Source organism: Nostoc sp. 'Peltigera membranacea cyanobiont' 232, assembly GCF_002245985.1.
Lineage (GTDB): Bacteria > Cyanobacteriota > Cyanobacteriia > Cyanobacteriales > Nostocaceae > Nostoc.
In genome coordinates this window covers 1-115,343 of record NZ_NOLK01000006.1, presented here as the reverse complement: position 1 = coordinate 115,343, position 115,343 = coordinate 1, and the positions used below count along the sequence as shown (strand labels likewise).

101 protein-coding genes, 1 tRNA gene and 5 pseudogenes are annotated in these 115,343 nt (G+C 41.8%); 70 read left to right on the top strand and 37 right to left on the bottom strand.

What is annotated here, in order from left to right; translation table 11 throughout:
• Positions 1-685: 685 nt before the first annotated feature.
• Positions 686-1,258 carry a signal peptidase I gene (lepB, locus tag CDG79_RS03770; RefSeq protein ID WP_094340858.1) on the top strand — a complete coding sequence of 191 codons (573 nt, stop codon included), beginning with the start codon at positions 686-688 and terminating at the stop codon, positions 1,256-1,258.
• Between the two features lie 94 nt (positions 1,259-1,352).
• Here lepB and CDG79_RS03765 read toward each other — a convergent pair whose 3' ends face one another.
• Both CDG79_RS03765 and CDG79_RS03760 read right to left on the bottom strand, forming a co-directional pair.
• Positions 1,353-1,886, bottom strand: coding sequence for a ComEA family DNA-binding protein (locus CDG79_RS03765; RefSeq protein WP_094340855.1), 534 nt, complete (start codon positions 1,884-1,886; stop codon positions 1,353-1,355).
• A 141-nt stretch (positions 1,887-2,027) separates the two neighbouring features.
• Positions 2,028-2,402 (bottom strand): NINE protein, encoded by a 375-nt coding sequence (locus CDG79_RS03760; RefSeq protein WP_094340852.1) that lies wholly within the window; start codon positions 2,400-2,402, stop codon positions 2,028-2,030.
• 189 nt (positions 2,403-2,591) lie between these two features.
• On the opposite strand from CDG79_RS03760, the gene CDG79_RS03755 reads away from it, so the two are divergent.
• Both CDG79_RS03755 and CDG79_RS03750 read left to right on the top strand, forming a co-directional pair.
• Positions 2,592-3,494 (top strand): J domain-containing protein, encoded by a 903-nt coding sequence (locus CDG79_RS03755; RefSeq protein WP_094340849.1) that lies wholly within the window; start codon positions 2,592-2,594, stop codon positions 3,492-3,494.
• A 126-nt stretch (positions 3,495-3,620) separates the two neighbouring features.
• Positions 3,621-3,944 (top strand): DUF1825 family protein, encoded by a 324-nt coding sequence (locus CDG79_RS03750; RefSeq protein ID WP_094340846.1) that lies wholly within the window; start codon positions 3,621-3,623, stop codon positions 3,942-3,944.
• A gap of 84 nt (positions 3,945-4,028) precedes the next feature.
• Here CDG79_RS03750 and CDG79_RS03745 read toward each other — a convergent pair whose 3' ends face one another.
• Complete coding sequence (locus CDG79_RS03745) at positions 4,029-5,954, bottom strand: transglycosylase domain-containing protein (protein ID WP_094340843.1); 1,926 nt, start codon at positions 5,952-5,954, stop codon at positions 4,029-4,031.
• Between the two features lie 173 nt (positions 5,955-6,127).
• On the opposite strand from CDG79_RS03745, the gene tyrS reads away from it, so the two are divergent.
• The 3 genes from tyrS to CDG79_RS03730 are packed head-to-tail and all read left to right on the top strand — an operon-like array spanning position 6,128 to position 8,790.
• Complete coding sequence (tyrS, locus tag CDG79_RS03740; protein ID WP_189524871.1) at positions 6,128-7,318, top strand: tyrosine--tRNA ligase; 1,191 nt, start codon at positions 6,128-6,130, stop codon at positions 7,316-7,318.
• A gap of 21 nt (positions 7,319-7,339) precedes the next feature.
• Entirely contained in the window at positions 7,340-8,071 is a 732-nt protein-coding gene (gene pyrF, locus CDG79_RS03735; RefSeq protein ID WP_094340840.1) for an orotidine-5'-phosphate decarboxylase, read from the top strand.
• On the top strand, positions 8,068-8,790 hold the full coding sequence (locus tag CDG79_RS03730) for a hypothetical protein (RefSeq protein WP_223278001.1): 723 nt from the start codon (positions 8,068-8,070) through the stop codon (positions 8,788-8,790). The genes pyrF and CDG79_RS03730 overlap by 4 nt, the downstream gene beginning before the upstream one ends.
• Positions 8,791-8,878: 88 nt before the next feature.
• Here the strand turns inward: CDG79_RS03730 and CDG79_RS03725 are convergent, their stop codons facing one another.
• Positions 8,879-11,149: a transglycosylase domain-containing protein gene (locus tag CDG79_RS03725; RefSeq protein WP_094340837.1), complete on the bottom strand. Its 2,271-nt coding sequence runs from the start codon at positions 11,147-11,149 to the stop codon at positions 8,879-8,881.
• Between the two features lie 429 nt (positions 11,150-11,578).
• Here CDG79_RS03725 and CDG79_RS03720 point away from each other — a divergent pair, with 429 nt between their 5' ends.
• Complete coding sequence (locus tag CDG79_RS03720; protein ID WP_189524867.1) at positions 11,579-12,136, top strand: hypothetical protein; 558 nt, start codon at positions 11,579-11,581, stop codon at positions 12,134-12,136.
• A 263-nt stretch (positions 12,137-12,399) separates the two neighbouring features.
• On the opposite strand, the gene lspA is transcribed toward CDG79_RS03720, so the two are convergent.
• Positions 12,400-12,876: a signal peptidase II gene (gene lspA, locus CDG79_RS03715; RefSeq protein WP_094331532.1), complete on the bottom strand. Its 477-nt coding sequence runs from the start codon at positions 12,874-12,876 to the stop codon at positions 12,400-12,402.
• A gap of 102 nt (positions 12,877-12,978) precedes the next feature.
• A complete protein-coding gene (locus CDG79_RS03710) occupies positions 12,979-13,566 on the bottom strand; it encodes a biotin transporter BioY (RefSeq protein ID WP_094331530.1) in 588 nt (195 codons plus the stop codon).
• A gap of 761 nt (positions 13,567-14,327) precedes the next feature.
• Here CDG79_RS03710 and pstS point away from each other — a divergent pair.
• From pstS to pstB, 4 genes are all read left to right on the top strand, one after another.
• A complete protein-coding gene (gene pstS, locus CDG79_RS03705) occupies positions 14,328-15,512 on the top strand; it encodes a phosphate ABC transporter substrate-binding protein PstS (protein WP_094340831.1) in 1,185 nt (394 codons plus the stop codon).
• 130 nt (positions 15,513-15,642) lie between these two features.
• On the top strand, positions 15,643-16,593 hold the full coding sequence (gene pstC / locus CDG79_RS03700) for a phosphate ABC transporter permease subunit PstC (protein ID WP_094340828.1): 951 nt from the start codon (positions 15,643-15,645) through the stop codon (positions 16,591-16,593).
• A 20-nt stretch (positions 16,594-16,613) separates the two neighbouring features.
• Complete coding sequence (gene pstA, locus CDG79_RS03695) at positions 16,614-17,495, top strand: phosphate ABC transporter permease PstA (RefSeq protein ID WP_094340825.1); 882 nt, start codon at positions 16,614-16,616, stop codon at positions 17,493-17,495.
• A 57-nt stretch (positions 17,496-17,552) separates the two neighbouring features.
• Positions 17,553-18,359 carry a phosphate ABC transporter ATP-binding protein PstB gene (pstB, locus tag CDG79_RS03690; RefSeq protein WP_094340823.1) on the top strand — a complete coding sequence of 269 codons (807 nt, stop codon included), beginning with the start codon at positions 17,553-17,555 and terminating at the stop codon, positions 18,357-18,359.
• 291 nt (positions 18,360-18,650) lie between these two features.
• Here the strand turns inward: pstB and CDG79_RS03685 are convergent.
• From CDG79_RS03685 to CDG79_RS03675, 3 genes are all read right to left on the bottom strand, one after another.
• Positions 18,651-18,721: transfer RNA gene (locus tag CDG79_RS03685), tRNA-Gly, on the bottom strand.
• Positions 18,722-18,771: 50 nt separating this feature from the next.
• A complete protein-coding gene (locus CDG79_RS03680) occupies positions 18,772-19,995 on the bottom strand; it encodes a hypothetical protein (RefSeq protein ID WP_094340820.1) in 1,224 nt (407 codons plus the stop codon).
• 91 nt (positions 19,996-20,086) lie between these two features.
• A complete protein-coding gene (locus CDG79_RS03675) occupies positions 20,087-21,325 on the bottom strand; it encodes an RNA-guided endonuclease InsQ/TnpB family protein (RefSeq protein WP_094340876.1) in 1,239 nt (412 codons plus the stop codon).
• Between the two features lie 53 nt (positions 21,326-21,378).
• On the opposite strand from CDG79_RS03675, the pseudogene tnpA reads away from it, so the two are divergent.
• Positions 21,379-21,799 (top strand): annotated as a pseudogene (gene tnpA, locus CDG79_RS03670) (IS200/IS605 family transposase).
• Between the two features lie 145 nt (positions 21,800-21,944).
• Here the strand turns inward: tnpA and CDG79_RS03665 are convergent.
• Both CDG79_RS03665 and CDG79_RS42075 read right to left on the bottom strand, forming a co-directional pair.
• Positions 21,945-25,493 (bottom strand): response regulator, encoded by a 3,549-nt coding sequence (locus tag CDG79_RS03665; protein WP_094340817.1) that lies wholly within the window; start codon positions 25,491-25,493, stop codon positions 21,945-21,947.
• A gap of 154 nt (positions 25,494-25,647) precedes the next feature.
• Positions 25,648-25,818 (bottom strand): hypothetical protein, encoded by a 171-nt coding sequence (locus CDG79_RS42075; protein ID WP_189524866.1) that lies wholly within the window; start codon positions 25,816-25,818, stop codon positions 25,648-25,650.
• Between the two features lie 695 nt (positions 25,819-26,513).
• Here CDG79_RS42075 and CDG79_RS03660 point away from each other — a divergent pair.
• Together CDG79_RS03660 and CDG79_RS03655 are read left to right on the top strand one after the other, a co-directional pair.
• Positions 26,514-27,146 (top strand): GNAT family N-acetyltransferase, encoded by a 633-nt coding sequence (locus tag CDG79_RS03660; protein WP_223278000.1) that lies wholly within the window; start codon positions 26,514-26,516, stop codon positions 27,144-27,146.
• A gap of 614 nt (positions 27,147-27,760) precedes the next feature.
• Positions 27,761-28,315 carry a hypothetical protein gene (locus tag CDG79_RS03655; protein WP_094340814.1) on the top strand — a complete coding sequence of 185 codons (555 nt, stop codon included), beginning with the start codon at positions 27,761-27,763 and terminating at the stop codon, positions 28,313-28,315.
• An 8-nt stretch (positions 28,316-28,323) separates the two neighbouring features.
• On the opposite strand, the gene CDG79_RS03650 is transcribed toward CDG79_RS03655, so the two are convergent.
• The 6 genes from CDG79_RS03650 to CDG79_RS03625 all read right to left on the bottom strand — a co-directional run bounded on the left by CDG79_RS03650 (position 28,324) and on the right by CDG79_RS03625 (position 35,215).
• Positions 28,324-29,469 (bottom strand): histidinol-phosphate transaminase, encoded by a 1,146-nt coding sequence (locus tag CDG79_RS03650; protein WP_189524869.1) that lies wholly within the window; start codon positions 29,467-29,469, stop codon positions 28,324-28,326.
• 153 nt (positions 29,470-29,622) lie between these two features.
• Complete coding sequence (locus tag CDG79_RS03645; RefSeq protein ID WP_094340809.1) at positions 29,623-30,258, bottom strand: YqiA/YcfP family alpha/beta fold hydrolase; 636 nt, start codon at positions 30,256-30,258, stop codon at positions 29,623-29,625.
• Between the two features lie 107 nt (positions 30,259-30,365).
• A complete protein-coding gene (gene gor / locus CDG79_RS03640) occupies positions 30,366-31,742 on the bottom strand; it encodes a glutathione-disulfide reductase (RefSeq protein ID WP_094340807.1) in 1,377 nt (458 codons plus the stop codon).
• Between the two features lie 175 nt (positions 31,743-31,917).
• Positions 31,918-33,081, bottom strand: coding sequence for a FecR family protein (locus CDG79_RS03635; RefSeq protein WP_094340805.1), 1,164 nt, complete (start codon positions 33,079-33,081; stop codon positions 31,918-31,920).
• A gap of 510 nt (positions 33,082-33,591) precedes the next feature.
• Complete coding sequence (gene hemJ, locus CDG79_RS03630) at positions 33,592-34,176, bottom strand: protoporphyrinogen oxidase HemJ (protein ID WP_094340802.1); 585 nt, start codon at positions 34,174-34,176, stop codon at positions 33,592-33,594.
• Between the two features lie 187 nt (positions 34,177-34,363).
• Positions 34,364-35,215: an alpha/beta fold hydrolase gene (locus CDG79_RS03625; protein WP_094340800.1), complete on the bottom strand. Its 852-nt coding sequence runs from the start codon at positions 35,213-35,215 to the stop codon at positions 34,364-34,366.
• Between the two features lie 243 nt (positions 35,216-35,458).
• Between CDG79_RS03625 and CDG79_RS03620 the strand changes: the two genes are divergently transcribed.
• Positions 35,459-36,646, top strand: coding sequence for an anion transporter (locus tag CDG79_RS03620; protein WP_094340797.1), 1,188 nt, complete (start codon positions 35,459-35,461; stop codon positions 36,644-36,646).
• Positions 36,647-37,029: 383 nt separating this feature from the next.
• Here the strand turns inward: CDG79_RS03620 and CDG79_RS44710 are convergent.
• The 3 genes and pseudogenes from CDG79_RS44710 to CDG79_RS03595 all read right to left on the bottom strand — a co-directional run bounded on the left by CDG79_RS44710 (position 37,030) and on the right by CDG79_RS03595 (position 39,669).
• Positions 37,030-37,614, bottom strand: a pseudogene (locus CDG79_RS44710) (hypothetical protein).
• A gap of 133 nt (positions 37,615-37,747) precedes the next feature.
• Positions 37,748-39,097 (bottom strand): toll/interleukin-1 receptor domain-containing protein, encoded by a 1,350-nt coding sequence (locus CDG79_RS03600; RefSeq protein ID WP_094340785.1) that lies wholly within the window; start codon positions 39,095-39,097, stop codon positions 37,748-37,750.
• 20 nt (positions 39,098-39,117) lie between these two features.
• The gene (locus tag CDG79_RS03595; RefSeq protein ID WP_094340782.1) at positions 39,118-39,669 is read right to left on the bottom strand and encodes an NUDIX hydrolase; all 552 of its coding nucleotides are present in this window, start codon (positions 39,667-39,669) and stop codon (positions 39,118-39,120) included.
• A 142-nt stretch (positions 39,670-39,811) separates the two neighbouring features.
• Between CDG79_RS03595 and CDG79_RS03590 the strand changes: the two genes are divergently transcribed.
• The 5 genes from CDG79_RS03590 (at position 39,812) to CDG79_RS03575 (ending at position 44,410) form a co-directional block, all read left to right on the top strand.
• The gene (locus tag CDG79_RS03590; protein WP_094340781.1) at positions 39,812-40,864 is read left to right on the top strand and encodes a dipeptide epimerase; all 1,053 of its coding nucleotides are present in this window, start codon (positions 39,812-39,814) and stop codon (positions 40,862-40,864) included.
• Complete coding sequence (locus tag CDG79_RS03585) at positions 40,848-41,894, top strand: DUF1611 domain-containing protein (RefSeq protein WP_094340780.1); 1,047 nt, start codon at positions 40,848-40,850, stop codon at positions 41,892-41,894. Before CDG79_RS03590 ends, CDG79_RS03585 begins: the two co-directional genes overlap by 17 nt.
• Before the next feature lie 319 nt (positions 41,895-42,213).
• Positions 42,214-42,384, top strand: coding sequence for a photosystem II assembly protein Psb34 (psb34, locus tag CDG79_RS40690; RefSeq protein WP_143855409.1), 171 nt, complete (start codon positions 42,214-42,216; stop codon positions 42,382-42,384).
• Between the two features lie 203 nt (positions 42,385-42,587).
• Entirely contained in the window at positions 42,588-43,340 is a 753-nt protein-coding gene (locus tag CDG79_RS03580; RefSeq protein WP_094340779.1) for a Uma2 family endonuclease, read from the top strand.
• Between the two features lie 287 nt (positions 43,341-43,627).
• Positions 43,628-44,410, top strand: coding sequence for a COP23 domain-containing protein (locus CDG79_RS03575; RefSeq protein ID WP_094340778.1), 783 nt, complete (start codon positions 43,628-43,630; stop codon positions 44,408-44,410).
• Positions 44,411-44,505: 95 nt separating this feature from the next.
• Here CDG79_RS03575 and CDG79_RS03570 read toward each other — a convergent pair whose 3' ends face one another.
• Positions 44,506-45,240: an SDR family oxidoreductase gene (locus CDG79_RS03570; protein WP_094340874.1), complete on the bottom strand. Its 735-nt coding sequence runs from the start codon at positions 45,238-45,240 to the stop codon at positions 44,506-44,508.
• 157 nt (positions 45,241-45,397) lie between these two features.
• Between CDG79_RS03570 and CDG79_RS03565 the strand changes: the two genes are divergently transcribed.
• Positions 45,398-46,330, top strand: coding sequence for an AraC family transcriptional regulator (locus CDG79_RS03565; RefSeq protein WP_094340777.1), 933 nt, complete (start codon positions 45,398-45,400; stop codon positions 46,328-46,330).
• 110 nt (positions 46,331-46,440) lie between these two features.
• On the top strand, positions 46,441-47,067 hold the full coding sequence (locus CDG79_RS03560) for a PadR family transcriptional regulator (RefSeq protein ID WP_094340776.1): 627 nt from the start codon (positions 46,441-46,443) through the stop codon (positions 47,065-47,067).
• Between the two features lie 45 nt (positions 47,068-47,112).
• Here CDG79_RS03560 and CDG79_RS03555 read toward each other — a convergent pair whose 3' ends face one another.
• On the bottom strand, positions 47,113-47,799 hold the full coding sequence (locus CDG79_RS03555; protein WP_094340774.1) for an HAD family hydrolase: 687 nt from the start codon (positions 47,797-47,799) through the stop codon (positions 47,113-47,115).
• Positions 47,800-47,981: 182 nt separating this feature from the next.
• Here CDG79_RS03555 and CDG79_RS03550 point away from each other — a divergent pair, with 182 nt between their 5' ends.
• The gene (locus tag CDG79_RS03550) at positions 47,982-48,758 is read left to right on the top strand and encodes a glucosamine-6-phosphate deaminase (RefSeq protein ID WP_094340771.1); all 777 of its coding nucleotides are present in this window, start codon (positions 47,982-47,984) and stop codon (positions 48,756-48,758) included.
• A 215-nt stretch (positions 48,759-48,973) separates the two neighbouring features.
• On the top strand, positions 48,974-51,019 hold the full coding sequence (locus tag CDG79_RS03545) for a potassium channel family protein (protein ID WP_094340768.1): 2,046 nt from the start codon (positions 48,974-48,976) through the stop codon (positions 51,017-51,019).
• Between the two features lie 129 nt (positions 51,020-51,148).
• Here CDG79_RS03545 and CDG79_RS03540 read toward each other — a convergent pair whose 3' ends face one another.
• On the bottom strand, positions 51,149-51,871 hold the full coding sequence (locus CDG79_RS03540) for a hypothetical protein (RefSeq protein ID WP_094340765.1): 723 nt from the start codon (positions 51,869-51,871) through the stop codon (positions 51,149-51,151).
• A 614-nt stretch (positions 51,872-52,485) separates the two neighbouring features.
• On the opposite strand from CDG79_RS03540, the gene CDG79_RS45375 reads away from it, so the two are divergent.
• The 4 genes from CDG79_RS45375 to CDG79_RS03520 all read left to right on the top strand — a co-directional run bounded on the left by CDG79_RS45375 (position 52,486) and on the right by CDG79_RS03520 (position 59,061).
• Positions 52,486-54,462, top strand: a complete 1,977-nt coding sequence (locus tag CDG79_RS45375; RefSeq protein ID WP_094340762.1) for a PAS domain S-box protein — start codon at positions 52,486-52,488, stop codon at positions 54,460-54,462.
• Positions 54,463-54,473: 11 nt separating this feature from the next.
• A complete protein-coding gene (locus tag CDG79_RS03530) occupies positions 54,474-55,991 on the top strand; it encodes a hybrid sensor histidine kinase/response regulator (protein WP_094340761.1) in 1,518 nt (505 codons plus the stop codon).
• A gap of 147 nt (positions 55,992-56,138) precedes the next feature.
• Entirely contained in the window at positions 56,139-57,302 is a 1,164-nt protein-coding gene (gene argJ / locus CDG79_RS03525) for a bifunctional glutamate N-acetyltransferase/amino-acid acetyltransferase ArgJ (RefSeq protein WP_094340758.1), read from the top strand.
• Between the two features lie 556 nt (positions 57,303-57,858).
• The gene (locus CDG79_RS03520) at positions 57,859-59,061 is read left to right on the top strand and encodes an AAA family ATPase (protein ID WP_094340756.1); all 1,203 of its coding nucleotides are present in this window, start codon (positions 57,859-57,861) and stop codon (positions 59,059-59,061) included.
• Positions 59,062-59,254: 193 nt separating this feature from the next.
• On the opposite strand, the gene CDG79_RS03515 is transcribed toward CDG79_RS03520, so the two are convergent.
• Together CDG79_RS03515 and CDG79_RS03510 are read right to left on the bottom strand one after the other, a co-directional pair.
• Positions 59,255-60,124, bottom strand: coding sequence for a response regulator transcription factor (locus CDG79_RS03515; protein WP_094340873.1), 870 nt, complete (start codon positions 60,122-60,124; stop codon positions 59,255-59,257).
• A gap of 334 nt (positions 60,125-60,458) precedes the next feature.
• The gene (locus CDG79_RS03510; protein ID WP_094340753.1) at positions 60,459-62,438 is read right to left on the bottom strand and encodes a scytonemin biosynthesis sensor histidine kinase; all 1,980 of its coding nucleotides are present in this window, start codon (positions 62,436-62,438) and stop codon (positions 60,459-60,461) included.
• Between the two features lie 1,738 nt (positions 62,439-64,176).
• Here CDG79_RS03510 and scyA point away from each other — a divergent pair.
• The 15 genes from scyA to trpD all read left to right on the top strand — a co-directional run bounded on the left by scyA (position 64,177) and on the right by trpD (position 84,676).
• Positions 64,177-66,057 carry a scytonemin biosynthesis protein ScyA gene (scyA, locus tag CDG79_RS03505; protein ID WP_094340750.1) on the top strand — a complete coding sequence of 627 codons (1,881 nt, stop codon included), beginning with the start codon at positions 64,177-64,179 and terminating at the stop codon, positions 66,055-66,057.
• Positions 66,058-66,359: 302 nt separating this feature from the next.
• A complete protein-coding gene (gene scyB, locus CDG79_RS03500; protein ID WP_094340747.1) occupies positions 66,360-67,421 on the top strand; it encodes a tryptophan dehydrogenase ScyB in 1,062 nt (353 codons plus the stop codon).
• 25 nt (positions 67,422-67,446) lie between these two features.
• Positions 67,447-68,415, top strand: a complete 969-nt coding sequence (gene scyC, locus CDG79_RS03495; RefSeq protein WP_094340745.1) for a scytonemin biosynthesis cyclase/decarboxylase ScyC — start codon at positions 67,447-67,449, stop codon at positions 68,413-68,415.
• 74 nt (positions 68,416-68,489) lie between these two features.
• Positions 68,490-69,773, top strand: coding sequence for a ScyD/ScyE family protein (locus tag CDG79_RS03490; RefSeq protein WP_094340743.1), 1,284 nt, complete (start codon positions 68,490-68,492; stop codon positions 69,771-69,773).
• A gap of 132 nt (positions 69,774-69,905) precedes the next feature.
• Positions 69,906-71,204 (top strand): ScyD/ScyE family protein, encoded by a 1,299-nt coding sequence (locus tag CDG79_RS03485; RefSeq protein WP_094340741.1) that lies wholly within the window; start codon positions 69,906-69,908, stop codon positions 71,202-71,204.
• 45 nt (positions 71,205-71,249) lie between these two features.
• Positions 71,250-72,530 carry a scytonemin biosynthesis PEP-CTERM protein ScyF gene (gene scyF, locus CDG79_RS03480; protein WP_308737888.1) on the top strand — a complete coding sequence of 427 codons (1,281 nt, stop codon included), beginning with the start codon at positions 71,250-71,252 and terminating at the stop codon, positions 72,528-72,530.
• Positions 72,531-72,694: 164 nt separating this feature from the next.
• Positions 72,695-73,984 carry a glycosyltransferase family 4 protein gene (locus CDG79_RS03475; protein ID WP_094340738.1) on the top strand — a complete coding sequence of 430 codons (1,290 nt, stop codon included), beginning with the start codon at positions 72,695-72,697 and terminating at the stop codon, positions 73,982-73,984.
• Positions 73,981-74,484 (top strand): prephenate dehydrogenase dimerization domain-containing protein, encoded by a 504-nt coding sequence (locus tag CDG79_RS03470; protein WP_223277998.1) that lies wholly within the window; start codon positions 73,981-73,983, stop codon positions 74,482-74,484. The genes CDG79_RS03475 and CDG79_RS03470 overlap by 4 nt, the downstream gene beginning before the upstream one ends.
• A gap of 145 nt (positions 74,485-74,629) precedes the next feature.
• On the top strand, positions 74,630-75,274 hold the full coding sequence (locus tag CDG79_RS03465; protein ID WP_094340732.1) for a DsbA family oxidoreductase: 645 nt from the start codon (positions 74,630-74,632) through the stop codon (positions 75,272-75,274).
• Positions 75,271-76,455: a 3-dehydroquinate synthase gene (locus tag CDG79_RS03460; RefSeq protein WP_094340729.1), complete on the top strand. Its 1,185-nt coding sequence runs from the start codon at positions 75,271-75,273 to the stop codon at positions 76,453-76,455. Before CDG79_RS03465 ends, CDG79_RS03460 begins: the two co-directional genes overlap by 4 nt.
• A gap of 971 nt (positions 76,456-77,426) precedes the next feature.
• Positions 77,427-79,643, top strand: coding sequence for an anthranilate synthase (locus CDG79_RS03455; RefSeq protein ID WP_094340726.1), 2,217 nt, complete (start codon positions 77,427-77,429; stop codon positions 79,641-79,643).
• Between the two features lie 373 nt (positions 79,644-80,016).
• Positions 80,017-80,844, top strand: a complete 828-nt coding sequence (trpC, locus tag CDG79_RS03450) for an indole-3-glycerol phosphate synthase TrpC (RefSeq protein WP_094340723.1) — start codon at positions 80,017-80,019, stop codon at positions 80,842-80,844.
• Positions 80,845-81,218: 374 nt separating this feature from the next.
• Positions 81,219-82,046, top strand: a complete 828-nt coding sequence (gene trpA / locus CDG79_RS03445; RefSeq protein WP_094340720.1) for a tryptophan synthase subunit alpha — start codon at positions 81,219-81,221, stop codon at positions 82,044-82,046.
• 152 nt (positions 82,047-82,198) lie between these two features.
• Complete coding sequence (gene trpB / locus CDG79_RS03440; RefSeq protein ID WP_094340718.1) at positions 82,199-83,428, top strand: tryptophan synthase subunit beta; 1,230 nt, start codon at positions 82,199-82,201, stop codon at positions 83,426-83,428.
• Between the two features lie 84 nt (positions 83,429-83,512).
• Positions 83,513-84,676: an anthranilate phosphoribosyltransferase gene (trpD, locus tag CDG79_RS03435; RefSeq protein ID WP_094340715.1), complete on the top strand. Its 1,164-nt coding sequence runs from the start codon at positions 83,513-83,515 to the stop codon at positions 84,674-84,676.
• Between the two features lie 181 nt (positions 84,677-84,857).
• Here the strand turns inward: trpD and CDG79_RS42070 are convergent, their stop codons facing one another.
• On the bottom strand, positions 84,858-85,016 hold the full coding sequence (locus CDG79_RS42070; protein WP_189524872.1) for a hypothetical protein: 159 nt from the start codon (positions 85,014-85,016) through the stop codon (positions 84,858-84,860).
• Between the two features lie 48 nt (positions 85,017-85,064).
• Here CDG79_RS42070 and aroF point away from each other — a divergent pair, with 48 nt between their 5' ends.
• Together aroF and CDG79_RS03425 are read left to right on the top strand one after the other, a co-directional pair.
• Positions 85,065-86,165, top strand: a complete 1,101-nt coding sequence (aroF, locus tag CDG79_RS03430; protein WP_094340713.1) for a 3-deoxy-7-phosphoheptulonate synthase — start codon at positions 85,065-85,067, stop codon at positions 86,163-86,165.
• Positions 86,166-86,423: 258 nt separating this feature from the next.
• A complete protein-coding gene (locus CDG79_RS03425; RefSeq protein WP_094340711.1) occupies positions 86,424-87,386 on the top strand; it encodes a general stress protein in 963 nt (320 codons plus the stop codon).
• Positions 87,387-87,597: 211 nt separating this feature from the next.
• On the opposite strand, the pseudogene CDG79_RS03420 reads toward CDG79_RS03425, so the two are convergent.
• Positions 87,598-87,723, bottom strand: a pseudogene (locus CDG79_RS03420) (cation transporter); the annotation flags it as partial.
• Positions 87,724-87,727: 4 nt separating this feature from the next.
• Positions 87,728-88,540 carry an SDR family NAD(P)-dependent oxidoreductase gene (locus tag CDG79_RS03415; protein WP_094340708.1) on the bottom strand — a complete coding sequence of 271 codons (813 nt, stop codon included), beginning with the start codon at positions 88,538-88,540 and terminating at the stop codon, positions 87,728-87,730.
• A gap of 205 nt (positions 88,541-88,745) precedes the next feature.
• Between CDG79_RS03415 and CDG79_RS03410 the strand changes: the two genes are divergently transcribed.
• From CDG79_RS03410 to ylqF, 3 genes are all read left to right on the top strand, one after another.
• Positions 88,746-89,738, top strand: a complete 993-nt coding sequence (locus tag CDG79_RS03410) for a threo-3-hydroxy-L-aspartate ammonia-lyase (protein WP_094340705.1) — start codon at positions 88,746-88,748, stop codon at positions 89,736-89,738.
• Between the two features lie 208 nt (positions 89,739-89,946).
• Positions 89,947-90,330: a glyoxalase gene (locus tag CDG79_RS03405; protein WP_094340703.1), complete on the top strand. Its 384-nt coding sequence runs from the start codon at positions 89,947-89,949 to the stop codon at positions 90,328-90,330.
• A gap of 31 nt (positions 90,331-90,361) precedes the next feature.
• Positions 90,362-91,243: a ribosome biogenesis GTPase YlqF gene (gene ylqF / locus CDG79_RS03400; RefSeq protein ID WP_094340701.1), complete on the top strand. Its 882-nt coding sequence runs from the start codon at positions 90,362-90,364 to the stop codon at positions 91,241-91,243.
• A 46-nt stretch (positions 91,244-91,289) separates the two neighbouring features.
• On the opposite strand, the gene CDG79_RS43365 is transcribed toward ylqF, so the two are convergent.
• The 7 genes from CDG79_RS43365 to CDG79_RS03375 form a co-directional block, all read right to left on the bottom strand.
• Entirely contained in the window at positions 91,290-91,817 is a 528-nt protein-coding gene (locus CDG79_RS43365; RefSeq protein WP_442946165.1) for a tyrosine-type recombinase/integrase, read from the bottom strand.
• 146 nt (positions 91,818-91,963) lie between these two features.
• Entirely contained in the window at positions 91,964-92,437 is a 474-nt protein-coding gene (locus CDG79_RS43360; RefSeq protein ID WP_223277997.1) for an Arm DNA-binding domain-containing protein, read from the bottom strand.
• Between the two features lie 2 nt (positions 92,438-92,439).
• Positions 92,440-92,790: a hypothetical protein gene (locus tag CDG79_RS03390; RefSeq protein ID WP_094340699.1), complete on the bottom strand. Its 351-nt coding sequence runs from the start codon at positions 92,788-92,790 to the stop codon at positions 92,440-92,442.
• A complete protein-coding gene (locus CDG79_RS03385) occupies positions 92,774-93,073 on the bottom strand; it encodes a hypothetical protein (protein ID WP_094340696.1) in 300 nt (99 codons plus the stop codon). The genes CDG79_RS03390 and CDG79_RS03385 overlap by 17 nt, the downstream gene beginning before the upstream one ends.
• Before the next feature lie 8 nt (positions 93,074-93,081).
• Positions 93,082-93,315 carry a hypothetical protein gene (locus tag CDG79_RS40680; RefSeq protein ID WP_143855407.1) on the bottom strand — a complete coding sequence of 78 codons (234 nt, stop codon included), beginning with the start codon at positions 93,313-93,315 and terminating at the stop codon, positions 93,082-93,084.
• 7 nt (positions 93,316-93,322) lie between these two features.
• A complete protein-coding gene (locus CDG79_RS43355; protein WP_094340693.1) occupies positions 93,323-93,523 on the bottom strand; it encodes a hypothetical protein in 201 nt (66 codons plus the stop codon).
• A 271-nt stretch (positions 93,524-93,794) separates the two neighbouring features.
• Positions 93,795-94,478 (bottom strand): hypothetical protein, encoded by a 684-nt coding sequence (locus tag CDG79_RS03375; RefSeq protein ID WP_143855406.1) that lies wholly within the window; start codon positions 94,476-94,478, stop codon positions 93,795-93,797.
• On the opposite strand from CDG79_RS03375, the gene CDG79_RS40675 reads away from it, so the two are divergent.
• From CDG79_RS40675 to CDG79_RS03325, 11 genes and pseudogenes are all read left to right on the top strand, one after another.
• Positions 94,470-94,697, top strand: coding sequence for a hypothetical protein (locus tag CDG79_RS40675; RefSeq protein ID WP_143855405.1), 228 nt, complete (start codon positions 94,470-94,472; stop codon positions 94,695-94,697). The genes CDG79_RS03375 and CDG79_RS40675 overlap by 9 nt on opposite strands.
• Before the next feature lie 554 nt (positions 94,698-95,251).
• Positions 95,252-97,642, top strand: a complete 2,391-nt coding sequence (locus CDG79_RS03370; protein WP_094340688.1) for a DUF3854 domain-containing protein — start codon at positions 95,252-95,254, stop codon at positions 97,640-97,642.
• Positions 97,548-98,213, top strand: coding sequence for a hypothetical protein (locus tag CDG79_RS03365; RefSeq protein ID WP_143855404.1), 666 nt, complete (start codon positions 97,548-97,550; stop codon positions 98,211-98,213). The genes CDG79_RS03370 and CDG79_RS03365 overlap by 95 nt, the downstream gene beginning before the upstream one ends.
• Before the next feature lie 441 nt (positions 98,214-98,654).
• Positions 98,655-99,401: a hypothetical protein gene (locus CDG79_RS03360; protein WP_094340684.1), complete on the top strand. Its 747-nt coding sequence runs from the start codon at positions 98,655-98,657 to the stop codon at positions 99,399-99,401.
• A 6-nt stretch (positions 99,402-99,407) separates the two neighbouring features.
• Entirely contained in the window at positions 99,408-100,223 is an 816-nt protein-coding gene (locus tag CDG79_RS03355) for a LamG domain-containing protein (RefSeq protein WP_094340681.1), read from the top strand.
• A 4-nt stretch (positions 100,224-100,227) separates the two neighbouring features.
• Positions 100,228-101,019 (top strand): hypothetical protein, encoded by a 792-nt coding sequence (locus CDG79_RS03350; RefSeq protein WP_094340678.1) that lies wholly within the window; start codon positions 100,228-100,230, stop codon positions 101,017-101,019.
• Positions 101,019-102,578, top strand: a complete 1,560-nt coding sequence (locus CDG79_RS03345; RefSeq protein ID WP_143855403.1) for a hypothetical protein — start codon at positions 101,019-101,021, stop codon at positions 102,576-102,578. The genes CDG79_RS03350 and CDG79_RS03345 overlap by 1 nt, the downstream gene beginning before the upstream one ends.
• The gene (locus CDG79_RS03340; protein WP_094340674.1) at positions 102,553-103,380 is read left to right on the top strand and encodes a hypothetical protein; all 828 of its coding nucleotides are present in this window, start codon (positions 102,553-102,555) and stop codon (positions 103,378-103,380) included. Before CDG79_RS03345 ends, CDG79_RS03340 begins: the two co-directional genes overlap by 26 nt.
• A 22-nt stretch (positions 103,381-103,402) precedes the next feature.
• Entirely contained in the window at positions 103,403-103,741 is a 339-nt protein-coding gene (locus CDG79_RS03335; RefSeq protein WP_094340867.1) for a hypothetical protein, read from the top strand.
• A 2-nt stretch (positions 103,742-103,743) separates the two neighbouring features.
• Positions 103,744-104,166, top strand: coding sequence for a hypothetical protein (locus CDG79_RS03330; protein WP_094340672.1), 423 nt, complete (start codon positions 103,744-103,746; stop codon positions 104,164-104,166).
• A gap of 282 nt (positions 104,167-104,448) precedes the next feature.
• Positions 104,449-104,547 (top strand): annotated as a pseudogene (locus CDG79_RS03325) (zinc-binding dehydrogenase); the annotation flags it as partial.
• Positions 104,548-104,692: 145 nt separating this feature from the next.
• On the opposite strand, the gene CDG79_RS03320 reads toward CDG79_RS03325, so the two are convergent.
• Positions 104,693-106,564 carry a PQQ-dependent sugar dehydrogenase gene (locus CDG79_RS03320; protein ID WP_223277996.1) on the bottom strand — a complete coding sequence of 624 codons (1,872 nt, stop codon included), beginning with the start codon at positions 106,562-106,564 and terminating at the stop codon, positions 104,693-104,695.
• 351 nt (positions 106,565-106,915) lie between these two features.
• On the opposite strand from CDG79_RS03320, the gene CDG79_RS42065 reads away from it, so the two are divergent.
• From CDG79_RS42065 to CDG79_RS44705, 5 genes and pseudogenes are all read left to right on the top strand, one after another.
• On the top strand, positions 106,916-107,155 hold the full coding sequence (locus CDG79_RS42065; RefSeq protein WP_094340669.1) for a hypothetical protein: 240 nt from the start codon (positions 106,916-106,918) through the stop codon (positions 107,153-107,155).
• Between the two features lie 202 nt (positions 107,156-107,357).
• Positions 107,358-107,687: pseudogene (locus CDG79_RS45370) on the top strand (NTPase); the annotation flags it as partial.
• Positions 107,664-108,086: an HNH endonuclease gene (locus CDG79_RS03310; protein ID WP_094340864.1), complete on the top strand. Its 423-nt coding sequence runs from the start codon at positions 107,664-107,666 to the stop codon at positions 108,084-108,086. The pseudogene CDG79_RS45370 and the gene CDG79_RS03310, both read left to right, overlap by 24 nt.
• A 237-nt stretch (positions 108,087-108,323) precedes the next feature.
• Positions 108,324-108,800, top strand: a complete 477-nt coding sequence (locus tag CDG79_RS03305; protein ID WP_094340667.1) for a hypothetical protein — start codon at positions 108,324-108,326, stop codon at positions 108,798-108,800.
• A gap of 731 nt (positions 108,801-109,531) precedes the next feature.
• A complete protein-coding gene (locus tag CDG79_RS44705; protein ID WP_262985771.1) occupies positions 109,532-109,666 on the top strand; it encodes a hypothetical protein in 135 nt (44 codons plus the stop codon).
• 21 nt (positions 109,667-109,687) lie between these two features.
• Here CDG79_RS44705 and CDG79_RS03295 read toward each other — a convergent pair whose 3' ends face one another.
• A complete protein-coding gene (locus CDG79_RS03295) occupies positions 109,688-111,034 on the bottom strand; it encodes an NAD(P)/FAD-dependent oxidoreductase (RefSeq protein WP_094340666.1) in 1,347 nt (448 codons plus the stop codon).
• A gap of 697 nt (positions 111,035-111,731) precedes the next feature.
• Here CDG79_RS03295 and cysE point away from each other — a divergent pair.
• From cysE to nifT, 6 genes are all read left to right on the top strand, one after another.
• Positions 111,732-112,487, top strand: coding sequence for a serine O-acetyltransferase (cysE, locus tag CDG79_RS03290; RefSeq protein WP_094340665.1), 756 nt, complete (start codon positions 111,732-111,734; stop codon positions 112,485-112,487).
• A gap of 68 nt (positions 112,488-112,555) precedes the next feature.
• Positions 112,556-112,822, top strand: coding sequence for an Asr1405/Asl0597 family protein (locus CDG79_RS03285; protein ID WP_094340664.1), 267 nt, complete (start codon positions 112,556-112,558; stop codon positions 112,820-112,822).
• A gap of 301 nt (positions 112,823-113,123) precedes the next feature.
• Positions 113,124-113,321 carry a DUF2949 domain-containing protein gene (locus CDG79_RS03280; protein ID WP_094340663.1) on the top strand — a complete coding sequence of 66 codons (198 nt, stop codon included), beginning with the start codon at positions 113,124-113,126 and terminating at the stop codon, positions 113,319-113,321.
• A 371-nt stretch (positions 113,322-113,692) separates the two neighbouring features.
• Positions 113,693-114,826, top strand: a complete 1,134-nt coding sequence (gene nifV, locus CDG79_RS03275) for a homocitrate synthase (protein WP_094340662.1) — start codon at positions 113,693-113,695, stop codon at positions 114,824-114,826.
• On the top strand, positions 114,813-115,100 hold the full coding sequence (locus CDG79_RS03270; RefSeq protein ID WP_094327372.1) for a nitrogen fixation protein NifZ: 288 nt from the start codon (positions 114,813-114,815) through the stop codon (positions 115,098-115,100). The genes nifV and CDG79_RS03270 overlap by 14 nt, the downstream gene beginning before the upstream one ends.
• The gene (gene nifT / locus CDG79_RS03265) at positions 115,075-115,278 is read left to right on the top strand and encodes a putative nitrogen fixation protein NifT (RefSeq protein ID WP_094327371.1); all 204 of its coding nucleotides are present in this window, start codon (positions 115,075-115,077) and stop codon (positions 115,276-115,278) included. Before CDG79_RS03270 ends, nifT begins: the two co-directional genes overlap by 26 nt.
• Positions 115,279-115,343 lie beyond the last annotated feature (65 nt).

The following is a 115,343-nucleotide window of genomic DNA, read 5'->3' as shown; positions in this document are numbered from 1 at the left end:
TTAAACTGACAGAATGTTGCCTTGTACTTTCTATGAAATAGACAGACGAAAATTGATTAAATATAGTTTCTCATTGCCAAGGGGCATTTATTCATTAATCTATACACTTTTGACTCATTCAGCAAAAATAATTTTATCGGCAGTTTAACTCTATTTTTGATGCTGATACTTAAGCCTAAATTGCTAGTAGCTTTTTTTCTTTTAATTTTCTGCTCGATCGCAAAAGAGGTTCATATATCATTCATAGTACACTTTAATATATACTGTTACCGTGTAATTACCGAAAATAATCCTATGTGTATAGGCAAGTTAAAATTTGGAGTAGTATGTCATCTATTGAATCATTAAATTCTAAAATTAAAATGTAATGTTTTTTACTACGATCGCGTATTGCAATGGCTTTCGTATTTTAAAAAACATTTACGAAGTAGTTTAATCTATGTAATATTACTTAATAGTTTTTTTAACTAAGTTTTCAGCAAGACTGCTATTTGCCTTTTTTTGCTAAAGTGAATAAGTGAGGTACAAAATATACATACAGAAAGTTTCTATCTTCTGCCGACGCTCGCAGACTCGCTCTAAACGTACTCCTGCAAAGAAGCAAGCTATGCGTAGCGTCTCTATACCTTTTGAGTCAAAATAATCAAGGTATTTGTCCCACTTCTGAAACTGGCTAAAAACTTTTATGATTCCTCACGAAAGTGATGCAAAAGAAGATACTGCGTCGTTGAAAGTATTGCGTAGTTGGCAAGAAAATCTGATTTTAATTGCGATCGCATTATTTTTAGCACTCTCGATCAGGACTTTTATCGCTGAACCCCGCTATATACCTTCTGATTCGATGTTGCCAACCTTACATACTGGCGATCGCTTGGTAGTTGAAAAAGTGTCTTACCATTTTCACCCTCCCATAACTGGAGATATTATTGTTTTTCAGCCACCCGCAGAATTACAACGTCGGGGATATCCCAAAGACCAAGCTTTTATCAAGCGGGTTATTGGTCAGCCTGGTGAGGTAATTAGTGTTGATTCTGGCAAAGTCTATCTCAACGGTCAACCATTGGCAGAAGACTACATTGCTGAACCACCAAATCAGCCATATCAACCAGTGAAAGTCCCAGAAGACGAATTTTTTGTTATGGGAGACAACCGCAATGATAGTAATGACTCTCGCTATTGGGGCTTTTTACCCAGAAAAAATGTTATCGGTCGGGCAACATTTCGTTTTTGGCCTCCCGATCGTATTGGATTTATTTAAATAGTTAGGAGTCATTCAATTTTGGATTTTAGATTTTTCCTTCAATTAAAAATCTAAAATTGGCAGAGTTAGTAGTTATTTTAAAACTTCTAACTTAAAATCTTAAATAATACATCAGTTGGGCGATCGCATCACCACTTAACTCTAGCCGTCGTTGAAAATCAGCTAGGTTACGGTAAGGCCCTACTGATTGCCGATTTTGAACTACTGCTTCTGCTAAAGACAAATCTATAAATGGAATTTGTGCTAACTTTTCCACTGTTGCTGTATTCGGATTGACTAAATGGGTCGGATTGTCTAGAGATTCGCCATCGTAGTAAATAAAATTTAGCAGAGGCTTTAATGGTTCCAGGCGCGGCGCTGGTATAGCCAAAGCCGCAGCAATATCTTCAATACAGTAAAATTTAACACCAGAATGCGAAAGTTCTACAAGCGATCGCGCTTGGTGAATTGACAATCCTGGAAGGCGTAACCAATCATCTACAGTCGCTTGATTTGCATCAATGCGAATACCTAATTTTGCCGCTATCTGAATTTCTTCCCCAGATTGGAGGCGATAGTAGGGATCGTTGAGGAGTTTGGCGCGGAGCTTTTGCAGTCTGGGGTTCAAAGGTAGCCAGTTATTCATATCGCTTACTTTAACCAATATTGAAGTCAAGCCCCCATCCCATAAGGGTTGATTGTAATGCGATTGGGGTTGAAATCCCCTTTTCGCTTACATAATTACGAATTACGAATTACGAATTACGAATTACGAATTACGAATTATTTAAGAAATCTGGTCTAGCAATTGGCGGCGCTTTTGTTCAAACTCATACTCTGAAATCAGTCCATCTTGGCGCAAAGCATCTAATTCTCGCATTGCCTCAGCCATCGCTCCTACCTGATTACTTACTTTTTGTGAGTTTCTTGTTGCTGACTTACCGAGATTAAAATTACGATCGAAAGCTTCTTCATCTTGGGCTAAATACCAAACTGCCTCAATGGCACTAGCTACCTTGGGGATAGGTGTCCAGGAAAGCAGCACATACAAAATACCCCACAACGGTTGTCCTAGATAGAATTTATGCAATCCTGAAATTGTCAGCGTGCCAGAAAAAGCTAAAACAGCAGCAACACTTCGACTTTTGCGCTTAGTCAACATATTTATAATAAATCTACCAATAACACAGTTCCTACAATCAGATAGTCAACTACCTTGTCTTGCCCTTCAGACTTTTGGATGGGAAGTTCCACGCACAATTTAGTATTTGAAGAAATTTGAGTAAGTTTCACATGACTGTGCATTGAGCTTTGATGCTAATTTTAAGTTTTTAACAGCTTTATTACTACTATGTCACAGACCTTACTACCGCCGGGATGGGTTGAAAAGCTTTGCGATCCTTACGCTGTGCTAGGAATTTCTGTGATTGCTGACGATCGCCAGATTTTCAAACGCTATCACACTTTAGCGAAACTCCTACATCCCGATCGCTATGCCAAAAACTGCAATCCAGACCAAAAATTAGCAACAGCAATATTTAGCCATTTAATCAATCCAGCTTATGAACAACTGAAACACCGACAGAAGCGCTTGATTGCGATCGCTATGCTGCGATCGGATACCAGAGTTTTGGAGCAGAAGTCTTTGTCTTCTCAAAGTGCCATCGCTCATGAAATTACGGAAATGTCTACACCTGAAGCAGAATTGTTTTACGAAGAAGCGATCGCCTGCTATGCAGAAGCTCAATACAAATCACTAGATCAGTTTTATCAGGTGACGCAACAAATTAGTATACTGAATCTAGTTTATTTACGGTTGCATAAACCACACCTTTTCCTACCACAAAAAGCTGTTCCCATCATCCCGGAAGTAGAAGTCAACCCAGTTGAACCAGTTTTGACAAACTACGCTCAACGTCACTACGAGCGAGCTATTGAATATGTCAGGCTAGCCAAATGGGCCCTAGCTGTGCAAGAACTGCGCGATGCCATCAAGTTAGAGCCAAATAACAGCGACTATTATGCCTTGTTAGGTTTGGTACATCTCCAACAGAAATTTATGGGGATGGCTAGGGTTTACATCTGTCAAGCATTAAAACTGAATCCCCAAAATTCACTAGCTTTGAAATACGCTCCCGGACTGAAGATTCAACCAGGTGAAAACACCAATCCGAAATCAATGGCTAAAGCTATGAGTATTGCTGCTTTATTAAGTCGGTTTACAAAGGGTAAAGGTTCTCAAGTCAAGTGTTGAAATTTCGGTAACAAACCGTACTAAAACCGAAGCTTCGTCACTAGATTACTCACCTAGACTAAAATAATAAATAGAAGTAAAACTATTAAGCTGCTGAGTCTGGGCGCTCAGTTTAGTATAAGCAATATGGGATTCTTCGATTCTGAGATCGTTCAGCAAGAAGCAAAACAGCTATTTGATGATTATCAAGCGCTAATCAAGCTTGGTAATAACTACGGCAAATTTGACCGCGATGGCAAAAAGCTGTTTATTGAGCAAATGGAAGCCATGATGGATCGATATCGCATCTTTATGAAGCGCTTCGAGTTATCAGAAGATTTCATGGCACAAATGACCGTAGAACAACTGAAAACGCAATTAGGTCAGTTCGGTATCACCCCGCAACAAATGTTTGACCAAATGAACCTCACTTTAGAACGGATGAAAGCCGAGCTAGAAAAACAGGCTTAGTCAATTTTAGATTTTGGATTGGCAATTAATCCAAAATCCAAATTGCGCTAGAAGCGCACCAAAGCTGCGACCCAAAATCTCAAATTATTGTGACTTGGGGCGAGAAAACTGAGAAGGTGACTTGAAGTTTTCTACTGGTGTGTTCTTAAGTGCCTTCTCCATAAAATCTTTCCAGATGGGAGCGACCATAACACCACCTGTTGCATGGTCAGCTAATTGTCTGTTGTCGTCTCTCCCTACCCAAACCGCAGTTGTTAACTGTGGCACAGTACCAACAAACCAAATATCTTTTTCTGATGATGTTGTTCCCGTCTTACCGGCGGCTGGACGACCGATCGCAGCACCTTTACCAGTACCTTCAGAAATTACCGATCGCATCACATCAAGAATTGCTGCTGATGCCCAAGGATCGAGAACTAGCTGAGGCTTGGGAGTATTATCTAGCAATACATTACCACTACTATCAGTGACACGAGCAATTACAGTTGGTGGTGACTGCCAACCATAATTAGCAAATGTGGCATAAGCACTAGCCATTTCCAGAGGTGTAACACCAATTGCACCAAGAGGCAAGGAAGTAACAGGTTCCATCGGACTCATAATACCCAAGGTACGACAAGTTTCGATCACTCGATTCATTCCCACAGCCTTACCAATCTTGATTACAGGAATGTTTCGTGACTGGGCTAAAGCTGTTCTAATTGGCATCGATCCCCTAAAACTGTTATCGTAATTTCTGGGTGAGTACCAACCGTTACCATCTCGATAGCTGACTGGAGAATCCTCTACTGTTGAGTCTGCCGTATATTTACCAGTAGCAAAAGCAGTATAATATACAAACGGTTTAAAAGAAGATCCGGGTTGGCGTTGAGCTTGAGTTGCCCGATTGAATTCACTGGTCTTAGGATCTATACCGCCTACCAATGCTTTGATAAAATGTGTGCGCGGATCAATTGACACCAGCGCCATTTGGTTTTTAGATAATCCCTGATCTAAAAGTGCTTTATGCCACTTAGTGACGGTTTCCTCTGCCATTATTTGGAACTTGGCATCAACTGTAGTTTGCACCCGCATCCCACCTTTGAGTAGTGTGTCACGCCCAAACTTTTTAGCCAATTCCTGCGCTACGGTGTTGGTTACATAGGGTAGGGCACTACCTTGAAAGGATTTGATTTTACCAAGTTTGATTTCCTGCTTGAGGGCATTGTCATACTCAGACTGGTCGATCCAGTTTAATTCCAGCATCCGCCCCAGCACTTCTTTTTGTTTCTGTTTTGCCAGCTTCATGCTCACAAAGGGGCTGAATTCTTCTGGTGCTTGGATCAAACCCGCCATCATTGCTGACTCACCCAAGGTTAAATATTCTGATGACTTATTAAAGTAACTGCGGGCTGCCGTTTGTACACCATAATTATTATGACCCCAATAAACTTGATTGAGGTACATTTCTAAAATTTGGTCTTTGGTAAGAATTTGCTCTAACCTGATTGCTAGCACTGCCTCCGCTAACTTGCGGGTAAAGGCACGTTTTTGAGATAAAAACAGGTTTTTTACCAATTGCATAGTAACAGTAGAGCCACCCTCTTTGACTCCACCTGCTACCGCATTAACTACTATAGCCCGGCCAACACCAGTAGGGTTAATACCGTGGTGATCGTAGAAGTGGTTATCTTCACTTGCTAATACAGCCCGTTTTAAATTCGGGGAAATTCTATCCAGGGGTACGACTTCCCGGTTGGCTTCCCCGTGGATACTCGTTAAAAGTTTACCCTTAACGTCATAGATGTAAGTTGTTTCTGAGGGAAAGAAGTTACGTAGCTGTCTTACATCTGGCAAGTTACGGAAACTAATGGCTAAACCAACCAGTCCTCCGGCTACAATGGAACTTGCCAACATGGTAATTGAGAGGAGAGTACCGCCAGTTACCTGACCGACTCCTTTCAAAAACTCAAAACCTGATGAAGCCCGACGTTGTGGCTGTTTATCTTCAAAAGTCCTAGAAGACGACACGGCGATTTCACTTCCTCTCTTATAAATTTAACTGTAATTGATTGGACGAAGCAAGGCGGTTAATTTTTTGCAATTATAGTAGTTTGGCAGATGAGAAAGTGGATAAATTGCAAGTGTTTATAACCAACTTAACTTCTAGCGGGCAAAACATAGCTAACAGTGGATTTTCTAGTATGACGCAAGATTTTTCTTGGCTGCGTCGTGGTGTTGTAGAAGTTTTTCCACAACCAGTTGATGTTAACAGTGAAAGTCTAGAAAAGCTTTTGCTAACTACAAACCAACCTTTGAGGATCAAACTTGGGATTGACCCTACTGGTACTGATATTCATCTCGGTCATAGCATACCAGTACGGAAACTGCGAGGGTTTCAAGATGCAGGCCATATAGCAGTTTTAATTATTGGCGATTTTACAGCACGCATTGGCGATCCGACTGGGAAATCTGAGGTGCGCCGTCAGCTTACAGAAGCAGATGTCGCCCAAAATGCCCAGACTTATCTCGATCAAGTACGTCCTATCTTGGATTTTGACACACCAGGAAGGTTAGAGGTGCGTTATAACTCCGAATGGCTCTCTAAGCTCAACTTAGAGAAAATTTTGGAGTTACTCTCGACGATGACAGTGGGGCAGATGTTGGCGAAAGAAGGATTTGCCGATCGCTATAAGAAAGAGAATCCGATTTTTATCCATGAGTTCCTATACCCGTTAATGCAAGGTTTCGATTCCGTTGCTGTTGAAGCAGATGTGGAATTAGGAGGGACAGATCAAAAATTTAACATCGCTGTAGGCAGAGATTTGCAGCGCCATTTTGGTCAAAAGCCTCAGTTTGGGATGCTGCTGCCAATTTTGATTGGTACAGATGGGGTGCAAAAAATGTCCAAGTCTTTAGGTAATTATATTGGGCTGTCGGAACATCCGGGGCAAAAATATCAAAAATTACAAGGGGTTCCAGATAATCTACTGGAGGAGTATTTTGAACTGCTGACAGATTTACCTTTGGATAATTTGCCAGAAAATCCCCGCGATCGCCAAACACTTTTAGCTTATGAAGTTGTCAAGCAGTACCACGGCGAAACCGCCGCTAAAGAAGCAAAAGAAGCAGCCCAAAGTGGTGGTAAAGAAGGTGCAGTTCCTGAATTTTCTCTAGCTAAGGTATCGCAGTTTCCCGCTAAGTTAGCTTATATTTTATGCGTTAGCGGCTTGTGTAAAAGTACTAGCGAAGGCAAGCGGAAAATTCAAGAGCGTGGTGTCTGCTTAGATGGCGATCGCATTACCGATGTTGATACTACTTTTGCTGATTCTGCCCAGTTACAAGGTAAGGTTTTACAAGTTGGGAAAAATAAGTTTGTGCGTTTAGTGCCTTAGATGGGAAGTGGGGAGTAGGGAATGGGGAATGGGGAACAGGCACAAAAACGAGTTATAGTGCCTTTGGATGTGCCAGATGAAGAAAGTGCGATCGCTCTTATAGATCAACTCCCGCAAGTCGGTTTTTGGAAAGTCGGCTTAGAGTTGTTTACCAGCACTGGCCCAAAAATTCTAGAAGTTATCAAGTCCAAGGAAAAACGCATTTTCTTAGATTTAAAGTTTCACGATATCCCGAACACAGTTGCTGGTGCTTGTCGTAGTGCGGCTCGTTACGGGGTAGATTTATTGACAATTCATTCTACATCTGGTATTGAAGCCCTGAAAGCTGCAACAGAAGCGGCACAAGAAGGGGCTGCCCAAGCGGGTGTAAAACCGCCTAAGTTAATTGCTATTACCTTGTTAACGAGCATTTCTGCTAGACAGTTGGCGTTTGATTTAAAGATTCCCCTAGAATTACCAGAATACGCCCTAGAAATGGCATTGCTGGCTCAAGAGGCGGGATTGGATGGGGCAGTTTGTTCGCCCCAAGAGGCGGCACAGTTGCGAGAAACTTGTGGAGATGACTTTTTGCTAGTTTGTCCGGGAGTTAGACCAATTTGGGCTGATATTGGCGATCAAAAGCGATCGCTCACCCCAGCCCAAGCAATTATTGCCGGTGCAGATTATCTAGTAATTGGCCGTCCCATAACTACTGCTACTGAGCCGGAGTTAGCTTGGAGGAGGATTTCTGAGGAGTTAACCACAGTGGCATGAAGCTAAGAGTCAATGAGAAACTGGGGGATAGGGTGCAGGGTGTAGGGCAGAAAAATCTTGCCTCTTCATTCAGGAAGAAAAATTATAGTTGGCTTTTAGCTTGTGGCTTTTGGGTTTTCGGAGCAAATATCTTTGCTTATCCAGCGTTATCGACAAACCCCACCCCTAACCCCTCGGCAATAGCAGAAAGGGAAAATGTCAACGACGGGGCGAAGTCTTGGTGTTCTGAGCAAAATTTAGAAACATTAACTATACAGCTACTCGCAGATTTACCTAGTTATACCAATCGCGCTACTCAACGCGCCCGTCGCCTTAGCAGAAGCAGCGATATTTACAGTTATGTGCTAGTGGCAGGAAAACCTGAGTTTGCTCCTCTGCCCCTTAATCTTGAAGAATATGGTGCAGATGCATCTAAAAACTCTGCATCAGGAATTGAGCAAGTTTTCTTTACTACTTTGGGACGGCAGTACATAGGAAGGAAAGCGTTAGAATTGCAGGAATTCCACTGGCTGTTGTTGACTAAAACTACAACTGGTTGGCGTTTAGTGATGATGTTTTCTCAAACTAGCTCCAATTCAGCACAGCAGCCATTATCGCCGCCACGGGATAGTAGTAACGGCACTGTTGCCCAAGGGGTTAAAACTTGGTTACGCGATTGTCAAGCTGGAAGTGTCCGACAGATGCGTGCTGTGAGCGAAAGTCCACGCTTAGTGGACTGAATTAGACCTGTCCGAAATATTAACTTGGTGTCAAAAGAATGGTAGAACGGAATTTTGACCGTCTACCAAACCAATTCCCAATCCCCATTTACCGCGTAACTCGCCGCATATAATTTCCCCATAACTGAGCAGCTTGAGCGCTGCTACCAGACGTGGGGGAATTATTGTCGTTTCCCAACCAAACACCAGTTACCAGCCGCCGACTAGGAATAAAACCGATGAACCATAAGTCAACGTTTTTATCAGTCGTGCCTGTTTTTCCAGCTTCCCCCAGTCCCAGAGCCGCACTACGACCAGTACCTCTTGTGATGACACCATGCATCAAACTAGTCATCTCGTCGGCTACACCATTCGTCAGTACTCGTTTGTTGGCATCTGGATCTTGATCGAAGGAGTAGATTACACGGCAGGTTTTGATATCATTGCGATCGCGGCAATCACCACTGTCTAAAATTCGGTTAATCGCATGGGGAGGATTCCACACTCCCCGATTGCTAATAGCGCCAAAAGCACCAGTCATTTCCAAAACATTGACCACACTTTGACCCAGTACTAAGCCAGGAACCGGATCTAGGTTTGACTTTATTCCCAAATTCTGCGCCATTGCCACCACTTTATTCAGCCCGATTTCTCTGGCAACTCGTAGGGCGATGGGATTTTCTGAAAGAGCAAGCCCGGTAGCAATATCTAAACTAGTGTCAGCACCAGCACGACAGGGTTTATAAGTAAAGCCTTGCCAAGTTAAAGGGGCGCAAGAATAACTTTTTGATTCGGAAATTCCCTGTTGAATAGCAGCAGTGTAAGTAAAGATTTTGAAGGTGGAACCTGGTTGTCTTTTGGCTTGAACGGCACGATTGAACTGACTTTTTTTGTAATCAGTTCCGCCTACCATTGCCAAGATGCTGCCTGTGCTGGAGTCAAGAGTTACCAAAGCCCCTTGAGAAAAATTAAAACTTCCACCAGCGTTGTTGACTGAATTCCGTAACGCTGATTCTGCTTGGCTCTGTACAGATGGATCGAGCTGGGTTTCAATGATATAATTCCCTTCGTTTGCCGCTCCTTGTCCTAAGATTGATTCCAGTTCAGAAAACACATAACTGTAAAAATAAGGAGCGATCGTCTTAGATTGCTGTTCACAAACTTTAGGACTAACTTGGACGGTAGAGCGTCTAGCTCGATTCGCATCTTCAGGTTTGATTTTGCCCATTTCCAGCAACCGCTTAATTACGCGATTCCGGTATTCAGCTGCTTCTAGCTTATTTGGCCCATCCCCGCAAAAATCAAATGCGTTGGGAGCAGGTAAAATTCCTACCAACGTTGCTGCTTCTGCCAAAGTTAATTCTTTAGCTGGCTTCTCAAAGTAATACCGGGCTGCATCCTCAAAGCCAGAGGTATCTCCCCCTAAAAAAACCCGATTTAAGTACATCAGCAAAATTTCATCTTTGCTGTAAAAGGTTTCTAGCTTGAGGGCGACAACTGCCTCTCGCAATTTGCGTCCAAGGGTATCCTGTCTACCTACATACTCTCGGAACAGACTGCGGGCAACTTGCTGCGTAACAGTGCTGGCTCCTTGTTGCACATCTCCGCTACGGCTATTGATCAATACGGCTCGTAAAATCCCCAGAGGGTCAACCCCAAAGTGCCAGTAATAACGAGTATCTTCTGAAGCCACCACCGCAGCAGGCAAATAAGGGCCAAATTCCTCTAAACGCTTCATATCTACATGAGAGGTTGTTCGAGGCTCTCTGAGCGGGGTGGCTCCATCACGAGCGTAAACAACTACTGGGGCGCGTGTAGCTGTTGGTAGGGGTCTAACTGAAAATTTCAGCCATTCTACGCCAATCACTAAAGCTAACAGGGCGCTGACACCGCCGACACCATAAGCTGTAACACTTGCAGCTTTGACATACCAGGCTGGTGGATCGACGTATTGCAAGCGCACAGAAGCGGCGAGTTCTGGGGGCCCCAGGGTGAGAATATCGCCGTGACGCAGTTCCAGGGAATTAACACGACGCTTGCCACGATAAATGCCATTGGTAGAGTTTTCGTCTTTGATGACGAAAACTGGTGTGCGCTGAGTAGAATTCCGCGATAGCGACAGGTGAATTTGGCTGACAACAGGGTTACGGACGACGATATCGCTGGATTTGGAGCTACGACCGAGAATATAGCGATCGCCCAACAGTGGATAGACCTCTGCTTTATCCGCCCCCGCATCCTGCACCCAGAGTTCTGGTACTTTGGCATTAGGCTTGAGCGCCAGTTTGGAAAAATCAACCCTAGCTTGGATAGTATGGACTGCTTGAGTCAGTTGACCAATTAACGTTTGTGGCTTTTGAGGGGGTTGGGGAAAACTCATCGGCTATTCACATCACACTTTTTAGTGAAGAATCGGGCGAATTACAATTTAGATGTTAGTCTTTCATCATTTTACTCATAAGCCAAAGCATAAATTAGCTATACTGAATTTTTTGCTCTAATTTATACTTAATCTTACTTTGCTATCAAAATTAGGTTGTCATTTTCGTCACTCGTTTACAAAGGCATAAATTTCTTTCCTCTTCTCAAGAGCTTGTATTGTGTACATTTCTTCGTTCAGTAACTACAAACAGAATTTTTACCAATGTGTTTATAAATACTAATTATCAAGAAGCAACAAATTTAATTTTTAACAATTTTACATATCCACAGATTCTGAAACAAACCAAAATATCTTCATTTAGGAAGATTTTCTAAATCTTATTGTCTGTTTTAATGGGCCGAGTGTTCCGTTGAGGTTAATTTCAGAATGATGGGAAAATCTCTGACCCTGATTGGTACAGCTTTATCTTTGGCTCTCACCACTAATATTGCTGTAGCCGAATCCAGTAAATCCCCCATAGCCCAATCCAGTAGCGAATCTACTAGTGCACCAACGGAAATCAAGATGTCGCCAGAAGGCATGAAAATTCTGTGCGAGTATTTCCCGCTTAACTCTCGCTGTCCTGGCGGTACAGCAGCCAACCCCAGCGCTCCTAGTAGCACTACAGTACCAGCAGAAACCACACCTAGTAACAGCACCACTCCCGAAAGCACTCCAGCACCAGGAAGCATGAAACCACCTGGATCTGGCAGCCCCGAAAGCACTCCAGCACCAGGAAGCGTTACCCCACCCGAACCTGGCGCTCCTAGCAACTTAACTCCAGCACCAGGAAGCGTTACCCCACCCGAACCTGGCGCTCCTAGCAGCACTACCGTACCAGGAAGCGTTACCCCACCTGAACCTGGCACTCCTGGCAGCACTACCGCACCAGGTGTAAACTCTCCCAGTACTCCAGGCTCTAGTACTCCTGCCACAGGTAATTAAATTAAAAGCTGGGGCATAATCTGAATACTAATTTGCCATCAGCGATCGCCGGTGCATCTTGATTTTCTGCACCAGTTATATAAAACTGGTGTAGGATAAAAATCTTTGGAATCTTATAGATAAAGTCTTCGCATATAAGACTGAGCAAGGGTTTCATTAATCAATAGCCTGGGATGATTCATCCCAGGCTTAATAGTTTAGAAAGGCTCGAGGCAGAAGGCATTTTTAGCCGGAGGAATACTACCCTCTACTTCCTACCTGATTCACTGCGACCTACCAGTTGAAGTCGGTGTTTTTTCCAAGGAAGCAATTAATAGGCAAACAATACCGATACTAATAAATGAATCTGCCACATTAAATACAGCAAAGTTAATCAGACGAAAATCAAGAAAATCAACAACGTATCCTAATACAAAGCGATCGATACCGTTGCCCATAGCTCCACCTAAAATCAAGCCATAGCCCAACTGATCCCACAAATTTAACGTTGGGCCAAACAAGGCCAAAGCTATCAATACTAAACTGACTCCTAAAGATAGCCAGCGCAACCACTCGACTTTTCCACTTAATAGACTAAAAGCGGCACCAGTGTTAGTCACATAGGTGAAGTGAAATATCCCAGGTAAGAGTGGTAGTGTCTGCCCCAAGCTAAAGGTTTGCACCACCCAGTATTTTGTTATTTGGTCTAAGAAAAAAGCTATGAAGGCAGCAATCCAGAAAAGGCGATTTTTTAAACGCATGAAACTAGGGGCTAAGGACTAAGGACTAAGGACTAGGGACTAGGTAGAAGAATTTTAAACTTTAAATAAATTTCTAGCCCCTAGCCTCTAGCTCCTTCATAACTAATAAAACATTAAGTGACGCAATATATATGCTATTACAGTAACGGCACAGACCACACTTAATTGCCCTGGTAGTGCAAACCAAGAGTATCTAAGGATTGCTTGCATCAAAGGTAGATTTTCTGTGCCTTTCCACTGAAAAATATAGCTAATAATCAAATAAGTGATACCGCATAGATGGAGAGTTAACAAGCCACAGATGCAACTAAAAGCGAGAGTTTCTAGTCGAGGTCTAGCTTTAAAGGCAAACAAGCCACAAATCCAAGCTCCAGGAATAAAGCCTAGTAGATAGCCAAACTGAGATAACTTAACATAACCAATACCTCCGCCATCGGCAAATACAGGTAATAAGGTTAGTCCCATCACTAAATAGGCTATTTGCGAGAGCGCACCGGCATTTTTGCCCCCTAAACAACCCACCAACAGTACTGCGCCAATTTGAAAAGTGACACCTAAAGAAAAAGTCTGAATTCCGTGCTTACTCCAATTCCAAGGAAAGGTGATGCCATAGGCTTCTAGGAAGGTGCCACCCATTGTTAGGAGTAAGCCAATCATAGACCATAGTAATTGATTGGAAGCAGCAAACATTTATCAGGCAACCAGGAAAAGGCAAAAGGGAAAATCAACAGCAACTAGTATGTTCATTAGTATTGAAATGAAATTTGTGCTGACACCTCTAAGAATTAGCATATTTTTTTTTGCCTTTTTGGTATGTAACTTTTCAGTTCTGCAAATTATCGCTTAGGTGTCTATAGCTGTAATGTTATTGACTGAAGCCTAGTCTGATTATGGTATTTGACCTAATACGCAGTAAAGTTAGCAAAATTTAGTATTTAAACTAAGTTTTTCGATTCAGCGCCAACTTATGCTACAAAATGTTAAAGATAGTTCTTTAATTCACGATTTTTTAGCGATCGCCCTGCCTACTCTCTATAAAATAGGCAATTGACGGTTTTTCTTGTACTTTCTCTAAACTTAGATTGTTTACTTATGACTTTTATCCTACTTAGACCTCTAAGCAGCAAGAACTTTCATCACTTCTCAAATTTATTTTAAGTTTTACATGATACCACAATTTGTCATTTTTTATCACTGGACTAACAAAGCTACACTAAAATAATAAAGTTTAGTAAATATATGCAACCAACTTACTGTGGTACTATTTGTAACGTCTGATTAGCAATAGCAGTATAAATTTTATCAAGTAAAAGTAGAAACGAGTGTTTGTTCTTCATCAAAAAAAAACAAGCATTTTTTTCTTTGTTAACCTATCCTTTACCTTGACATTCATTCTTTAGGGGTATCCTTAGAAGCGCTCACCTGAAAAGTTACCCAAACTATTGATAGCGATGCCCTCACCTGTTAGTGTAATAAAAATTCATCGCCTCACAGCTTCAATTTCAGTGTTAGCACTGACATTCAGCCTAGCTGCATGTGGTGGCGGACAGCAAAACCCAGATAATACGGCCACCAAGGAGACTCCTTCTGGCACTGCTACAGATACTACTGCCTCCAGCACAACCAAATTAGATTTGGGTGGAAATATCAAGTTAAGCGGGGCCGGTGCGTCTTTTCCAGCACCACTGTATGATACATGGTTTACGGATCTAAACAAAAAATATCCAAATCTGCAAGTTGACTATGCCTCAGTTGGTAGCGGTGCTGGAGTTGAGCAATTTATTAAAGGCACTGTAGACTTTGGTGCTAGCGATGTTGCCATGAAGGATGAAGAAATCCAGAAGGTACCAGCAGATAAAGGCGTTATTTTACTGCCTGTAACAGCTGGTAGCATCGTGCTAGCTTACAACTTACCAGATGTTGCAGAACTAAAGCTACCACGAGCCGTTTATGCTGATATTCTACTAGGCAAAATCACCTCTTGGGACGATCCCCAAATTGCCAAGGCTAACCCAGGTGCAAAGCTTCCTAAAGACAAAATCACAGTTGTTTATCGTTCAGATGGTAGCGGAACAACAGGTGTGTTTACGAAACACCTCAGCGCTATTAGCCCAGAGTGGAAAACTAAAGTTGGTGAAGGCAAAACTGTCAACTGGCCTACGGGAGTTGGTGCTAAGGGAAATGAGGGTGTAACCGCCCAAATCCAACAAACACAAGGTTCTATTGGTTATGTCGAGTACGGCTATGCCAAACAAAATAGTCTCAAGTTTGCGGCTTTGGAAAACAAAGGCGGTAAGTTTATTGTACCTAGTGAAGAGTCAGCCTCTAAAACTCTGGCATCAGCAACTCTACCCCCGGATCTGCGCGTCTTCATTTCCGATCCAGAAGGGGCTGATTCCTATCCTATCGTCACTTACACCTGGATTTTGGCTTACAAGAAATATCCCAATGCGGCAAAAGCTAAGGCAGTTGAAGCTGCGATCGAATACGCTTTAACTGAGGGACAAAAACAGGCTACGACATTAGGGTATGTTCCTCTACCCCAAAACGTGATCGCAAAGGTGGCTGCTGCTGCCGATCAAATTAGTCCAGAGTATAAAATCTCTGTTGGTAGTGCTACCAGCGCTACCAAGTAGCTACAGCTAAGACATGAGGCATTCCTAGACAATAATTTTTAGGCTGCTTACTAAATTCATGAGGCAACAATTTTGTTGAGATGGTTGCCTCCCGTATCTTCCTCTGATTTAATTGTGAAAGTCGGTAGTCATGACTACAAATTCTCAAAATCTTTCATCAGCGACAAAAAATCGCTCTGATGTAGAAAAGTCCCTAGATCGGGGTTTTATTTGGCTTACTAAAATTTTCGCCTTTGGGGTTGCTGCCACTTTATTATGGATCGGCTTACAGGTTGCGATCGCTTCTTGGCCTGCTATCCAAAAGTTTGGTGCTAGCTTTTTAGCCAACACCACTTGGAACCCAGTTAATGATACCTACGGGGTGCTACCTCAAATTTATGGAACTCTCTTGAGTTCTTTTATCGGTCTACTGATAGCTGTACCGATTGGAGTTGGTACAGCTATTATCCTCAGCGAGGACTTTTTACCCGCCAAAGTGAAGTTGGTACTGGTATTTGCGGTAGAACTGCTCGCAGCTATTCCCAGCGTTGTCTACGGCGTATGGGGTATTTTCGTTTTAGTGCCTATCATAACTAACTTGGGAAAATGGCTCAATAGTTATTTTGGCTGGATACCATTTTTTAGCACCTCCCCTACAGGGCCAGGAATGTTACCGGCGGGAGTCATATTAGCAATTATGACTTTGCCCATCATCACAGCCCTATCGCGTGATGCCTTAATTTCTATACCACCCAGTTTGCGCCAAGCCTCTGTAGGATTAGGAGCAACCCGATGGGAAACGATTTTGCAAATCCTGATTCCAGCCGCCTTTTCAGGGATAGTTAGTGCTGTGATGTTGGCACTCGGTCGGGCAATGGGAGAAACAATGGCTGTAACCATGTTGATTGGTAATTCCAACAACATTAGTATCTCACTGTTAGCACCAGGCAATACAATTTCTTCGCTACTGGCGAATCAATTTTCCGAAGCTAGTGGTTTGCAAGTTTCGGCTTTAATGTACGCTGCTTTAGTTCTATTCTTCTTGACGCTGATAGTCAATATCATGGCCGAGTTTATCGTTCTGAGAGTCAAGCGACTGTAGCTTAAGTTTTGGGTTGAATTATGACTTCTAGTTTTCCAGAGCGCAGTTTAATTCGCGCTCCTATGTCTCAAAGGACACTGTTTAATACCGTAATGACTGTGGCTGCATTTATCTGTGGGGTATTGGCACTTGTGCCTTTGCTAGCAGTGCTTTCTTACGTCATTATTCAAGGTTTTAGCAGTTTGAATCCTAGCATCTTTTTTGAACTGCCGCCCAAAGCTTTACAAAAGGGAGGCGGTTTTGGTAATGCAATCTTGGGCACACTATTAATGGTAGGAATTGCTGCCTTTATTAGTATCCCGTTTGGTGTTTTAGCAGCGATTTATATCACAGAATTTAGCTCGGCTAAAGTTGCAAGATGGGTACGTTTTGCAGCTAACGTATTGAGTGGAGTCCCCTCAATTATTGCTGGGGTATTTGCATACGGGATTGTGGTTTTGACACTGGTCAAGTTAAACTTAGGATCGTACTCTGCCCTCGGTGGAGGTTTTGCACTGGCAATTTTGATGTTGCCAATTATTGTCCGAACCACTGATGAAGCCTTACAGCTAGTATCGCAAGATTTGCGACAAGCATCTGTAGGGTTAGGAGCAACTAACTTTCAAACAGTGAGTCAAGTAGTTTTGCCAGCAGCCCTACCAGCAATTGTAACTGGGGCAACGCTAGCGATCGCCAGAGCATCTGGAGAAACTGCACCTTTACTATTTACCGCCCTGTTTTCCAATTTTTGGCCGGATAGCTTATTCCAACCAACAGCTTCCCTTGCTGTTTTGGTTTACAAATATGCTATTTCTCCGTTTAAAAATTGGCAATCACTAGCCTGGGCAGCATCTTTGATTTTGGTATTGATGGTTTTGATCACAAGCATCATTGCTCGCTGGGCTACTCGCAAAAAAGCTTAGGGAAACAGCTTACACATAGCGGATTTGTATCGCTAAAACTAATACTGCACTTAATTTATGGCTACTAATATTAGCACAGTCAACGGTACTGAAACTGTTTTACGCACTGAAAACTTGAACGTTTACTACGGCAAATTTTTAGCCTTGCAAAATATCTGGCTAGATATACCAAAAAATCAGGTGACAGCCTTTATCGGCCCTTCTGGTTGTGGTAAAAGTACATTGTTACGATGCTATAACCGCCTCAATGATCTGATTGAGTCATTCCGGGCAGAAGGTAAAATACTTTTTTACGATAAAAATTTGTATGCATCCGACATCGATCCTGTAGAAGTGCGTCGGAGAATTGGGATGGTGTTTCAAAGACCAAACCCGTTTCCCAAATCAATTTATGACAATATTGCTTTTGGAGCCAAAATCAACGGTTACAAAGGTAATATGGATGAATTAGTAGAACGGAGTTTGCGGCAAGCAGCTTTGTGGGATGAAGTAAAAGATAAGCTGCGACAAAGTGGTTCATCTTTATCTGGTGGACAACAACAGAGGTTATGTATTGCTCGTGCGATCGCAGTGCAACCTGAAATTATCTTAATGGATGAACCTTGCTCCGCTCTCGACCCTATTTCCACATTGCGGGTTGAAGAACTCATTCACCAACTTAAAGAGCAATATACCATTGTTATCGTTACCCATAATATGCAGCAAGCAGCGCGGGTTTCTGACAAGACAGCCTTTTTCAATGTCAAAACGACAGAAACGGGAGGTCGTAACGGCTACATGGTAGAGTACGAAGCAACAGAACTAATTTTCAACAATCCTCAGCAGCAAGATACCAAAGATTACGTTAGCGGCAGGTTTGGATAAGTCGATAGATATTACACATTGTTGATGTAAGAGCATTGAGGGATACTCGGAAATTAAAGCTGTGCGATATTCCTCTAGTTTTTTATTTGTTCGTCAAGATTAGCGTAGGCGTAGCCCGCCGCAGGCATCGCTTGAGCGATTACGGCTGTTTCTCGATCGAGAAAAACAATAATAAGGTTATTTAACATAAAGCTTGGTTTGGGTGGTTTACCACACCCACTCCAAAAATCTAAAGCAAAATAGTAGGTGTATTTACACCGTGCTTCAGTTTTGGACTTCAGACTATTTTAAAGCGGGTGGCGGGAATCGAACCCGCATTAATAGCTTGGAAGGCTATAGTTTTACCACTAAACTACACCCGCAACTTTCCAACTTATTAAGTATAACATAGCTTTTAGAAAAATTCAAGCATCTAGTTAGAATTAGCAGGCTGGATTTTGATTCGTACAAACAAATTACTCAAATCTGGTTTTTTACCATCGTTGTTGTGAGCGGCAAGAAAGTTTTCTGTTTTGAAAACATCATTAAGAACTCGCTCGTATGTGCTTTTTTCACTTTGTAGTGTTGTTGGTTCTATTTCTAGAACTACAGCCTGTTGAAACTTGCCATTGCGATCGATTATTAAACTAACAAGCATCTGTGCAGGCTTAACTTCGGAATCGCTTGGGAGAAAACTTGAGTCTAATTGTTTTGAGTTGCTTCCCGTGTATGAAGCGATAACATCGGGTAAAGCATCTTGTCGAAATCCTCTTGTTTGTATAAATTTAATCATTTCATTTCTCAGCAGAGGAGCTACTATTGCTACCGATGCTCCCCCAGTCGGAGTTGATGGAGTTTCTCTAGTCGAAGGTGGTGGAGTTTCCCTAGCTGGAGTTGGTGAAGTTTCTCCAGTCGGAGTTGGTGGAGTTGATGGAATACCTGTTGGTAGTGCCGTTCCCTTTCCCAGTGTGATTTCTTGACGGCGTTTCCAAGGTAGATTACCGACTGGAACCGTAGGTGTTGGCGTAACTATAGGTTTGGGTGTGGCGATCGCTTTTGGTGTAACTGTAGGTTTGGGGGTGGCGATCGCTTTCGGTGTAATTGTAGGTTTGGGGGTGGCGATTGCTTTCGGTGTAACTGTAGGTTTGGGGGTGGCGATCGCTTTCGGTGTAACTGTAGGTTTGGGGGTGGCGATCGCTTTCGGTGTAACTGTAGGTTTGGGTGTGGCGATCGCTTTCGGTGTAACTGTAGGTTTGGGCGTAGATGCAGGAATTCTCTGTTGTCTATTAGGTTGAGAGGCGTAAATTCGACTCTTTTGCTGGAGATTATCAGCAGAATTTATTGCCCCAAAATCTTCATTTCTGGGCGTAGTTCGTGCTGTTACAGACTTTTGAGTTGTGGATGCTGGCTTTGGCGAAACTCTTTTGGCCGTGGATTTTGTTTCAGGAGGAATGTCTATCAATTCAACAGGAACAGCTGATTGGCTTTGCTGGGGAAACCACAGACTAAATCCATTAGATGAGCGTATTAGCCAGAACGCCAGCAAGTGCAGAGAGACTGAACCTATAACGACAGAAATCCACAAACCTGGTGGGTCAGTGTGTCGCCTCCAGACTTTGGCTGGAATTGGAGTTTTGTCTGCAACCGATGGTGTCATATTATATAAACTGGATATGATTAGGCACTCTTACTCATTGCTAATGCTGTGACGTACCTACACCGCCTGAGTACAGGTCGGTGTAGGCTTCTCAAAGACTCCTCATTGAGGACATATTTTGAGCTTTTAGATCGTGCGTCCCACGATTCTTTATGTTTATAGCCGCGTTCAAATCTCTACACAAACTGATATTGCAATTAGGACAATTATGTATTCTTTGAGATAACGGCTTTTTGACCTTTTGGCCACAACCAGAACACTCTTGACTAGTACCATTCGGATTTATAGCAACTACCGACAGTCCAGCATTTTCGGCTTTGACTGTTAGTATCGAAATAAATTGACCCCAACCAGCGTCGTTTATACTTTTAGCCAATCGTGTTTTAGCTAGTCCTTTGATATTTAGTTTTTCGACTGCAACAACATCATACTTTTTGAGTAAGTGTTTAGCAGTTTTGAAATGGAAATCTTTTCGAGTATCGGCAACTTTTTTGTGCTGTTTACCCAGTTTTTGAATAGCTTTTTTGCGACGGTTAGAACCCTTCTTACGCCTAGATACTTTACGTTGTGCTGATTTTAATCTCCGTTCAGCTTTGCGTAAATGTTTCGGTGCGGCAATTCTAGAGCCATCCGACGCAACATAGAAATCAATTAAGCCTACATCAATACCAACAATATTGTCAGGTTTAAAATCAGGTTTAATTGTGGGAACTGTTTTATCATCAAGACTTAGGGTTGCGTAATAGCCATCTGCTTTTTTAGTTATAGATAAAGTCTTGATATCAAACCCGTCCGGTATTGGGCGATGAACAATTACTTTTATAACGCCTATTTTTGACAGTGTTATTTTGCGGAAAACGCGGACTTGGGGTCTCCCCAAGTGGAGCGATTTTCCAAGACAATCGTTTTGAAAATGCTCTTTTTTGAATTGTGGATAGGTGAAAGTCTTGTATTGACCTTTACCCTTGAATCTAGGCTTACCGCTACGTTTGCCGTTAGCATCACCTTTTAGCCAACGGTCAAAAGCTATCTCAACTTTTTTAGGGACTTCCTGTAGAACTTGAGAATGAATGCTTTTGTACCAAGGGCGGTCTTTTTTTAGTTGGGTTAGCGTTGCCTGTTGACTAAAGCGATTAGGTTTATCTTTTAACTCTGGGATATGACAAACAATAAGTGAGCATCTATCTTGTGGGCATCTGTTTTGCTCATACCAGTCAAACCTCTGAGCAAGCTGATAATTATACTGACAGCGCAGCATATCTAATGTGTTGTCAATTTTTTCGGCTTGCTCTTTCGTGGGTTTTAATCGGTACTGATAGGATGTTTTCACTTGCTCGACCAAATCAGTGTTATTTTTTTAGTATACACTGATTTAGACATAATATGAAAAATGATTTTGGCATCCATTGGAAGGTCTGTTAGTGATCTGAAGGTACATTTAGTATTGGTGACTAAATATCGGCGCAAAGCCTTCACTTCAGTTATGTTGAGTAGACTAAATACTGTAATGCAAGAATTACTAGAAAAGTGGGATTGTAAACTGGTAGAATTTAGTGGTGAAGATGATCGCGTACACCTACTTTTTCAGTATCACCCAGATGTTGAATTAAGCAAATTAGTGAATAATTTGAAGTCTGTATCGTCTAGAAAACTACGCCAAGAATTTACAGAACATCTAGAAAGTTTTTACTGGAAAGACGTATTTTGGAGTGGTTCTTATTTTGTTGCTAGTTGTGGTGGCGTTACAGTCTCTACACTCAGAAAATATATTGAAGCACAAGAATTACCCGCAGAATCAACGTAAGAATTTGCTCGTCTCCTCCATGTTCTCCTCACTCGCCTACGGCATTGGTCGGAGAACTGTCGTCAACTCACGCGCATTCATCCCACACTCCTAAAAGTGAGATGTGGGGCTTCTGCTGAAACTAGTTAAAATACCAGTCTAAATTTTAGCGATTAACCATTACCTCTGGTGTAACAGCAAAGGTCAAAACTGTTTCATCCACTCCTTTAAGTTCTAGCGGACTACCTTTAGTAATTTCTTCTTCCTGCAAATAATCTGCTACGGCAGCAGAAACCAGGATTGTACCCGGAACAGCAGCAGCTTGCAACCTTGCAGCAATATTTACACTCGGGCCAATAGCAGTATAATCAGCCCGTTCAGCACCACCAAACATCCCCACAACAGCAGTACCTTGGTGGATACCGCACCGAAACTGGACGCTAGTAAGTCTGTCACCATCAAATACACCTTGATCTCGCCAGCGCTGATTCAAGTCAGCCAGTGAGCGGTGCATTGCTCTGGCTGTATTGATGGCACGACGCACTTGTTCGTTAGGGGTTAGCTCTTCTGGCGCTCCATATAAAGCTAAGATCGCATCTCCCATAAATTTATCTACAGTGCCGCCATTGCCAAATACAACCTTGGTCATAGCTTCTAAATATTCATTTAGCAATTCTGCGACTCGTCGGGATCTGAGAGTATTTGATAGCTGTGTAAAACCCACGATGTCACTAAACAAAACTGTAATTAAGCGTGGTTCTGGGCGTAAATCTAACGTTAAATCACCGGTTGCGGCTTTTTGCACCAATACAGCTGGCAAAAAGCGTTTTAGCACCGATTCTGTTAGATAAGTATTTAACTCCACGATTCGTCGTTCATTTTCTTTCAATGCTAAAAGATTCCGAACTTCCGCTAAAAGTTCCCGATCGTTGAATGGTTTTGCTAAATAAGCATCCGCCCCATGTTCTGTACCTTCGATGCGGGTTTCCTCGTCAACTTTTGCTGTCAAAAGAATAATTGGTGTTCCTTTTAACTTCTCCTCTTTGCGGATCAGCTGAATCATCTCCAGTCCGCTCACCAAGGGCATCATTAAGTCAGTCACAATCAAGCTGGGCATAATTTCCTTAGCTGTATTGTGCCCTTCATAACCATTACGAGCCGTCTGTACACGATAACCGTTACGGCGGAAAATCTCAGATACATAGGTTCGCAAATCCGGGTTGTCATCTACAACTAAAATTGAGTGCTGAGTCTTAAGTGCTGACTCTTGAGTATCAATATGAGGGGAGGAATTTATTGTAATATCTTCAATATTGTCTGTTGTTGACTCTACCAGTTCTAAATCAGCCAATTCTACACTAGCGCGGCTCGTATTCACTTCCGCAGGCGTTTCTAGTATTTGTTGTGCAGGTAAATGAGCATTTCCAGTCAAAAGCCATAAACTAAAGGTAGTACCTTGACCGTAAACTGATTCCACAGTGACTTGACCACCATGTAATTCTACCAATTCTTTAACTAAGGCTAAACCCAAACCACTGCCTTCATAGGAACGGTTTGCTGAACCTTCAGCTTGGCGGAAGCGCTCAAATAGGTAAGGAATTTGTTCTTGAACAATGCCAATTCCCGTATCTTGTACTTGCAATATGCAACGATCGCGCTCAGATTTTAGTCTGACAGCGATCGTGCCACCTTCGGGAGTAAACTTCATGGCATTTGACAGCAGGTTGTAAATCACCTTGTCAAATTTTTCCATGTCCAAATATACCGGAGAACATTCATCTAACTGGGCGATCAGATGCAGTTTCTTTTTCTCACAGTAGGGACGAAAAGATTCCACAATTTGGCTGACAAATTCTACCAAATCGCAGGGATGGAAACTAGGCTGCATTCTTCCCGCATTCAGGCGTTGTAAATCCAGGAGTTGATTTACCAGTCGCAGGAGGCGGCGGGAGTTACGCAGAGCGATCGCACTTTGGGAGTAAGATAATCCTTCACCAGCCGCCACTGCCGACTCTAAAGGCCCTTGGATCAAGGTGATCGGTGTGCGAAACTCATGGGAAATATTCTGGAAAAATTCGGTTTTTTGTTTGTCTAATTCTAGTAAGCGTTCAGCTTGCTGGCGAGTTTTTTCATACAAGTGTGACTGCTGCACAGCGATCGCTGCTTGGGCTGCGACTGCTTTCGCCAAATCGATATCAGATTGCAGCCAATTCCGTACTTTTTTACCTTCATGCAAAGTAATACTACCGATGCATTTACCATCTGCCAGTAATGGCACAAACATTAGCGATCGCGCTGGCATTTTTAACGGCAAATTAAAACCCTGCACATCTGAGGGAGAATGGCTCACGTTACCAATTACCACAGGTTCATGTGTCTGTAGCATTTGTTGAAGGATTGGATTCTCTTGTATAGATGCTTGAGAATAGGGTAATCTTGGAGTTGTTAGGTGATGATTACTACTTGAGTTATTGTTTGAGGCTGGCCATGCCTGGGTTGAGCTGTACCTACCTAAATTTTCTAAATGTTGAAAACTGTCATACAAGCCCACACACTCGACAAACTCATCATCTTCTGTCCACAAAGACAGGACGCAGCCATCAACTTGTAAGGCTTGTCCCAGCTGTTGAGTAATCGCCGCAAAGATATCTTGGGGGTCTAGACTAGAGCGAATCGCACTAGTAATCGTATTGATTAAGCTCTCTCGCTTGGCAAGGGCACGTACTTGTTCGTAAGCATAAGCTTGAGACAAAGCTAAGGCTGCCTGATCCGCTACCATTAACACTAGCTGCACCTCATCCTCTCCCCAGAAGCGGGGTACAGAACACTGGTGCAGTGCCAGCACTGCCATAAGTTCTTGTTGGCAGATCAATGGCACAACTAAACTAGAACAAATGTTAGCAGCAACGAAAGCTTCTCCACGTTGGTGCAGTTCGGGAGTATTACCGTGAATGCGCTCATCATCCGTTACATCGTGAATCACCTGAACTTCGCGGGTTTCCCATACAGTTTGAGCCAAAACAGTCACAGGTGTCGAGGGAGAGAGGGACACAGCAGAAGAATTATTTGCCTGCACCTCTGCTAATGTATGTTCCCCTGCTTCTTCAGAAAGAGCCTTCTGATAAATGAATCCTTTATCCGTCAACTGCTCATCTTGGAAAGGACGCAATAGGCACACATCCACCTCCAACATGTGGCCCACTGTATCTACAATTGCCTGCAAAATTTGGCGATAGTCTAAAGCACTGCGAATTGTGTTTGTGACGGTATTCAGCAGCGACTCTTGTCGGAGTGTGCGGGTAAGTTCGCGGGTGCGGGCTTTGAGGACATTGTGAGTATCCAAAGCTTGGCGTACCACTGCTTTAAGTTCCTCAGCTTCCCACGGTTTAGTGACATATTTAAAGACCTTACCAGCGTTGATTGCTTCCACCAAGTCTTCGACATCGGTGTAGCCAGTTAAAATAATTCGGATAATATCTGGATATTGAGTTGCTGTCAGGCTCAAAAATTCTGTCCCGCTCATCATCGGCATTCGCTGATCGGAGATGATCACCGCAACCTCTCCTTCTTGAGCCAGTAGATCGAGGGCCGCAGGGCCAGAGGTTGCCCTTAGCACCTTATAGTCGCGATAAAAGGTGCGGTAAAGCAAGTCAAGGTTGTCTGGCTCATCATCGACAACCAAAATTTTAGGCTTACTGTTTGCTTGGGATTTCATGCACCGCTTTCCTGCTGCAACGGCAGTCGGATAAAGAATAATCTGATCGGGGAAGGATTTTTCTTCCTCAGGTAAGAGCAGAGCATTTCGACCAATAAGGTTGTTTGGCTACATGACTGCTGAGTGTAGGAGCGTTTACTCACAGTAATTCGTCTCAATGGCTTATGCCCATTAACGTTTGCTTTGGTGCAGTGTAATTGCTTTCATAGTCAGTTTTAGGATTATAGAGTCGATACTTGCTTGCCAAACCTTCTTTCACCTCCTGTGAGTAATGTCTGTCGATACAGCACTCATAGCTAGCTGAAAATTCCAGATGAAGCTGCATATTAAGTTTTCCCTCCACAGCCGTTGTACTAACACTTGCGGGTAAATTTTATTTATGGTAGTCATGGTAGAGTCAGGGAGATTAAAACAATAAGATTTAAAGCCAAAGTATACTATTAGACAAATACCTCTTTCTAATTTAGCAATCAGAACTATCATTAAGACAAGTGGTATTGGTTAAAAAGTTAGGGATTATGAATCTTGCAGATTCTTTCCTGGTATCTACATAGCCTGCTCTTATGACCTAGTAGCAAAGTCCTGTTAGTGTAGCTTCAATTGCATAAACAAGTTCAGTACTACAACCAAAGGTAGTTTGTAACCAGAGTTTATTGCTAGTGTACTTACTTAACAATTTTGTAGTTAATGCCTACGGCTAGGTTATGCTATTTATCTACCCATTCACTTAAACCTGTACGAATCTACAGATGTTTTTGTGGTTAACAGACTGATATCCTCTCTATCTCAAGTAAGGGATGCATCTGAACTCAACGAACTTAAGATTGTGGCTTGACGAAGTTGTAACCTCTAAGACTATTTAAAAATACAGGCTATATAAGCCTCAAACTCAAGTGTAAAACTTTGTTTGCTGTATAAGCAAAAGTGAATTAGCAATCTTAAGTCAGTTCAATCTCCTGGGCGGATGTGAAGTTTTTACTCAGTTTAAATGGTGCTTGAGGATATTTGAGAAAATTTTCGTTGAATAAAATCAATACTAAACTAGCCTTGAAATATCGGTTTTTTCATCCATACCAGGAACAGCCAATCGATCCAGCTTGCTGGCAATTTCAAGTTCGTACAGCTACACCTGCTGATTTGATCGATGTTTCCCAAATTATTGCTGAAAGCTTTCACTCCCAAAAGGGTCTGTGGGGATGGGCTTTTCCATTGCTACGTCTGGGTATTTACGAGGACTTAAGGCATAGGACGGCATCACCTCCACCTCGTCATGTTTGTTTAGTCGCCTTTGAAGGTACTAGTGGTGCGGCTAATAATCTAGTGGGAAGTGTGGAACTGGGTGTCCGTTACAGTGATTCGTGGAATCAGGCTAGTATAGGTTTTCCTTATTTATCTAACTTAGCGGTTCACCCAAAATACCGTAGACATGGTGTGGCTTCAGGGTTATTGACTAGCTGTGAAAAAGTTTCGCGCGAGTGGGGATTTCAAGACTTATATCTTCACGTTTTGGAAAATAATCATCAGGCAAGGCAACTTTATTTCAAGATGGGATATCGAGTACATAAAGTCGAATCGAATCTGAATAGGTTTTTACTAGGACGCTCAAGCCAGATGCTATTGCATAAACATCTGAGTGTTGATTCAACTATCTGAATTTTTGTAACTTTTAATATTGTAATTATTTTGGAGAAAATCTATCATCAATATCGATAATCAGGGCACGAACTGACCTAACTAAAAAATCAGCCAAGATTAGCTAAATTGCTTGATATATATACCTGCTGGTGCTTTTGGAAAGATATTTATTTGGGATTTTTCACGGATATTTCTATTCTTCATATTAATAAATATATAATTTTAGAAAACTTCGCTTAATAATTTAAGTGTTACATTTTATCTTTTTTGACTTGTCATTAAACAACAATTATTTTAGAGTATTTTATAGAGGTAAATAAGCGAATTACAAGAGAACATATCGGTATAATTACCCTGATAAAATTAGCGATCCCTCATAATAACTTTGTAATTAAGATATTCATCTTTATAAAAACTTTAATAAAACACTATCCGAATTTGGGGACAAATCTAGTCATATCTCATAAGATATGATCATTCAATTACTAAACAATGTGTATTTATTACTATCTTTAGTTAAATTGACTAAAAGACTCTTGATAATAAAAAAATTCAAAAACTTGATTTGACATAACATCTAGTTCCGTTTTGAAGTGCATACTACTACCAAATTCATTGAAAGTTTAAAAAACATGGATAGCGAACAGCATCGACGCTATCAAACCTCTATGATATCAACCTATTATCCTGAAACTAGTTTCCATGACTCTGTTGTTATGCCAGATGGAACTGAGCAATCGCAAGGCTCGGATATCCTCACACGTTTACACAGTGGAGAAGTTTTCGTCGTCAATAGTCGTAGACGAAATGGATTAATCCTCTTTAAACGCTATCATGCAGAGTTTGCCGGCCCTGGGGCTGCTGTGGGTGGGGATTATGATTGTGATTGCCAAAGGGTATTGCCCATAGGTAATCTGTCTTTATTAACTCCCGAATCTAATGAAGAACGCCAGAAGGCTTACTTGATTAGGCGACAGTGGATTCGATTGATCAAACAAATTACAGAAAACCCAGTGCCTGGGCAGCGAGTTCAGAAAATTCTCGATCAGTTTGAGCAATACTTTCCACCAGAAATAGTGGCTCTTTTGCCGGATGTTGCTTTTGCTCTTTTGGTAGGTGTGCTGCCACAAACAGTGGGATTAGTCCGTCGTTTGGGCAGTGAGATGGATAGCCGGTTTAATTATTGAGTAAATTACTAAAATTCCAAATTTGCTAAAACAGCTTGGACTCGATTAATCGTGCGGGCGTTTTCCTCAACTGTCCCGATAGTAATTCGCAATCCTCCGCTAATGTGTCGCACAAGAGTGCCGAGTGTTCTCAGTTTCTGGTGGAAAGTTTTTAGCGCAGCATCTTGTGAATTAAAAGCATTTGGTTTAAGGCGTAGGTAGATAAAGTTAGCAGCGCTTGCAGTAATTTGTAATTCTGGTTGCTGAGATAAAATTTCGATGAGTTTGGCTCGTTCGCTTAAGGTTTGGGGAATCGAGTCCAGCAACAGTGTGCGGTTTTGTAAAGCAAATAATGCTGCCGCTATAGAAAAGCTGGGAAGATTGTAAGGTAAGCGAACTTTTTCTAAGATGGCGATCGCTTCAGGATGAGCGACGCAATAACCAACACGGAGAGCTGCCAATCGGAAAGCTTTAGAAAAAGTACGTAATATTACCCAGTTTGGGCGCTGTGCTAATTCACCTACTAGGGTAGTTTGACTGAATTCAAAGTAAGCTTCATCAACTACTACTAAAATATCCTCGCTTAGACTTCTTAACCATGCCAACTCCGCCGCCGTTAAGCTATTTGCAGTCGGCGAATTGGGATGCACTACGAAAACTACGCGAATAGGGGGATTTTGAGTTTGTTCGATCGCAAACTGTGCGGCGCTTATGTCAATTTCAAAATTTGTTTCATTTCTACCCACCGCGATTACAGGAATGCCCAAAGTTTTTGCCAAAATTCCGTACATGGAGAAAGTAGGATTGGCAACGAGAATTGAACCTTCTCCTCCTAGACAAGTGGCGATTAATAAAGAGCGGATTAGTTCATCTGAACCATTTCCTACAGAAATATTGGCAGCAGTATTAGATAGCGAGAGACCGGCTGATTCATTGACATACTCTGCGATCGCATCCTTAAGTGTTTCGTGTCCACCATCAGGATAACGATTTGTTTCAATTACTTGCTGATATGTCCAGGCTAGCTTCTCTTTTAACTCAGGTGGTAAATCATAAGGGCTTTCATTTGTATCCAGGCGATCGAACTGTGTGGGGACAGAATTGGCTGTATCGCTGCTAGGATGGGGTTTATACGCGGTAAATTGGGCTAAATCTGACCTGATGAAGGGAAGCATAATTTTAGTCATTGGTCATTGGTCATTGGTCATTAGTCATTAGTCATTGGTCATTAGTCATTAGTCATTAGTCATTGGTCATTGGGTTGTTAGTTATTCAAAAGACAAATGACAAAGGACATTAGTTATATGAGAGTCTAATATTTTACAACTTCAAGGTAACTGGCAAAAGAGGCGAATTGCCTGCCAAATTTCTTCCATAACATTACTCAAGGCGTGGTCACTGTCGAGTTCGACTAACTCCACCCAAGGACGTGAACGCGCAAAGTCATGGCTAGCTTCGATGGGAATAACTTCATCCTTTTTTCCATGCAAAATTAGGGTGGGGATAGGACGTTGCAAAAAGTTTTCTTGATATTGGGTAGCATCTTTAACGAAATCGTAACTTAAAGGAATCGATCGCTCCTCCCCATAGTGGTAGACCATGATATATTTTTCTTGCTGCCAACGCTGTACTTCTTCATCGCCTAACTTGGGCAACCAATGGAATAAAAAACCAAAGGCTGGTGCTAGCAGCACAAGGCGTTCTACTTGTAAATATTCCTGTCCCAAGTGGGCTGCGGTCAAACCACCTAAACTTGAGCCAATCAGGGTTACTGGCGTAGAATTATGACTGAATTTTGCGGCAACTTGAGCGATCTGACGAGTGATTGTCAACTGCGAAAAATCACCAGCATTCAAATCGGGAATTTTGAGTTTCGTTTGAATTTTGGCAAAGCGATCGCCTATATCCCGCGCTTTGGTAGAATTAGGACTGGAAGCAAAACCGTGAAGATATATATATTGCAAAGCTGTAGATGGTTAGAAGTTAGAGCTAATAAGAATCTTAAGTTTTAAGTTATGAGTTTATTTCTTCAACTCATAACTCATAACTTTTAACTCCTAACTCTTTATTCTTACCGCATTGTGACAAATTCTTCGGCTGCGGAGGGATGGATACCAACGGTGGCATCAAAGTCTTTTTTAGTTGCGCCCATCTTCACCGCGATCGCTACACCTTGAATTATCTCAGCTGAACTATCACCCACCATGTGAGCGCCTAGCACTTTGTCAGTGTTGCTATCAACCACCAACTTCATCATTGTCTTGTCTTGTTTACCAGTCAAACTATGGTACATGGCACGGAAGCGAGTGTGAAAAATTTTGACGGCATCACCGAGTTTTTCCCGGGCTTCGGCTTCTGTCAAGCCTACTGTTGCGGCTTCTGGGGTAGAAAATATGGCTGTGGGAACAGTTTGGTGACTGAATTCGCGGCGGTTATTTCCAAATTCACTATCAGCAAAGGCGCGACCCTCGCCAATGGCGACGGGAGTTAAATTGATTCGGTCTGTGACATCGCCAACAGCAAAGATATTCGGTTGACTCGTTTGACTATATTCATTGACTGCGATGGCATTTGTGCCAAGGTATCCAGGCCCTTCGATAGAACTAGCCACAACATCAACCGCAGCTTTTTCTAAACCTAGTCCATCTACATTGGGAGTTCGACCAGTCGCCACTAAAAATACGTCAGCAATTACTGGTTCTTGGTCTTCCCCTGATAAAGTTAGTTTAAAACCTTCTGGCACGGGTTCAATTGTTTTCACCACATTATTCTTAATCAGTCGAATTCCGTGGTTTGTCATCCCCTCTTCAATTTCTGTACGAATGTCTTCATCAAACCCCTTCAAAATCTTTTCACCTCTGGTAATTTGTGTCACTTCTGAACCCAAACCACGCATGATACAGGCAAATTCTGTGCCAATATAACCAGCGCCAAGAATGACGATGTGTTTTGGTTTTTCTTTTAGATGAAAGATTTCATCAGAGGTAATGCCATATTCCATCCCTGGTAAATCTGGTTTGATAGGACGACCGCCAACAGCAATTAAAATTTTGTCTGCTGTCACTTTGCGTCCATCAACTTCTACGGTGTGGGAATCTAGCAATGTGGCGCGACCAGAAATTAGTTCTACTCCGGCTTTTTCTAAGAAGTTTATATGTAGTTGCGACAGTCGCCGAACTTCCTTATCTATAGATGTAATGAAATATTCCCAGTCCAACTCAGCATTACCAACTTTCCAGCCATAACCTGAAGCTTCACTGAATAGGGCGGGAAAGTGAGAGCCATAGACCATGAGTTTTTTGGGAATGCAACCGCGAATTACACAAGTACCACCAACTAAATCATTTTCAGCGATCGCCACTTTTGCCCCATAGCTAGCCGCCCGTTTGGAAGCCGCCAAACCTCCAGAACCCGCACCAATTACAAACAGGTCGTAATCAAAAGCCATAAATTTCTGTTCTCTCTAGCAAAAAGTTAGTTCCTGGGAACTTACACACAAAATGTGATTGAACTATATCAAGGATATCTGGTGAACCCTGTTTAAGTCCTGTCCTTGATTTAATCTAGCGTTAGCAGATGTTCTCTGGTCGTAGGGAATATCACTTTTTGCTTTGGTGGGTGTTTCAGGTGGTTTCTGGAGGTTTTTCTGGAGGTTTGACTGGAGGCTCGACTGGAGGCTCGACTGGAGGTTTGACTGGAGGATTGACTGGAGGACTGACTGGAGGATTGACTGGAGGACTGACTGGAGGATTGACTGGAGGATCGACTGGAGGATTAACTGGAGGACTGACTGGAGGACTGACTGGAGGACTGACTGGAGGATTGACTGGAGGACTGACTGGAGGCTCGACTGGAGGCTCGACTGGTTGCGTTATAGTTCTAGTAGTATTATTTCTCCCAGAGCGTTGCTGAGTATTTGATAGGATTTGTCCTATGTCCTCAAAGGAATTTAATGGGGAATCATCCCTAATGGGGTCTACTGGGAAACTGTCTGTAATAATGTCGTTGGTGGAGGAAGTTGAAGGATTAGTAGTTAGCTCTGCAAAAGATGGGTTTTCAACTACTCCCTCACCTGTGATGGGCGACTGGGCGTTCAGAGCCGCAGCAGTTTCAGCTTGAACGCTAGCGATCGCCGGGTCGGCTGTAGGTGTAAGATTTTGCCTAGTTAAATCAAGCCCCCGAACCATATCGCTCGTTTCATAAAAATTTCTGAGATCAAAATCGTATAAGCCCTGAAATTTGCCTTTAACTATAACCATCATCTGTCCTGCTTGCAGCACCTGACTTTGAGAAGATTCCTTATTTGAAACTTCAATGCCACTATTTGTGAGCGCACCCACAATCGTGGTATCTGTTTGTTTGTTATAGCGGACAAATAATGCTGAACCACGAATTGCTGCTGCTGCACTTGGTGTTTGTATGAGTGTTTGCCCCCTTCCAGGTGGGATAAGTAGCAATGCTGTTCCATTTGAGAGTCTAAAACTACGAGTGTTTGGTAAAAATTGAAATATAGCCTGTTCCCCAACCCGTGCCAAAGAGCCGTCATTAAAGCGTAATTCTGCTAGGGAAGCTCGACCAGTTGACAACCCATCCCCAGGAGTTATTGCATCTAATTTGCGTGCAGGACGCTTCTTCTGTCTGTCTCTGGGTATCAGTTGTACTAAGTTGCGGAGGTTTTGAATCTCTGCTCGCGTCAGAGGAGTTATAGCACTTACCCTATTTGGCAAAGGTAGTACTGTAATTCCCCATAAACTAATCGCTAATAATGGAAACGATTTATGAAACATAGTTTGATAATTTCTGAACTTCAACTAATATCAAAAAAGTTAAAGGTTTAAGCTAGTGCTAAACTATTACAGGAAGTTTATTTAAGTAAACTTATCCGAATTTTAATCTAAATTAAATATATAAAATAGCTAATAGGTAAGCTATATATTTAATTTGTTTAAGTTTATATTCTAAAAATGACATTGTGTGCAATCAAGTCTGTGGCAGGTTTAAAAGTTAGTACTTGAAACCAATAATTCACAAGGTCATCAGCTAAGTAGAACGACTTGAAAAAAACAAACTATGTAAAGTAATGTAACTTTAGCGAAAATCAGTTCGTAGTAAGGACTTTAGTCCTGATTTGAGAACTAAAGTTCTCACTACAAACCTTTAATTATTTACCCTGTTCTACTTAAGTCACTCATGAAAAGTTAGATACCCAACTTATTTAAGAAATCAGGTATCTATAAACTATGAATTTTCACTAACTTAACAACCAATGGGTAGCTGGTGTTAGACAGCAATTTTGTCTAACTTTGTTCTTGTGGAACTTGTCCTATCTGTGCCGTCAGCTTCTCTTTATCTTGCTTGCGTTTCTTGGCGTAAAGTTGAATAGTGACCGCCATCAAAATAATCATGGCAAAAATACCCCAGGCAGCGATATCTGTAGGTAAATTATTCTTAAATACAGCCAGTAATACGATCGCTACTAACATAACTGTCGGTGCTTCATTTAAAGCGCGTAATTGCTGACCATTCCAACCGCATTCATCTACTGCTAACTTCTTCATGAGTCGAGCGCAGTAATGATGATAGCCAATTAAAATAGCAACAAATAGCAGTTTTATATGTAACCAACCCTCTTTTAAAATATCCGGTTCAGTGCTTAATAAACCGATAGCCATTGCGATCGTCACAAACATTCCAGGGTTAGTAATGATGTGGTAGAGGCGCTTTTCCATAATTTGATACTGATTTTTCAGTATTGTTCGTGCTGGTTCAGGTTCAAGGTTGGCTTCAACGTGATAGATAAAAAGACGTACTAAGTAGAACAAACCAGCGAACCAAACTACAAATCCGACAATATGAAATGCTTTAAACCATGAATAAGCCATGAATACTAATCCCCTTTACTTGTGGTTCCGATCCATTTTTAGTGGTACTAAAAAGTTCACAAATGCAGCCTAGAATAACATAATAAGTCTGGCAAAAACCCAGAATTATTTCTTTACCACAGATAAATCCTCGGTGTTTTTCTGTTGCTTCATTTTTATAATATCGATTTTTGCCAAAAGTATATTGTCAATGAGCATCTTTACGACGCACAAAGGGTAAAAGGTCTTCCAAGATCGTCTCGTGGTAGTGTTCTTGAGGATAATGTCCGACGTTATTAAGTTTAATTAATTCGGCATTTGGTGCAGAATCTGTAAAATTTTGGGCGATATCCACAGATAACCAAGGGTCAATCATCCCCCATTGAATCAGAATTGGCTGTTGCCATTCTTTAAAGCCAGATTCAATTTCTGTCATTGCTGAATCTAGCTGTAAATTGCGAATACTTGATAAAAGACTCCGCCCAGATGATGAAGTTTTCAAAAATGGTTTTCGATAAATATCTAAATCCTTATCTCCGATGCGATAACGGCTACCACCTTCTAGCGTTCGGTCAACTAATAGGGGGTCTTGGGTCATTACCTCACCTGCTAAAGGTAAACCCATTTGTTTAATTTTCCAGGGTAATTTGGCAGCAGTTGATATTGGTGTATTCAGGATAGCTAAATTGGCAATCTGTTCTGGATGACGCAAGGCATATTGTAGTCCTACAGAACCTAAAAAACCTTGGACAACTAAAGAAAAATATTCAAGTTCTAGTGCTTTGACAAATCCTTCTAAAGCTGTGATAAAAGCATCGGGTGTGTAAGCGAAATCTCGTTTTTCTGGTTTTGCAGAAAAGCCGTAACCAATCCAATCTGGAGCGATCGCTCTTGTCCCTTGATTCCCTAAAGCAGGTATAATATTACGCCAACTGTAACTTTGTGAAACCAACCCGTGTAGCAACAACACGGGGGCTAAATCAGTTCTGCCGATTGGTGAAGATTCTCGATAAAACCATTCCAGTGAATCTACATTGATTTTATGTTCTGTTATTGACACGCTATATTCCTATGGAATTGGGAATTGGGAATTGGGGATTGGGAATTGGGGTTATCCCCCGTCTCTCCCTAAAACCTCCATCAAAATCATAGAACACCGGAGAGTGTCAACGTTAACGTTTAGATAATCATAATATCGCAACAGTTGCCTTAATTTTCTTCTGGTTTTTCATGCCCGAAACTAAGTCTACAGCCTATCCGGTAAGCTCTAAATCGGGGCTTGCTACGTTTAGGGAATAGAGAAATGGTAGTTTTGCGATATCTCGTGATTATTATCACCTACATCGGCTTAGGGCTAGGTTACTTGCCCGGATTGCGGATGAATCGGGCGACGATCGCTATTGTTGGTGCTGCCTTTTTGATGGCATTGGGAGTACTAGATTTACCTGCGGCGTGGGGCGCGATCGATTACAAAACACTAATTTTTCTATTTGGGATGATGGTAATCAGTGCCAATCTCGCCGCCTCTGGTTTTTTCCAGCTTGCCCTTGATTATACAATCCGCCGCATCCACAGCCCATTTGGGTTACTGGTGGTGTTAACTTTTGGCAGTGGCATCCTCTCAGCCCTTTTTCTGAATGATACGATTGCTTTAATTTTGACACCTCTGGTAGTTGGTATTACCCAGTTACTCAAGCTTAAACCTATTCCCTATTTGCTGGCACTAGCAGGTGCAACTAACCTCGGTTCCGTTGCCACTTTAAGCGGTAATCCGCAAAATATCTTGATCGGTTCTTTCTCTGGCATTAGTTATCTAGACTTTGCCAAAGCCTTAACACCACTTGCATTGATCTGTTTGACGATTCAGGTAGGTTTGTTGTGGTGGTTATATCCAGAAGTGCGATCGCTTCGCCCTTACTTAAAAGTTAAACCACCCCGCTACCATGTCCTCAAACCACTGTTAGCTAAAAGTCTATTAATTACCACCGGATTACTAGTAGCATTTTTAATCGGAATTCCGACTGCTGAAGTTACCTTAATTGCTGCCGGATTATTACTGGTAACGCGCCGCCTTAAGCCAGAGCGAATTTTACAACAGGTAGACTGGGATTTACTGTTAATGTTTTGTGGACTGTTCATCCTTACAGAAGGTGTGCAAAAACTTGGTTCTTTGGGATGGCTTTCTCATTTTGCTCGCGATCCCTTGAGCATTTTGGGGATAACGGCGTTGTTGTCAAATTTAGTATCGAATGTGCCGGCTGTACTGCTATTACATCACCTAATTCCCCATCCCGACACCCGCACTTGGCTACTACTCGCGGCGGCTTCAACACTGGCAGGAAATCTCACCCTGCTGGGTTCGGTAGCAAACTTGATTGTGGCGGAGGCTGTTGCTAAACAGGGATATAGGCTCACTTTTGGGGAACATTTGCGATTTGGGCTACCGCTAACTGTTATCACCTTGGCGCTTACCTATTTTTGGATTTATTAACTTTAACGTGAGTTGGATCTCCCTGCATTAATGCATGGGGTAGTTCAGTCTAACTTGTTATGCCAATGCATCGGCTTGCTATGTTAATGCATCGACTTGCTATGTTAATGCATCGACTTGTTATGCTAATGCATCGACTTGCTATGTTAATGCATCGGCTTGTTATGCTAATGCATCGGCTTGTTATGCTAATGCATCGACTTGCTATGCTAATGCATCGACTTGCTATGCTAATGCATCGACTTGCTATGTTAATGCATCGGCTTGCTATGTTAATGCATCTACTTGCAACAATTAGAACACCCTATATTACATAGAAATTATAAAAAGTTTGTGTACACAGTAGCGCTTTTTAGGAGAGCGATAAATTCCTCTAACTGATGTTAACGTTTACGTGCGTGGGAAGATTTGATTCCTGCCAGTTTTCGGTACTTGACTACAGTCCGTCGAGCGATCGCCATGCCAAATCGCAGTTTTAATAGTTGGGCAAGTTGTTCATCGCTGTAGGGTTTAGCTGGTGGTTCTTGTTGAATTAGTTGAATAATCAACTCTTGGATTTGTTTAGGCGTGCGTCCACCAACACCAACAGAAGTACAGAAAGACTGCAATGGCACAATTCGACTTTGCCCGCCGCTAATTAGCAAATAGCGATCGCGCACAATGCGACTGATGGTATAGCGGTTCCCATTCAGATGCGGTACAACATTACATCACGAGGTGTAGGGGCACGGCAGTGCCGTGCCCCTACGGGTGTACCTCACGTAAACGAGAACCGCTATAGCATTTGAAAGCCCCACCGATTGAGCAATTAGCTGCTGAGGTGTTGGTACTAAATCTAAACTGTCCTTACTTGTGAGAAAGGCTTGCTGACGATTAACCAAAAATTGCCCAACTTTGAGTAAATTTTCCTGCCACTGATTTAGTGCTGACAATAAATTTCGTGCTTGTTGTAGCAGTGTTTCCTGCATCTTGTGGTTTGATTGAGCCAGCAAAGCGATCGCTTCTTCATCCAAGCAAAACTCTTGACTAACTTCAGAAGTTAAAGAAACCTGCCACCCATTGGCGTTGAGTTCGGCTTGTAAATCTGGGGTGGCGATCGTGCTATTTAGATATCGCCATTAAGTAAAGAAGTTTGTCATTAAAATGAAGAGCCTGCAACTCAGGAGGTGGAGGAACAAGGGGCGGCCCTTCAATGATTACAGGAATAATTTCGGGGGAACGCAATCCATCAGAACCCTGTCGTTCAAGGGCATACAACACTTCTTTAAGCACCCACGGCGATTCTTTCGCAGCAGTAGACCAAAATAGTAAGAAGAGATCCCAATCATCAATATTACGATAAAGTTCTTGCTCCCAGCGATCGCCAGGTTCTAAATTCAGGATATCTTGAAAAACTGTAATGCCACTTACAGCTAGTCCCTGCACCCTTTTAAGAACTTCTATCCGGTCTTTAGAAGAATAAGAGACGAATGCTTTTCTATAATGTCGAGCAACTTCTCCTGCTAACTGAGGCTCTTTTGATGTAGAAGATGCAGAAGCAATAATCGATAGCTTAAATTTTAGATGACCGAGGGGAATTGTATTTTGACTGACAGTAACAGTTCCAATAATTGTTTTTTGAGTAATATCAGCAGGAACCGTTACTCCAAATTGAATAGAACTTGCTCTACCATTCCAACTCAACTGTTGAATTGGCTCGTCTACTTCTAGTTTTGGAATAGACAAGTTAAAAGTGAGTTCACTTCCCCGTTTAATCGGTACTCCTAAACTTCTAACTCCTAACTGTTTAGCTTCAGGATCAAATTCTTCAGCATCCTGTTTGACAAATTCAACTTGTTCAGGAAGATGAACAAAGACTTGGACGAGGAACATATCATCTGGAGTTATAGAAGCAGGACTGAATACACTACAATCCACCAAATCTTTGTTTATATCAGCAGGTTGTGAAGCTCGTTCTTGAATAGTTGGGGTTTCTTGTAGCTGCGCTTTCAGCCGCTTAATAACTTCTTCTTCAACCTCGATATCGCCGCCACCTTTACTAAACTCATTTACTAGAACACTATTATCATTTGGTTCTACCTTGAACGTAATGGGGATCTGACTCCAATCTCCACTCGTTTTTTTAGGCTTTTTTATATTTGGCGGCGGTTGCAGAAACTTCTCCCCAGGATATGCTTGAGTGTATTCAGATAAATTCCCTAAAGCAGATATCTCACGAAGTAAACTCCGTAAAGCAGATATTTCAACATACTTTTTATGGACAAACCATGTATCTTTGCCATTGATAGAGTCTTTCAACGTAATTCTGTAATATTCTCCCTCATCAGTATAAGAAATTACTTTAAGAATACTTTTGACTTGAATGAGAAATTTTTCATCTTCAGCTAGTTCCGCTAACTCAATTGGACGAATTTTCAGGAAAGTATCAGCAGTTACTGTAAAGACAAACATAATAATTAACTCTTAGATGATTAATAACTTAGAAGTTTTAAACCTAAAAAGAGAGCCGCAACAGTTCCCGCTACAGAAATTTCTCCTTGAATAATTTTATCTAAAACTGATTCTATAGGAATAAATAAAATTTCAATTTCTTCTGTAATATCGAGTTGTTGCTCTCCGACTTTGCTCACATTTTCTGCTAAAAACAAATGTATTTGATTGGTATCTTTACTTGGTTTATCGTATAGAGTTCCAATTTTTCTAAATTCTTGGGGTATATAACCAGTCTCTTCTGTGAATTCTCTAATTGCGGCTACTTCGGCACTCTCTTTTATCGGATCGAAATTCCCTGCTGGTAGTTCTAAGAAAAATTCACCTACTGCATGTCTGTATTGCCGGACAAAAATAACTTCTCTATCACTAGTAATAGGTAAAACCATCGCCACGTCTGGTTTAATATTGACAAAATAATCATCTATGATTTTACCATTGGGCAATTCTATTTCATCTTGCCTTACTTGACACCAAGGGTTATCTAAAACCATTTTTGATTTTAAAGTCTTCCATTTTCTTAAGTTGTTCATAAATTTAGTAACCAATAAAATTATGTCTAGGAACTTTAGTAACTAAGTAATGAATGTAAAAAAGTATAACAGATACATCCGATAATCTAAACTTTAAACTTACACTGACTTTTGCAATAACATAATATTATGTAAAAGAAATATGCAAATAAATGTAAATTTATTTACAGTAAACAAGAGATTTCCGTTGACCATTAGTCGAGGGACAACGGCACAGACAACGAATGTATGGGTGAGGATTTCAGATGATGGTATCGAAGGCTGGGGGGAAGCATCGCCATTCGGTGTGGGCGATCGTCGACAATCAACTGATACAATCAAAGATTCTCTAGATCGAGTTGTGCCACTGTTGCAAGCATTTAGCCCTTTGCAGCGACAGCAAATTGAGCAAGTTTTAATCCAAAACCAGGTTCCTTCTGCTGCTAGGGCAGCCTTAGATATGGCAATGCACGACTGGTTGGGTAAGCGTGTAGGATTACCTTTGTGGCAAATTTGGGGACTCGACCGCAATCAAATAGTACCAACCTCAGTAACAATTGGGATCAATTCGCCTGAAGGTGCGAGAGCCAGAGCGCGAGACTGGTTACAATTTACCGATGTCCGCCTTTTTAAGGTGAAGTTAGGTAGTCCCGATGGCATAGATGCAGATAAAAAAATGCTGTTGGCAGTGCGAGAAGAAGCACCGGAAATAGAATTATTTGTTGATGCCAACGGGGGTTGGAGTTTAGAAGATGCGATCGCAATATGCAATTGGCTGGCTAATTTAGATATAAAGTATGTAGAACAGCCATTACCACGAGGTCAGGAAAAAAGTTTAGCAAAACTCAAAGAACACTCTCCCCTACCCATCTTTGTCGATGAGAGTTGCTTCACAAGTTCTGATATCCCCGAATTGGCAAACTACGTGGATGGTATTAATATCAAACTGATGAAATCAGGGGGATTAACAGAGGCAATGCGAATGGTACATACAGCGCGAGCATATCGGTTGCAAGTAATGTTCGGTTGCTATTCTGACAGTTCGCTAGCTAATACAGCAGCATTACAGCTTGCGCCACTAGCTGATTATTTAGATTTAGACAGTCACCTCAACTTAATCGACGATCCCTTTACAGGTGCATTGCTAAAAGAAGGTAGAGTTTTGCTAAACGATTTACCAGGTTTGGGGGTAAAACACAGTGCGTCTACCACTTAATCAACGAGTAGCTATCTTACTTCACGAGGGAACTATTGGAACTCACGGCAAAACAGGACTCGCAATTTTACGTTACAGCGAATCACCAATTGTAGCCGTCATCGATCGCGAATGTGCTGGCAAATCTCTGACAGAATTAACAGGTATCAAACGTGATATACCCATTGTGGCATCGGTAGCCGCAGCCTTAGAGTACAAGCCAGAAGTCTTAGTAATAGGTATTGCTCCAAGTGGTGGTGCTATCCCCGATGATTACTGGCTAGAAATCAAAAATGCTCTAGAAGCTGGGATGTCGTTGGTGAACGGCTTACATACACCAATGGCAAGCATCCCGGAGTTAAATGCACTAGTCAAACCAGGGCAATTAATTTGGGATGTCCGCAAAGAGCCGCCTAATATAAGTGTTGCCAGTGGAATGGCACGCACCCTCCCCTGTCGGCGAGTTTTGACGGTGGGAACCGATATGGCGATCGGTAAAATGTCAACTAGCTTAGAGTTACATTGGGCCTCAAAACTGCGGGGTTGGCGTTCTAAATTTCTCGCCACAGGTCAAACTGGGGTGATGTTAGAAGGTGATGGCGTGGCTTTAGATGCCGTGCGGGTAGACTTTGCTGCTGGTGCTGTAGAACAGGTAATCATGCGCTATGGCAAAAACTACGACATCCTGCACATTGAAGGACAAGGTTCGCTGCTACACCCTGGTTCAACGGCAACCCTACCCCTGATTCGTGGTTCGCAACCAACTCAACTGGTATTAGCCCATCGGGCGGGACAAGTTCATGTCCGCAATCATCCCCATGTAATAATTCCACCTTTATCAGAGGTAATTCGGCTTTATGAAAGCGTTGCTAGTGCTGGTGGTGCTTTTGCAAGGGTTCCTGTAGTGGGTATAGCACTGAACACAGCCCATTTAGATGAATCTGCGGCTGAGGAAAGCATCGCTCAAGTCACAGCAGAAACCGGGCTACCTTGCACCGATGTAGTCCGTTTTGATGCCAATGTGCTTTTGGATGCGGTGATGAAGAATTAGGTTCTGACCTTATCAAGAAGCAAAACTTTAGTTGCTTAAAGACGAATCCGAGCAAGTTGAAGGAAGCTTAACAAGAAGTATCTTGCTCCACTTTGCCACATAAGGGCAATTTACACCCCCAACTTACCGGGGGTTTTTTATGGCAGTTAAATTAAGGGGACATGCAACGACGGTACCTAAAACCGCTTCGCCTAAATTCTCTATCCTTGATAAGTAATTTTTTACTAACTCATCAGCTTTTTTTGTCAAGCCCTATTGACATTTTGTAACAAATTTGTTAAATTTAGTTACATAAGTAAACAAAAGAAGAGAAAAAAATATGTACACTACTGTAAATGAAGACGGCATTCTCAATAACTACGCAGCTGAACCCAAGGTATACTACGCAGAGTACCCAGCAATTTGGGAACAACGTAAATACGTTTTACAGGGTCTTTTTGCAACTTTAATTGTCACAACTTTAGTTTTGGTTGGTTTTAGCGTTAGCTAAGATTTTTCCATTGCCGTATCGCTGTATCTTATTGTCATTCTCACTTCTCTCTCAAGCCTCGGTTAGTTTCGCCGGGGTTTTTTGTGTTTTACCCCTGTGCGTTGGCAATGCCTGCCGTAGGCATCGCATTCCAAAGGGCGACATTGTAAAATAACTGCGATCGCACATAAAATAAAGACAAATTAATAAAAATGGGGTGTTATATGGCAACCCAACTCGGTGAAGCTAAATCTTCAACAGAACTGATAATATCTTGGGAAGCGTTGCCCGCAGATTTTCAGTTAGAGGATGAACCAGTGGAAAATACAGGTCAGCCACTATTAGCTGGTGCTTTGCGCGAAAGCCTTGAGATAAGTGGTTTCATTCAACCCCAAATGTTAATCGCCTCAAATTTTGGACTTTGTGCGACGATAAACGATCGGTTTGTAGCAAAATCACCTGACTGGGTTTATGTTCCAGCAGTAAATGAAGTCTTAGCAGAACGCAAAAGCTATACACCGAATTTAGAGGGTGACATTCCAGCCGTGGTGATGGAATTTCTATCTGACACTGACGGTACAGAGTACTCTTTTAAGCGAATCTATCCACCAGGAAAATGGTTTTTTTACGAGCAGATTCTTCAAGTACCAATCTACGTGATTTTTGACCCTAATGGCGGTTTGTTAGAATATTACCAACTCGAAAACAGACGCTACGAATTACAACAACCTGACGAAAATGGCCGTCATTGGATTGATTCAATGGGCTTATTCTTAGGAACTTGGCAAGGAACAAAAGAAGCCAGAACTGGTTACTGGTTGCGCTGGTGGGATGAGGCAGGTAATTTGTTACCTTGGGCAGTAGAACAAATTGAGCAGGAACGTCAACGCGCCGAACAGGAACGTCAGCAAAAAGAACGGCTAATTGCCTATTTACAATCTCAAGGTATCGATCCAAATAATTTGCCAGATAGCTGAGTTACTTAGTTTAAGCAAAAATTAAGTGCTAAGTGCGATCGCTTTATCTATATTTTGCTAATTCTTCATAAAAGTAGTAAAAAATACACTTTTGCATAAGTAAGTTTCAGTATGGAACGAATTTTGAAGGAGTGGGGTATTATGCAGAAATTCAAGTACAGCTAAAAAGCTACTGCCAGAGAAAAAAGTAAGAAAAGAAAAAAATAACGTTTTTGATGAATCAAAAAATAGAATTATTCGTCACTTAAACTATCAATTCCTTACTTGTTTTTACTGGAGGATGATTTATGTCATCACAACTGTTGCGATTGATATCTTTAGGCAGTATTGGCTTATCTTTGTGTCTGGGCAATTCGGCAGCAATGGCGCAATATGATTCTACTGGCGATGGTGGTGGTGTAGTAGTACCAACAGTGCCATCAGATGGGTCATCAGTTCCAATAGACACATCAACAGGTATACCCCCTTCATCCTCAGCTGATGGTACAACTCGGTTTACCTGTCAGACTTACAACGGTCAGTCCACCGTTATGTATCAGCCACAAAGTCAACCAGGACAATTTTTTCCTTGGGCGGCACCTGCAACTTTAGGCGGTGGTTGGGACGCACAAAAGCGTTGTGCAGCAATTGCCAGTCGTTTAGAACTTTATCGTCCAGATGGTTTACAAGAACTCCAGACATCTGTAGAAAATAACGAAAATGTTGTCTGCGTCACAACTGAAGCTAACCCAAGCTGTAGAATTGTGCTGACAGTACCGCGTGGTAAAGATCCCGTTGTCATCCGCAACAGCATTTTTCAAAACTTGACTACTGCTGATAACGGACAGCAGACTATAGCCGTTAACACTTATGGCGATCGCAGTAGTGGGGGAAGCGAATTATATAATTTAGGACGCACACTTCTAGGCAGTGGCAATAATCGAGTTAGTTCATATAGAGGTGGCATTAATCTCAAACCTTTCCTCGATCGCAAAGATGGTGGAACTGCGAATAAACTCCGCAATGGAGTCGCAATTGGTCGTCAGTCTCAACCTAACTCTGTTCGCTTAAATCCTCGCAATTTCCGGTAGGTAATAAGAAATTGAAATCAGCCTCTGGTTTAGTTATATCAACCAGAGGCTATTTTATTTTAGAGCTTTTATTTTGTCATCATGTCCCGCCAGGATTAGAATGCACTTGCAGTAGGGCGGACAATGATTTCATTGACATCAACATCATCCGGTTGGGATACAGCATATAATACGGCTCTGGCGATCGCATCTGGGGTCAGTGCGGTTTTGCGGAGTTCTTTCAAAAAGCCTTTTGCTGGTTCGTCCGTGATATCTGAGCCGAGTTCAGTCTCAACCACGCCAGGGGATATTATTGTAACGCGAATATTTTTCGATTCTTGACGCAATCCATCGGATATAGCCCAAACAGCATATTTTGTGGCGGAATAGACTGCGCTGGTAGGGCCTACCATGTGTGCGGCGATGGATGCGGTATTGATAAACTGTCCACCACCTTGCGCTTCCATGATGGGTAGACCAGCAGCTATACCATTTAAAACACCGTGGATATTCACGTTAATCATGTTGTCCCACTCTTCGACTTTCAGGGCATTTATCGGCGATAGGGGCATCACGCCTGCATTGTTAAAGATGACATCGACACGACCAAATTTCTCTTTAGCAAAGTGAATGAACGCTTTCATATCCTCACGATTAGCGACATCTACGGCTTTGAATTCTGCTGTGCCGCCTTCATTGTGGATATCTTCAACAATCTTTTCTAGCTTTTCTGTGCGCCGTGCCCCTAAAACCACATTTGCACCATTTTTGGCGAGTAATTTAGCAGTGGCTTCACCGATACCGCTACTGGCTCCAGTGATAGCAATGACTTTGTTTTCTACGTTTAACATGGTTAATTTTTCCTCTGTTGAGGTTGAACTTTGGATGTGTTCATCGTATGAGTAAGCACAAATATTTGGAATACACAGACCTCGCGCTTTATTGCCTAATTCTCCAAATCGATGTTCTACAATGTCCACAAAAGAATGATTAAATTAATCGAAGAACATTGTGACAATAAAAATCATCAACCCAGTCATAAACCAAAGTGCGATCACTCATCAATGTCAAGAATTGGCGGCACTCGTCACTCGTCACACCGATGGCAAAGGGAACGGTTTTCATAAAACAGCTATTGAGCAGCTGGAATTTCAGCGAGAATCTTCTGTTTACACTGCACTAAAGGGTGTTTGCGAACCTATCCTCGCTATCCTTGTCCAGGGCAAAAAGGAAGCGTTGCTGGGTGAGGAAACCTATTGTTATGGCGCGGCTCAATATCTGGTAGTCTCGGTTGATTTGCCATTAAGCGCGTTTATCGTTGAGGCAACCCCAGAGCAACCGTATTTAGGATTCAAGCTGAATCTAGATCCACGTCAACTCTGCGATCTTATTGCTCAAACTAGTGTGATTGAGGGTAAGAAGAACTCCGTCAGAGGCTTATTTGTCAGCACTGTCGATATACCATTGCTCGATTGCGCTCTCAGACTGACACGACTTTTGGATATACCACAGCATATTCCGATTCTTGCACCACTGATTATCCGCGAAATCTATTATCGCCTTTTAATGGGCGAACAGGGCGAAGCTGTCCGCCAAATTGCGACATCTGGCAGCAACATGCAGCGCATCGCCGAGGTAATAAAACTCATCAAGGCTGATTTGACAAAACCGATGCGGGTTGAGGAGCTAGCTGGGCAGGCAAGTATGTCTCTTTCATCTTTTCATCACCATTTTAAGTCAGTGACATCGATGAGTCCGCTTCAATATCAAAAGCAATTAAGACTATTAGAAGCACGTCGCCTGATGCTTGCCGAAAACTCCGATGCGGCTAATGCTGCCTATCAGGTGGGTTATGAGAGCCAATCACAGTTCAGCCGCGAATATTCCCGGATGTTCGGTGCGCCACCGATGAGGGATATTGAACGTTTACGCACAGCCTAAGCGTTGACACAATTACTTACTTCACAAATCTTCATCAAAATTCTATTCCGATATATCGGAATATATCGCGATATATCGTATAGTAGAGAAAGTTGATTAGAGATTGATTTATGTTTAGACATTTTCGTTCACGGTTTGGCGCACCTGCATGGGCAGGAGTTAGCGAAGAGGATTCATTGCTTGTCAGGTCTTGGTTTGGGCATGATAAGCATCATGGTAGAGAGCATGGCAAACATTTTGGTAATGAAATGTTTGGTCGTGGTTGGGGAGATGAACATCGCACTCGTCGGGGTGACATCAAGTTCATCCTGCTGGAATTGTTATCCGAGCATCCTAGTCATGGTTACGACCTGATTAAAGAAATGGAAACTCGTTATGGTGGTTTCCGTCGCCTCAGTCCTGGCTCAGTGTATCCAACACTCCAATTGCTGGAGGAAGGGGGTTATCTCAAGAGCGCACAAGAAGGTGGCAAGCGGATTTACACGATTACTGATGAGGGTAGACAATTATTAGCAGAACGTTCCCAACAAGAAACTTCAGATTCTCCTTGGGATACCGTCAAAAGTTTCGTCAAAGGTAAGCCCCAAGAGTTTATTGAGTTGCGGAATGCTGCAACAGAATTAGCTGCTGCTGTGGTGCAGGTTGCTCGTAGTGGCAATGTGGAGCGGATAAATCGGGTGCGTGAGCTTTTAGAGCAAGTTAAACGGGAAATTTACGCGATTCTGGCAGAAAAATAAGTAGAGATGCAAAAATTCGCGTCTCTACATTCTCAGATTTTGCGTTTACAGGTTAGAAGCGATCGCACTTAAATCTTCTTCAATGAATGAGTTAAGCAATGTCCACAACTGCAAATCAGTAAAATCTGGAATTGCCATAAATGCGCCGACTGACTGCAAAACTAGCGGATCGTGGGTGGAAGCGATGCCAATAGTGCGGATATCTGCGCCCACCGCCGCCCGAATACCAGAGGGAGAATCCTCTAATGCGATCGCTTCCTCTGCTGAAATCTCGAACTTATTCAGAGCGGCTAGGTAGGGTGCAGGATCGGGTTTCCCTGCAATACAATCATCCGCTAAAACAACTGCATGGAAAGCTTCTTTTATTCCCAATACTTCTAGCATAAATTCTGCATTTAATCTAGGGGCATTAGTTACTAATGCCCGCTTTAACTGATGTGTCTCTGTCCATCCTAGTAGTTCAGAAAATCCATCCAATGGTTTAAGATTCGAGGCGAGTTTGCGGAAAAGCGCCTCTTTTTCGTCTGCAAATTTCTGCCCTTCTGCGGTTGATAATTGTGGCAGAATATCCTTAACAATTTCTGGATTTAAGCGTCCGCTAATTCGGGATTTATAAAATGTTTCGTCGATTTCTATGCTGTAATTTGACAGCATTTCCTGCCAAGCTCGGTAGTGTATGGGGTCAGTGTTGACAATAGTCCCGTCTAGGTCAAAGAGAATTGCAGCCAGCATGATTTTTGGGTAAAATGTAAATAATTGTAAACTTAATTTACATAGTTTACATCGTTTTTTGTCCTTAGCGATCGTTCTACGTCAATAGAGGGGAATACTTACACTGTGACGGAAGTTTACGTAGCTTTAAGATAAGGGACTTAAGCCCCTTGTGAATTATTGATAACCTTCTATGTAAGCAAATGCTAACCGCTACAAACTTTTTTCGCGTTGATGACTTACTGGTGCAGATTTACAACTCTGAAGCCGAAATGGCCGAGGATGTTGCCGAAATCGCCCAAAAGCATTTACAGCAGGTTCTCAAACAACAGGATACAGCTGCTGTATTGTTAGCAACAGGTAACTCCCAACTCAAATTTCTTGATGCTTTGATTGCATTGGGTGGTGTAGATTGGTCACGGATTATTCTGTTCCATCTAGATGAATATTTGGGAATTACGGCTGACCATTCTGCGAGTTTTCGGCGCTATATGCGAGAACGTGTAGAGAAGCGGGTTGCTCCTAAAGAGTTTCACTACATAGAAGGTGATACATTAGAACCAGTAGGAGAGTGCGATCGCTACACTAAACTATTGCAAGCGCAACCAATAGACTTATGCTGTTTGGGTATTGGCGAAAATGGGCATTTAGCTTTTAACGATCCAGCAGTAGCAAATTTTCAAGATCCATACAGTGTGAAACTAGTGAAACTGGATACAGTGAACCGTCAGCAACAAGTAAGCACAGGTCACTTTCCAAATCTAGAAACTGTTCCACAGTATGCTTTTACTGTCACCATCTCAGCAATTTGTTCTGCTAAAAAAATTATCTGTCTCGCTCCAGAAAAACGTAAAGCGAATGTGATAAAACAAATGTTACAAGGAGCTATAAGTACAGACTGTCCAGCTTCTATTCTCCGTCAACAATCCCAAGCCACGTTATTTTTGGATGTCAATTCTGCTAGTGGTCTGTCCCATTAATTCTGAAGGGTTATAAAAGTTTGTAGTAAGCACTTCAGTGCTTAAAATTGAGCGATAAATCGCTCACTACAAACCTTGTAAAACTTATGGGACAGACCACTAGCTTGTCGTGAAGACGGATTGGGGAATAATTCCAGCGCTTACGTGAATGGTATAAGATATAATCCTACCAAACACGTACTGTTAGCAGTATTGACTGCTGCTATCAACAGAAAGTGCATCTCCCTCCCAGCACCAATTCCAAAAAACCCCAAGACCTTTTCTTAGTATGCGGACTCCAAAGTTTAGGACAACATTGTGTTGCAGTCCTAAAGGAGTACGATGTTAGAGTCAACGCCATTGACGATGTACCGCCTGAAAATTGCGAAGTCCCAGAAGTACCAAGTTTACTAGAAAAGTTGATTGTAGGAGACTGCCGCCAGCCAAGTGTTTTAGAGCAGGCGGGTATAGGGGAATGTCGTTCAATACTTTTAGTCACAAGAAATGAGCGGATAAATATAGAAGCTGCCTTTGCAGCCCGGCGACTTAATCCGCATGTTCGGCTGATTGTACGTTCTGATAAACAAAATTTCAACAAACTTTTGTCCGAAAATCTAGGCAATTTTGTTGCCTTTGAGCCTACCCATCTCTCTGCTCATGCCTATGCTTTAGCTTCTCTCGGTTCTGAAGCCATTGGGTACTTTACCTTAGAAGGGCAACTATTGCAAGTAATCAAGCACCAAGTACAAGCGAAAGATAGCTGGTGCAATGGCAAGCCAGTACATAGACTGAATCTTACAACTCGCCGCATCTTGAGTCACACAACAGTTTCATCCGATCCACTCAAAGAATTGTTTGAATGGAACCCAGAAGCAGAAGTGCAGGTAGGAGACACACTCGTTTACATTGATGTTGCATACGAACTAGCTTTATCTGAGCAACATACAAATAAATCTTACCGCCAAAGTTGGCACTGGCAAGAGTTTCTTCAAGGCATCACAGCGAAGAATCTTAAGCAGAAAATAGTACAACTTTGGCAATCTTACTACCAAAGCCAAAATCAAATCCGGCGAATTGCGACAATCTATGCAATTACTGTACTCATATTGTGGTTAGTTGCAATAGTTCTTTACCGTTTGTATTATCCTGACATCAACCTGCAAGAAGCTTTCTATGGGACAGCAGTCTTGCTCTTGGGAGGATATGGAGATTTATTTGGCGGCGTTAAGTTTAAATCGCAACCAGAACCCTCAATCGATATGCCTTGGTGGTTGCGGTTGTTCAGTCTAGGACTCACGTTAACAGGTCAAGCTTTCGTGGGAGTATTATATGCACTGGTGACTGATGCTCTCGTAACTTCAAGATTTCATTTTTTCAATTCTCGTCCTCCCATACCACAACGCAACCATGTAGTGATTATTGGTTTAAATCGCTTGGGACAGAGAGTGGCCGCTCTTTTGCAAGAACTCAATCAGCCGTTAGTGGGAATTCATGATACCACTCTCGACCAAGAGACTTTACCAGATATGCCTCTGATTGTTGGCAATACTGCCGAAGCACTGACTAAGGTGAATTTCTCCCGTGCTAAAAGCATCGTTTTACTGGGGGACGATAATATGGAAAATCTGGAAATTGGTTTGATGGCTCATGGAATAAACCCCGCCACTAGCTTGATTATCCGCTCTCAAGATCGCCATTTTAGTGATAATATTGCCCCTCTGTTTCCCTATGCCCAAGTTCTATGTGGGGCGGCTTTGTCGGCCGAAGTTTTTGCTTGTGCTGCCTTTGGGGAAAATGTTCTCAGCTTGTTTCACTTGAGCGAGCAAATAGTCATGGTGACGGAATACAAGATTGAAGAAGGCGATACTCTTAATGGGTTGCTTCTATCTGAAATAGCATCTGGCTACAGTGTTGTGCCGATTCTCTACCATAAATATCGGCGAGACAACTATTCATTGATGCCTTGGTATGATGTTAAGCTTTATGCTGGCGATCGCTTGATTGTTTTAGCCACAAGCAGTAGTTTGCAGCGAATTGAATGGGGTGAAATGCTGCCTCGCCAATGGAGCGTGCAGATTGAAAAAGCTCTGACTACAAATGCTGTTATGTATGGCGCTGAAGAAATAGTCTTGATTACGGGATGTAGTTTAGCTACTGCTAGGCAATGGATGAACAATTTGCCTGGAGTGTTGCCAATACCACTTTATAAACATCAAGCTCAACGTCTTGTGCGGGCGCTAACAAAAATCCAAGTTTTGGCAAATGTAATCTTCATTGGGTAAGACAGTTGCTCCACTTGAGCAAACTGGGATGTAATTATAGGGGCGCAATATCAATATATTGTGCCCCTACTAGTCTAATCTGAAGTTGACAGAAATGACGGCTGTATGATTCTTACAGTGTGGTGAATACTATCTAGAACGAGTACCTGTTACTTCATTGGGATCGTTATAAGCTCGGACTTTATCGCGATTACGAGCCAGACCGCCTAAACCGAGTAGACCAAATAAACCCAGCCAACCCCAATCGAAACCGCGATCGCTAGTTCTTTCGGAAGCTGTGACACCTGTATTCCTATTAGTACCTGTAGTGTCAGTGCCTGTAGTTCCACTGCCTGTAGTTCCAGTACCTGTGGAATCAGTACCTGTGGTTCCAGTACCTGTGGTTCCAGTACCTGTGGTTCCAGTACCTGTGGTTCCACTGCCTGTGGAATCAGTACCTGTAGTTCCAGTACCTGTGGTTCCACTGCCATTTATACCAGTGCCTGTAGTTCCAGTACCTGTGGTTCCAGTGCCTGTGGTTCCAGTACCTGTGGAATCAGTACCTGTAGTTCCAGTACCTGTGGTTCCACTGCCATTTATACCAGTGCCTGTAGTTCCAGTACCTGTGGTTCCAGTACCTGTAGTTCCAGTACCTGTAGTTCCAGTACCTGTGGTTCCACTGCCTGTGGTTCCAGTACCTGTAGTTCCAGTACCTGTGGTTCCAGTACCTGAGCTACTACCACCACTAGAACCTCCGCTACCGGAGCCTCCACTTTGGGCAAAAACAGAAGAAGGTAAGGATACAGAGGCGAAACTGATGGCAAAGACAGTAGCCAAAACAGTTTTAGATAAATCAAAAGGCTTTATAGTCATGGTTCCTTTTATGTTTTAGATTTCTGTGGTTGATTGATGTTCAAAACTGATATTTTCTACTCAATCCAGTGCTAGGTTAGGTAAATTTGGACAAATAGTATAGATTGAGGATTCTTTCACCTATTTTGTGTTGGAAGTGTTGGAGAACAAACTAAACGCATTTGATGCTTCAATAACACATGAATATTTGTCATACTCAAACTAATTCATAATTAGTAATTACTTATTTATGATTAAGAACCTACGACTAGAGCCGCTTGCCCAAAAAAAGCAAGGTTTAAAATAAAACTATATTCACTTGCATCATAGATTTTAATTACTTATTATGAATTATTTTGTCATCCTTAAACTTAAGATAACATCTAGTTTTTTATTTAACTTCTACCATAAGAGTAAAACAAATTCTATCCCAGGAATTATTTTTGCATTAAAATGAGTCTGGAAAACAAAGAAAAACGCTTATTTTACCTATCAAAATTTCTGTGCCGAGATTTCAGCAACATTCTAGATTATTCTCTGGCGAAAGTGATAGAAGAATATACTCGGTTCGGTGAATCACCACTATTTAGCTAAAATTTGAGGAGTGTCGTGACTTTTGATACTATTCCTAAATTATGATGGAATTTTTAAATAATTTTTTCTCTACTAGCCAGTTTATTCCTCACGGACATTGCTATCTCTGGAAACCAGGATTGGTATGGTTGCATCTGATTTCAGATGTGTTAACTGGATTTGCTTATTATTCAATTCCAGTGATGCTAGTTTATTTTGTCCGTAAACGGCGAGATGTGCCTTTCGACTGGATGTTTCTGATGTTTGGCGCATTCATCGTTGCTTGTGGCACAACGCATTTGATGGATGTTTGGACGCTTTGGTATCCTACCTATTGGCTATCAGGGTTACTCAAAGCTATCACCGCTTTTGTCTCCGTGTTGACAGCTATAGAACTTATGCCATTAATACCCCAAGCACTAGCTCTACCAAGTCCTGCCCAGTTAGAGGCTGCAAACTACCAACTAGCAAAGGAAATTGCTGAACGCATACGAACTGAGGAGGTGTTGAGAGAAAGCGAACAACGCTGGCAATTAGCTTTGCGCGGCAATAATGATGGAATTTGGGACTGGAATGTTAAAACCAATGAAATTTTCTTCTCGGCTCGGTGGAAGGAAATGCTCGGTTACGAAGACTACGAAATTTCTAACCATTTAAATGAAAGGATAACACGAGTGCATCCAGACGATCTCAACTGGGTGACACAAGCAGTTCAAGATCACTTTGCTCAAAAAACACCGTTTTACATTACTGAGCATCAAGTTTTATGTAAAGACGGTAGTTACAAATGGATTTTGGATCGAGGTCAAGCACTGTGGGATGAAGATGGTAAGGTAGTGCGGATGGTAGGTTCACATACTGATATTACTGAGCGCAAGCAAGCAGAGGAGGCAGTAAGCAATCTACTTAATCAGCTAGAAAACATGGTTGAGGAACGAACAGCAGAGTTAACAAGAATTAATAAATCACTACAGGCAGAAATTACTGAGCGCCACCGAATAGGAGAAGCATTGCGGGAAAGCGAACAACGATTCCGTGCTACATTCCATCAAGCTGCTGTTGGCATCGCCCATGTCGCAATAGATGGAAGGTGGTTGTTAGTTAATCAGAGGCTTTGCGATATTCTCGGTTACACACCTGAAGAACTACAGTTCCTAACTTTCCAAGATATTACTCACCCAGATGATATTAACGCCGATCTGAAATATTTCGATCAAATTATAGCAGATAATATTCAAACTTACTCAATCGAAAAGCGCTATTTCCACAAAGATAACTCCATCGTTTGGGTTAATCTCACCGTGTCTTTAGTGCGCGAACCTAGCGGGGAGCCAATATATTTTATTTCTGTCGTCGAAGATATTAGCGAACGGCAAGCTGCACTGCGCGATCGCAAGCAATGGGAAGAGCAAATCCAAGCATCGCTCTTAGAAAAAGAGGTGTTATTAAAAGAAATTTACCATCGGGTCAAAAATAATTTACAGGTTATTTCCAGTCTGCTAAGTTTGCAATCTGCTTATATCAAAGACGAACACGATTTAGTAATATTCAAACAAAGCCAGCAACGGATTGCATCAATGGCTCTAGTACACGAAAAATTGTATCAGTCTCAAGACTTAGCAAGGATTAATTTTGGTGAATACATTCGAGATTTGGTAACAGATTTATTTACTGCTTATGAAGTCAATGAAGATGCGATCGCTCTGAACATAAATATTGACGATGGCGTGTTTCTCGGCTTAGATACAGCAATTCCTTGTAGCTTAATTATCCATGAGCTTGTATCCAATTCTTTGAAATATGCATTTCCATCAGGTGGAGATGGTACGATATATATCGAAATTCACCAAAATCAAGATCGTCATGTTACACTTGTAGTTGGTGATGACGGGATTGGTTTACCACCAAATTTTAGTTTCAAAAATATAGCTTCTTTAGGTTGGCAGTTAGTAGATGCTTTAATCAATCAAATTTCAGGAAATATCAATATCCAAGGTGCTAGGGGAGTAGAGTGTCAGGTGACATTTACATTAATATAAAAAACTAAAACATGACAACCGCAAAAATCTTAGTTGTAGAAGATGAAGCTATTGTTGCCAAAGATTTACAATATCGACTTATAAAATTTGGTTATACAGTTCCTGTAATTGCTTCTTCAGGAGAAGAAGCAATTAATAAAGCAGTAGAAATATCTCCAGATTTAGTGCTAATGGATATTAAGCTCAAAGGTTCAATGGACGGGATAGAAGCTGCTCAAGAAATCTATAAATATTTAGATATTCCAGTAATTTATTTGACTGCTTATGCAGATGATAAAACATTAGAAAGAGCTAAGATAACTGAACCATTTGGCTATCTACTCAAACCTTTCAAAGAAAAAGAACTACGAACAAATATTGAAATAACTCTAACTAAACATGATTTAGAAAGGCAATTAAAAATAAATAAGAAATGGCTGGATGCACTTTTAAGAAGTATAGGCGATGCTGTGATTGCTAGCGATCTGCAAGAATTGGTAACTTTTATGAATCCGGTTGCTGAAAATCTGACTGGATGGAAACAGGAAGAAGCTTATGGCAAAAATTCATCACAAGTATTCAATATTGCCAATGCAGAAACTCATAACTCTATTGAAAGTCCAATCGTAAAAGTCCTTCAAGATGGTATTATCGTTAGTCTCCCAGCAGAAACTATTCTGATTACTAGAGAAGGTGGAGAAATACCAATTGATGACAGTGCTGCACCAATTAAAGACGATAAAGATAATATTACGGGTGCTGTGTTAGTTTTTCGAGATATTACTGAGCGCAAACGAGCGATTGAGGCGCGTCAAAGGCAAATTGAGCAAGAGCAACTTGTGGTGAAATGGGAGGAGATAAATCAACTTAAAAATGACTTTTTGAATTTAGTTTCCCACGAACTGCGATCGCCTCTGAGTAATATGAAGGTAATGATTCAAATTATACAATCATCTACTAGTACTGAGGAAACTCAACGCTATCTACAGATGATGGAAGCCGAGTGCGATCGCGAGTTAGGATTAATTAACGATCTACTAGACTTACAACGGCTAGAAAGTTCATCATATCCAGTCATTACAACTGATGCGTTGCTCTTACAGCAGTGGTTAACTTGGATGATTGAGCCATTTCAAATCCGCGTTCAACAACAGCAGCAAAATCTACAGTTAAATCTCCCTTCAAATCTCCCGCCGTTGTTATCAGATGGCATAAGCTTAGAACGAATCTTAGGAGAATTGCTCAATAATGCCTGTAAATACACACCTGCGGGTGGTGAAATTATCCTAAGTGTCAGCTACAACTCCTTGGAAACGCCTGCAAAAACTATTATTACTACCAGTAATTCAGCAGAAATTCCCACAACAGAGTTACCACGAATCTTTGATAAGTTTTATCGCATCCCCAATGCAGACATCTGGAATCAAGGTGGTTCTGGATTAGGTTTACCTATAGTACAGAAATTAGTCGAACAACTGCAAGGAAACATTCAAGTAGAAAGCGGTAACGGCTGGACAACATTTACCCTTACATTAACTGATTTATTATAGACTTTTAGCTTCTATTAAAAATTTGATAAAATTTATCCGACACATCAATTATTAGAGGCGTACATCCATACACCTCTAATAATTGACATAGCAAATATTTATATAAATGTTATGAGATAATAAAAGCAATTTATTAGATTCAGAAAAATGTCATTAAATTTATCTTTCACACCTCAAGGTTTTAGTGCATTTATTACAAATTTAGGAATACGCGATACAACTGATGATTTTGTATTTATTAAATCATCAGTTCCTTGTATTGCGGATGGAGTCTTCACTCAAAGTCTTTTCGTCGGGCCAAGTGTTACCATTAGCCGCGAGAACTTAAAAGATTCACAAATAGAAGGAGTTGTCGTTATATCTAAGAATGCAAATGTTGCTAATGGTGCTGTTGGCATCGCTGATGCCCAAGAGGTTCTACAATTAGTTGCAACTGAAACTGGAATTGCTGCACATAATATTGCGATCGCTTCTACAGGCGTGATTGGCAGACGTTACCCGATTGAAAAAATCCGAGCAGGTTTATTAGGATTGGGAAAAAAATTGACTCCTGCTGATTTTAATGCCGCAGCCCGTGGTATTATGACCACCGATACAGTACCGAAAATAGCTACACGGCAAATAGGTAATGCCAAGCTGGTAGGAATTGCCAAAGGTGTCGGGATGATTGAGCCTAATATGGCTACACTTCTAACTTTCTTTTTTACCGATGCTGCGATTTCTGCAAATAGCCTTCGTTCTATTTTTCGCTCTACTATAGATAAAACCTTTAACTGCCTGAGTGTGGACACTGACACTTCTACTAGTGACTCCGCCGTGATTCTAGCTAATGGAATAGCTGGTGAAGTTTCAGAAGCGGATTTTGCCAGTGCATTGCAAGAAGTTGCACAAGAATTGGTGCTGAAAATTGCCAGAGATGCAGAAGGTGCTACCAAAATTATTCAGGTAACTGTAGATTCAGCAATTAACTATGCACAAGCTAAAAAAGTAGCTAAAGCAATTGTCAATTCCCCATTAGTAAAAACCGCCGTTTATGGAGCAGATCCAAATTGGGGAAGAGTTGCTATGGCTATAGGCAAATGTGAAAATGAGCAAGAGATAAATCCAGAACGAGTTGTTATCAGTTTTGATAATGTTAAAGTTTATCCTAATAGCTTAACTAGTGAAAATCTGGAACAGTTACGGCAAATTATGTCTAAAGATAAAGTAGATATTCATGTTAGCCTCAATATTGGTGAGGTTTCTGCAACTGTATGGGGTTGCGATCTTTCGGAGGGTTATATAGAAATTAATGGCAAATACTCAACTTGATTAACAAGAGGAGATGCAAAATTCTGCGTTTCTACATCAGTTGATGCTACGCTTCATCAGAACACACTCGATTATGTTTTTTGACTTGTGTGTACAGGTTAGCCCTTCCAGAAATGAGAGAAACTTTGGTATTAGTCAAAAGTGTAGTTATGTGCTTTATTTTACAAAAAATTACATAGCGATCGTACTAGTACACCACGGCGTAAATAAAGCTACCATTTCAAATCAACGAAAGGCTTACGCTGTATTCATTTTGAATTTTGAATTTTGAATTTTGAATTCCGCCTTGCGGTACTAGTCCTCATCTAGAGATGGATAAGTAGCGCAAGTACATCAAGAGCTAATTGCTTTGTCAAAAAAGTTGACGCAGGTAGTAATATTGTAATATAGTATACTACATAAATGATGGGTTAGATTAAAAAGACTTCCTAGCCAGTACAGCACGGTGGAAATAAAATTAACACTTGTACGTAAATAGTTGATATTACGAGAAAAATTTTTACAATTTCATCCTTAACATCAAATAACTTTATTAACGCTGCATAACTAAACAAATATGGATTTTGACTATTTTAGAAGCAATGAAGGCACTCCTGCAAATAATACCCGACAAAGCTTGCTTGCTAGTGGTTGGCGACCGTTTAACCGAGAATTAGACTGGGGGTTTTTGTGGCAACTTTTGTATAGTGACTCCCGCGAATTAACTCAAAAAAGTTTGAATTTAGCGAGTAATGTTGCTGATATTTTGGGACGAAATAATTATGCTTGGTGGGCTAATTTATTAAATATTGTATCTGAGAATACCCGCTACGAAGTGGAAAAATTTTGGAATTACATTACGCCAGATCCTCAATCACCAGATCATCGCTACAAAGATGTTTTGAGTACGGAAACGCCCATTGTCCAATTTGTTAGTCGTAGTAGCATTCCCATTGATTATGTTCTGAACCGACTGCAAGAAATTACTGTATTACGAGTTTTGGGTGTGTTGGGTAATCCTGACATTATTACTCAGTATTATTCAGAAAGAGATTTTTATTTTCCTATAGATAGATTTATTAGCTGGGAACGCTTAGACGTTATTAATACTGTTTATGCTTACTGGGCGAAGCATGACGTTTGGTTGCAAATTGATCCCTACGATCGCGGGCGACGACAATATAGCTTAATGGCGAGAAATCTCGCACCACTAATTAACAAAGCGACTTATGACTTAGCAGTAATGCTGAGTGGATATCAAAGTCGTGTAGGTAAAGTTCACAGCCAATTTAATATCCGCACATTTCCGACAGATATCCAAAACTTTACTGATTCTGTACAGCAAGCGATTCTGAATCAAAACCAGTTAGCAGTTGTTGTACATGGTCAACCAGGTACTGGTAAAACAGTCTGGACACAAGCAGTAGCAAAAGAAATTCTTGTACCTTTAGGGTATGTAATTTTTATTTTAGATCATGATGCGATCGCTAATTTTGTTCCCCCAACTTACATAGAGCGTATTTGTATCGTTATTAACGAAGCTGATAATCTAGCGCAAAATCGCGCTTCCGAGGTAGCGCAATACAACAATAAAACCGAACATATTCTCAGTTTGCTGGATGGCACTTTGTATCAAAGTGTCATTGATGAGTCTGGTATTCAGATGCAGCAACGGTTAGTTATCTTGATGACTTGTAATACTACTGAAAGATTAGATCCAGCTATGTTACGTAAGGGCCGGGTGGATTTAATATATGAGTTTACGCAACTATTTATTTGAATTGGGTAATACTATTTCACACAAACCTTGATACATATAGGTTTCTCATAGCCAGGGCGAATAGAATTGTCTGCGTCACACTGTGTCAACGCGGTTACACAAACTGAACAAAAATTGAGGTTTTCAAACTCACGGAGGTGGGTTTTGTCTGTATAGACGCAGCTTATAACCGCCCTTTTAAGTTTCAGTACTTTCACCAGAGTTTCACCTGTTTTTGCGATACAAGCTGATGCTGTTTGCGCCAAGCCTGGGGAGGTAAACCGTGATGTTGGCGAAACTGGCGGGAGAAATGAGACACATCTTGATAGCCTAATGCTTTCGCTATTTTCTCGACTGTCTGATTATCATTTTGGAGTAAAAAACGAGCGCCCGCCATGCGGCGTTTGACAATCCAGCAGTTTACAGTCTCTCCTGTCTGTCTTGCAACTCGGTTAGTTAAGTAAGCAGGTGAGTAACCAACAGCAACAGCCACATCACACAAAGTAATTCCTTGATGATAATGGGCTTCGATAAAGTCGAAAACTTCTTTTAATTGGGGAATGGAGGGAAAGATTGATTGAGAAGGGATCGTGGTTTCTCGATCGGTGGTTTCTACAGGTGCGATCGCAGGTGAGGTATTATCTGCAAATACTGATTTTAGAGCTTTCTCAGATTTCATCGTACACCAGTTTTGCAGAGTAGCTTGTTTTTGTAGCCGGATAGCGATCGCTCTGAGCAATTCGTCTAGTGTAGAGGGTTTGGTAAGATAATCATCTGCTCCCAATTCCATAGCTTTGCGAACATCTGCTTTGTTACTACTCCCAGTCAGAAAAATAAAGGGAATAATAGCTGTCAGAGGATCTTGGCGTAGCGTACTTAAAACGCTATAACCATCCATATCGGGCATCGTAATATCGCAAATCACTAAGTCGGGTATACACTCTTGTACTTGTTGGATACCAGCAAGACCGTTGTCTGCACTGATTGTATCAAAACCTTTAGCCTTAAGACCTTTTAAATAAAGATCGCGGGTAACATTATCATCTTCAATGACGAGAATTTTATTTGACGATTCGTCGATCATTTTTATTCCCATAACTTTTTGCAGAAGCTGGTTTCTATTAGACTGTGGCCGAAGTTTGCCTATCTTTAGAGGATGTTTTAAAAGTGTTTGGCTGTGATTTTAGGCTTCCCGCTCCCCCCTAGCCCCCTTTTTAAGGGGAATTTAGGAGGATCTAAAAGTATTTGATACATCATTAGCAGATTTTAAAATATCCTCTTAATCTGGCTTAATTGGATTTACACTGTGCTGGATTCATTTTTTTTGTGAGCATGTAAATAGGCATAAGCTCAATTAATTTGTTCCGAGAGTTGTGATTGTTAAGTTGTTAATTAAGAACTAATCTTGATTTGAACATTCATAACTCGGAACTAGTAAAATCTGATTTTATTAATGGCAGAATCACAGAGAACATAGTGCCCACACCAATTTGACTTTCTACAACAACTTGACCATGATGTAGGTCTACAAGGGTTTTAAGAATCGATAGTCCTAATCCAGTGCCAGGTATACGATCGATATTACTACCACGGTAGAATGGCTCAAATATTCGTTGTTGATCTAGTGCTGAAATACCAATCCCCCTATCTTTAACCTGGAAAATTACTTGCTCTTTTTTACAAGAGAGTTGTAATTCAACTGTCATACCTGAGAGGGAATACTTGATTGCATTATCGAGCAAATTCTTTAAAATTGGCTCTAAAAGTTTTTTGTCTATGCAGGCTTTTAGAGAACTTTCTTGACTAACAAACTGAATTGGAATTTGCCTAATGCTCATCTGCATTTGTGCAACTAAATCATTACAAAACTCAACTAATTCAAGGGGTCTAGGTTCATAGTTTATTTTTGCTGCTTCTGCCTTAGAGAAAAATAAAATATCATCTAACATCTGACCGAGTTGTTCGGTAGCTTTTTGAATATGATCTAGTAATGGTTGAATTTTCTTCTGTGTACGTTTGTCTACTTCTTCCTTTAGTAAACTATTAGAAAATGAAACAATATTCAACGGTGTACGGAATTGATGGCAAACCATAGAAAGAAAACGCGCTCTAAGTTCGCTAAGTTGTTTTGCTTGTTCTAAAGCTTGATTAAGACCTAATTCTGCATATTTGTAATCGGTAATATCAATGCCCGCAATCATTTCTACTGGTTTTCCTCCAAAATCTAGCACTCCATCCAACATTACAACCGCACAAGCTAGCCAGCGCTCCGTACCGTTTTTTGTCAGAATATTCATTTCCTGATATTCAAAGTTAGTTGCTTCATTTTGCTTACGTACCTGCCTACTTCTTTTGCTCTTAATCAGTCGGCGAAGATCGAAACCTGTTAATAGTTCCTCTTTTGTGTAGCCAGTAAGTTGCTCTACTGCTGGATTTATGTAGCAAAGCCGCGTGCCTTGAATCAGAAAAGTGCTGGTATCTGTCGTTTCGGCTATTGTCCGAAATCTAACTGCGTTTAGCCGCAATGCTTCTTCAGTCTGTTTCGATTCAGTAATGTCCCAAATACTCCAGACTCTACCAATAATTTTGCCCTCCAACAAATGAGGCTTAGAGTAGTGTGCAAAAACTCTCCCATCTTTCAATTCTAGAATGTCGTAGCTCTCGAAATCGGATTGGCTAGACACTTCCCAAATTAGCCGACTAAAGGCTTGTGGATCTTTAAGTTGGTTCTCAAAAAAGGCTTTGCATCGAGGACATTTTTTAGATAATATTAGGGACTGTGGGATCTGCCACATATCCACAAATTTCTGATTCAAACTCAGAATATCTCCCTCAAAGTTAACTGCAACAATACCAATGGCAGTAGATTCGAGAGTAGAACGAAGTAAAGAAAGAGATGTTTCTAATTCTACTTCTTTGGCCTTGAGTTGAGAAAATTCCTGTTGTAAATTGTCTTTGGCATCCCTTAATCCATCATTCCACTTTTGTACGCTCAGTTCTACTATTTCACCAGTTTTCTCACGAGCAAAGGCACAGCCAAATTCCATATCTTGGTGTTTAACATAGTTCATAGATATTTCTACCAGAAATATCCGACCTCCTTTTGTTCGATAGCGAGATTTAAAGGCAAGAGAACCCCGTGAGCTAACATCTGACCAATTGTGTAGAGAAAAGTCTACATCTATATCATGGAGCCTCATAGAAAGTAATTCCTCACGGGAATACTCAGTCATGAGACACGTGGCATCATTGACGTAAAGAAACTGCGCGTTTGCTCCTAAACAGAAGGCAGCATCTACAGCATGATTTATTAGGAAGTCAGCAAACTTCATCTCTATTTCTGGTTGTAGTGCCCATTGATTGTTTGATTTAGCTAGTGTATATTCGGCAGAATTCATATTTCTACTTCCCCTGGTAATCAATCAACACCATAGGCATTGATCAGTTAATAATCATAATTTACTAAACTATTTGGTGCATTCTTTGGTTGTAAAAAAAGGAAATTAGTTAGGAAATTAAAAAATATTACAAATTATCTTAACAAAAATTATCATACCAGAAAAACGTAAATTATTGAACCAAATTTTCCTAAAAAAACCTAAATGTTTAAAAAAATTGACTATTGACTTAAACAGCTTTTGATTGATAGCAACAAAAAATTTAGACAAATCAAATTCAGATTAGTCAATAAACATTATTAGACAAGAGTTTTTAACTCTTAATCTATAACTAGAAAAGATATTTTAAATTTAAATTAGCCCTGCACCAAAACTAACTAAATAGTTCACCAACCTAAAATTATTAGGTTTCGACTGGGAAAAGTTAAAGGATAAAGATTTTTATCCTTTAATTTTTCCCTCGCCAAGGACTTTAGCGAACTACTAGTACACTGTGACAGAAGTTTGCCTACCTTTAACCAGTTGCTTGAGTAGAGACAATTCATGAATTGTCCCTATCTGTCTGGTTAATTACAATGGTAGTTGGATTTACGCTGTGCTGTACTAGTGTAGAGTCGTTTGATTTTCAACATAAACGCGATGTGCAGTGCTAGACCTGGCTTAAATGAACAAATTTCACTAATCAACTTATTTGCTTAATTTATCTTAACTTACCCTTTCATGTATCTAACTATATAAGAATATGCTTAAATATCTGTCTTAAGAAGTACAATTATACCGAAAATATACGTACATACTTAGGTATAAGTTCGTGTTTGTTTTAGTATATAAAGAAACACGAACTTATACTAAGTATGTTGAACTGAATTGGATGTCAAAAAAAATATATTTTATCAAGTAATCACGTACTGAACGCTTAATCATCTCTCACAGTAAATATAAAAAGTTAATAAATGATGTCTTTCTCGTTACAAATAATTGACCCAAAGAGTTTTTGGTGACAATATAAAAACCGCTAAATCGTCTCATGCTTTAATTCTGATAAAAACTTGTGTAAGTGTTAAAGCAAAAGAATTGACAATCAAATCAAAAGATTTTCTATTGCAAAGTTGGTAATGTACCGCTTCTGCGATGCCTACGGCGGGCTACGCCTACGCAAAATATCAATCTTTTAGGCTGACTAAGTTGCAAATGTCACAATCATGATTAAAGCGAAAGAATTGACACCCACATCAAAAGATTTTTCATTGCCAATTAGGTTTTCATCATAATAATCACCAGAACCTCCCCAGCGGTTCAGTAAGTAGATCGGTGCTATTAAAGCTAGCTATATTAAGCTTTGTAAAGATTCTGAGACGTGTTTGAGTTCAGGTTAGTTGCTACTTTATACACCTTTATATGATTTAGTTTTTCCGTGCAAATCTACTTAAGTAATGTAGTCATCACCAGAGAAGCGAAAAATTTGACACCCACATCAAAGGATTTTTGATTGCACAACGCTCTTCGTCTCCTTTATTGTGGTGATAAGAAGCACAGCCCCAACTGTTGTATGCTTTGGGTAAAAATTTTTTGGTACTGCGCTCATAAGCATCAATCAGCAGCGATCAACCATTTCTACTATCGACCAAGCAAGGTCATAGCTGTAGTAAACAACAGAGTTGTTTGTATTAAATATTTCTAACGCTGTGATTGTAAACGAAAAAGCCTTTGTGTAACTTTCTGTAATTAAGTGAAACCAATGAGTCAAAACTATACTGGTTCAAACTCTCCTCTCATCACCACTGAGCCATACAAGGAACTTCCAGCAAACAGATATGTAGAATCTGTGTCTGACTCCCGTAAGGTTGATGAATCAAAGAATAATGGGGGAATTCAGCCTTTTTTAAACGATGAAACAACCCCAACCCTCTCAGTTGCCGATGCGATCGCTCAGATGTTGGTAAATTTGGGAGTAGAATACGCTTTTGGTGTCGCCGGTGGTGCAATGGCCAGCCTTTGGGGGGCGCTATCCAATAGCATAGATGTGTTGAACTTCCGCCATGAAGCAGGAGCCGCATTTGCAGCCACCGAAGCATACTTTGCCAATAATCGTCCCACTGTAGTTTTTACCACAGCCGGGCCGGGGATCACCAACGCACTGACCGGGTTATTTGCGGCTCGTGGTGAAGGTGCAAAGGTAATTTTGTTATCGGCTTGCACCTCAGCACCGCAGCGGGGACGCTGGGCAATTCAAGAAACCAGCACTTATACATTACCTAGTGGAGGAATTTTTACATCAGGAGCGCTATTCAACTATGCAATAACTATTGAATCTGCGGCTCAACTCCCGCAGATTTTTCGCAAACTTGCTTTGGCGATGGCGCAACCAGGCGGATTTGTCGCTCATTTGAGCATTCCCACGGCTGTGCAGACAAGTTTAGTTGAGGATGTAGCCTTACCCCAACTAGATGTTTCGCCATTTCCGATGACTGCTTCCAAAGAAGCGATCGCTAAATCTGTAGAGTTATTATCATCTGGCCCCTTTGCTATCTGGGTTGGTTTCGGTGCGCGTGATGCAGCAGCCGAAATCCGCCAACTGGCTGAAAAAACTGGAGCAGCCGTCATCTGCTCACCCCGTGGAAAAGGTATCTTCCCCGAAGATCATCCCCAGTTTGTGGGTGTCACAGGTTTAGGGGGTCATGCTTCCGTCTTAACTTATATGGAACAGCAGCCCCCACTACGCACACTCGTATTAGGAACCCGCCTTGGCGAACCGACTTCCTTTTGGAGTTCGGCGCTAGTACCCAAAGGAGGCTTTGTCCATGTAGATATTGACCCAGAAGTGCCAGGTGTAGCCTATCCACACGTTGAAACTTTCGGGGTTCGGTCTGATATCAAAGCTTTTGTGGAAGAGTTATTGCAGCAATTACCGGATGCTCCTGATTCCACAACTTTGTCGCTACCTCGTCCAGAACGCAAAGCAATTGAACCTGCACCAGACGTAGATTATCCAGTGCGGCCAGAAGTATTGATGGCAGCAATTCAGAAGATAATTGTTGAAGGTAGTGATGCCATAGTAATGGCGGAGTGTGGTAACTCCTTTACTTGGTCAACTCATTTATTGCAATTTGCCGAAGCCAATCGTTACCGAGTCAGCACCGGAGTCGGCGCAATGGGTCACGCTGTTACTGGAGTGTTGGGTGCAGCGCTGGCGAACAATACCAAGGCTGTAGGGATTGTTGGCGATGGAGCAATGCTGATGAATAACGAAATCAGCACAGCCGTGAAATACAAAATTCCCGCAATCTGGATTGTCCTCAATGATGCACGTTACAACATGTGCCATCAAGGGATGAAAATCTTGGGATTAAAGGGCGCAGATGCAACACTTCCACCGACAAACTTCGCCATGATTGCTCGTGGGATGGGAGCAGAAGCGATCGTGGTTGTTAGAGAGTCGGATATTGAAGCGGCATTAGAACAAGCGATCGCATCATCTGTTCCGTTTCTCATTGATGTAGTAATTGATGCCGATCGCCCAGCACCTTCTGGTGGACGTAATAAGAGTTTGGCAGCACAAGGAGTTAAATCAAGTCCAGCTAAAAGTGCAGCCAAGCAAGTTTCATTTCCAATGGTTTGATTTTAAAAGCTGGCAATTTCATTCAATTGTTATAGACACTGAAATCCCAATCAAACGGACTTTGTAATATATGTCTGATTGATACGTTCGCAGTCTTAGTCTACTCACCAAAGGACAAGGATGAAGTACGAATTTAGAAGCGAAAAAACCCTTTCCAGCTAACAACTACACCGCCAAACTGGAACTTAAAGTTTTTGATTTTTAATGACTTACTTATTCTTACTTCATCCTATCTTAATCTTCGAGACTGCTTTTGTTTCTATTTCTTTACATTTCGTAATTCTAATTACTTTGAGGTCAAGATGCTGCTATTTGAAACTGTTAGAGAAATGGGCCACGAACAAGTTTTGTTTTGTCATGGTAAAAATCCTGAAATTAAGGCAATTATTGCTATCCATGACACAACCTTGGGCCCAGCGATGGGAGCTACAAGAATCTTGCCTTATGTCAACGAAGAAGCTGCTTTAAAAGACGCACTTCGTCTCAGTCGGGGGATGACTTATAAAGCTGCCTGTGCAAACATTCCGGCTGGTGGTGGCAAAGCAGTTATTATCGCTAATCCTGAAAATAAAACAGACGATCTGTTAAGAGCTTACGGACGTTTTGTTAACAGTCTCAATGGACGTTTTATTACCGGGCAAGATGTCAATATTACCCCTGATGATGTCCGAACAATCAGTCAAGAAACTAAATATGTTGTTGGAGTCTCAGAAAAATCTGGTGGGCCTGCTCCCATAACATCATTAGGAGTTTTTCTCGGAATTAAAGCTGCTGTGGAGTCTCGTTGGCAAAGCAAAAGACTTGATGGTATGAAAGTTGCCGTTCAAGGCTTAGGAAATGTTGGTAAAAATCTCTGTCGGCACTTACATGAGCATGATGTCAAGCTTTTTGTTAGCGATGTAGATCCAGCAAAAGCAGAAGAGATAAAACGGCTTTTTGGCGCAACTATTGTAGAACCAACCGAAATTTACTCACTTGATGTAGATATCTTTGCTCCTTGCGCTTTAGGAGGAATTCTTAATAGTCATACAATTCCTTTCCTGCAAGCTTCTATTATTGCTGGTGCAGCTAATAATCAATTGGAGAATGAGCAACTACATAGTCAAATGCTTACCAAAAAGGGGATTCTTTACAGCCCTGATTATGTAATTAATGCCGGAGGGCTAATCAATGTTTACAACGAAATGATTGGTTATGACGAAGAAAAAGCTTTCAAGCAAGTGCATAACATTTATGACACGCTGTTAGCAATTTTTGATATCGCCAAAGAGCAGGGAGTTACTACCAACGATGCTGCTAAACGATTAGCCGAAGACCGCATCAACAATAGTAAGCGAAGCAAGACTCAGGCGATCGCAGCCTGATTATTATTATCTTAAGGAGTGAAAAGTGGAAAAAAATACTTTTGCGACATCAGCTTATATTGCAACTTCACCAGAGAACGCCTTTAACTATCTTTGTAGTTTAAAAAACTTAGATGAATGGACGCTTTATAGTCGGATGAAAGAGCAAATTGACGAAGATACCTGGCTGGGAACTGCATCTGGTTATCACAAAAATCTCTATTATCACGTTAAAAAACTAGAAAATCCACTTTTCTACGGCATTGAATGGCACTGTGGATTAGAGTATCAAAAGTATTATCAAGTTTACCCTGTTTTGCTATTTCCCACCGACTATATTGAACCAGGGACAGATGAAAAAGGTGTGTATTTTCATTGGTTAAGCTTTGTCGATCCCAAACGACAGACTCAGATGATTATGCAGGGAATTCATACAGTACACACTTCTGAATGTCGTTCTCTCAAAGGTAATTTAGAACGTAAGGCTGGTCTGACCTCAGCAGCGAAAGGAAGTCACTTTATTGATACAGACACCATCTATGTTGATGCCCCAATTGAAATCGGCATTGAATACTTAAAAGACTTAAAAAATGTAGATGAGTGGGCGCATTTACTCCGTCCAAATGGTGATATAACTTCCGAATCAGGTGAATTCAAAGATGAATATGACCAAAAAGTAAAAGTTTCTGTACGAGTTCATAGTCTGAGTAAATACTACTTGCTTGAACAAGAGCATTTTTATCCAGACTACGAATATTATCAGCGTTCTGTAGCTTTACTTATCCCAACCGCATACTCTTTCGCTGACCCCGAAGCTTCTGGTTTTATTTTGCATCGAATTACATTCTGGAAAACAGATGGAACTGTTAGTCACGGCAAACTTCAAATTGAAGACTTTGGTGCTGAAAGTATGAACATCAAACGTTTACTCGAAGCCAAAGCTGGCAATCTAAAATCATTTGACCGGGGAATGAGCTATCTACCAAAAATTCAAGAATCCCTAGTTACTAACTAAAACGTCTGCGTTCCTTTGCGCTTCCCTCAGCGCTCCTCTGCGTTTAAAATTTCCCCCTCAATTCCCTGCAACACATGAAACTAAAACAACTTACTATTACCATCTTTACCTTTTGTGTTGCCGCCTTTTCTGGAATGAAAGCTGCATCAGCCACATCCTTTTCAGTCATCGCCGACGGACTATATAATGCCGGAGGTCTGAGCTTTGGGCCTGATGGTAATCTCTATGTTACAGAGGCGGGAATCGGGGGAAGTGGAGGTTGCGTTCCACCAGCAAGCGGTCAAGGCGATTCATTATGTTATGGCGCAAGTGGAGCAGTTACTAAAATTGAGAATGGTAAAACCGAACGCATACTTACAGGACTTCCTTCCTTAGCATTACCAGATGGGACTGGAGGCGCTGGCCCTCGTGACATCAAATTTGATGCTACAGGTAAACCTTATGTTCTGATTGGGTATGGGGCGAATCCAACCTTTCGCGATCGCAATTTAGGTTACACTGACCTCGGTAAAATCATCGCTCCCGATTTTAATACCAACTCTTGGACGACTATTGCCGATTTAGCTAACTATGAACTCGCCAACAATCCCGATGGTGGTGATGTCGGTAGTAATCCCTTGGGTTTTGCAATAGATGGCAATAAGTTAGTTGCAGTTGATGCAGGTGCAAACGACTTACTCAGCGTTAATACTGATGGTAGTAATTTGCAAGCTATTACTACATTCCCTGAAGACATATTAGCTAATCCCATCTTTCCACCCTCTGGTACTCCATCCAATGAACCTGCACAAGTGCCATCTCAAGGTGAAGAGGTGCGATCGCCTACGGCGGGGCTTCGCCCATCGCAGTTTGCAACCCAAGCAGTCCCCTCAAGTGTGACCAAAGGCCCTGATGGTGCTTATTATGTCAGCCAATTTACTGGTTTTCCCTTCCCTGAAGGTGGGGCAAAAATCTATCGAATTGGTGCTGATGGGATACCAACAGTCTTTGCGGATGGTTTTACCCAACTCACAAACTTGAAATTTGATCCTGAGGGCAACTTATATGCTTTGCAGTACGCCAATCAGTCAGCCTGGAAGGGTAATCTGGATGGTTCTGTCATCAAAATAGCTCCCGATGGGACACGCACAACTCTGCTGAGTGGCAATGGATTAGAGTCACCTAGCGCTCTGACTATTGGTGCTGATGGTGCAGTATACGTCACCAACCGAGGCGATCGCCCAGGATTTGGGCAAGTTCTCAGAATTGAGAATACCAAATCTATCCCTGAACCTGATTCTGTTTTAGGCGTATTAGCGATCGCAGCCTTGGGCGTTGGTTGGTTGCACAAGAAGAGAAGCCCCATTACTAATTTGTAATTACGGATTGTTAATGGAGTCTTGGCACTCAAGTAAAGAGTTTCAAACCAATTGTGCGTTTCTCTAAGGCTGAGATTCGTTGTTTTAAAACGATAAAGTTTTCCACTTACTTAACACTCAATCTCCAAAGGTATGAAACTCAAATCATTTACTCTTACACTTTTGACTGTTTGTATTGCTGCCGTATCTGCACCCAAAGCTGCCGAAGCTGCAAGCCTAACGGTAGTTGCCGATGGTCTTAGTAATCCACGCGGCATCGGCTTTGATTCTAGCGGCAATCTTTATGTTACAGAAAGTGGTTCTGGCGGCGATGGAAAAGACGGAAGATGCATTGCATCACCTAGCGCCGGATATATTCCTTTATGTGCTGGTCAGAATGGCTCCCTGCTCAAAATTGCTCAGGACGGGACGAAAACAAGTATAATTTCCAACCTGACTTCTTTAGCATTATCGCCTTCTGGAGAACAAGCAGCCGGGCCTGCGGATATCAAATTTGATTCTCTAGGTAACGCTTATCTTTTGACAGGTCTTGCAGGCGATCCAACCAACCGTGATACCGTTTTAAAATCACCTGACCTCGGTAAATTATACAAAGTAGACTTAAAAACTGGGGGGTTGACAACCCTTGCAGATTTTGGAGCTTATGAAACTGCATTTAATCCTGATGGTACTGATATAATTTCCAACCCCTATGCTTTTGCAATTAAAGACGAGACTGCTTACGTAGTTGATGGAGGCGGAAACAGTATATATACTGTGGGACTCGATGGCAGTGGTATTAAGAACGTCGCCGCAGTTCCTGAGAAAGTGATAGATAGAAGCAAACTGGAATTCCCCGATCTTGGGCCTGGTGTAGATCCATCTACGCTTCCCATAACACAGCAATCAGTACCGACTGGAATTGCGATCGCTCCAGATGGCAGTTTAACAGTCAGCGAATACACTTATTTTCCCTATCCAGAGAAAGAAGCACGGATCTTTAGCTTTGACCCTAATACCTTGCAATCAAAAGTTATTGACGATGGCTTTACACAACTGACCGGCGTAGCTTATGACCCTGACGGCAACTTATATGCCTTGCAACACATCAATCATTCCGAATGGAAGGAGATTCAACAGGGCGGTATTATCACTGGCGATATTAGTGGTTCTTTAATCAAAATAGGCACTGATGGGACTCGTGAAACTATCTGGAGTGGTGATGGACTAGAAGCTGCTTCTGGTATCACTTATGGCCCTGATGGTGATTTATATATCTCAAATCGAGCCAGACTTGCAGGAACAGGACAAGTTATCAAGATCGATCCCAGAGTAACCAAAGTCCCCGAACCCAACTCGGCAATAGGTCTGATAGTTGCTGGTGCTTTAGGTGCAACTTCAATGCTGAAGCGCAAACGCAGCAAAGAATTAGCTAACGCAGAGATTATCTAATTCCTGATAAAGCTTACAGAATAGGCTGCTGCCTCACAGAGAAAGTTGCATTTCAAACAAGAGGCAGCAGCCCAAATTTTAGAGTTCCCAAACTGGAACTGGGAACAAAATTTGTATAGGAAAGAGTATAACTCATACAACCAAGACTTAAAACTCATGGGATTAGTCAAAAATTTCTCACTTGCTATTCTCGGTGCTGGATTCACCGTCTTAGCAACATCTATCCAAGCCAAGGCCATAACATTAACTTACAACAGTAGCATTGGTAGCCCCGGCTTTGGCCCTGGGCAACTCTTTGTTCCCCAAGGCATAACGGTAGATAACTCCGGGAATATCCTTGTAAGTAACGGTCGCGGTCTTAACCCAGACGGCACTTTTAACCCAAACATTGGTAACAAGGTTGAAGTATTTAATCCTCAAGGTAATTATATTGGAGCGATCGGTAAGGGCGGCAAAGGGGCTGGAGAATTCGACGAGCCATCAGCCCTAGAAATCGATCCGCAGACTGGGAATTTGTATGTAGGAGATGTTTTTAACAACCGCGTTAATGTCTACAATCCTCAGGGTAACTTTATTAACTCATTTGGTGAGTTTGGCGGTTTAATACCAGGTAGAGCTTTCTTTGGCCCATCGGGTGTGACATTTGACAAAACTGGCAATGTGTATATTGGTGATTTTAGCGGCGACAAAATCAATAAATACACTAAGGATGGCAAACTAATTGGTAGCATTGGCACATCTGGAACTCAACCAGGGCAGTTTGAAGGGCCAGCAGGTCTAAGAATTTCCCCGGTTAGTGGCAATTTTTATGTTAGCGACCAATTTAACAACCGCGTCCAAGTACTCGATCCTGAAGGTAAATCTCTGTTCACATTTGGCAAACAAGGCAGTGGCGATGGAGAGTTCAATCAGCCAATTGGCCTAGAAGTGGATGAGTTTGAGAATATTTATGTGGCTGATTCTATCAACAGCCGCGTCCAAGTATTTGATAAAAACGGTAATTTCCTGACTGCTTATGGTAAAGCTGCCGCAGCAGCACCTCCTCAACTAGGTCAGCCACCCTTTGGCGATCCCCTCGACCTCACACCAGGCACATTTAACTGGACGGGTGGCACAAGCTACAAAAATGGCAAGCTTTATGTGGGCGATTTCTTCCAAGGTCGCGTCCAAGTATTAAACGTAGAAGGTAGAACTCAAGTGCCTGAACCTAGTTCAGCATTGGGTTTAGCATTGCTTGGATTTGGGGCTGCTACCGTCACATTGCGGAAACGTGGGCAACAAAAGCCAGTCTTCAGTTTAGAAAAGGAACTGCAAAAACAGTGCTAAATAATTACTAATTCGTAGTTTCGTAGGGTGCGTTATGCGGTTGGCTAACGCACCATCTCAATAATTTCGGTGCGTTACGCTTCGCGGTAACACACCCTACGAAAGTTTCAGCCAATGAGTAGAAAGCAAATATTATCAAGGTGCTTCCAGGAAATTAACAGTTCATGCACATTCTGATTTATTCATACAACTATCATCCAGAACCAATCGGTATTGCACCTTTGATGACTGAACTAGCAGAAGGGCTGGTGAAGCGGGGACATCAAGTGCGGGTAATCACAGGTATGCCTAACTATCCTCAGCGTCAGATTTACGACGGCTATCGAGGTAAGTTATATGTTACCGAACAAAAAAATGGTGTCAAAATTCAGCGTAGTTACCTGCGGATTAAGTCTAAACCCAACCTCGTAGACCGATTACTGCTAGAGTTGAGTTTTGTATTTACAAGTTTGCCACAAGCCCTCAAGGGTGAGCGACCTGATGTAATTCTCTTAACAGTACCGCCGTTATTAGTTTGTTTACCTGCAACTTTGATAGGTTGGCTATACAACTGCCCAGTAGTGCTGAATGTGCAAGATATTCTCCCGGAAGCTGCTGTGCGTGTTGGGCTAATTAAAAATAAGTTGATGATTCAAGCTCTGGAAGCTTTAGAAAAATTTGCTTACCGAACTGCACATACCATTAGCGTAATTGCCGATGGCTTTGTAGATAATCTCATAAATAAAGCTGTACCTGCTAATAAAATTGCCTGCATTCCCAATTGGGTGAATCTAAATTTTATCCGCCCTTTACCGAAGGAGAATAACTCTTGGAGAGCTACCCATCAACTCGATGCTAAATTTGTAGTGCTTTATTCAGGTAATATTGCGCTCACACAAGGTTTGGAAACAGTAATAGAAGCAGCAGTCCGTTTGCGTCATCTAAAAGAAATTGTCTTTGTCATAGCAGGGGAATCACAAGCCCTCGAAAGGTTGCAAAAACATTGTCTTGCTTGTGGTGCAGATAACGTTTTACTTTTAGCATTGCAACCGCGAGAAAAACTACCGCAAATGTTAGCAGCCGCAGATGTAGGGTTGATTGTACAAAAGTGCAATGTGATTTCCTTCAATATGCCTTCTAAAATACCACTGTTGTTAGCCAGTGGTCGCCCGATTGTGGGTTCAGTTCCCGCCGCCGGGACTGCTGCCAAAGCCATCAGAGAAAGTGGCGGTGGCGTTATCGTTGAGCCTGAGTCAGCAGATGCTTTGGCTGCGGCGGTGCTGGATTTATATAATCAGCCGGAATTAGCAGCACAATTAGGGCGTAAAGGAAGAAAGTTCGCAGTAGAAAACTATTCCTTTGAGCAAGCGCTAGACCGGTATGAAGAGTTATTTGCTGATGCGATCGCTAAAAGAGCAACAAACTTGGATATCTTACCAGAAATAAGTTCTAAGGAATCACTTGTTGATATTTGAAAATTGGAAGAAAAATGCCTTTGAAATCCTCTTATTCAGATCGGCTTAAAAAAACTGACCAGAGCTTGATCGCCTTATTGAGCGATCGCATATCATTATTAGCAGCATCAGAATTCCCTTCTTTAGATGAACAACTGGCTGATGTCGCTCCCCTACTCGCTTTCTTAGCACAAGCAAAAGTGGACATAGAACAGAGTTTAACAATGTCAACTCCTAACTATCGTCAAGAAATTGATATTGTGAGACGTTTGTTTTCCCAAAATCCTCATTTATGTGTTGATATTATGCTAGCTACAGAAGAAAGGTGTAATGCAATTAGCTTTTTAGCTAATACTTATGGCCGATTGGCGAGACTGGTAGTTAATAAAGATAGAGAAGCATTAATTAAAGAGTTTGAAAATACTCAAAGTTTTTTTGAAGGGAAAATTAATAGTTTTCTACAGCCTTTAAATACAACGGGTATCCAAAGAGATTTTAAACCACAGAATATTGGCATTTGAATAAAAATTCTGTATTAGGAACGAACCGCAAAGGGCGCATAGACGCGGAGCGGCTTCCCGCAGGGTAGGACACAAAGGAAGAAAGAGAGAGAGGCAATAAAATTTGGCGCATCCTCATCAATAAATGAGATGAATAACAAAAACTATGCTGATAGACATCTTTCACGATCCAGTTTGCCCTTGGTGCAGAATTGGAAAAAAGCATCTGTTTGATGCACTGGCACAATGGCAAGAACAAGAAGTATATATCCGATGGCATCCCTTTATTCTTGACAATACTGTTCCTGCTGACGGGTATGAATTTCGTAGCTTTATGCGGAATAGAAAAGGTATCAAAGCGGAAGAACTGCAACATCTGTTTGATTCTACGCGACGCGCAGGTGAGGCGGCTGGAGTTAAGCTAGATTTTGACAAAATCCGATTGGCTGTCAATACTAAGCTTTCGCACCGACTGATTACACTCGCACCCACAAAGGTAAAAAACGATGTCGTAGAAGCTATTTATAAAGCTTACTTTGAAGACGGTTTGGACATCGGAGATATTGATGTTCTTATCGCTATAGGTACAGCTTACCAAATGGATTCTAGGGAATTACAGCTGCAATTGAGTGATGATGCTGCGGGTAAAGCTTTTGTGGCTGAATCAATATTTGCTCGGCCGAATAGCATCAATAGTGTGCCGTTCTTCATTATCAATAATAAAGTCAATATAAATGGTTCTCACTCGGTAGAAATGTTCCTACAAGCTTTGAACCGTGCCGCACTTTTAGATATATCAGCAAAAATATGATAGTCGAAATCAAGCAAAAAAGTAGATTAATTCATCAACGTGTTTCGGTTACTTTTAACTATGAGGTTTACTTCACCCAAAATTTATTTGAGTTGAAAAACCCCACGCTAGCGCAAGTGATTACAGGAGATGGGGAGACAAAGCCGAAGAAATTAGTTGCGGTGGTAGATGCAGGAATATTAAAGTCTCAACCTGAATTGGTAAAGCAATTAGTTGCGTATACCAAGTTTTATGGAGAGGTACTAGCGATCGCAGCCGAACCCATGATAATTTCGGGAGGAGAAGCTGCCAAAAACGATCGCACTTTAGTAGAGCAAATCCAGCAACTGATTGAAACAGCCGGATTATGTCGCCATTCTTATGTGTTAGCCATCGGGGGCGGGGCGGTATTGGATTTGGTAGGATACGCTGCTGCAACTGCTCACCGGGGAATTCGTCTAATTCGGGTTCCAACAACGGTGTTAGGGCAAAATGATTCTGGGATTGGGGTAAAAAACGGCATCAACGCCTTTGGTAAAAAGAACTTTCTCGGCACATTTGCGCCACCTTATGCAGTTATAAATGACTCTGCGTTCTTGACAACCCTAGACGATCGCGATTGGCGTTCTGGGATTGCAGAAGCCGTGAAAGTAGCGCTGATTAAGGATGCTAACTTCTTTGATTTTATCCACTCTCATAGCAAAGCCCTTGGGCGGCGAGACATGGCTCCTATGCAACAGCTTATCTATCGTTGCGCCCAATTGCATTTAGAACATATTGCTAATAGCGGCGATCCTTTTGAAATGGGTTCCTCTCGTCCCCTCGATTTTGGACATTGGGCGGCTCATAAACTGGAGCATTTGACAAATTATCGCTTGCGTCATGGCGAAGCTGTTGCGATCGGTATTGCTTTGGATAGCACCTATTCTTATTTAATAGGATTGCTTGATTGCTCAGAATGGCAACGAATATTAAATACTTTATCGGCGTTGGGTTTCACTTTGTATGTGCCAGAACTAGCTGAAAAATTATCACAAGTAGAACATCCTGATTGTTTGTTTCGGGGTTTAACTGAATTCCGCGAACACTTGGGTGGAGAATTGACTTTAACGTTGCTAAAAAGTATTGGAAAAGCAATTGAAGTTCATGAGGTGAATTTGTTGGTGTATAGGCAAGCAATATCACTGTTACGGGAGTTTTAGGAGGGAATTTTAAACGTAGAGGAACGCTGAGGGAAGCGCCAAGTAATACAGAGAGTTGACATTAATTTTTGAAGCAACATACTACTTTTGATGGAGGCGGATATTTCAAAATAATGTGTCTAACGAGAGTACTAGATAAGCAGTATAAAAAACGAATAAATTGACACCAGATCGAAAAATTATTCAATATATTATCTGCTTGATATCTAGTACTCTTAAATAAGAAGCGAAAAGTTTTTAATTACATCCTCTACATATATATGAATCCGGTTTTCTGAAAATATATGTAGGATGTGTTAGCACGGAGAGTACGGCATCAAACCCTTGATAACAGTCCCTTACAAACTCCGTTCTAAGAGGATGTTTGAAAAGTCTTCTTTTTGGTATCAAAAGTTTTAGATCCCTCTAAATCTCCCGATAAATTGGGAGACTTTGATTCCGGTTCTCCCCTTTTTAAGGGGGGTTAGGGGGGATCTAAAAGTGCCTAAAATCACAGCAAAACACTTTTCAAACAACCTGTAACACACTCTCCAATACCTAAATTTTGTTCAAAAATCAAATATTAATCCTACTATATAGGATTCCGGTTTGATTTCTGAAAAGATACGTAGGGTGTGTTAGCGACAGCGTAACGCACGAAACCCTTGATAGTGGTGCGTTACGAACTTCGTTCTAACACACCCTACATACCTAATTTTGTTCAAAAATCAAATAGGAGTCCTATATATAGGATTCATTTAAGTAAGCAGTTATAAATCAATATAACTATGTAAGGAAAAGTAAAAGCGGTGAAAACCTTGTGATTGCTTCACTCCACTTCATTGCGTTCGCAATGACATAGTTATAAATTTTCTCACCTACCTACTTAGATTGATGTCATACCATCTAAATTTGTTACTAATTCACAAATACAGCGCTTTTTAAGTAATTTAACTACACTCCTCACTACTTTTCATTTCCTACTAATAATTATGATTTTTGATTCTCGTTCCTACAAAACCCTTGGTGGTGTAAGTGTTTCTCGCTCCATCACCGAAGTGAAGATGGATACTGCCCTCGAAGATATTCTGTTTCACTTAAATTCTCAGCGTGGCGGCTTGCTAAGAAGCAGCTACGAATATCCAGGTAGATATAAAAGATGGGCAATCGGATTTGTCAATCCACCATTGGAATTGAGTACACAAGAAAATGCTTTCAAATTGATAGCGTTGAATGAACGCGGTCAAGTACTTCTACCATTACTATTAGAGTGTTTATCCAACTCAAGCCAACTTGAGCAAGTTACCCTAGACAATAATAATATTGTCGGCTTTGTTAAAGCTACGAAGAGATTATTTACTGAAGAAGAACGCAGTAAACAACCTTCAGCATTTACAGTTGTCCGCGAAATGCTACACACTTTCTCTAGCCAAGAAGATGAACATTTAGGATTGTATGGGGCTTTTGGTTATGACTTAGTTTTTCAGTTTGAACCAATTACCCAACGTCTAGAACGTCCTACAGATCAGCGCGATTTGGTGCTTTATCTGCCGGATGAATTGATAGTTGTTGACTATTATCAGCAAAGCGCATTTCGTCTCCAATATGATTTTGAAACAGCAGATGGCAATACAAAGAATCTGCCTCGAACAGGTGAGTCTATTGATTATCGCGGCAAACATCTTCTGTCAAATCAAACTGCTGACCATCAAGTAGGTGAGTATGCAAAAAAAGTTGAGTCTGCACTCGATTATTTCCGCCGAGGCGATTTATTTGAAGTTGTTCCTAGTCAAAACTTTTTTGAAGACTATGAAGATGAACCCAGCAAACTATTTGAAACTTTAAAGGATATAAATCCTAGTCCTTATGGGTTTATTTTTAATTTAGGTGGAGAATATCTGATTGGCGCATCTCCAGAAATGTTTGTGCGAGTTGAAGGGAAGCGGGTAGAAACTTGTCCCATTAGCGGCACTATTAGCCGGGGACTAGATGCTCTCGATGATGCGGTGCAAATTCGTCATTTACTTAACTCCCACAAAGATGAAGCTGAGTTGACCATGTGTACTGATGTCGATCGCAATGACAAATCCCGAATCTGCGAACCTGGCTCAGTCCAAGTGATTGGTCGTCGCCAAATTGAATTATACAGCCATTTGATTCATACAGTGGATCATGTTGAGGGTATACTGCGATCGCAATTTGATGCCCTAGATGCCTTTCTTTCTCATACGTGGGCGGTTACAGTCACCGGCGCACCCAAAAAAGCCGCCATAGATTTTATTGAACAGCATGAACGTAGCGCCCGCCGTTGGTATGGTGGCGCAGTCGGCTATTTAAATTTCAATGGCAATTTAAATACTGGATTAATTCTGCGGACAATCCGATTAAAAGACTGCATCGCCGAAGTGCGAGTTGGGGCGACTGTTCTTTATGACTCCATACCCCAAGCAGAAGAACAAGAAACAATCACCAAAGCTGCTGCTTTATTTGAAACGATTCGCCGTGTTAAACAAAGCAGTCAGAAACTTGATGAATCTAGTTCTATAAAATCAGCTAAAATCCTCCCAAGAGCGGCAACTGGCAAACGCATCTTACTAATAGACTATGAAGACTCATTTGTTCATACATTAGCTAATTACATTCGCCAAACTGGTGCAAGCGTCACCACACTCCGTCATGGTTTCTCGGAATCGCTATTCGATACAGAACGCCCTGACTTAGTTGTTTTATCTCCTGGCCCTGGTAGACCAAGTGATTTTCGCGTTCCCCAGACTGTCGGTGCCCTTCTTCATCGCAAAATTCCTATTTTCGGAGTTTGTCTAGGACTGCAAAGCATCGTTGAAGCTTTTGATGGAGAATTGGGAGTTCTCGACTATCCCCAACATGGTAAATCCTCACGGATTTTCGTCACCGATTCTAATTCCGTGACCTTCAAGAATTTACCACAATCTTTTACTGTGGGTAGATATCACTCATTGTTTGCCCTACCGCAACGTTTGCCAAAAGAACTGAAGGTGACAGCGATTTCTGATGACGACGTAATTATGGGTATTGAACATCAGACACTTCCCATCGCCGCCGTTCAGTTTCATCCAGAATCAATCATGACTCTAGCGGGAGAAGTCGGTTTGGAAATCATTAAAAATGTGGTGCGTGCATATACGCAAACTAAAGAGTCATTAGTCATTGGTCGAATGGCACTAAGTTAAGCTGAAGGGTATGCAGCGTAAGGATTGCAGAGGAGCAGAGGAGCAGGGGGGCAGAGGAGCAGAGGGGCAGAGGGGAATTTCTAAGTATCCGAACGCAATGCTTAAAACTTCTTCTTTCTCCCCTGCGCCTCCGCTCCTCTGCACCCCTGCTGCCTCAACGATTTTCCCTTTTCAAGCATGCCATTCGGTCATTGGTCATTAGTCATTGGTCAAAAGTGCCTCGTTCCCAATACTTGTAGAGACGGCGATTTATCGCGTCTCAAAAACCCAAAATTTTTGCCAGTAGCCCTTAACTAAACCGTATTGCATGCATTTCCAGATGGAATCTGGGAACGAGAATAATTAATTATTTCCCCATTCACTCAAGCATTTTATGATTAACCAAGTTACTACCTCTCGCCATATTCTTGAAGAGATTGTGTCGCATAAAAGGCAAGAAGTTGCACAAATGCAGCAGCAACTTCCTTTAGCTTCTTTGCAACAACAGTTAATTGCGGCTCCAACTGTCCGAAATTTCTTAGCTGCTTTACAACAAAATCCTAACCAACCTAGCTTAATCGCCGAGGTAAAAAAGGCATCACCTAGCCGTGGGATTATTCGGGCAGATTTTGACCCAGTAGCGATCGCTCAAGCTTATGAACGAGGTGGCGCAGCTTGTCTATCAGTCCTCACCGATTATAAGTTTTTTCAGGGCAGTTTTGACAATCTGCGGCGTGTGCGTCAGCACGTTGCATTACCCCTTCTGTGCAAGGAGTTCATCATTGACCCCTATCAAATTTATTTAGCACGGACAGCAGGTGCAGATGCAGTTTTGTTGATTGCCGCTATTTTATCAAACCAAGAACTCCAAGACTTTCTGCGAGTGATTCACGATTTAGGCATGAATGCACTGGTGGAAGTCCATACTTTAGCTGAATTGGATAGAGTTCTTAAGCTTGACGATTTACGTTTAGTGGGAATCAACAATCGCAATCTAGAAGATTTTACGGTTGATTTAGGAATAACACAGCAACTTTTAACACAGCGTCACCAATATTTGCAAAGTTTGGATATCACTGTCGTTAGTGAATCTGGACTGTATACACCTGCTGATTTATCTCTTGTCGCTGAAGCTGGTGTGCGTGCGGTTTTAGTCGGAGAGTCTTTGGTTAAACAAAGCGACGTAGAACAAGCTGTGCGTAGTCTTTTAAGTCTTCCTTAAATCTATTATCTAATCAAAATGAAGCTCTAATACTCGTTCACGGAGCTAAAAGACTCGTTCACGGAGCTAAAAGACTCATTAACGGAGATAAAAGACTCGTTCGCGGAGCTAAAAGACTCATTAACGGAGCTAAAAGACTCATTAACGGAGATAAAAGACTCATTAACGGAGATAAAAGACTCATTAACGGAGATAAAAGACTCATTAACGGAGATAAAAGACTCATTAACGGAGATAAAAGACTCATTAACGGAGATAAAAGACTCGTTCGCGGAGATAAAAGACTCGCCAACAACAAATATAGCGTGGGTATCGCTAATTGCTAAATGTTGATTTTTGCAGAACTATTAACTAATCATTAACTATTTTTCAAAATGACTTCTATCTCTACTGACTTTCAAACTTTACGCGATCGCCAACAGTGTGCTTTAATCCCCTTTATCACAGCAGGCGATCCTAACTTAGAAACCACTGCCGAAGCTTTACGCATCTTAGATCGCAATGGTGCTGACTTCATCGAGTTGGGCATTCCCTACTCCGATCCTCTCGCAGATGGGCCTGTAATTCAAGCCGCCGCAACTCGCGCTTTACAAAAAGGCACGAAATTAGAGCAAGTATTAGAGATGTTGGAAGCTGTAACTCCTATCCTGAAAGCGCCGATAATTCTATTTACTTACTACAATCCCATTTTGCACCGGGGTATTAAGACATTTTTGGCGCAAATTGCCACTGCTGGAGTGCGAGGCTTGGTAGTGCCAGACTTGCCCTTAGAAGAAGCAGAAGAATTAATCCAGACTGCTGCCTCTTTTGGGATTGAGGTAATTTTACTTGTAGCTCCTACTAGTTCTAAAGATAGAATTGAAGCGATCGCTCGTCAATCTCAGGGTTTTATCTACCTGGTGAGCGTTACAGGTGTTACAGGTATCCGCGCTCAAATCCAACACCGCGTAAAAGATTTGATTACAGATTTGCGAAGCGTCACCGATAAACCCATCGGCGTTGGTTTTGGTATTTCAGCACCAGAACAAGCGCATCAAGTAATGGAATGGGGAGCAGATGCCGTGATTGTTGGTAGCGCCTTTGTCAAACGGTTAGCTGAAGGTAGCCCAAGCGAAGGATTGCTTGCTGTGAAAGAATTTTGTCAGGAACTGAAAGCAGCAATTACTTCTGCATCCCTGCAAAAAGTTGGTTCAGCAAAGTAAAAAAGCTCTCTTTTTCTTCTTTACTTTGCGTCCTTTGCGGTTCGATAAATAACGAACCGCGAAGGACACGAAGGAAGAAAGAAATAAGAAGGAAATCTTGGCTGTGGTATCAGTTGTCAAAAATATATTTGAACGTAAAAGGATTTTAACCAGTGGTAAGCATACAAGACATCAAGACTGCAACTCAACAACCAGATTCTTTGGGCAGATTTGGCAGATTCGGTGGTAAATACGTCCCCGAAACCTTAATGCCCGCATTAAGTGAGTTAGAAGCAGCATTTCATCAATATCGCAACGAGCCGAGTTTCCAAGCAGAACTGCAAAACTTACTGCGCGATTATGTAGGACGACCTAGCCCATTATATTTTGCCGAACGCCTGACAACAAATTACGCTAGACCAGATGGCACAGGAGCGCAAATTTATTTAAAGCGTGAGGATTTAAATCATACAGGCGCTCACAAAATTAATAATGCTTTAGCTCAGGTGTTGCTAGCTAAACGCATGGGTAAGCAACGAATTATTGCAGAGACAGGCGCAGGGCAACATGGCGTAGCGACTGCAACCGTATGTGCGCGATTTGGTTTGAAATGCGTAATTTACATGGGCATCCACGATATGGAACGCCAAGCTTTAAATGTCTTCCGCATGAAATTAATGGGGGCAGAAGTTCGCCCAGTAGAGGCAGGTACGGGAACTCTCAAGGATGCAACTTCCGAAGCAATTCGAGATTGGGTGACGAATGTCGAAACAACCCATTACATCCTGGGTTCAGTTGCCGGGCCTCATCCCTACCCGATGATTGTCCGTGACTTCCACGCCGTAATTGGTGTAGAAACTCGCGCTCAATCCCAAGATAAATGGGGAGGATTACCAGATATTTTACTGGCTTGCGTGGGTGGAGGTTCCAATGCCATCGGCTTATTCAATGAGTTTATGCATGAATCTTCGGTGCGTTTAATTGGAGTCGAAGCGGCGGGTGAAGGTGTAGATACAGAAAAACACGCTGCTACCTTGACAAAGGGAAGAATAGGTGTATTGCACGGTGCAATGAGCTATTTACTGCAAGATGATGATGGTCAAGTTATCGAAGCCCATTCAATTAGTGCCGGATTAGATTATCCCGGCGTTGGCCCTGAGCATAGTTATTTAAAGGATCTTGGTCGCGCCGAATATTACAGTGTCACTGATAAGCAAGCGTTAGATGCATTTCAAAGACTCTCCCAACTAGAGGGAATTATCCCAGCTTTAGAAACTGCTCATGCGATCGCATATCTCGAAACCCTTTGTCCTCAGTTAGAAGGCAGCCCCCGCATTGTTATCAATTGCTCTGGTAGAGGTGACAAGGACGTTCAAACCGTCGCCAAAGTCCTTATTCCTTAATTTTCTCTTCTTCTCGTCATTTGTCATTTGTCCTTCGTGAATGACCAATGACCAATGACTAATGACCAATGACAAATAACCAATATGATCGCTGTAACTCAAACTCCACCTGAGAATATCTCCATCCCTTCTGAGTTCTACAACTGGCCAGCTTTATTGCAACAGTTGCTGAATCGGCAATCGTTGACGGTTTCTCAAGCGACAGATTTGATGCAAGGTTGGCTCACAGATTCCATTCCTCATGTCCTATCAGGGGCAATTTTAGCCGCAATTCAAGCTAAAGGTGTATCTGCACAAGAATTAGTTGGCATGGCTAGTGTCTTGCAATCCCAAAGGCTAGGGACTGGTGACTGGGGATTAGGGACTGGGCAAGAGTTTTCCCAATCCCCAGTCCCCAGCACCCAATCCCCAGTACCCAGCACCCAATCCCCAGTCCCCCTAATTGACACTTGTGGAACTGGTGGAGATGGCGCTTCAACTTTTAATATCTCTACTGCTGTCGCCTTTGTTGCCGCCGCCGCCGGGGTAAAAGTTGCAAAACATGGCAATCGTTCCGCATCTAGCAAGACCGGTTCGGCTGATGTGCTGGAAGCTTTGGGGATAAATCTCACCGCCACTCCTGAAAAAGTCCAAGCCGCAGTGGGTGAAGTTGGAATTACCTTTTTGTTTGCTCCAGGTTGGCATCCTGCACTCAAAGCGATCGCTACTTTGCGAAAAACTTTGAAAGTGCGGACTGTTTTTAACTTACTCGGCCCGCTAGTAAATCCGATGCGGCCGACAGGGCAAATTATTGGGGTGAACGATCCGCTTTTACTAGAGGAAATTGTGCAAGCTTTATCCCAATTGGGATGTCAGCAAGCGATCGCACTTCATGGACGCGAACGTTTAGATGAGGCTGGTTTAGCTGATGTTACTGACTTGGCTGTACTCCAAGATAAAAAAGTCCGTTCTCTAACGCTGAATCCTCAAGAACTTGGTTTGAATTTTGCACCAACTTCGGCGTTGCAAGGTGGAGATGTTCAAGAAAATGCCGAAATCTTGAAGGCAGTTCTCCAAGGTAAAGGCACTCAAGCGCAGCAGGATGTAGTCGCTTTAAATACAGCCTTAGCACTCCAAGTTAGTGAAGCCATTCATGGTGAAACTGATATTTTTGCAGGTTGTGTTAAAGGTATTGCCCTTGCTAAGGAAATTCTGCAAAGCGGTGCGGCTTGGACAAAACTAGAACAACTTGCTGAATTTTTGCGCTAAGGGACTTCCAATTAAAAAAATATCCAATTTTGTAGGGTGCGTTAGCGACAGCGTAACGCACCGCCAGATATCTCGGTGCGTTACGGCTTTCGCCTAACACACCCTACTGTATATTTTATTTTTTGGAAGTCCCTAAACGAACTTCTCCCACCCAGCCCAAGCTACTAAAGCTAAAGCTGCCTTATACCTTGACCTGCAATAGCAATGCATTCACCTGCAATGCCAATGTATTGACCTGCAATGCCAATGCATCAACCTGCAATGCCAATGCATTCACCTGCAATGCCAATGCATTCACCTGCAATGCCAATGCATCAACCTGCAATATCAATGTATCCACCTGCAATCATTAGCCCTTATACCACAAACTATACACAAGGAAAAACAGATGATTATCATACTTAAGAGCGGTACGCCTGTTGAGGAAATTACTCGCATCAGTCAAGAACTGAGTGAAAACTGGAAAGTCACAGTAGAAAAAAGCGTTGGCACTCATAAAGTTGTGCTGGGGCTAATTGGCGATACCTCTAGCATTGATAAATTGCAAATCCAAGAGTTCAGCCCTTGGATTGAGCAAGTATTACGAGTGCAACAACCTTTCAAGCGGGTAAGCCGAGAATTCCGACATGGTGAAGCTAGCGAGGTTGTTGTCCCTACACCGAATGGTGATATTTATTTTGGCGAACATCATCCGATCGTAGTGATAGCTGGGCCTTGTTCCGTTGAAAATGAAGCGATGATTGTCGAAACGGCAAAGCGCGTGAAGGCAGCAGGAGCGCAGTTTCTGCGTGGTGGAGCTTACAAACCTCGCACTTCACCTTATGCGTTTCAAGGTTATGGTGAAAGCGCTTTAGATTTATTAGCAGCAGCGCGGGAAGCTACTGGTTTGGGTATCGTCACAGAACTGATGGATGCTGCCGATTTATCAGCAGTGGCGAGAGTAGCTGATATAATTCAAATCGGTGCTAGGAATATGCACAACTTTTCTTTGCTGAAAAAGGTAGGCGCTCAAGATAAACCTGTGCTGCTGAAGCGGGGGATGTCTGCCACAATTGACGAGTGGCTAATGGCGGCAGAATATATTTTGGCATCTGGAAACCCAAATGTAATTCTTTGTGAGCGGGGAATTAGAACCTTTGATGGCAAATATGCCCGAAATACTTTAGATTTATCTGTGCTTCCGGTATTGCGATCGCTGACCCATTTACCGATTATGATCGATCCTAGTCATGGTACTGGTAGGTCTGAATATGTTCCATCGATGGCAATGGCTGCGATCGCAGCTGGTACAGATGCCTTGATGATTGAAGTTCACCCCAATCCAGCTAAGGCTTTATCCGATGGGCCCCAATCTCTCACCCCTGATAAATTTGACCGCTTAGTTCAGGAAATGTCAATTCTGGGCAAAGTAGTCGATCGCTGGCCTACACCTGCATTTGATAGCATTAATGACAAGCGCATTCTCTTCACGCCAGAACTTTCAAAGTAGACAGAGTGTAATCTCAGCTAATTTTTTATGAATGGCTAAACCCGATCGACAGATTTTTTAAACAAAAGAATCCGTTGGTCGGGTTTTCATCAGTCTAATTATTGTAGAGACGGCGATTCATCGCGTCTTTTACCTTAACCGTAATGAGTTTTATTACTTAGGATAGTTTCGAGTTAAATAAAGTTGTATTTAAGATTACAGGTAATAAAAAACTAAATTTGTGGGGAATTAATTTTTCCCTGCTATCAAGGAGTAATAATGGTTTTAAGTCAATATCAACGTGCTATAGGCGTATTTACTCATCGTCGAGATGCAGAACAGGCGCTACATGAGTTGAGAGATTCTGGCTTGGCGATGGAAAAAGTATCTGTAGTTGTACAAAATGCAGACCGCAATCATCAGATTACCGATGATGAAATTAAAGAGCGTACTGGTGATAAAGCCGATGAAGGTGCAACAGTAGGAGGACTTTCAGGGGGCGCGGTTGGCGGGTTGACCGGTTTATTAGTAGGTCTTGGGACTTTAGCAATCCCTGGAGTTGGGCCAATAATGCTGGCTGGCGCGGCTGCAACTGCTTTGGTTACAACCCTTGTTGGTGCAAGTATTGGTGCTGCTACTGGGACTTTTGCTGGTGCGCTAGTTGGTTGGGGAATATCAGAAGAGCAAGCTAAAGCATATAACGAGCGAGTAGAGCATGGACACTATTTCATAATCGTAGATTGTACATCTTTGGAAATTGCTACAGTAGAAGCAATTCTACACCGTTGGGGTATTGAAGAGTTTGGTATTTACGAGCCTCTCAATAGTGAGCAATTATCTACAAATTATCTGCCCACGACAACTTCCACAACTGCCACTCCTAATAAAAGTGGGATTTTGAGCAAGTATGCTGTTAGTTGTTTTAATAACATAGATAATGCTAAAGCCGCAATTAACGATATGTATGTCGCAGGGTTTTCAGCAAATCAGATGTCTTTAATTTGCAAAGATTTTTCTCAATTGATTGGGTTAACTGGTATTAATCTAAGCGAGCGCTTTGACGCGATGAGGCTAGGAATAGCAGATGAGTGGGCGCACTTTTACAACGAGCAAATTGCTCAAGGCAATTACATATTCATCGTTAGTGGCACAGACAAAGAGCTTGAGCAGGCTAGCTTGATTTTGGGCAATTATGGGGTTCAGGAATATCAAATTTATGACCCCATGTTAATCCGTTCTTGATTGAAAACTATTACCGCAAAATTTAACAATTTTGTTGGAGCAAACAAATATACAGCAATGCTGTATATGTTGCAGCTCATAATTCAAGGGTGTCAGAAGAGAAAAATACTCTTTATTAATATTCTGCCCGGAAACCGGGCGAATATATGACTAAGCAATTGTCCTGGCTAAATTACTTCATCTAAATCTCCTCAGAAATTTAGAAGTAAAATTAATAGCCTTCTATTGTAAAACCAGCAGATTGAATTATCTGTTTAATAGACTCTTCAGAAGCCGCAGTATCTACAGTTACAGTTTTAGTATCAACGTTCACATCTACTTTGGCATCAGATTCCATTGAACTATCTACTTTTTTTAAGTTCGTGCATACTTCTCACAATCTTTGTTACTAAATTTCTGGGTGTAAATCTGACGCTTTCGCTCAATATCTTATTTCTCATCCCAGGAACAACAACAGTTTTGTTTTTCATTAAGCTGCGATAACCAATCTTAGCAACGGTTTCCGTATCCATCATTCTGTTAACACTAGCAATCTTGGAATCTTCCATTGCAGCAGTTTGTTGGAATTCCGATGCTGTTGGCCCCGGACAAAGAACAGTCACGCTGACACCTGTACCCTCTAATTCATTAGCGATCGCTTCTGAAAATGATAAGACATAGGCTTTAGTAGCAAAATAAACTGCCATTAGAGGCCCTGGTTGAAAAGCTGCTGCTGAGGCTACATTTAATATTTTTCCATAGTCTTGCTCGACCATATCTTTGAGAAATAACTTTGTTAAATGAGTCACGCACACCAAATTTACCTGAAGCATTCGCAGTTCAATGTTGAGGTCTGTTTCGGTAAATGTTCCATAAGTACCAAAGCCAGCATTATTAACCAACACATCAATCTTGATGGATGCTTGCTGGAGTTCGGTAAAAATTTCATCTGGGGATGTTGTGATAGATAAATCCTTGACCAAAATTTTCACAAAAATACCAAATTTTTGTGGAAACTCATTTATAATTTCAGTAAGTTTTTGTTCATTTTTATCCACTAACACCAGATTATAATTATGACGAGCAAAAATCTGGGTTAACTGATAACCTATCCCACTAGCCGCTCCTGTAATTAGAGCAGTTTTTTTTCGCCGAATTTCGGATGTTTTATTCATGTTGCACAAATGACTAATTTGAGTTAATTAATTTAACTTTTATAAATTTAGCGATAGCAGTATATAATCTTTGCTATAGCTAAAATTATGGTGAAAGATGATGCTGTCCACCTGAAATGAGTATGTTTAAAGCAAGCATATTAGTCGTAAATATAAAAATCTGTATCTATCTAAACAAGAGCAAAAATATTTAATCCAGTTATTAATGTCACAACATAATTCCGTTACTCTAACTGATGTGCAAGCAGCACAAGAGCGGATTTTGGGAATTGCCCACCGCACCCCTGTGCTGACTTCTAGAATTGTTAACGATCGCACCAATAGCCAAGTATTCTTTAAATGCGAGAACTTTCAACGCACGGGGGCATTTAAATTTAGAGGGGCGTACAATGCCCTAACGCAACTATCGGTAGCCCAAAAACGAAGAGGCGTTATCACCTATTCATCGGGAAATCATGCCCAAGCGATCGCTCTAGCTGGTAAACTCCTCAATATTCCCACCACTATTGTCATGCCTGATGATGCACCCATAGTCAAACAAACTGCTACTCGTGGTTATGGTGCAGAGATAATTTTATACAATCGCCAGGAAACAAACCGAGAAGAATTAACCCAAAATCTAGCAAGCGATCGCAATCTGACTCTGATTCCCCCTTACGATCATCCCCATGTAGTCGCTGGACAGGGAACAACTGCTTTAGAACTGATTCAAGAAGTTGGGGAATTGGACTTGTTATTAGTTTGTTGTGGCGGTGGCGGATTACTTTCAGGATGTGCGATCGCAGCCAAAGCACTTTTACCCAATTGTAAAGTAATTGGGGTAGAACCAGCACTTGCCGATGATGCTACCCGCTCCTTTCACACCAAAACGCTGCAAACTGTCAAGAATCCTGATACCATCGCCGATGGTGCGCGGACTCCTAGCCTTGGTCAAATTACTTTTCCCTTAGTGCTGCATTACGTCGATGACATGGTGACGGTATCTGAAGAAGCAATTCTTCGCACCATGTTTTTCTTGTGGGAACGTTTGAAAATTGTCGTTGAACCCACCGGAGTCCTTGCAGCCGCAGCCTTACTCGAAGGTGTGGTGACAGCACCAGAGTCGAGGATTGGTGTTATCGTCAGTGGTGGAAATGTAGATTTAGCGCAAGTTGGCACATTGTATGCTAAATTACCCGCTTTTGCTTTTCTTACCTGATATATCTGCGGAGTGGGGATTTTACTCACCTTGGCTATTCCCATATTCAATATCTAATTGAATCGCATCACAGCACGGCATTTGTGGAGCGAAAGCAGTGGTTAGCTGAGAATGGGGTAATTTATAACCTTTAGAAATATGTTAAACGATCGCAGCGATCGCATTTAGACAAAGTTGAATTAAAAACTTCAAAGGGCGATAGGCAAATATGGTTTTTCAGTACACTAACGCATTTGTCACCATAGCCTCGGTTAATTGCGAGAATTTAGTAAATTTCTATATTAAATTCCTGGAGCAAAAGCCAGTTATTTTGATTCCGAATGTCTATACTGAGTTTAATTTGCTTAGTATGCGATTAGGTATTTTTAAACCCAAAAACACAAACGAATCGGAATTTGAAGCTGTCACCAAAAGTAAGATTAGTTTGTGTTTAGAGGTGAGTAACTTAGAAGATGCGATCGCTCACTTAACAGCTTTAGGCTATCCCCCTCCAGGAAACATTTCCATTGCTTCCCACGGCAGAGAAATTTATGCTTATGACCCTGATGGCAATCGTATTATTCTACATCAAGCCCCAGTGAACGATAATTGATAAGTAATAATAATTTATTTGGTAATTTACTGTGGCTATAACTCAAAACTATAGATTAAACCTGATTCAATGGTATCCAGGTCACATTGCTAAGGCTGAAAAGAAGCTTAAAGAACAGCTAAAGCGCGTAGATGTGGTGTTTGAAGTCCGAGACGCGCGGATTCCCTTAGCAACTCACCATCCCCAAATAGGTGAGTGGGTGGAGGGTAAGACACGGGTGTTGATCCTTAACCGAGTAGATATGATTACGCCGCAAATGCGATCGCTGTGGATAGATTGGTTTAAACGTCAAGGAGAAGTCCCTTATTTTACCAATGCTCAACATGGTAAAGGTATAGCAGAAGTAGCGCGAGCCGCGCAAGCCGCAGGAGTAGAACTCAATCAAAGAAGAAGCGATCGCGGAATGTTACCCCGTCCAGTACGGGCTGTGGTAATTGGTTTTCCCAATGTCGGTAAATCAGCTTTAATTAACCGCCTCTTGGGACGGCGAGTAGTGGAAAGTGCAGCCCGTCCTGGGGTAACTCGCCAACTGCGTTGGGTGCGAATTTCTGAACATTTAGAATTGCTAGATGCTCCTGGTGTCATCCCTATAAGGTTGGAAGATCAAGACGCAGCATTGAAATTAGCCATTTGTGATGATATTGGTGAAGCATCTTATGATAACCAACTAGTAGCAGCAGCCCTAGTGGATTTATTCAACTATTTGGAAGCTGTAACTACAGATTTGTTACCCAAAAAACCATTACAGTCCCGTTACCAAATCGATTCGACATCCGACACTGGAGATACCTATTTACACGCCTTGGCGGAGCATCGTTACAAAGGTGATGTAGAACGAGCCGCAAGACAACTTTTAACAGATTTTCGCAAAGGCTTGTTGGGTGAAATGAGTTTGGAATTACCTCCTAACTAGATTACAAGCATTTTCAAGCCGTTTTTGAGTAGCAGATGAGTAGTACTCAAAAATCTGGGCACTCGGCTTTGGTGACATCTGGGTGGCAATAGTACTTCAAAACTGTTTGAACAGTGTCACCGATCCAGTAAGCTACCTTCTCAGGAGATGCCCCAGAAGCGATCGCCCAAGTGGCGAAAGTATGGCGAGTGCTATAAGCCTTTAGATAGGGAACTATGCCCCTATCTGCCAAATCTGTTACGACACCGCTATAGCGATACCCCCCAGCATCGTGGGCCCGCCAGCATTTATCTAAAATGTTTAAATTCAGCCTTTCCCCGGTCGTGCTTTTAAAAATCAGTTCTTTTGGATCTAGGGAATCTGGTTTAACCTCTGCAAGTAAGGATTGCAGTTTAGAGCCTTGTACACAGGAGAACACTCGCCGTTTGTTATTCTTGGTTCCTTTGAGAATACGGACACGAGAGGCATAGGCTTTTGTGATAGAGATTCGGGTACATTCGCGGCTGACATCACCCCACGTCAAGGCAAATGCTTCTCCATGCCGACATCCAGTCCAGAATAAAAATTTAATCAGGACACTGTAGTGTGAAAATCTTGGGTGGGATTCAAAAGCAGAGATGATTAGATCCCTTTCTTCTAGGGTGTAAGCTTTTTTGTTATTTTCATTGCTGGAACTTTTGGGACTTGGTAACTGGATCTTTTCAAAAGGGTTGGAATTAATTAAGCATGAGTCGATAGCCCATCTAAAGCACCTAGAAACAGGGTTAGCGCCTTGTATGCGGTATGGTAGCTATATTGAGCTAATAGAAAATCTCGGATTGTTGGAGCATCTTCGACTGATTTACTTGAAAGTTCCGCAACAATTTTAGTTATTTGCTTGTAATCACTTTCTAGGGTTGAACGTTCTAGATGTTGAGTTTGAAAAGTCAAGAATTTATCCCATAGCTTATCTAAAGATTCTTTCTCTACAGGGATTGCAACTTTTTCATATTTTCCAAACTTATATGATTTTAATGTGCAATCAAAACGCCCTAATGCGATATCTCGCTGAATTTCTTCCCAGCGAGACTCCACGATAATTCTATTTTTAGATGAATCTTTAAGTCCGCTAGACAGATAGAATTGCTTGCTATGACCATTGACTCTAAAGCGAATATTTAGTTTTTTCGTTTTAGGGTCTGCGATTATAGCCATAGTTATTTTTCATCTTTGGTAATGTCTTCAAAAACGAGGTAAATTCTGCTTTCTAGCTGTTTAGGTGGACGGCAAGGGTAAGGCGAGGATTTTTCTATTAATCTCAACCCGTTACTTTCGGCAGTTTCTGAAAATAGTTCTGCTGCATCTTCTACGATTTCTTTAGCCGCCCAGACTCGAATTTTAATGAGTTTAGTCGCTGACTGGGCTGGGGTATCATCTCGTTCCCATTCCTTTTTATCTGCCTGCCAGTACCAACCTAATCGGTTTAGTTCAGCGTAAAGCTCATCCTGAGTTTGATGTGGGAAGGTTAGCCTTTGGCAGGCTTTTGAGTACTTAGCAGTATTTTTCATCGCATCCGTTTCTTTGGCTTCTTTGCTTTAAAAACTTCACAGCACCAGCACATATCTCTAGTCTCTTGACTTCATCCAATTCATAATCAGTCATGCTGATAATTAGGTACTCCTCTGTTCCAAAGATCAGATGAACGTGTCTTACGTACATATCTGGATAGTCAAACATCCCAGGTACAATCATCTCGCGGACTACCAACGATTCTTCAGTTAGTAGTGATTCACCAGCAGAAAAACCGTGCTTGTTTTCTTTTTCTAGGTCGTGATAAGTGAGATAATTCATATCAAGTATTAAATAGAACCAGTGCCGTCACACAGACTACATTTGCTTGGGTGGGCATCGTTTACATAAAGATAGATTTTTCCTGTCCCCCAGCATTCAGGGCAGTTCTCTGGATAGTCGTCAGTCGTCTGGGTCTTGTCGTATCCCCATAGGCGACCGCAATCTAAACACTCCCACCAACCATCCTTCGGGCTATAACGTGTCCGCTTAGAGTCGCATTCTGGACAATTTAGATCAGCCATTGCACAGTTAAAAATTGTTTGGATTTTTTAAGGTTTCTAAGTATCCTGGATGCAAATATTCATGGCATTCCCACCATGAATTACCAACAAAAATTGGTGTCTCGGATTGATGAAGAGAACTAAGCAAGACAATGTAATTTTTGCAAATCTGTTCTCCTTCCTCGTCACAGTGACACTGTTTTACTACACAATATTTTTCGGCTTCCATTTGTAAATCAACTCCTTTAAAAAAGTTAAATTTTTGGTAATTTTAAAAATCTATCTACAGTTCCTGAAAACCTTTGCTAGCGGGTATTTTAGCCATCTACAGCCCAATTTTTGGGGCGAAAAATTGTAGACGGTGTAGGCAATCTATTGATGGTCTGTTGAAGAGTTGTCGAGCGCCATTAATGCATTCGCGGTATTAGCGTGTTACTAACTAATTAGCTTATAAAGCTTTGCCTACAGCCTGTAGACGGACTGTAGGCAAACTGTAGACATTACTTTGACCACCTCCAGCCGAGGCGATCGCCATTTCCCTCCACTTCCCCCAATCCCCTATCAGCTAGGGACTGAAAGAAAATCCTGATGTTCTCTGGGTCATCTTTCTTGAGCATGTTGCAGCGTTGCTGAACTATCCGCGCTTTCAAAAGCTCACCTGGATGCTCTTGCCCCCAAGTAAGGATAAATTGCTCATATTCATTCAGGTCTTGAGTCGATCGCAGTTCCTTTTCTCCCCCGCCGGAGTTTTCCGGCTGCGCGATCGCAGTCGCTCCCCAGTTGCTTAGGTCAAGCTCACAAGGGCAGTCATCGACCATAAACCGCCTTTTGCCACCCGCCTTTAGCCATTGCTCTAGTTGAGGATCTTTAAGTTTAGTCCTGGCGTAGTCGCGCCCAAACTGTCCCAAGCGCACCAAAACAAAGCAGCTGTAAAGGGTGTCTTTGTCACCCTGCAAGCCATAATTCTCTGCGGTGTCGTTTTGGGCCAGGGCACAAATGAACTGTTTGTATCGCCGTCCCCGCTTGGCGTGGCGTTTTATCCAGTGGGTGGAATTATCGCATTCATCCACCAAAATCGGGAATTCCTCAGCAATTAGGAATCTCTCACGACCTGCGATCGCGTTATCTCCCCCTTCTCCGCGCAGTTCTACAAGCTCCTCTAGGGTTTTGAGGTCGTGGCCCATTGCGGTGTCGATGGCTTTAAAATTGCCCTTTCTGCCAATAACATCAGCCTTATAGCCGAATATTGCCAGCATTACATCAATGCCCCTTGCTGGGATGCCACAGGAGGATTCCCCGATGAGCTAGCAGCCCTGCGGCAATCAGCTAATTCAATTTCTAGCGTTAGCGAGATTAGCCAGTGGATTAATGACTGCCTCGAAATTGCGATCGACCCGTTTTAAAACCGAACTTGAAAGTGCGATCGCAGTTGCCTAAAAAATTGGCTAATAATGACTTGACCCGTCACCACCTTACACAGCAATGATTCTGACCCGTCACCTCACCCGTCACCGACCCGTCACCGATGAATACAGGCAAAAATTCTATGAAAATATCAAGCAATGAACTGCCTAAGCTATTAAACCAAATATAGCGGTGTGCAGTTCAGTGAGATACAAAAACTTTGCTGAAATGATTTGACAGCAAGGACTTTGGTGTTCTCATCCAATCGATAACCGCTATAAATGCTGAACTAGAAAGATTGAACTGGACTGGCAAACGATACAGAGAATACTTAACTCAGACATACGGAGAAAAAGCTTTTATTCCTGATACAGAATTCCGCAATATTTTTCAGCACCTAAAATCTCTGCCTTCACCTTCAGACACTAAATAGTAACAATTAGGAACGAAAGACCCATGTATAAAAACATAAAAAAAGTGAGCAAGTGTCATAACACTGCTCAACAAAAAAAACAAAATAATTTATTCAATTATAGCACAATTGGAGGGAGAAATGATTAACACAACTCTCTCACAGCAAGCATCTCCGGCGTTAAGTGCTGAATATCAGCAGGTTAATCCAAGAAATAGATTCCAATCATTTAACGAGTTTAAAGAATTCATTGAAACCTTATTTATAGATGGCAGTGGCATTGATTCAGAGCTATTTAAACACTGCATCGAATTTCATGAAGACCAAGAATTTGACTACGGAGGTGAAGTTACTACCCCCATTCATGAAGCATTAAATTGGACGTTTACCCGATTTACCCAACAAGTCAAAGAGCCAATGTACGCCGCTTTTTTCATGAACGAAGACGGCACAGTTTGGCAAGCTATTGTCTCCCTCTGGGACGAAGATCGTCAGCGACCCTACAGTTATTTAGCACCCAACGGCAATGGCGATCGTGTCTATCTTCCTCCCGTTCCCCCATCTACCAGAAAACGCATTGCTTCCCGGTATGCGGCAGAAATACCCACAGATGGCAGTTTCTGGGAATGGCTTGAAACTTCTCCCATCCCCCGAATCATCGGCGAAGGCGGTAAAAAGGGATTAGCTATGTTCTCTCAGGGTTACGTCCCGCTAACTCTCTATGGCTGTACCTGCGGTGGCAGAGAGAAATTAATTCCCGACTTGAAACGATTTAACCAGGAAGATGCTATTTGGCTATTTGCCCTAGACCGTGACAGCAAAGAAAAAACTAGACACAAGGTTAACGCTGCCAAACGAGATTTAGGGAATGTCCTAGACAGGGATGGATTTAAGACCTACAGAGAAGATATTGTCTGGTCATCGGAAGATGGCAAAGGAGTAGATGATCTAATGGTAAATAAAGGATTTGGGGCTTTTGACTCAGCTTACAATCGTGCGATCGCAAGATTGGAGAAACAATTTCACCCCAACAGTACATCGGACTCCAAGGAACAGAAACACAAAAACCCGCCCCCTGACCAGATGGCGAAAAAAATAGCCGAAGATTACCGCCAACTGCTGGCATTTGATAATGAAACAAAACAGTGGCGTAGATACGCGGCTGATTTCGATGGCGTTTGGTCTAATGAATCGCCGGAATACGTGGAATCAATTGTTTATAAGATTCTCGGCAACGAAGGCGCTTACAATTTTGGGCCTGATTATGTGACTGGTGTAGTCAAAATACTCCGCCACGAACTCATTGAACGCCAGTGGAACCAAGTCTCATCACGCGATTTTCTCCCCTTTTTGAACGGTGTAGCAGAAGTTAATACAGGTAAATTATTACTACATTCACCTCAGTATCGGCTGACTTGGTGTCTGCCAAGAGATTATTCGGACGAAGGTGGAAGCTGGGAAAATATCAACACATTCCTAGAACACCTTGCGGCTGGTAATGCTGATATCAAAGAATTGCTAATTTGTTACTGCAACGCCGTCATCAAAGGACGGTACGACTTACAGAAATTTCTTCACCTGATTGGATTGGGCGGAACAGGTAAAGGGACATTCACCCGGCTGCTCACTGAATTGATTGGTAAGCAAAACGTCTTAGTAACCAATCTTCCCATCTGGTGTACAAACCAATTCGAGGGAGCGAACGCTTTTGGTAAGCGGCTGGTGATATTCCCCGACGAAGATCCTTACAGGGGAACCATAGGCAGATTCCTCAGCTTGACTGGTGAAGACCAAGTTAGGGCTGAGGAGAAGAGGCAGAAATCTTTCAACTTTGATTACCAAGGTATGACCTTGGTGGTTTCAAATTTCCCCGTTTTTAGTGGTGGCAGCAGCCGCCGCGCCAAACGTCGAACCATAACCGTCCCGTGTAACAACACTGTTCCCGAAGCCAAGCGCCAACAGCTATCTACGGTATTTGAGCCAGAATTAGCGGCATTCACCAACTACTTGCTCTCAATTAGTGACGATCGCGTTACCGCAGTCCTCAGAGGCAAGAAAGAAATTCCAGAATGTACCTTGGAATTCTGGAACAACCAAATGAAGGGCGATTCTGTAGCAGCCTGGATCAACGACAAAGTTATCTATGATGTCAACGCTCTGACTGCGATCGGGAATGACAGAAATGAGGGTGCAAACGGTGAACAGGTTCAAACCTTGTTCGGCTCTTATATCCGCCATTGCCAAGCTTCTGGCGATTCTCCCAAGAGTAGCAAGGTTTTCACCCCAGATTTAATAGAACTTTGCCACACAATCCTGAAATGGCCGGTACTGAAACACCATACCAAAACTGGCAGATATATTAAGGGAATACGGTTAAGGAGTATCTTAGATAACGAAATACCAGCATACGACTACTTACTAATGGAACGGGTGACGGGTGGCGGGTCAGGTGGCGGGTCAGGTGACGGGTCAGGTGGCGGGTCAGGTGACGGGTCAGGTGACGGGTCAGGTGCCGGGTCAGGTGACGGGTAGCGTTGAATTAACCCCAACTTTTATAGAGGAAAATTCTGAAATTGAAGTTCACTTTCCGATCGTGGGAGATAACCCCTTAGCTGTCATCGATGATCGTGTCGATAGCACTGCCACTCGACCGGAAAAGTGCCGCTATTATCAAATAGTCAAAGTTAATCCCACCGTCTTTAAAATCGAAACACGCTTTGGGAAGGTTAGCGTCAACGCTGAACCGTATCACCGTCTTGGAACTGGTGACAGCAAAATCTGGTTTGAATTTCAAACCCCAGACCGGCAGATATTAACCAAGAGTATCAAGGCAGATCCAGATCAAAGGCTGCTGCCCAGAGTGGCCAAAGAATGCGGTGTCATTAAAAAGTGGGAAGAGAGAGTAATACAGCACTTCAGTTCCAAGATTGAAAATTCAGCTTGTAAGTTCAAAGTCAGAATTTTAGGCGATAACGATTACGAGTGGATTAATGATTGCATTCTCAAGAGTGTGCCCAATCCCCCATCTACTACCCATTTCATCTTCACAACTCCGAAGAACACGATCGTAACTTCTCATCTTGGAGAGTTTGAGGAGATGTAGGAGCGAGTGTTCGTACCCCTGCTCAAAAGCCAGCTACGCCCAGGCATCGCACTCAATACCCGATGCTCAATGCCCAATGAAAAGCGATCGCCTTGTGAGCTTTGTGAGCGATCGCGGTAAAACTTTGAATATATCAACTTCAGGGTATTCGCCCTGAAGGGATAAGTCAAAGGCGATTTTTTTCCTATTTGCAATAAAAATTAACTACGAATAAGTACTGTTTTTAAAAACTAACCCTTAATCCTAAGTTCCGGTTTTACCTTCCATGAAGGTTAAACAGGTATATTTTTGTTGCATACATAAGTAGCATTGCTGTAATTCTCTCTGGTTAAGGCTTATGGAACACTGAGATGTGCTGCTTTTACATAAAAGTGGAACATTTACGGAAATATTGAAGGGGAGTAAAACTAGATTATCCCCCTTAAATGTGTAGCCAAATAAATGGCAGGCGAAATCGTATTAGCTGGTAGAGAGAAAATAGTCTTAGCGGTAAATAGAACTAATTACAAATCCGTTGTTTCACAAGCAATTGCAAATAGAACTTTAATTGAAAATAGAGATATCGGGGATTTTGTAGGTTCCCCAGTAGAAGATTACGTCAGGGCCAAAGCAGAAACAATTAAGTTGAGCGTATTCTTTTTCAATTTTCAGCAACCACCTTTTCAAGAGAGACAAGGATTTAGATTTGTAAGGGCAACATACAACATCCCCGATGCCAATAGAGCCAAACTAGATTGGCTGACGATTAAAAATGCTTGCGGAGGTGCAGAAGGCTACACATGGGGTAGATTTCGTGCCACTGCAAATTTAAGCAATGGCAGACAGATGCAAGTCTATGGCGGTAGCGATGAAATAGCTGCAAATATGTTGCGTTCCCTAGCAGCATTTTCAACTGCAAAAATTCTGACATTGACCGTAGCTGAAGAAAAAAAGGAAGGCAGACGGGCAGAAAACCAAAGAATGTATAAGGAAACTACGCGGGTATATCCGGCGTTTTTTAGCGTTCTAAATTTTGAAAAGGTAGTAGTTGAGGAGAGTCGAGAATATTCAGGATTTAATGCAACTCTGTCGGGAGATTTCAAGCGTAGCCGAACTAAAAAAATTCCCCTTTGGGTTAGTAAAGAACCTTCCAATGCCAGAGCGATTATTATTGAAGCTCTCCGAGTTAGGGGAATCCCACAACAATAGATAAATATGCCACTAACTAAAGCAATTAAAGCGGGAATAACGATTCCTGAACTGATAAAAACGGCGGCGGACGATGATGACTATCTAATTTTATTTACTCCCACAGGAGACCCCTATAAGATTACTAAAACTAATTTCTTGTCCGGGTTAAGCGGTGTTGGAAACGGGGGCGGTGGCAGTGGTGACACCTACTTTAATGACGTGGTGCTACTCCTACCATTTGACGGAAATATTAACGACATAAAAGGACATAGTGTTACAGCAACAGGCACGCCGACTATAGACACGACTCAATACAAAAATGGAACTGGAAGCTTAAATCTTGATGGGGATAGTTACTTATCGATCGCCAATACTACAGATTTTGAATTGGGGAATGGCGACTTTACGATAGAATGCTGGGTGTATCCAACATTTTCGGCACAAGTAAGAAATATTGCTGTGCATAGAAATAACTATGCTTCGGATCAATCTTGGAGTTTAAATACTTACCATCCTCAAGACATAGGTAAAATTAGTTTTTTTGCTAACAATGCCAATGAAATAAGCTTAAACAGTTCTTTTAAGCCTGCGATGAACACATGGTCACATATTGCCATTTGTCGGAGTACCAACGTATTTACCTTTTATGGAAATGGGGTAAGTGCTGGCGTTACTACTTCCGGATCATCAATACGAACTACCTCATCAAATATGTATATAGGGCAGGCACCGGACTCGCCATCGGAAAAGTGGATCGGGAAAATAGACGATTTTAGAATTACTAAGCGTTGCCTCTACACCGAGAACTTTACTCCACCAGGAAAATTACCAACTAATTAGAAAGATGACACTAGAGAATTTAACTATTAAACAAAAAATAGCCGTGACACTAGACCAAATTTCTGGTAATAGTGTCGTTCCCATTTTTAACTACGTTCCTTACACCAAATTAGGCTATAGACTAATTAACGAGTATCTGGAGATAGAAAATCTCTTGGCAGTAAGCTGGATTTATAGTCTAACGGCTGTGCCTTTCCCCGTATTTGAACTTGAAGATAGTGAAAGCAAACAATTGCTAGCAGCTATCAATTTAGAATGGAATTCCCCAAGAATTCAAATGGACGTAACTCTAAACATCAATAATGCTGATTGGCAACGGATTGCAGCATATTCACTACTCAATCCATCACCTTATCCCTATCGAGAATATACACTTGGTAATCATCCACTTGGTGATAATGCAATGTTGGGATTGCAAATAAGAGACGTGGGTTATGGTTTGCTTTCCGGGCAAGATAAAGTAACAGCATTTGCTGATTTAACACGTCACATAACTATTGAAAAGTTAGTGGATACTTCCTCGAAAATTGCAAATAATGTTACGACTATTGCATCAACGATAGTAACCAGCAATGCTAATAGAAAAGGATTGACATTCTTTAATAGTAGCGATAAAGATGTTTATCTTGATACTGTTCCAACTGTTAGCACCACAAGCTACATGGTAAAGCTTGAAGCTACTACTGATAACCAGCCTGGGGATTATTACGAAGCGCCAAGCCCTATCTACACAGGTAATTATTATGCAGTGGTAGCAAGTGGCAGCACTGCAATAGATGTTAGGGAGTTTGTATAGTGGTGAGTTTCTTCCCCGACGTTTTCAGGGGATTACCTGACCCACCAAAAGTACGAATAACGAATAAAGCACCAAACAGCCCAAAGCCAATAACAAGTGTATTTCAACCACAGAATTTAGTAAGATACAACACTTTTACAGACTTCTACTTCAATGGCAATGTAAAGTTTGATAGCTGTAATTTTTCATTCGACTATGAACCGCAAGATAGCGTACTCGTAAATTACCCAAGGATACAATATTCGCTTCGTAATCCACTTTGCAGCCCAGAAATTAAACCCCAATCACCGCCTAACGCAGCACCTAATAGTTTCAACGTTTCCCCTAATGGTTGCAATCAATCGATAGTTTTTTCGTTTATAGAAAGCAACGGTAAGCTAATAGGAGGGGCTGACAAATTTGAGTATTTTGTAGATGGTGGACAGACACCTTTTCCGAATGGTACAACGCAGGACGGGGGTGGACTTGATAACATCTATACTCCCTCTAATACTAAATTTCACTATGTTCCATCTTCAGGGTTTTCATCGACAATAACAGTGCGATATTTGGGATTAAATGGTGTATCCTATCTCCTTTATGCTACTGCAATACTTTATTCTGATGCCACGCTAAAAGCATCTAACGGTGTTATTATCCCGCACTTTCCCTTGTATCAATTCAATGGAAATTACGTTAACGCACCTTGGCAAATTGTAAATATAAGTACTGGTTCTTGTATACCGTCACCAATTATCTATTCACCACCACCACCACCAAAAAAGAAGGATCGTAAATGTATGTGTTGTCCGGGACAACAAAATAATGATGCATTACTGAAGTTAGTACTTAAAAGAATTGGCTCCTTACCAGCCGATGTTCCAACAAGTTACTTGACAAAAAATGGAGTGCAGCCAGCACAACTCAAAAAGGTTGAAAGCCTCACAGAATTTATTGGCTGGTTCGCAGAAAGGCTTGACGAAACTGTAGGCGAATTTGAAATCACTATTGATGTAGACGACGCAGATTTAAGCAAAGAAGGTAAGCAGAAAGAAACTATCAGATTACCAAATCTGGCGGAATCAATTGCTGAAATGTTCTCAATGATGATTCAATCTAATATTAACAATGAGTTAATTTTGAATATTGTCAATCGGACATTAATAGAATCGGGACAAATTAAGCAAAGTGAATTTAAAACCTACAGTGCTTTAAATGCACTCATAGACTATGTAGGATTCCACACCACTTCTCAGTTTCAAAAAATGCCATTGAGCTTTACTGTTGGAGAAAAATCATTTGATAAATTCTTGAAAGAATCAGAACAAGATGTCTCGGTATTGACTTATGAACAGAAAGAAACCCTAACAGCATCAATGCAATCTCTCTTGCAAGCTGCTGCAATAATTAGAGCTGTAAATTACAGGCGCACTAGTGGGAATAAACAAAAAATTGCCAGCACAATAAAAAATGATTTATTGGGATTACTAGGAGAAACTGGTAACATAACCGACCAAGTAAAAACGTTTATTACAAACATAGAAAAGGTCTACGATGCCATCGATAATAAACCTAACTAGCAGGGGAATTCGCTCCGCAGCAGTTCCCAATGGTAGAAGAGTGATTTCAAGTGCGGCTTCTGGTGAAGGAGGATTCTTTGGATTTCTCACAACGGTTGCACAATCGCTACTAAAAGATTTATTTTCCAAAATATCTCAAGCTATAACTTGGACATTCACTTCTATTTGGACTGCAATAGTTGTGGCGACTAGCTTTATAGTAAATTTTAATTTCAATATTACTGATACAGAAATTCAGGCACAAATTGACAACAGCTTTCTAACTATTGCAGGACTATTAGGGCAGGCAGCAGGAAAGACGCTTGGATATCTTGCCTGTGGTGCTTTACCTACTTTAGGAATTCTTGTAATTAGCCCAGAAGTTTTTGAAGCAATCGCACCAAAAATAACAGAGGAACTTTTGGAGCAACTAGCAACCGAATATTCAACAATTATTTATCAAAGCTCTAGACTGCTTTTAAATGCAGGTTTCTTGTGGCTGTATGGCAGCATTAGAAGAGCTTTCAGAGGCAGTGATGACGACTTAAAAAATCGCTTAAAAGCGGCAGGTGCTAATGAAGATAAAATCAAAAAAGAATTAGAAGCACGAAGCAAACCATTTATTCTATCCCAAAAAATCCAGGAGAATATCGACTCAATCCAAGGTAAAAAAACTAAAGCATTTGTTGACCAAGCTTATCAAGAATTTGGGATGGCTTGTACAGAAGCTGGATACGTTGTGGCAGGTGCTTTAGATTCCTATATTTACCAGAAGAAACTTGTTACTGTTGTTATGGGGAATTCTAGTGGGCGAATTTTCTGATCCAGCAAAGTGGAATCTAATTATGGATTCTACTAAAAACGCAACAATATCAGGCGGGCTAATCATTCAACCAATAGCGGCTTTTGAACCTTCCCACCTTTTTTCATCATCAGTTGTAGCAGTTCAAGTATTTAGCGCTACGGCTAAACCAAATTGGTATAAAGCAGGATACTTGCATCAAGCTGTTCCCGTACCATTTTCTTTAGGGTTGGCACTTGGAGAATCACGCTTTGTCTCTCTTTACACACCAGCAATCATTAAATTTTTACGCTTTCCGAGTGATTATCAAGTTTCGTTTGAAGTGCCGAAATACTTTCAAGATTGCACTTTTAAAATATGGGAATTCGCAGATAATCAATAACAATGACTACTACACGGTCAACCATTGCTGTTACTTCTTCTAGTCCGGGAATAACGGTAACTCTAGAAAGTACAGGCATTTTTTTAGGAATAGTAGTTAGTGTTTTTATCGTTGCTGGTGGCGCTGTCCAGATTATCAGCAAGATGAATAAGATATCCTATTCAATTACCCAAATTGAAGAAGCGATGAAAGAACACGCTCGGAATGCTGAAAAGATTCGTCAGCTAGAAAGGACTTTAGATTTACATATTCAAGATTATGTGAATCGAAAAGACGTAATTCAAATGTTGCTTGGGCAACTCGATCAGAAAATCACGCACAAGTTTAAAAGGCTTCTCTTTTATACAAGGGATGTTCAGCGGTTTTTACAAAAGGATAGTTCTTTTGTAATTCGAGAATACGAAGAAGATACGGAGCAAGAATAAAATGTCTAAATCAACACTCAACACGCTTTCTACGATTATTGGCTTAATTGCAGGCGGTTCATCTCTACTCGGCAGCACTGGGCTAATCAATCACTCCATTGCCTGAACTATTGGAGGCATTGCTACGGCTATTCTTGGCTATCTAGTGCAGCAGCCGGCAGCAGGTGAACAGCCACAACCACAAAAGTAATGCCGCACATCATTGAGGTATTGGAAATCATTGATTCTGGTCAAAGAACTGGCAGATGGCAATTAACTCTTAGATCCGATGGAAATAAACCGATCGATCGCACATATCCCTTACAAGAACTAGCGGCGGCTCATAGTTATAGCGAGACTGGGCGGGCAGCGGGGAAAATTGCGATCGCAGTTTCTAGTTGATTGGAGGACAATGGGGGAAACCCTTATCTACGAGAGGCTTTGCCAACGCAGAGCATCTCGTAGATAAGGCGCTAGCTTCTTCCTTGGGGAGAAGGCCAGCTAGCTGCTTCACTAAAATCCAAAATCCAAAATTCAGCGAGTGGTGCTACTTGACCTCTATAAACGAGATGATGTTATCCACGTCTCCCAGAGATTTATAATCACCAGCACCGAACTCACGGCATCGACCACCAGTTTCATTTTGGCATACACGTACTACCGTACCTGGTGGTACACTTAATGAGCTAATAGTGTCATTCCCCACAACATTTAAGTCACCTTCATTGGCTTTGTATACTCCTGGAGTTGTCGGAAAAGTCTGGGAAACTCCAGCAAAATTAGGTTCTGTGTAGACCTTAACCCCTGATGACGGATTAACTTCTATAAACGAGATGATGTTATCCACGTCTCCCAGGGATTTATAATCACCAGCACCGAACTCACGGCATAGACCACCAGTTTCATTTTGGCATACACGTACTACCGTACCTGGTGGTACACTTAATGAGCTAATAGTGTCATTCCCCACAACATTTAAGTCACCTTTATTGGCTTTGTATACTCCTGGAGTTGTGGGAAAAGACTGGGAAACTCCAGCAAAATTAGGTTCTGTGTAGACCTTAACCTCTGATGACGGTGTAGAGGGGGCATTGTAAGCGAGCTTGTAGATAGTGCCACTGTAGTCATCTGAAATTAACAAATTACCTTGCCGATCGACTACCATATCCACAGGCCGCCCCCAGACTTCTTGTGTTGCTGGAACTAGCCAACCACTGACTAAATCTATCTCCTCTTCTAGTGTCTTTGTTGTACTGTTCCACGGAAAGTAAGCTATTTTGTAGCCCGTTTTCTTCTCCCGATTCCATGAACCATGCAGCCCCACTACTGCCCCACTTGAGTACAGGCTGGGAAAGTTGGTATTTTGTAAGAATGATAGTCCCAAGGGAGCCGAATGGGCTGGGATACCCTTGTCAATCCTGTCTATTGCATTGCAATTAACATCTCCATTAGCATTGAACTGATAGTCGCGGTCAAAGGGCATGTTGTTGAAGCCATTTAATGTATCAGGATTGGGGTTACAGAATGGCCAACCGTAGTTACCGCCATCTCGGACTCTTGTGAACTCCTCTGGTGGGTGGTTGTCTACGTAGGAAGGGATAACTTTACCGTAATTACCAGTGCTATCGTTGAAGGGATAGGCGATGTTATCTCGATTATTAACAACTACCCAAAGGTCATTTGTGCCGGGTAAGAATGCTAACCCTTCGGCATTACGTAAACCTTGGGCAAAAAGTCGCTGATTAGTTCCATTAGCGTCGTACTGGTAAATTGCACCACGCTTTGGGTTACTGACAGTATCTTCCTTGCAGGCATTGCATGTGGAAGCGATGGACACATACAGTTTGTGATTGCCATCAAGGGCAATATTTTTCAGTTCGTGACCATAAGCGCCTTTGAGTTCTGATGTGCTGCTATCTGGTAAGCCAGTTATAATGATTTGACGATTTTTTGCGGTTAAGTCTCCAGAGTTGTAGATGAAGCGGTTAATTTGATTAGTCTCGGAGATATAAACGTATGTGGTGTTATCAATCTGATGAAACACAATGTCGTGTGGCCTGCGTAGACCCGTCGCAAAGTCAGAAATAATAGGGTCTTTGCTGCCATTTGACCGGACAATTAACACTTTACCCGTATTGGGCTGTGACACTAGAAGATCCCCATTGGGAGCAACTGCCATAAAGCGAGCATTCTGAATGCGAGCATAAACAGATATGGAGAAGTTGGGGGGCACTTTTAAGTAACGGTTAGCATTAAAAGGCGAAGAGGTCATTGTACTAGGCACTTTGATCTGGGTGTCAACAGACGCAGCAGGCGGACTGGCAAAGGCTGCGGTGGGAACAAATTCTAAGGACATGAGACTAACTAGTGATGCGGATAGTATGCGTCCGAGCATCTGTGTTGGGTTTAAAGCAAACATAATTATTTTCAACTTCCCTCTAGCGTGGTCGTGATGTATATTACACCTAATTCTCGGCTAGCCGATTTTTCCGAGAGCTAGAACAAACCTTACTAAGGGGTGCAAGTTTTTGAGAATACTTCGTTAGATATATTTATATACTCGTATTTTTTTTTCCTCATCAAAAAATGAGTGAACCGAGAGTTACAAATAAAGGCAGAGCGATCGCTCTTTCAAATCAAAACAATCCTCAAACTTACCGGAGCTATCATACCATACTTAGCTCCAAAACCATTGCATAGATTGGATTAACAGCATTTATTACTTGTCAAAAAGCTAGGTTGGGGTTTAAAAAAGTGTAAGTGTTAAGACTTGGTTTTTCTCAGGGAATTGATTGAACCCGATCGAATTTTTGTAGTTATTTATTGCACATATCCCTTAGTAGAATTAGCGGCGGCTTATGGTTATAGCAAGAGTGAAGTGAATGTGCAGTGGGGAAAATTGCGATACCTGCGGCGAGCTTTCCTACGGAACGGTGCGCGATCGCTAACGCAGTTTCTAGTTGATTGCAAGTCCCAACAACCGCCGGGGAATGAATTCCCCGGATCATAGCTCAAGTCTTCTTTAGAAGACTGAACAAAGGTTTTAGTCCACTGAGGTGGAGTTAAGCTATTAGCCAGGGAATAAATTCTCTGGCGGGATGTGGGGTTAAGTGCGATCGCGCCAGATATTTCTGCAATCGCCCTGAAATCTGGAAACATTACTCAAGCTAGTGGATATACTCGTAATCAAACTCTCAACAGAAGCGAGTATTATGCTGGAATCGTTAGCTATGTGGGGTGTAACTCAGGCCACCGGGTTGATTTTTAAACCCATTCTGGAAGACTTAGCCAAGGATGCTGCTAAAGATTGGGCTAAAGATTTATTAAAAGGCATCCCTGGCAAGATTTTAAAGAAACTTAAGAAGGAAGACATAGAAATTGCTGCTGGTAAAGCCTTAAAGGAATTTTTGCAACTGGTGCAGGAAGATTTAAAAGGTGGAGGACTTTCTGATGATGAAATCAAAAAGTATACACAGCCACTAAAGCAATTTATCAAAAATCAAGAAGTCAAAGAAGTTTTGGGAAATGCCTTTAAAAATGACAATCAAGCTATCGCCCATCTATGCGAGTATTGTTTATATCCAGAAGTAGAGGGCTTAAGCTGTCAAGTTGACCATATAATCAGTGTCAAACACGGCGGCGCTACAACAGCAGATAATCTCTGCTATGCCTGTATCTTCTGTAACCTGCAAAAAGGCACGGATTTGGGGTCAATTAATTGGCAAACTGGTGAACTTGTGCGGTTTTTTAACCCACGCAGAGACTTTTGGGGCGAGCATTTTCGGCTAGATGAGGCTGTGATTCAACATCAAACAGACATTGGTGAAGTCACCGCACGCATTCTAGATTTTAACAGTGACGATCGCATTATAGAACGACAAGCTTTGATTGCATCTGGTCAGTATCCCTCAGCATCGGCGCTAAAACAGATAAATAAATAAGTTATGATGGGCGTAGGCGTTCGCGTAGCGTCTCGTAGAGAAGCCCGTCGTAGACATCGCTTGAAGAAATTGTTCGGGATAATCAATTAGCCAGTTGTATTGTGTGCGTTACGCAATGCTTTCACACCCTACTAAACTAAGAATCATAACAAAATGTGCGATCGCATCCACCAATGGGAATTCTATACTTAGCAACTATTGCTACTTCGCCATTAGAACTCCCAAGGTAAATATACAATGGCTTATCAAAATATTGCAGCCGCCCTTTCCCCACAAGATATTCAAGAAATCAAAGCCGCGCTACAAAAAATCCAACAAAAGATGCCCTTTTTAGTCACTCTTAGCACTGAAGAACGACGCAAGTTGGTAAAAATGGGCGATAAAAGCCTAGCTTTTGTAAACAATAGCGTCACTGCTGCTCAGTCTAACCGCGAAATTCTTCCAGCCACTTTTGACGTTGAAGAACTTGTCCGAGATTATCAATTAGCCACTGCGCTCACCGAAGTTTTGATTTCAATGCAGCAACTCGCCGAACAGGTAGATGATACTCTAATGGCAGTCGGTAGTGAAGCTATGACTAGCAGTTTGACTGTTTATGATTACGTGAAGACTGCATCGAAAAAGACTCCAGGCTTAAAAATCGTCGCTGAACAGTTGGGCGAACGTTTTAAAGCTATCAAAGGTAGACCGACTAAAGCTGTATCTGGTTCTTGAGTCTTTGAACTCCATTAATGAGTCTTTGAACTCCATTAATGAGCCTTTGAACTCCATTAATGAGTCTTTGAACTCCATTAATGAGTCTTTGAACTCCATTAATGAGTCTTTGAACTCCATTAATGAGCCTTTGAACTCCATTAATGAGTCTTTGAACTCCATTAATGAGTCTTTGAACTCCATTAATTGACTCAGAAGCAATTATAGAGTTTCTCTCTTAAGTACATACAATACAGACCTAACCCCCAGCCCTTGTAGCGTTGGGGTAGGCTGTTGACTCTATGCCTTTTTAGGAGTTAAAAAGTCATGTAGAATATATGTCATTGCGAGCGAAGCGAAGCAATCGCCTGGGATTGCTTCGCTTCGCTCGCAATGACACAAAAATAACATGAACCAAAAAACCCTAAATTAAATCAAAGTCAACAGCCTAGCGTTGGGGAGTAAAATTCAAAGCCTCTCTCCTTTTAGGAGAGAGGTTTGGAGTGAGGTCAAAGTGTATTGCATCAAAATGAGAACCGCTATATTTGGTTTTGTTGATTTCTAGCCAGTTGTAGAGCGGGAACTGAACCCTGTTGAGCGCTGTATCAATTATGTAGAGCTATTCTACAGCACTCATTTGACAACTGGCATAGCTGGGACACCAGAAGCGGAAAGTTTTACCTTATCCAATCGTACAACTTCTTCACTGTCCCGTTGTGTTGATATCTCCATTAAAACTGCAACTCGAAGTCATGAAATGCCAAATTGCCAAAATTGCTGAGGGCGGTATCTCATCCCCATATTCTTTTCCTGGAACAGCAATGTTCGCCCAAGATTTACCACCACACGGCACTCATTACTTCAATAGCCTCTTATCCCATCGTTGACTAATGCTGTGATACCTGAAATTACAGAGGTGTCACAGAAGGCTCTTGCACCCTATCATTAACAGTTTTTGCTTCTACAAAAGCTTCTCGGCCTGTAATCAATCTAGAGCGACGATTACGAGTGATATAATTCCACGCCCACTGAAATACTACTAGTAATTTAGTGTCAAACTCGATTAAGAAGTAGATGTGGACTAGTAGCCAAAATGCCCAAGCAATGAAACCTGTGAGTTTGATTAAGCTTAAATCTACAACAGCTAAATTTTGCCCAATCATCGCCAAACTACCCACATCGTTGTAATGAAATTGTGGCAAAGTCTTACCTTTAAGCCGTCGTTGAATTAGTTTACCTACATACTCTCCTTGTTGTTTAGCTACGGGTGCAACACCAGGTAAAGGTTTAGCATCTTGATGGGAGAAGTTGGCTAAATCTCCAATTACGAAAATGTTGTCATAACCCTCGATAGACAAGTCAGGTTCTACAATTACCCGCCCAGAGTAATCGCGCTCTACACCTGTAGTTTCTGCTAAGACTTTCCCCATTGGGGAACCTTGAACACCTGCTGCCCACAATATAGTTTTTGAGGCAATTTCTGTAAATTCATTGCCTTGCTTGAAAGTAACAATATCACCTTCAATATTTGTCACCCTGGTGTGAGTGTGGAGTTCTACACCCAACGTTTGCAAAGATACTGCTGCTGATGCCGATAACTCTGGCACCATGTGTGGGAGGATGCGAGGGCCCCCTTGTAATAGCAAAATTTTCGTTTCTGAGGTGTCGATGCTGCGGAAATCTTCTTTGAGAGTTTTGTATGCCAATTCTGCGATCGCACCTGCTAATTCTACACCAGTCGGGCCACCCCCTACAATCACAAAATTCAAGAAAGCACGCCGTTTTTCAGGATCGGTTTCTTTTTCTGCTGCTTCAAATGCGCCAAATATCCGGCGACGCATTTCTATCGCATCTTCCACAGTTTTCAAACCAGGAGCAACTTTTTCCCAGTGATCTTTACCAAAATAGGAATGGTTAGCACCTGTGGCGACAATTAATGTATCATAAGGTACTATTTCATCGCCCAAAATAACTTGTTGTGCTTTTGGATCAATCTCATTTACTTCTCCCAACAACACCTTTGTATTCTTGCTTTTGCTAAATACAGATCGCAATGGTGCGGAAATATCAGAAGGTGATAGCGTACCTGTGGCAACTTGATATAAAAGTGGCTGAAATAGGTGAAAGTTACGTTTATCAATGAGAGTAACATTTACATTCGCTGCATTCAGACCCTTTGCTGCATACAGTCCACCAAAACCACCACCAACAATAACAACCTGATGTGGTGCATTATTTTCAAGTGAAACTGACATAAAAAATATTTCCTTGGGTTAAGAATTTGTAACTATTCTTAACGAATATGTAACAGCATTATGATATAGCTTGCTGTTTATTTAGAACAATTGAAAAAATAATGAAAGTATTCAAAGTTAGTTTCCAGCCATGTCAAAATATATATTCTGCAACTCGGCAAACATAACTGCTTGCCGAGTTGAAATACTTTCCCAACACATCTATATAATAAGATATTCACTATGAGCTATAACTATATTTTGAAACGTATATCTGCATACAGACAGCAAATCCTAAAAGAAAATAAAGAAACCCGTCTTTCGCCCAACCAAATAATAGGATACTAATAGTAGTAGCATATACAAAAATGTATTTATAGCCCGATATAAATCATATTTGAGTGCATCTGAGTACAGCTTAATATATTGCAAAATATCTTGACGAAATCTTAGCAAAGACTTACGGGTAAAGTTTCTTGTAGCGCGAACAAAAATTCTTAACCCCTGCCCTAAAAATACTAGTACCCCTATCGTTAAATACTAGCGCCCCTAACCCCAGACAAATTTTAACTTTATGTTAAGTCGGGGTTTTGGCGTTTGAGTACAACTTTAATCAATCCAATAAATCCAATCAGCATTGGGTTTGGTATCGAGTTATAAGTCACCTGATATAAGCATAAAAATAGCAGATGACTCATTTACCAGATAGACATTACCGATGCAAGAGTCTTTAGACAGTATTAGCGATCCCCCCAGTACCAAAATGCAGGATTCTGCACATAGATCCATGCTGAAAAATTTACTCTCAGGCGTTTTTTTTGAGCCATTATTGAGTGATTTTCGCATTATTTTTGAGCGCGATCCCGCAGCCCGGAATTGGCTAGAGGTGGTGTTTTGCTACCCCGGATTGCACGCACTCTGTTTGCATCGTCTTGCTCACTGGTTACATGGTCGAGGAGTCGGTTTTATCCCCCGTTTCATTTCCCACTTGGGGAGATTTTTAACGGGAATTGAAATTCACCCAGGTGCAGAGATTGGCCAGGGCGTGTTTATCGACCACGGAATGGGTGTTGTGATTGGCGAAACTGCGATCGTGGGCGACTTTACACTGATTTACCAGGGCGTTACCCTTGGCGGAACTGGTAAAGAAACAGGTAAGCGTCATCCCACAGTGGGCAAAAATGCAGTGATTGGGGCGGGTGCGAAAGTTTTGGGTAATCTGCAAATTGGCGATCGCGTCCGTATTGGCGCAGGTTCCGTTGTCTTGCGAGATATCCCCAGCGATCGCACAGTTGTGGGCGTTCCCGGTCGAATTATTTCTCGGAATCAAAACGCCAGCCTTTCTCCTTTAGAACATGGAAAGCTCCCCGATATGGAAGCAACCGTGATTCGTTCTTTGCTCTCGCGCGTTGAAGAACTCGAAAAACAACTACAAGCTTTAAGACAAGAGCCAGGAGTTAGGAGACGCGATTAATCGCGTCTGTACAAGAGTTAGTAATTATTCTCCCTCATCCCCCTCATCTACCCCCTCACTTTCCCAAAATGAGAAAATTAAACGCCTCACAACTTAATTCCGATCCTTTAGACGATCAAGTTTTGCAGATACCTTTGAGCGATCGCTGGGGAATCTATCACCGATTGCAAGAGTTAAAAATTAAGAGTTCCTGTCCCCCCGATGGTTCTTTACGAGTGCAAGTGAACAATTTGCTAGAAGCGATTCTAATTCGCAGTACAGTTATGCAACTTCTTGGTTCTCGTCAGGAATTATTAGAGTGGCTAGAGCGTTGCTGGAATTACAGCAATCGGTAGAGACGCGATTCATCGCGTCTCTTAATCGCGTCTGTTCAAGACAACATTAATCTTGAATTCATGACGAAATCACTGCACTTTCTCCTTTTTGTTCATAGATGCACAAAGCGCAAATAGCTTTAGAGTTTGAAGCTACTGCATGCTAGCAGAATTTGTTGCAGACTGAGATGGATTAGATGGAACTTAGATTTTGTTTCTTCTCCTAAATCTGAAATTCTCCTGACATATAGCAACAATTAAAAATTGGAATTTCTGATTTTTAAGTTTTTCCCCAATTAATAAATTGAAAGTTCAATCATTTATGGCGACTCGGAACAGAGATATAAAACTCCTCAATTTTTTGCAAAACGAACTTGAACTTTCAAATGCTGATATTGCTGTAGCTCTGCGACACCGCGAATTAGAAAATGGCCCACTACCGATGCTCCTTTGGCAGTATGGTTTAGTTGATTTGGAGCAGCTAGGAAAAATTTTTGATTGGCTAGCAGAACACAGTTAGCGAATTTGTCCTCTGTACTTCTGAGTCTCATTACCTGCCTAAAGTACATACCAATGCTCTAGAAAATCTGAGGTTACTAAGATGATTACATCCTTAATTGCTGGATTCTGTGTTTTACTTTGTTCAGGGTTTGCTAGTAGTTACATTAGTTCATTGCTACTCGAACCGAATTCAACTGACATCGGTAAAAACGATTAGTAAATTATACATTGTTTTAGTTCCCTGCCATACAGATGTGATGCTGCTAATAGGTCAATAATTAAGGATCATGTATCCTACATTATGAATTGTGATATTTTTAGCATTTGCCATCGCTGGGGATTGTAGAGAGAAAGGATATTAAGAATACTTCCAAGAGAGGGATATTTGCAATGAATCAAATCATAATTAATGACACTACACTACGTGATGGCGAACAGGCAGCAGGTGTTGCTTTTACCCTAGAAGAAAAGGTTGCGATCGCTAAGTTTCTTGATTCCATTGGTATTCCCGAATTAGAAGTCGGTATACCAGCAATGGGTGATGAAGAAACCCGGGCGATCGCCGCAATTTCTGACTTGGGTTTACAAGCAAAACTCCTCGGCTGGAACCGCGCTGTCATCTCAGATATTAAGGCTTCTATTGCTTGCGGACTGAACCGGGTGCATATCGCTATTCCCGTCTCTGGTATCCAAATCGCCGCTAAATTCCACGGTCAATGGCGAGTCAGTTTGCAAAAACTCAAAGACTGTATCAGTTTCGCCGTCGATCGAGGTCTTTGGGTAGCAGTCGGCGGCGAAGATTCTTCCAGGGCTGATGAAAACTTCCTCTTAGATGTAGCGCTTTATGCCCAAGAATGGGGTGCATCCCGGTTCCGCTTCTGCGACACCGTAGGAGTTCTCGACCCTTTCACCACCTACACCAAGGTTAAACGGCTGGTTTCAGCTTTGATGATTCCCCTAGAAATCCACACCCACAATGATTTTGGGATGGCAACAGCCAACGCCCTTGCGGGTATCAAAGCCGGAGCCTTATCAGTGAATACCACAGTCAACGGATTGGGTGAAAGGGCAGGAAATGCAGCTTTAGAAGAAGTTGTCATGGCGATCAAACGCATCTATGGCGTTGATTTAGGCATCGACACTCCCGGTTTGCTGGAACTGTCTCAACTAGTTGCAGCTGCATCAGGAGCAGATGTACCACCCTGGAAAGCGATCGTTGGCGAAAATACTTTTGCTCACGAATCTGGCATCCATGCTCACGGGGTATTGCAAAATCCCATTACCTACGAACCATTTGCTCCTGAAGAGGTGGGTTGGGAGCGGCGTTTAGTATTAGGTAAACATTCTGGACGGCATTTGGTTTCAAACTTGCTAGAACAGCATGGAATTTTCTTGAACTCCCAAGAAACCCAATCTGTTTTAGACGCAGTGCGCCATAAATCGGTACAGAAAAAACGCAGCTTGACGACAGAAGAACTATTGAATCTGGTCAGAGAACAGAGGTACTCTCATGCAACGCGATGAATTAGAACTCAACTTGCCACCTGCTTTTGAAATTGGTGAAAAAGTCAGAGTTCGGAAACTGCTCAAAAACGATGGAACCTTTCCTGGTAAAGAAGTTGGGCAAGTTTTAGTGAACAAAGGAGATATCGGCTACATAGCCAGTATAGGAACATATTTGCAGACTTCCTATATATATGCTGTGCATTTCTTGGAAACAGGATTCGTCGTCGGCTGTATGAAAAAAGAACTAGAATCTGTTGAGGAATCTCATGAAAGTAATGCTACGCATGAATGATGCCGGTACTTTAGTAGTCTACGTTGCTAAAAAAGACCTTGAAGAAGAAGTCGTCAAACAAACCGATGGAAATGATGGCAAAATTCTCACCCTAGCAAATGGTTGGGAATTAGAATTTCGTGATTTGCCAGATGCAGCAAATTTACCTCAAACAGTAGAAGCTAAACGCCTCGCGTAGGGGTGCTGGGGATTGGGGATTGGGAATTGGGAATTGGGAATTGGGAATTGGGAATTGGGAATTGG

Excerpts from the sequence above, each read along its gene's own strand:
- CDG79_RS03385 (WP_094340696.1), bottom strand. The coding sequence starts at position 93,073 with ATGAATTATCTCACTTATCACGACCTAGAAAAAGAAAACAAGCACGGT.
- CDG79_RS03370 (WP_094340688.1), top strand. The coding sequence starts at position 95,252 with ATGATTAACACAACTCTCTCACAGCAAGCATCTCCGGCGTTAAGTGCT.
- CDG79_RS03635 (WP_094340805.1), bottom strand. The coding sequence starts at position 33,081 with ATGTTTCATAAATCGTTTCCATTATTAGCGATTAGTTTATGGGGAATT.
- CDG79_RS03570 (WP_094340874.1), bottom strand. The coding sequence starts at position 45,240 with ATGTTAAACGTAGAAAACAAAGTCATTGCTATCACTGGAGCCAGTAGC.
- tyrS (WP_189524871.1), top strand. The coding sequence starts at position 6,128 with ATGACGCAAGATTTTTCTTGGCTGCGTCGTGGTGTTGTAGAAGTTTTT.
- CDG79_RS40680 (WP_143855407.1), bottom strand. The coding sequence starts at position 93,315 with ATGGCTGATCTAAATTGTCCAGAATGCGACTCTAAGCGGACACGTTAT.
- scyB (WP_094340747.1), top strand. The coding sequence starts at position 66,360 with ATGCTGCTATTTGAAACTGTTAGAGAAATGGGCCACGAACAAGTTTTG.
- CDG79_RS03560 (WP_094340776.1), top strand. The coding sequence starts at position 46,441 with ATGTTTAGACATTTTCGTTCACGGTTTGGCGCACCTGCATGGGCAGGA.
- pstS (WP_094340831.1), top strand. The coding sequence starts at position 14,328 with ATGCCCTCACCTGTTAGTGTAATAAAAATTCATCGCCTCACAGCTTCA.
- CDG79_RS03335 (WP_094340867.1), top strand. The coding sequence starts at position 103,403 with ATGGATTCTACTAAAAACGCAACAATATCAGGCGGGCTAATCATTCAA.
- CDG79_RS43355 (WP_094340693.1), bottom strand. The coding sequence starts at position 93,523 with ATGGAAGCCGAAAAATATTGTGTAGTAAAACAGTGTCACTGTGACGAG.
- pstA (WP_094340825.1), top strand. The coding sequence starts at position 16,614 with ATGACTTCTAGTTTTCCAGAGCGCAGTTTAATTCGCGCTCCTATGTCT.
- CDG79_RS03620 (WP_094340797.1), top strand. The coding sequence starts at position 35,459 with ATGGTAGTTTTGCGATATCTCGTGATTATTATCACCTACATCGGCTTA.
- CDG79_RS44705 (WP_262985771.1), top strand. The coding sequence starts at position 109,532 with ATGAAATGCCAAATTGCCAAAATTGCTGAGGGCGGTATCTCATCCCCA.
- CDG79_RS03375 (WP_143855406.1), bottom strand. The coding sequence starts at position 94,478 with ATGGGCCACGACCTCAAAACCCTAGAGGAGCTTGTAGAACTGCGCGGA.
- hemJ (WP_094340802.1), bottom strand. The coding sequence starts at position 34,176 with ATGGCTTATTCATGGTTTAAAGCATTTCATATTGTCGGATTTGTAGTT.
- CDG79_RS03760 (WP_094340852.1), bottom strand. The coding sequence starts at position 2,402 with ATGTTGACTAAGCGCAAAAGTCGAAGTGTTGCTGCTGTTTTAGCTTTT.
- CDG79_RS03540 (WP_094340765.1), bottom strand. The coding sequence starts at position 51,871 with ATGACTATAAAGCCTTTTGATTTATCTAAAACTGTTTTGGCTACTGTC.
- pyrF (WP_094340840.1), top strand. The coding sequence starts at position 7,340 with ATGGGGAATGGGGAACAGGCACAAAAACGAGTTATAGTGCCTTTGGAT.
- CDG79_RS03295 (WP_094340666.1), bottom strand. The coding sequence starts at position 111,034 with ATGTCAGTTTCACTTGAAAATAATGCACCACATCAGGTTGTTATTGTT.
- CDG79_RS03410 (WP_094340705.1), top strand. The coding sequence starts at position 88,746 with ATGTCACAACATAATTCCGTTACTCTAACTGATGTGCAAGCAGCACAA.
- CDG79_RS03665 (WP_094340817.1), bottom strand. The coding sequence starts at position 25,493 with ATGAAATCCCAAGCAAACAGTAAGCCTAAAATTTTGGTTGTCGATGAT.
- CDG79_RS03460 (WP_094340729.1), top strand. The coding sequence starts at position 75,271 with ATGATAGTCGAAATCAAGCAAAAAAGTAGATTAATTCATCAACGTGTT.
- trpA (WP_094340720.1), top strand. The coding sequence starts at position 81,219 with ATGACTTCTATCTCTACTGACTTTCAAACTTTACGCGATCGCCAACAG.
- CDG79_RS03360 (WP_094340684.1), top strand. The coding sequence starts at position 98,655 with ATGGCAGGCGAAATCGTATTAGCTGGTAGAGAGAAAATAGTCTTAGCG.
- trpD (WP_094340715.1), top strand. The coding sequence starts at position 83,513 with ATGATCGCTGTAACTCAAACTCCACCTGAGAATATCTCCATCCCTTCT.
- CDG79_RS03710 (WP_094331530.1), bottom strand. The coding sequence starts at position 13,566 with ATGTTTGCTGCTTCCAATCAATTACTATGGTCTATGATTGGCTTACTC.
- CDG79_RS03725 (WP_094340837.1), bottom strand. The coding sequence starts at position 11,149 with ATGAGTTTTCCCCAACCCCCTCAAAAGCCACAAACGTTAATTGGTCAA.
- CDG79_RS03730 (WP_223278001.1), top strand. The coding sequence starts at position 8,068 with ATGAAGCTAAGAGTCAATGAGAAACTGGGGGATAGGGTGCAGGGTGTA.
- CDG79_RS03510 (WP_094340753.1), bottom strand. The coding sequence starts at position 62,438 with ATGAATTCTGCCGAATATACACTAGCTAAATCAAACAATCAATGGGCA.
- CDG79_RS03490 (WP_094340743.1), top strand. The coding sequence starts at position 68,490 with ATGAAACTAAAACAACTTACTATTACCATCTTTACCTTTTGTGTTGCC.
- CDG79_RS45375 (WP_094340762.1), top strand. The coding sequence starts at position 52,486 with ATGATGGAATTTTTAAATAATTTTTTCTCTACTAGCCAGTTTATTCCT.
- psb34 (WP_143855409.1), top strand. The coding sequence starts at position 42,214 with ATGTACACTACTGTAAATGAAGACGGCATTCTCAATAACTACGCAGCT.
- CDG79_RS03270 (WP_094327372.1), top strand. The coding sequence starts at position 114,813 with ATGCAACGCGATGAATTAGAACTCAACTTGCCACCTGCTTTTGAAATT.
- CDG79_RS03280 (WP_094340663.1), top strand. The coding sequence starts at position 113,124 with ATGGCGACTCGGAACAGAGATATAAAACTCCTCAATTTTTTGCAAAAC.
- scyA (WP_094340750.1), top strand. The coding sequence starts at position 64,177 with ATGAGTCAAAACTATACTGGTTCAAACTCTCCTCTCATCACCACTGAG.
- CDG79_RS03555 (WP_094340774.1), bottom strand. The coding sequence starts at position 47,799 with ATGCTGGCTGCAATTCTCTTTGACCTAGACGGGACTATTGTCAACACT.
- CDG79_RS03390 (WP_094340699.1), bottom strand. The coding sequence starts at position 92,790 with ATGAAAAATACTGCTAAGTACTCAAAAGCCTGCCAAAGGCTAACCTTC.
- CDG79_RS03425 (WP_094340711.1), top strand. The coding sequence starts at position 86,424 with ATGGTTTTAAGTCAATATCAACGTGCTATAGGCGTATTTACTCATCGT.
- CDG79_RS03550 (WP_094340771.1), top strand. The coding sequence starts at position 47,982 with ATGCTAACCGCTACAAACTTTTTTCGCGTTGATGACTTACTGGTGCAG.
- CDG79_RS03485 (WP_094340741.1), top strand. The coding sequence starts at position 69,906 with ATGAAACTCAAATCATTTACTCTTACACTTTTGACTGTTTGTATTGCT.
- CDG79_RS03305 (WP_094340667.1), top strand. The coding sequence starts at position 108,324 with ATGGCTTATCAAAATATTGCAGCCGCCCTTTCCCCACAAGATATTCAA.
- CDG79_RS03465 (WP_094340732.1), top strand. The coding sequence starts at position 74,630 with ATGCTGATAGACATCTTTCACGATCCAGTTTGCCCTTGGTGCAGAATT.
- CDG79_RS42075 (WP_189524866.1), bottom strand. The coding sequence starts at position 25,818 with ATGCAGCTTCATCTGGAATTTTCAGCTAGCTATGAGTGCTGTATCGAC.
- CDG79_RS03600 (WP_094340785.1), bottom strand. The coding sequence starts at position 39,097 with ATGTTTGTCTTTACAGTAACTGCTGATACTTTCCTGAAAATTCGTCCA.
- pstB (WP_094340823.1), top strand. The coding sequence starts at position 17,553 with ATGGCTACTAATATTAGCACAGTCAACGGTACTGAAACTGTTTTACGC.
- argJ (WP_094340758.1), top strand. The coding sequence starts at position 56,139 with ATGTCATTAAATTTATCTTTCACACCTCAAGGTTTTAGTGCATTTATT.
- cysE (WP_094340665.1), top strand. The coding sequence starts at position 111,732 with ATGCAAGAGTCTTTAGACAGTATTAGCGATCCCCCCAGTACCAAAATG.
- CDG79_RS03655 (WP_094340814.1), top strand. The coding sequence starts at position 27,761 with ATGGATAGCGAACAGCATCGACGCTATCAAACCTCTATGATATCAACC.
- CDG79_RS03455 (WP_094340726.1), top strand. The coding sequence starts at position 77,427 with ATGATTTTTGATTCTCGTTCCTACAAAACCCTTGGTGGTGTAAGTGTT.
- CDG79_RS03595 (WP_094340782.1), bottom strand. The coding sequence starts at position 39,669 with ATGAACAACTTAAGAAAATGGAAGACTTTAAAATCAAAAATGGTTTTA.
- CDG79_RS03765 (WP_094340855.1), bottom strand. The coding sequence starts at position 1,886 with ATGAATAACTGGCTACCTTTGAACCCCAGACTGCAAAAGCTCCGCGCC.
- CDG79_RS03520 (WP_094340756.1), top strand. The coding sequence starts at position 57,859 with ATGGATTTTGACTATTTTAGAAGCAATGAAGGCACTCCTGCAAATAAT.
- CDG79_RS03355 (WP_094340681.1), top strand. The coding sequence starts at position 99,408 with ATGCCACTAACTAAAGCAATTAAAGCGGGAATAACGATTCCTGAACTG.
- lepB (WP_094340858.1), top strand. The coding sequence starts at position 686 with ATGATTCCTCACGAAAGTGATGCAAAAGAAGATACTGCGTCGTTGAAA.
- CDG79_RS03590 (WP_094340781.1), top strand. The coding sequence starts at position 39,812 with ATGCAAATAAATGTAAATTTATTTACAGTAAACAAGAGATTTCCGTTG.
- CDG79_RS43360 (WP_223277997.1), bottom strand. The coding sequence starts at position 92,437 with ATGGCTATAATCGCAGACCCTAAAACGAAAAAACTAAATATTCGCTTT.
- CDG79_RS03680 (WP_094340820.1), bottom strand. The coding sequence starts at position 19,995 with ATGACACCATCGGTTGCAGACAAAACTCCAATTCCAGCCAAAGTCTGG.
- CDG79_RS03330 (WP_094340672.1), top strand. The coding sequence starts at position 103,744 with ATGACTACTACACGGTCAACCATTGCTGTTACTTCTTCTAGTCCGGGA.
- pstC (WP_094340828.1), top strand. The coding sequence starts at position 15,643 with ATGACTACAAATTCTCAAAATCTTTCATCAGCGACAAAAAATCGCTCT.
- CDG79_RS03320 (WP_223277996.1), bottom strand. The coding sequence starts at position 106,564 with ATGTTTGCTTTAAACCCAACACAGATGCTCGGACGCATACTATCCGCA.
- CDG79_RS03350 (WP_094340678.1), top strand. The coding sequence starts at position 100,228 with ATGACACTAGAGAATTTAACTATTAAACAAAAAATAGCCGTGACACTA.
- CDG79_RS03575 (WP_094340778.1), top strand. The coding sequence starts at position 43,628 with ATGTCATCACAACTGTTGCGATTGATATCTTTAGGCAGTATTGGCTTA.
- trpC (WP_094340723.1), top strand. The coding sequence starts at position 80,017 with ATGATTAACCAAGTTACTACCTCTCGCCATATTCTTGAAGAGATTGTG.
- CDG79_RS03405 (WP_094340703.1), top strand. The coding sequence starts at position 89,947 with ATGGTTTTTCAGTACACTAACGCATTTGTCACCATAGCCTCGGTTAAT.
- CDG79_RS03750 (WP_094340846.1), top strand. The coding sequence starts at position 3,621 with ATGGGATTCTTCGATTCTGAGATCGTTCAGCAAGAAGCAAAACAGCTA.
- lspA (WP_094331532.1), bottom strand. The coding sequence starts at position 12,876 with ATGCGTTTAAAAAATCGCCTTTTCTGGATTGCTGCCTTCATAGCTTTT.
- CDG79_RS03340 (WP_094340674.1), top strand. The coding sequence starts at position 102,553 with ATGCCATCGATAATAAACCTAACTAGCAGGGGAATTCGCTCCGCAGCA.
- aroF (WP_094340713.1), top strand. The coding sequence starts at position 85,065 with ATGATTATCATACTTAAGAGCGGTACGCCTGTTGAGGAAATTACTCGC.
- nifT (WP_094327371.1), top strand. The coding sequence starts at position 115,075 with ATGAAAGTAATGCTACGCATGAATGATGCCGGTACTTTAGTAGTCTAC.
- CDG79_RS03530 (WP_094340761.1), top strand. The coding sequence starts at position 54,474 with ATGACAACCGCAAAAATCTTAGTTGTAGAAGATGAAGCTATTGTTGCC.
- CDG79_RS03720 (WP_189524867.1), top strand. The coding sequence starts at position 11,579 with ATGATGGGAAAATCTCTGACCCTGATTGGTACAGCTTTATCTTTGGCT.
- CDG79_RS03755 (WP_094340849.1), top strand. The coding sequence starts at position 2,592 with ATGTCACAGACCTTACTACCGCCGGGATGGGTTGAAAAGCTTTGCGAT.
- CDG79_RS03285 (WP_094340664.1), top strand. The coding sequence starts at position 112,556 with ATGAGAAAATTAAACGCCTCACAACTTAATTCCGATCCTTTAGACGAT.
- CDG79_RS03515 (WP_094340873.1), bottom strand. The coding sequence starts at position 60,124 with ATGATCGACGAATCGTCAAATAAAATTCTCGTCATTGAAGATGATAAT.
- CDG79_RS03415 (WP_094340708.1), bottom strand. The coding sequence starts at position 88,540 with ATGAATAAAACATCCGAAATTCGGCGAAAAAAAACTGCTCTAATTACA.
- gor (WP_094340807.1), bottom strand. The coding sequence starts at position 31,742 with ATGGCTTTTGATTACGACCTGTTTGTAATTGGTGCGGGTTCTGGAGGT.
- CDG79_RS03580 (WP_094340779.1), top strand. The coding sequence starts at position 42,588 with ATGGCAACCCAACTCGGTGAAGCTAAATCTTCAACAGAACTGATAATA.
- nifV (WP_094340662.1), top strand. The coding sequence starts at position 113,693 with ATGAATCAAATCATAATTAATGACACTACACTACGTGATGGCGAACAG.
- CDG79_RS03475 (WP_094340738.1), top strand. The coding sequence starts at position 72,695 with ATGCACATTCTGATTTATTCATACAACTATCATCCAGAACCAATCGGT.
- CDG79_RS03650 (WP_189524869.1), bottom strand. The coding sequence starts at position 29,469 with ATGCTTCCCTTCATCAGGTCAGATTTAGCCCAATTTACCGCGTATAAA.